Raw genomic sequence first — 110,471 nt, 5'->3', positions numbered from 1 at the left:
GTTTCGGAGTCCTTCACGTTCTGTCAGCGCGGGGCCGCACCGTCCCCAGGGGAGCGGCCGGGTGGGGCGGGGTTCCGGAGGGGCGGGATGCTGCCGGGGGGCTACGGTCTGAAGGCGATCCTCGTCAGCGCGCCCGCCGACTGCCTGTCCAGGAGGGTCGCCGAGGTGACGCCCCTGGGGAGGGTGCCCGATTCCGCCTCCGTGACCAGGCGGCCGATCGCCCTGCGGTGGCGGGCGAAGGCGTACCCGGAGACGCCCCGGCCGCGTTCGCGCTGGCCCGCGCGGGCGGTGTCGGGGGCGACGTCGAGCAGCAGCAGGTGCAGGGCGCGGCCGCGGCGGGCGGCGGCGCGGGCCAGCCAGCTGCGCACCCAGGTCTGGGTGCCGCAGTCGTGGACGACCACGCTCTCGCCCGAGCGCAGCACCCTGCGCAGGCCCGCGTAGTGGGCCAGCCGGACCAGGGGCCGGTAGAGGGCGTACGGCAGCAGGCGGGGCAGCCGGGCCGCCCAGCGCTCGCGGGCGTCCTGGGAGTCGACGGACCGGCCCCGGGCGGCGCGCCGCATCAGGGTGGACTTGCCGCTGCCGGGCAGCCCGGAGACGACGACCACGTCCCCCTCGGCGAAGGTCAGGGCCCGCGGGGAGCGCCCGCCGCGCCCGCGCAGGTCGCGCAGGACGGCTTCCGGGCGGGCCGCCGTCACCGGGGTGCGCTGCGCGGGCACCCCCGCCGCCATGGTCACGTACGCGCCGAACCGCTGCCTCGCCATCCGCTTCCCCCCTGTCGGGTCCTCTGACCCTTGCCCACGCAGTGTAAAGAGACGGTAATGAGGCACAAGTGATGTGCCGATCAGAACCCGCGTGCAATGATGTGCGCGCGCCTGCGCATCCGTGCGCTCCCCGCGCAGACAACCGCATACAGGCCGTTCGAATCCGCGCGGGAGAGTCCCCCACCGCAGTCACGGCGGGGGCGCCGAAGGAGCAAGTTCCTCCCTTGAATCTCTCAGGCCCCGTACCGCGTGGATGAGGCAGATCTGAAAAGCGAGCCCCGGTTCCGGCCGGCCGGCTCCACCCAAGGTGCAAGCCGCTTTGCGCGCGGCGAACCTCTCAGGTTCCGATGACAGATGGGGAGGACCGTCCTCGCCCGTCATGCCCTGGGACCCTGGAGCCTGTCCATGAGCACTTCCCCCCGCCTGACCGCCCTCGACGCCCTGCACCGCTCGCTGGGCGCGACCATGACCGACTTCGCGGGCTGGGACATGCCGCTGCGCTACGGCAGCGAGCGCGACGAGCACAACGCCGTGCGCACCGCCGCGGGCCTCTTCGACCTGTCGCACATGGGCGAGATCACCGTCACCGGACCGGATGCCGCCGCGCTGCTCGACTTCGCGCTGGTCGGCAACATCGGCTCGGTGGGCGTGGGCCGGGCCCGCTACACGATGATCTGCCAGGAGGACGGCGGCATCCTGGACGACCTGATCGTGTACCGGCTCCAGGAGAGCGAGTACATGGTGGTCGCCAACGCCTCCAACGCGCAGGTCGTGCTGGACGCGCTGGCCGCGCGCGCGGCGGGCTTCGACGCCGAGGTGCGCGACGACCGCGACGCGTACGCGCTGATCGCCGTGCAGGGCCCGGCCTCCCCCGGCATCCTCAAGCAGCTGACCGACGCCGACCTGGACGGCCTGAAGTACTACGCGGGTCTGCCCGGCACCGTGGCGGGCGTGCCGGCGCTGATCGCCCGTACCGGCTACACCGGCGAGGACGGCTTCGAGCTGTTCCTGGCCCCGGAGCACGCCGAGGGCGTGTGGCGGGCGCTGACCGACGCGGGCGCCCCCGAGGGTCTGATCCCGTGCGGCCTGTCCTGCCGCGACACGCTGCGCCTGGAGGCGGGCATGCCGCTGTACGGGCACGAGCTGACGACCGCGCTGACCCCGTTCGACGCGGGGCTCGGCCGGGTCGTGAAGTTCGAGAAGGAGGGCGACTTCGTCGGCCGTGCCGCGCTGTCCGAGGCGGCCGAGCGCGCCGCCGCCAAGGCCCCGCGCAAGCTGGTCGGGCTGGTCGCCGCGGGCCGCCGGGTACCGCGCGCCGGGATGGCGGTCGTGGCGGGCGGCGAGGTCGTCGGCGAGGTCACCTCGGGCGCCCCCTCCCCCACCCTGGGCAAGCCGATCGCCATGGCGTACGTCGACGCCGCGCTGGCCGAGCCGGGCACCGGGGGCGTCGGCGTGGACGTCCGCGGCACGCACGAGCCGTACGAGGTCGTGGCCCTGCCCTTCTACAAGCGCCAGAAGTGACACTGCGTACCGAGCACACCGCGCGCACCCAGCCACCGTTCACCAGCACTGCCCCGCGTACAGGAGAATTCAGGTCATGAGCAACCCCCAGCAGCTGCGCTACAGCAAGGAGCACGAGTGGCTGTCGGACGCCGAGGGCGGCGTCTCGACGGTCGGCATCACGGAGCACGCGGCCAACGCGCTCGGTGACGTCGTCTTCGTCCAGCTCCCCGAGGTCGGCGACACGGTGACCGCGGGCGAGACCTGCGGCGAGCTGGAGTCGACCAAGTCCGTCAGCGACCTGTACTCCCCCGTCTCGGGTGAGGTCACCGAGATCAACCAGGACGTCGTGGACGACCCGGCGCTCGTGAACACCGCCCCGTTCGAGGGCGGCTGGCTGTTCAAGGTGCGCACCGCGGGCGAGCAGGACGACCTGCTCTCCGCGGACGAGTACTCCGCCTTCACCGCCGGCTGACCTACACCCCCGAGGGATCATCCGATGTCGCTTCTGAACACCCCCCTGCACGAGCTCGACCCGGACGTCGCCGCCGCCGTCGACGCCGAGCTGGACCGCCAGCAGTCCACCCTCGAGATGATCGCGTCGGAGAACTTCGCTCCGGTCGCGGTCATGGAGGCCCAGGGCTCGGTCCTGACCAACAAGTACGCCGAGGGCTACCCGGGCCGCCGCTACTACGGCGGCTGCGAGCACGTCGACGTGGTCGAGCAGATCGCGATCGACCGCATCAAGGAGCTGTTCGGCGCCGAGGCCGCCAACGTGCAGCCCCACTCGGGCGCGCAGGCCAACGCGGCCGCGATGTTCGCGCTGCTGAAGCCGGGCGACACGATCATGGGCCTGAACCTGGCCCACGGCGGTCACCTGACCCACGGCATGAAGATCAACTTCTCCGGCAAGCTCTACAACGTGGTGCCCTACCACGTCGGCGAGGACGGCCAGGTCGACATGGCCCAGGTCGAGGCGCTCGCCAAGGAGTCCCGCCCGCAGCTGATCGTGGCCGGCTGGTCCGCCTACCCGCGCCAGCTGGACTTCGCCGCGTTCCGCCGGATCGCGGACGAGGTCGGCGCCTACCTGATGGTCGACATGGCGCACTTCGCCGGTCTGGTCGCCGCGGGCCTGCACCCCAACCCGGTGCCGCACGCCCACGTCGTCACCACCACCACGCACAAGACCCTGGGCGGTCCGCGCGGCGGTGTGATCCTGTCGACGCAGGAGCTGGCCAAGAAGATCAACTCCGCGGTCTTCCCGGGCCAGCAGGGCGGTCCGCTGGAGCACGTGATCGCCGCCAAGGCGGTCTCGTTCAAGGTCGCGGCCTCGCCGGAGTTCAAGGAGCGCCAGGAGCGCACCCTGGAGGGTGCCCGCATCCTCGCCGAGCGGCTGGTCCAGGACGACGCCAAGGCGGTCGGCGTGGACGTGCTCACCGGCGGCACCGACGTGCACCTGGTCCTGGTGGACCTGCGGAACTCGGAGCTGGACGGCCAGCAGGCCGAGGACCGCCTCCACGAGGTCGGCATCACGGTCAACCGGAACGCGGTCCCCAACGACCCGCGCCCCCCGATGGTCACCTCGGGCCTGCGCATCGGCACCCCGGCGCTGGCCACCCGCGGCTTCCGGGCGGAGGACTTCCGCGAGGTCGCGGACGTCATCGCCGAGGCCCTGAAGCCGTCGTACGACGCGGAGGCGCTCAAGGCCCGGGTGACCGCCCTGGCGGCGAAGCACCCGCTGTACGCCGGCCTGAAGTAGTTTCGTACCCTTTGTTTCGTACGGATTTCCGGGGCGCCGCGCACACTGGACAGTGAGCGCGGCGCCCCACCGCCTTCCTGCACCACCCGGCAGACAACGGCGTCTACCAAACCCCCAAGGAGTACTGCTGTGGCCATCTCGGTCTTCGACCTGTTCTCGATCGGCATCGGCCCGTCCAGCTCCCACACGGTCGGCCCGATGCGCGCGGCCCGGATGTTCGCCCGCCGGCTGAAGAACGAGGGGCTGCTGGTGCACACCGCGTCGGTGCGGGCCGAGCTGTTCGGCTCGCTGGGCGCGACCGGGCACGGCCACGGCACCCCCAAGGCGGTGCTGCTCGGCCTGGAGGGCAACTCGCCGCGCACGGTGGACGTGGAGGGCGCCGACGAGCAGGTGGAGCGGATCCGGACGGAGTCCCGGCTGAACCTCCTCGGGGTGCACGAGATCGCCTTCGACTTCGACGCGGACCTGGTGCTGCACCGGCGCAAGGCGCTGCCGTACCACGCCAACGGCATGACGATGGCGGCGTACGACGACGGGGGCGCGCTGCTCCTGGAGAAGACGTACTACTCGGTCGGCGGCGGCTTCGTGGTGGACGAGGACGCGGTCGAGGGCGAGAACCCGATCGTGCCCGACGACACCGTGCTGAAGTACCCCTTCCGCACCGGCGACGAGCTGCTGCGGCTGTCCCGCGAGACCGGCCTGTCCATCTCCGCGATGATGCTGGAGAACGAGAAGGCCTGGCGCACCGAGGACGAGATCCGCACCGGCCTGCTGGAGATCTGGCGCGTGATGCAGGCCTGCGTGGCGCGCGGCATGTCCCGCGAGGGCATCCTGCCGGGCGGCCTGAAGGTCCGCCGCCGGGCGGCCACCACCGCGCGCAAGCTGCGCTCCGAGGGCGACCCGCAGGCGCACGCCATGGAGTGGATCACGCTCTACGCGATGGCGGTGAACGAGGAGAACGCCGCGGGCGGCCGCGTGGTCACCGCCCCGACGAACGGCGCCGCGGGCATCATCCCGGCGGTCCTGCACTACTACGTGAACTTCGTGCCCGGCGCCGACGAGGACGGCGTGGTGCGCTTCCTGCTCGCGGCGGGCGCGGTGGGCATGCTGTTCAAGGAGAACGCCTCGATCTCGGGCGCCGAGGTCGGCTGCCAGGGCGAGGTCGGCTCGGCCTGCTCGATGGCGGCGGGCGCGCTCGCCGAGGTGCTGGGCGGCTCCCCCGAGCAGGTGGAGAACGCCGCGGAGATCGGCATGGAGCACAACCTGGGCCTGACCTGCGACCCGGTCGGCGGCCTGGTGCAGATCCCGTGCATCGAGCGCAACGGCATGGCGGCCGTGAAGGCCGTGACGGCGGCGAAGATGGCGATGCGCGGCGACGGCAGCCACAAGGTCTCCCTGGACAAGGTCATCAAGACCATGAAGGAGACGGGCGCCGACATGAGCGTGAAGTACAAGGAGACCGCGCGCGGCGGGCTCGCGGTGAACATCATCGAGTGCTGAGCGAGCGGGCCCCGGCGCGTCAAGCGATTTCGCGCCAATTCACTCGTACGAGTGCTCTATCGATACGACTAACGTTTCTTCACCCGCACCCTCGCCCACCGGCTGACTACGATCTCCCGCAAGCGCCCTGGCCCCTGGCGCCTCTGGCCGAATCCCACCGGTTCGAGGAGTCGCACCATGGTCGAGGAGCTGGCTTTCGAGCCTTCTGAACTACGTGTCCCGTTCCCCGAGTCGTACGGCCGGCTCTACCGCGCCCAGGGGCGCGCCGTCGCGGAGCTGCGCGGGGAGATCGACATCGAGGCGGCCCTCGTCCTGGGGCCCTGCCTGGACGTGCTCACCCTGGCCGAGGGCCTGGAGCTGGTCGTCGACCTCGGCCGGGTCGACTTCTTCGACTGCTCGGGCCTGACGCTGCTGTGCCGGGCCCGGCGGCGCGTCCTGGACCGGGGCGGGCACCTGCGGGTGGTGTGCGCCCGGCCGTTCTTCCTGCGGGTGCTGCGCACCGCGGGGCTGCTGGGGCAGCTGCCGACCTACCCGACCCTGGAGGCGGCCCTGGACGACGCGTCCTAGCGCGCCCGGACGCGCCCGGATTCGGCGTGACCGGAGGCCCGGCGCCGCGCGGGGCGGCGCCGGGGGCCCGTCGTCAGCCCTGCTGCCTGGCGAGGAAGCCCCAGAACTCCTCGAAGGAGAGCTCGTGGTCGCCGTTGGCGTCGCGCTGGTTGATGAAGGCCTGGGCCACGTCCTCGGTGACGTTGAAGTCGCCCATCTGCGCCATCGCGCTCTTGAACTCGGCTGCCGTGATGAGGCCGTTGCCGTCGGCGTCGAAGCGCTCGAAGGCCGTACGCGCCGAAGTCTCGTCCACCATGGGACCCACCCCTTGTGTGCTTGCTGCGTTGTTGACGGTGGTCAGATTAGCTGCCGTACGGACGCCGTCCGTCCCGGCCCCCACGCCGCCCCCGCACCACTTCCACAGGGCGGAAGCCGAGTTTCGGACGGGCCGGGCCGCCTTCCGGCCATACCCGCCGGTCACCTCCGTGACGCTCCGCCCACCGGCGCTAACTTCATGCCGTCGCCGCCACACCAGGAGCGCAGGGCTCCCAGGGACATGCGGCGCAAAGGTGATTCCTCAGTGACTCCTTCTCCCGGTTCTCCCGGATCCGCCACCTCCCCCGGCACCGTCACCTCCTCGGGCACCTTCATCGTCGAACCCTTCACCCGCGCGTGCCGGATCGTCCGCGAGGACGCCGACCACGTCCTGATCGGCGTCTCCCCCGGCAACAGCTACTTCAACGCGCGCCGCGTGGAGGAGCTGGCCCGCTGGGCCGCCGCGCGCTTCACCGCCGTCGACTTCGTCTACGCCGACCTGCACGTGGCGGCCCTCTTCGAGGCGCTCGGGCACCCTCCCGAGCACGCCGCGCGGCGCGCCGCCAAGGAGCTCAAGGCGGTACGCCGCCGGGTGCTGGGCGGCGTGGAGGCGGCGGGCCCGCCCGGCGCGCGCGTCCGGGTGCACGCCCTGTCCGACTTCGCCGACCACCCCGTCTACCGGCTGCTGCACCGCCGGGTGCGGCACTTCCTGGAGACCGACGACGAGTTCCGCAAGGGCTGCGACGCGATGGTGGAGCACTTCCTGGCCGGGAAGGCCGGGCCCGGGGGCGTGACCGGGGCCCAGCGCGCCGCCTGCCTGGACTACGTGGCGGCGGAGCTGCCGTTCTTCCTGGACACCCCGGGCATCCTCGGGGTGCCGTCCTCACTGGCCTGCTACCACCGGCCGATCCCGCTGACCGAGCTGCTGTACGCCAAGGGCGGCGGCCTGCGCGCCGCGCGCAACCAGGCGTACGCGCTGGTCCGGCCCGCGGAGGCCGCCGCGTGAGCGCGCGGACGCACGAGGGCGCGGGCACGGTGACCGGAGCGGGCCCGTACGCCGTGGACTTCCCGCTGTCCCGGCGCGGCGACGTGCTGCCCGAGGAGTGCGCGGTGCTGCGCGAGAAGGCCCCGGTGGCCCGGGTGCGCACGCTCACCGGCGACGACGCCTGGCTGGTGAGCACCCACGCGCTGGCCGAACGGGTGCTCAAGGACGAGCGGTTCAGCCTCAAGGACACCGCCGCGCCGGGCGTCCCGCGGCAGTACGCGCTGAACATCCCGCCCGAGGTCGTCGACAACATGGGGACCATCAACAGCGCCGGGCTGCGCGGCGCCGTGATGAAGGCCCTCAGCCCCCGCCAGGAGGGCCTGGCCGACTGGCTGCGCACGGCGGCCGACGAGCTGGTCGACGACCTCCTCGCGCAGGGCCCGCCCGCCGACCTGCGGGCGGACTTCGCCGACCCGTTCTCGGCGGCGCTGCACTGCCGGGTGCTCGGGCTGCCGTACGCCGACCGGCGGCGGCTGATGGCGGGCCTGGACGTGGCCTTCATGACCAGCCCGGAGCCCTTCGAGGGGGCGGGGCTCAACTGGTACAAGGACGTCGGCTACATGGTCGACCGGCTGAACGGGCCGTCCCCGACCGGGCTGCTGGGGGCGCTGGCGGCGCTGCGCGGGGACCCGGAGTCGGCGCACCTGAGCGACGAGGCGCTGGCGACGGTGGCCGTCTCGCTGTTCGGCGCGGGCGCGGTGTCCACCTCGGCGTTCCTGGTCCTCGCGGTGCTCGCGCTGCTCCAGCACCCGGAGCTGATCGGGTACCTGAGGGAGCGTCCGGAGCGCATCGGCCGTGCGGTGGACGAGCTGCTGCGCTGGAACCTGTCGATCGGCGACGCGCTGCCCCGGATCGCCCTGGCCGACGTGCGCCTCGGCGAGGTCACGGTGCGCCGGGGCGAGCTGGTGCTGGTCCTGGTGGAGGCGGCCAACTTCGACCCGGCGGTCTTCGCCGACCCCGGCCGCCTGGACCTGGACCGGGCGGACAACCCGCACCTGTCGTTCGGCGCCGGGCGCCACCACTGCCCGGCCACCGGCCTCGGCCGGCTGCACGCCGAGACGGCGCTGGCGGTGCTGGTGGAGCGGCTGCCGGGGATGCGCCTCGCGGTGCCGCCGGAGCAGCTGGTGTGGCGCACCGGCTTCATCAAGCGCCTCCCGGAGCGGCTGCCGGTGCTCTGGTAGCGGTGCGGGGGCCCGGGGCGGCGCGCCCCGGGCCCCCGCATCCGGCAGCGGGTCCTAGCGGAAGATGCCCGTGTGACCGAGCGAGTAGCGGCCGGGCTGCGGGTAGACCGCGAGGCCGTGCGGGCCGTTGCCGACGGGGATGCGGGCCAGCTGCTTGCCGGTGGTGGTGTCGATCGCGTACACCTCGGAGTCGTACCGCCCGGACAGCCACAGCACCTTGCCGTCGGCCGAGACGCCGCCCATGTCGGGCGAGCCACCGTCCGGCAGCCACCACTTCTTGGTCAGCTTGTTCTTCGGGAAGTCGAAGACGGAGACGGACCCCTCGCCGCGGTTGGAGACGTACATCTCCTTGGAGTCGCGGCTGACGTAGAGGCCGTGGCAGCCCTTGCCGGTGGGCAGCAGCCGGGGCGTGGTGAACTTCTCGCCGTCCAGCACCCACATGCCGTGCGCCATCATGTCGGCGATGTAGAAGGTCTTGCCGTCCGGGGAGATCTTCACGTCCTGCGGCATCGCGCCCTTGAAGGGCAGCTTCTGCTGCCCGACGACCTTCATCTTCTCGGTGTCGACCTTCAGCAGTTCGCCGGAGAACTCGCAGGAGACGATGAAGTAGCGGCCGTCCATCGACCAGTCGGCGTGGTTGACGCCGTAGCAGGACACCGGCTCGGTCTTGACCCGGTTCATGGTGCGCGGGTCGCGGAAGACCAGCTCGCGGTCCATGGAGGCCATCACCACGGCGTACTTGCCGTTGGGCGTGAAGTAGAGGTTGTACGGGTCGTGGACCTCGACCGGCTTGCCCGCGACCCCGGTGGTGGGGTCGATCGGGGTGAGCGTGTGGCCGCGGTTGTTGTTGACCCACAGCGTCTTCATGTCCCAGGACGGCACCACGTGCTGCGGCTGGGTGCCGACCTGGATCGTCTCGATCACCTTGTACGTGGCGGGGTCGATCACCGAGACGGTGTCGGAGCCGGTGTTGGGCACGTAGACCCGCGGCAGGAAGGTCTTGGCCACCGCCGACAGGGCGTTGGGCCGGTCCGCGGCGTAGACGTCCTTCGGGTCGAGGACCGGCGGCATCCCGGGCAGCCCGGGTGCGGCGGCCGGCTTGGGCACGGCCGGGGGCGCGGCGGCCTTGGTGCCGCGGGCCTCGGTGGTGCCCCCGCCGGTCCCGCAGCCCGCGAGGAGCACGAGGGCGGCGCCGGCGAGGAGGGCGGTGGTGCGCTTGGTCAGGTGCGGCATCAGCTCAGCAGCTCCGTGGTGGTGACCGCGCGCAGGCCGCGGCGGTCGAGTTCGTCGAGCAGGGCGGGCAGCGCGGCGACGGTGTCGGCGTAGCCGAAGTGCAGGCTCACGACCGAGCCGCCGCGGATCCGGTCGGTGACGGTGCGGGTGACGGCGGCGGCGCCGGGCGAGGTGAAGTCGAGCGAGTCGACGTCGTAGGACAGGACGTGCGGGTAGCCGGCCCGCCGGGCGAGCCGGGCCACCTGCTCGGTGGCCAGCTCGGCGCGGGAGGGGCGGAACCAGCTTCCGATGGATCCGGTGAGCCGGCGCAGCCGCTGGGCGCAGCCGTCGATCTCGGCGTACGCCTCGGCCTCGGACATCGCGTTGACGTCGCGGTGGCTGAGGGTGTGGTTGCCCAGGTCGTGGCCGCCGTCGAGGACCAGGCGGGCCAGCTCGGGGTGCTCGTCCAGCCAGCGGCCGACGGCGAGGACGGTGATCCGGGCGCCGGCCCTGGCGGCCTCGGCGAGCAGGGCGCGGGCGGTGGCCGGGTCGCCCTGGCCGTGGAAGGTGAGGGCGACCCGGGGGCGGTCGCGCGGGCCGTGCCGGATCTGCTGCGGCTGTCCGGGGTAGCGGCGGGGGGCGGGGGCGGCGCGGGGTCTCACCGGGGCGGCGGGGGCCGGGGGGCGGGCCGGTGCGGCGGGGGCGTCCGGCTCCCGCCCGGCGCAGCCCGTGGCCAGGGTGGCGGCGAGGGCGGCCCCCGCTCCCGTACGCAGTGCGACGCGGCGGTCGATCTGAGTCACTCGACCATTTAAGGGGGGCACGACACGGAAGGTAATGATTGACCCAATTCGGGACCTTTGCGGGTCGCGCCCAGAACAGCGTCCACATGATGAGACGGGTCAGTGAATCTCTCGATTAACCCCATACTTATTCACTATTTACCAGGCCAGTGGCCCATGTCACCTAAGATTCACATCTAAAGTGTAAGGGTATGTCCTGGTTTGAACCGATAGGGACTTTTGGCGGAGAGGCCGCCCGTCTGCCATAGTCGGGAACACGACCTCCCATTGACCCGAGCAGGTCGACCACAGCGGCCGTGGGCAACACCCCCTCCGTCCACGGCGCACCGCACAGAAGCCCCCGCAAGGGGGCTTCTGTGGTTCCACGGCCGGTTCGCCGGCGGTCCAGCGGTCCGGCTCAGCGGTCCGAGACCCGCATCTCGAACCAGGTGTTCTTGCCGCGCGGCAGCAGGTCCACGCCCCAGCGGTCGGAGAGCTTGTCGACCAGGAACAGCCCGCGCCCGCTGACGTCCAGCTCGTGCACCGGCATCAGGCAGGGGAGCCCGCGCGAGGGGTCGCGCACCTCGATCCTGATCCAGCCCCGCCGGCGCATCATCCGCAGCCCGAAGACCCGCGCCCCGGTGTGCCGCACCGCGTTGCCCACCAGCTCCGAGACCAGCAGCACCGCATGCTCGGCGATCTGCGGGGACAGCGACCACTGGCGCAGCACCACGCACTGGGTCAGCCGCCGGGCCGTGGCGGCCGACTCCGGCCGCGACGGCAGCCGCACCTCGTCGTCCGCCGGGCTGCCGAACAGCTCCAGGGACTTCAGCGCCTGCTCGTCCTCGACGGCCGGCGTCCACCGCGCGGCGGTCGCGCCGGCGCGCTGCCGCGGTTGCTCCACACCCTCCAGGCCCGCCATGCCCCCATCATGGCCGCACCCGGGGCCGCACGGGGCCGTTCCCGGCGAATCCGCGGGGCGCAAGACCGTGGCCCAACAGGGCCGTACGGCATATGCCGTTGGCAGCAGGATCCCGGATACGGCCCCTCTGAGCTGCGATGACGCCCCGTGCACGGGTGATCGCCGGGCGCGCACGGGGCACTCGCGCTTAAGGCTGCCTTAAGCCCTGCCTAACCCGGTCACATGGTTGACACACCGTTCGGTACGCCAACCCCCGCCCCGGTCAAGGCACTTGCGGTACGGATCAGACGAACTTGGCCTTGCCCGGGCCCTCTTCGACGAAGCTGCGCATGCCGCGCTCGCGGTCCTCGGTGGCGAACAGGCCCGCGAACCAGTTGCGCTCGATGGTCAGACCGGTGTCGATGTCCGTCTCCAGGCCGGCGTCCACCGCCTCCTTGGCCGCCCGCAGCGCCAGCGCCGGGCCCTGGGCCAGCTTCGCGGCCCAGGCGTGCGCCTGCGCGTACACCTCCTCCGCCGGGACCACCCGGTCGACCAGGCCGAGTGAAAGGGCCTCGGGCGCCTTCACATGGCGGCCGGTGAAGATGAGGTCCTTGGCCCGGGACGGGCCGATCAGCCGGGACAGCCGCTGGGTGCCGCCCGCGCCGGGGATCAGGCCGAGCAGGATCTCGGGCTGGCCGAGCCGGGCGTTGTCCGCAGCGATGCGGAAGTCGGCGCACAGGGCCAGCTCGCAGCCGCCGCCCAGGGCGAAGCCGGTGACCGCCGCGACGACGGGCTTGGGGATGCGGGCGACCGCGGTGAAGGCGTCCTGCAGGCCCTTGGAGCGCAGCACCATCGCCGCGTGGTCCATGGCCCGCATCTCCTTGATGTCCGCGCCGGCCGCGAACAGCTTCTCGCCGCCGTACAGGATCACGGCGCGCACGTCGGCGCGCGCCGACGCCTCCTCGGCGAGCTCGCGCAGCCGGTCCTGGGAGGCGATGTCCAGGGCGTTCATCGGGGGGCGGTCGATGCGGATCGTGCCGACGCCTTCGGCGACTTCGAGAGAGAGGGTCATGCGCAGCAGGTTAGCCGCCGTTAACGCGCGCGGGCCCGGTGCTGTTGCTCACAGCACCGGGCCCGGGGGCGGCGAAGGCTACTTGATCCACTCCGACCAGGGCATGTTCCAGCCGTTGAGGCCGTTGTCCGGGGCGATCTGCTTGTCCTTCGAGTTCTTCACGACCACCACGTCGCCGATGATCGAGCTGTCGTAGAACCAGGCCGCCGGGGTGTCCGGGTCGCCCGCCCCGCGGGCGTCGCGCAGGCCCACGCAGCCGTGGCTGACGTTGGAGTTGCCGAAGGTGTCCGAGGAGGCCCAGTAGTTGCCGTGCACGAAGGTGCCGGAGGTGGACAGGCGCATCGCGTGCGGCACGTCCTTGATGTCGTACTCGCCGCCGAAGCCCACGGTGGCGCCGTTCATCCGGGTCACCTCGTACTTCTCGGAGATGACCATCTGGCCGTTGTACGTGGTGGTGGACGGGGCGCCCGCGGTGATCGGGACGTCGCGGACCTTCCGCCCGTCGCGCACGACCCGCATCGTGTGGGCCTTGGCGTCGACCGTGGTGACCTGGGAGCGGCCGATGGTGAAGGAGAACGACTTGTTCTGCTTGCCGTAGACGCCCGGGCGGCCCTGCACGCCGTCCAGGTTGAGCGTCACGGTGACCTTGGTGCCCTTGGCCCAGTACTGCTCCGGGCGGAAGTCCAGGCGGTCGTTGCCGAACCAGTGGCCCTCGATCGGCACCGACGGCACGGCGGTTACCTTGATGGCGCCCTCCACCGCGGCCGGGTCGGTGATGCCCCGGGTGAAGTTGATCGAGACCGGCATGCCCACGCCGACGGTGGAGCCGTCCTCGGGCGTGTAGTGGCCCACGAAGGTGTTCTGCGGCACCAGCGTGGTGAAGGTGGTGTCCTTGGCCGACTCGCGCCCGTCCGCGTCCTTGGCGATCGCGTGGACCTTGTACTTGGTGGCGGCGGCCAGGTGCCGCACCGGCTCCCAGCTGGCCCCGCCCGCTGCGATCTTCCCCTCGACCGGGTTGCCCTTGGAGTCGGCGACCGACACCGTCGTCAGGGTGCCCTTGTCCGCGGTGATCCGCAGCGCCCCGCTGGTGGCGACCGAGTCGGCGCCGTCCTTGGGCGCGATCGTCACGACCGCCTGCGAGGCCTTGTTCTCGACCGAGCCGCTGCCGCCGTCCTTGCCGGCCGCGCCGCCCCCGTCACCGCCCGAGCCTCCGCACGCGGTCACCAGCACGAGCAGCGCCCCCAGCGCCAGCGCCCGCAGACCCTTCGTACCGCGCCCGGTCCCCGTCCCAACCGACGCCCCCGATATCGGCTGACCGTCCACGTCGTTCTCTCCCCTCGCACGGCCTGGCACCGCCACGCCCGCACCCCCGCGCGCTTGCCTCGCGCGCACGGCGATAGATAACCACACCGCAGGTCACGTACGTTCCCCGCGAATGTCACCGTTCGGTCCCAGGTTGTCCAGGACGGGCGCGGTCCATGCGGACCGGCGAGGGGAGGAACCCTCCCCGGGGTCTCAGCGCACCGCGGAACCGGCCTTCCAGGCGTTCCAGTCCAGGTTCCACCCGCCGAGCCCGTTGTCGGGAGCGACCTTCTGGTCGCGCGAGTTGACCACCTCCACCACGTCGCCCACCAGGGTCCGGTCGAAGAACCAGCCCGCCGGGGTGTCCGAGCTGCCGCCCTTCACGTCGCGCAGGCCCACGCAGCCGTGGCTGGTGTTGGCGTTGCCGAAGGTCCCCGAGGACGCCCAGTAGTTGCCGTGCAGGAAGGTGCCCGAGCTGGTCAGGCGCATCGCGTGCGGCACGTCCTTGATGTCGTACTCGCCGCCGAAGCCGACCGTGCGCCCGTTCATCCGGGTCACGTCGAACAGTTCGGTCACCACCATCTTGCCGTTGTACGTCGTCGTCTTGGGCGCCCCGGCCGTGACCGGCACCGTGGCCAGCTCCTCGCCGTCCCGCTCCACCCGCATGGTGTGGGCGTCGGCGTCGACCAGGGAGACCTGCGAGCGGCCGATGGTGAAGCCGACGGACTTCTGCTGGATGCCGTAGACGCCCGGCGCCGCCTGGACGTCGCGCAGGTTCAGCGCCACGGTGACCCGGGTGCCGGGCTTCCAGTACTCCTGCGGGCGGAAGTCCAGGCGCTCCTTGCCGAACCAGTGCCCGGCCACCTCCACCGGGGGCACGGAGGTGATCCTGATGGCCCGCTCCACGGCGGCCCGGTCCTCGATCTCCTGGTTGAACGAGAAGGAGACGATCATCCCGGTGCCGACCGTGGAGCGGTTCTCGGGCTTGAAGTAGCCGATGAAGCGCTGCTCGGGCACGTAGGTGGTGAAGGTGGTGTGCCGGGCCGAGCGGTTGCCGTCCTCGTCCACCGCCACCGCGTCCACCGCGTACTTGGCCGCCAGCGCCAGCTTGGCGCCCGGCGCCGGGTTCCAGCTGAGGCCGTCCCCGGCGATCGCGCCGGGCACCGCCTCGGGCTGGGCGTCCTCGACCTTCGTCACCCGTACCCGTTCCAGGTGGCCGTCGGGGACCTTCACCTCCAGCCGGCCGTCCGCGCGGACGCCCTTCGTGCCGTCCTCGGGGGTGACGAGGATGGCGTCCTCGGGCGACCGGGGCTTGCCGCCGATGTCGAGTGGGCCCCCGCTGCAGCCCGCCAGGGCCGCCCACAGCCCAGCCCCTGCCGCGGCGACGGCGATGCCGCGCCCTGCCCGCTTCAGTACGTGTCTCACGATCCGCCCAACGACCGCGCCCCTTCAGGGGAAACGTGGGCGTGGCGCATGTTGGGACATCGGCGGCGCGGGCAGAACAGGTGGGAGACCACGTGCGGACCGCGGCAGGGACGCCGCGCGCACGCGGTCTCGCGGGGTCCGACGAGCCGCGGGAGGCCGGCAGGTGTCGAGCGCAGCCGAGCAGGAGGACGTGCAGCGGGCTGTACGGATGGCGGCGTTGCGGGACCGGGAGAGGGAGCGGGAACGGGAGCGGGCCCGGGTGCTGGAGCCACCGGTCCCCCGGCCCCCGGTGTGGCCGGGGGCGCCGACGCCGCTCGGGGCGCGCTTCCGCTCCGGGCCCGACGGCACGGCGGGCACCAACTTCGCGCTGTGGGCGGGCGGGGCGGAGTCCGTGGAGCTGTGCCTGTTCGACGCGGAGGGCACCGAGACCCGGGTGCCGCTGGGCGAGCTGACCCACGAGATCTGGCACGGCTTCGTGCCGGGCGTGCGGCCCGGGCAGCGCTACGGCTTCCGGGTGCACGGCCGCTGGGACCCGTGGACGGGGGCCCGCTGGAACCCGGCGAAGCTGCTCCTCGACCCGTACGCGCGCGCGGTGGACGGGGAGTTCGCGCTGCCGCCCGAGGTGTACGGGCACGTGCGGGACTGGCCGCAGCAGCACGTGGCGGACACCGTGCGCGACGACCGGGACTCCGCGCCGCACGTGCCCAAGGGCGTCGTCGTCCACGACGACGACGACTGGTCCGACGACCGCAGGCCCAAGACGCCCTGGGCGGACTCGGTGATCTACGAGCTGCACGTGCGGGGCTTCACCCGGCGCCACCCGGGCATCCCCGAGGAGCTGCGCGGCACCTACGCGGGCCTGGCGCACCCGGCGGCGGTGGAGCACCTGGTGGGGCTCGGCGTCACGGCGGTGGAGCTGCTGCCGGTGCACCAGTTCGCGCACGAGGCGCACCTGGTGGAGCGGGGCCTGCGCAACTACTGGGGCTACAACTCCATCGGCTACTTCGCGCCGCACGCGGCGTACGCGGCCAGCGGCACGGCCGGGCAGCAGGTCGGCGAGTTCAAGCGGATGGTGCGGGCGCTGCACGCGGCGGGCATCGAGGTGATCCTCGACGTGGTCTACAACCACACGGCCGAGGGCGGCGAGCTGGGCCCCACGCTGTCGCTGCGCGGGGTCGACAACCGCGGCTACTACCGGCTGCAGTCCGACGCGCGCAGGTACTCCGACTACACGGGCTGCGGCAACACCCTGCACGTGGTGCAGCCGCACGTGCTGCGGCTGATCACGGACTCGCTGCGGTACTGGGTGACCGAGATGGGCGTGGACGGCTTCCGCTTCGACCTGGCGGCGGCGCTGGCCCGCTCGATGCACGACGTCGACATGCTCTCGCCGTTCCTCGCGGTGATCGCCCAGGACCCGGTGCTGCGCCGGGTGAAGCTGATCGCCGAGCCGTGGGACGTGGGCAACGGCGGCTACCAGGTGGGCGCGTTCCCGCCGCTGTGGACCGAGTGGAACGACCGCTACCGGGACGCCGTGCGGGACTTCTGGCGCGGGGCGCTGCCCGACGTGCGGGACCTCGGCTACCGGCTCTCCGGCTCCAGCGACCTGTACGCCTGGGGCGGCCGGCGGCCCTACGCGTCGATCAACTTCGTCACCGCCCACGACGGGTTCACCCTGCGCGACCTGGTCTCCTACGACCGCAAGCACAACGAGGCGAACGGCGAGGGCAACCGGGACGGCACGGGCGACAACCGGTCGTGGAACTGCGGGGCCGAGGGCGAGACGGACGACGAGGAGGTCAACGCGCTGCGCCGGCGCCAGGTGCGCAACCTGCTGACCACGCTGCTGCTGTCCACCGGGGTGCCGATGCTGGTGGCCGGTGACGAGATGGGCCGCACCCAGGGCGGCAACAACAACGCCTACTGCCAGGACAACGAGACCAGCTGGCTGGACTGGTCGCTGCTCGACCGGCCGGGCCCGGCGGGCGTCCTGGAGCTGACGACCCGGCTGCTGCGGCTGCGCCACGCCCATCCGGTGCTGCGCCGCCGGGCGTTCTTCTCCGGGCGCCCGCAGGGCGCGGACGGGCTGCGGGACCTGGCCTGGTTCACGCCGCGGGGCGAGGAGATGACCCAGTCCGACTGGTACGCGCCCGCGGCGACGCTGGGCCTGTACCTGTCGGGGCGCGACATACCGGGCCGGGACGAGCGGGGCGCCCAGGTGACCGACGACAGCTTCCTGACGGTGCTGCACGCGGGCGACCGGGCGGTGGAGTTCACGCTGCCGGGGCCGCCGTGGGCGGAGGCGTACGAGCTGGTGGTGGACACCTCGCGGGAGGACCAGGACCGGGCTCCGGGGACGGTGCACCGGGGCGGCGGGACGGTCACCGTGCCGGCCCGCTCGGTGCTGCTCCTGAGGGTCCGTACGTGACGGGCCGGGGGATCCCGCGCGGCGCACCGGCCACCGCGGCGCGACGGCGGTGGCGGTGGCCGCGCGGGAAACCGGAAGCCCGTTCCCCCGAAAGACCTCCGGAACGGCCATTCTGTGCACGTCCGGCGCGCGCTGTCATTGGCATTGAGCGCACACATTATTGACGCTGGGCGCACACCCGGTACTCGCGCGGGGAGATCCCGTACGCCGACTTGAACGCCCGGCTGAAGGCCGCCGGGTGCCTGAATCCCCAGCGTGCGGCGATGTCGTGGACCGGGGCGTGCCTGCGGGCCGGGTCCGAGAGGTCGTGCCGGGCCCGCTCCAGGCGGCGGTCGCGGATGAAACCGGCCACGGTGAGGCCGTGCTCCTGGAAGATCAGGTGCAGGTAGCGCACGGAGATGTGGTGGGCGGCCGCGACGGAGGCCGGGGAGAGCCCGGGGTCGGCCAGGTGCTGTCGTACGTACGCCTGGACGCGCAGGAAGAGCGCCCGCGGGCGGGCCTCGGGGTGCGGCGCCCGCTCGTCGGCGAGCCGGTGCGCGGCGACGCCCGCGAGCAGGTCGAGCAGGACGGTGGCGAGCCGGGGCCCGTCCACCTCGTCCTGGAAGCCGTCGGCGTCGGCGACGACCTGGGTCAGGAAGTGGCCGAGCAGGGCCGCGTAGCCGTGGTCGGTGGGGATGCGCAGCCCGTTCAGGCGCTCGGCGTCGCGGGCGGGGAAGGGCAGCAGGGTGCGCGGCAGCTGCAGCACGACCTGGCGCACCCCGCCCTCGCGCACCCCGCTGGCCCAGCCGTCGAAGGGGCGCGAGGTGTCGAAGACCATCAGGTCCCCGGCGCCGAACGTGACCGAGCGGCGGCCCTGTTCGAGGTGCATCGCGCCGCGCACGGTGTAGGAGAGGTGGAAGCTGTCGGGGTCGCTGACGCGGATCAGCCGGGGCGTGCGGTGGGTGGTGATCTGCTGGTAGGCGAGCTCGCTGAGCTGGATGGCGCCCAGGCTCACCAGGTGCGCGCGGGCCCGGAAGTCGGCGGCGAACTCGCTGGTGAGCACGGTGGGGACCAGGGCGTTGTACGTCATGTCGTGCCACCAGCCGAAGCGCTGCTCGACCGGGAGGGCGTCCGTGCTGAGACGGGTGACGGCCATGGGCTCCTCCCTGCCGGACCCGGGCGCGTTCCCGGGCGCGGAAACCCCCAACTTGCCATACGGGTGGGGTGGATGAGACCTCACTGCCGGCTCGCGCGCGTCGCGGGCACGCGCGCGGGGAATTCGGGGTCCGGCCTCCGATGCGCGCAAAAACACATGGGCGATGTCAGTGGCGAACCGTAGTCTCGCCACTGATGCCCGAAGAACATGCAACCACCAAGGACCGATCCGCCGTTCGCACGCTGCTGCGGCTGTGGCCGTACGTGCGGCCCGTGCGGACCCGACTGTTCAGCGCCGCCCTGGTGGCGGTGGTCGCCTCCTGTCTGGGCCTGGTGATCCCGCTCGTCCTGAAGTGGATCGTGGACGGCCCGGTCGCGGACCGGGACCCGTCGGGGGTCTGGCTCGGCGCGCTGGTGCTGCTGGGCCTGGGCGTGCTGGAGGCGCTGCTGTTCGGCCTGCGCCGCTGGCTGGTGGGGCGCCCGCTGGCCGGGGTGGAGGCGGCCATGCGCGCCGACCTCTACCGGCACCTGCAGCGGCTGCCGGTGTCCTTCCACGACCGGTGGGCCTCGGGCCAGCTGCTGTCGCGCGGCACGACCGACCTGATGCTGCTGCGGCTGTTCCTGGCGTTCCCGCTGACCTTCCTGCTGGTCAACGGGGTCACGATCCTGGCCGGCTTCGTGATCCTGCTGGTGCAGGAGTGGACGCTCGGCCTGGTGCTGCTGATACCGGTGGTGCCGCTGGTGATCGTCTGCTCGCTCTTCGAGAGCCGGTACGCGCTGGTCGCGCGGCGCGCCCAGGACCAGGTCGGCGACCTGACCACGGTCGTCGAGGAGAGCGTCCTGGGCATCCGGATCGTCAAGGGATTCGGCCGCCACCGCAGCCAGGCCGAGGCGTTCCGCGAGCTGGCCCGCCGGCTGCGCGCCACCGAGCTGGGCAAGGCCCGGCTGCTCGCCGGGATCTGGGCGGTGATCACCCTGGTGCCCGAGGTGGCCATCGGCGCCGCCCTGGTGCTCGGCACGGTGCAGGTCGCCGACGGGGACCTGTCGGCCGGCACCCTGGTCGCGTTCCTGTCCACGGCCCTCGCCCTGCGCTGGCCGGTGGAGTCGATCGGCTTCCTGCTCGCGATGAGCCAGGAGGCCGCGACCGCGACCGAGCGCTACTTCGAGGTGCTCGACGAGCCGGAGGAGGAGTCCCCCGCCGCCGCCCCGGAGGACTTCGGCGTCCCGCACGTGCGCGCGGTGGTGCCCGGGCCGCGCGCCGCCGACGGCGGACTGCGCTTCGAGGGCGTCTCCTTCGGCTACCCCGACGCGCCCGCGGGCTCCGCCCCCGTACTGGACCTGATCGACCTGCACATACGCTCCGGCGAGACGATGGCCCTGGTCGGCGCCACCGGCTCCGGCAAGACCACGCTCACCGCGCTGGTGCCCCGGCTGCACGAGGCCACCGGCGGGCGGATCCTGCTGGACGGCGAGGACACGGCGGCGATGGACCGCGGGCGGCTGCGGGCCCTGGTGGCCGTGGCCTTCGAGGAGCCGACGCTGTTCTCGGCGACCGTCGGGGAGAACGTGCTGATGGGCGCCGAGCGGGCCGGGGAGCCCGAGCTGCGCCGAGCGCTGGCCGTCGCCCAGGCGGACTTCGTGGACCGGCTGCCGCAGGGCTCCCGCACCCAGGTCGGCGAACAGGGCCTGAGCCTGTCCGGGGGCCAGCGCCAGCGGCTCGCCCTGGCCCGCGCGGTGGTGGGCCGGCCCCGCTTCCTGGTCCTGGACGACCCGCTGTCCGCGCTGGACGTGCACACCGAGGCGCTGGTGGAGGCCGCGCTGCGGGAGGTGCTGCGCGGCACGACCGCGCTGGTCGTGGCGCACCGCCCGTCCACCGTGCTGCTCGCCGACCGGGTCGCCCTGCTGTCCGGGGGCCGGATCGCGGCCGTCGGCACCCACCACGAACTGCTGCGCGACAACGCCGAGTACGCCTGGCTGATGTCGGGCGCCGGGGCCGAGGGGAGCGCCCGATGACCAGCACCACCACCTCCGCGCCCGAGCGGCGCTCCGAGGAGCCCGACGGCCGCGCGCCCGAGACCGCCGCGCCCGACCCCTTCGACCGGGACGAGCTGCCCGCACCGCCCGGCGCCACGGGACGGCTGCTGCGCTCGCTGCTCGCGCCCCGGCGCCGCGGGGTGGCCGTGGGCGTGCTGCTCCTGCTGCTCCAGCAGGCCGCCGTGCAGGCCGGTCCGCTGCTCGTGGCGTACGCCATCGACCGCGGCGTGCCCGCGTTCCGCGCCCACGACTACGGGCCGCTGGTCGCCGTCGCCGTGGGCTACCTGCTGTGCTCGGTGGGCGCGGGCGCCTTCCAGTACGCCTTCATCCGGGTCTCCGCGCGGGTCAACCAGGACGTCCTGCTGGACCTGCGCGGGCGGATCTTCCGGCACGCGCAGGCGCTCAGCGTCGACTTCCACGAGCGCTACACCTCCGGGCGGCTGATCTCCCGCTCCACCACGGACGTGGAGTCGCTGCGCGAACTGCTCAGCGAGGGCCTGCAGGAGCTGATCGGCGTCGTCCTGGCCTTCGTCTACATCTCGGTGACGCTGCTCTGGCTGGACCTGGGCATCGGCGCGGTCGCGGTCGGCTCGTTCCTGCCGCTCTACCTCCTGGTCCGCCTCTACCGGCGGCGCGCCGCCGTCGCGTTCACGGCGCGGTCCACCGCGATCGCCGCGGTGATCGTGAAGTTCGCCGAGACCATGAACGGGATCCGGCCGGTGCGCGCGTTCCGCCGCGAGCGGGTCAACGACGCGGACTTCCACGGCCTGAACCACACCCACGAGCGGTCCAACGGCGACGCCATCCTGGAGATGGCGCGGTACGTGATCGGCTCCCGGCTGGTCGCCAACACGGCCGTCGCCGCGATGGTCCTGTGGGGCGCCTACCGGGTGGCCGGCGGGACCCTGGCGCTGGGCGTGCTGGCCGCCGCGGTCCTCTACATGCGGCGGCTGTACGACCCGATCGACCGGCTCGCGATGTTCCTCAACTCGTACGAGTCGGCGGCCGCCTCGCTGCACAAGATCGCCGGACTGCTGGCCCAGGCCCCCACCGTCCCGGAGCCCGCGGACCCGCGCGAGCTGCCCGCGCTGCCGGGCGAGCAGCCGGGCCGCGAGGTGGTCTTCGAGGACGTCAGCTTCTCCTACCGGACCGGCGGGGAGGTGCTGCCCCGCTTCGGCCTGACGATCCCGGCGGGCCAGACCGTCGCCGTGGTCGGCTCCACCGGCGCGGGCAAGTCCACCCTCGCCAAGCTGGTGGCCCGCTTCTACGACCCGTCCGAGGGACGGGTGCTGCTCGACGGGGTCGACCTGCGCGAGCTGTCCGTGCCCGAACTGCGGCGCGGGGTGGTGATGGTGACCCAGGAGGCGTTCCTCTTCTCCGGGACCGTCGCCGAGAACATCGCCATCGGGCGGCCCGGGGCGGGCCGGGAGGAGATCGAGCGGGCCGCCAAGGCGATCGGGGCGCACGACTTCATCGCGGCGCTGCCCGACGGGTACGACACGGACGTGCGCAAGCGGGGCGGGCGGATCTCCGCCGGGCAGCGCCAGCTCGTCGCCTTCGCCCGGGCCCTGCTGGCCGACCCGGCCGTGCTGATCCTGGACGAGGCGACCAGCTCGCTGGACGTGCCGGGCGAGCGGGCGGTGCAGCGGGCGATGGACACGGTGCTGCGCGGCCGGACCGCGGTGGTGATCGCGCACCGCCTGTCGACGGTGGAGATCGCGGACCGGGTGCTGGTGATGGAGGGCGGCCGGGTGGTGGAGGACGGCGAGCCCGCGGGGCTGATCGCGGGAGACGGCCGCTTCTCGGCCCTGCACCGCGCATGGCGGGACTCCTTGTCGGGGTGAGAGGGGTGCCGGGGCGCCGGGGCCCCGGCCCACCCAGTGAAACCCGGGGCCGGACCGCCCGAGGCTCCGGGCCAAGGCCCACCCGGTGAAACCCGGGGCCGGACCGCCCGAGGCTCCGGCTCCCGGCCCACCCGGTAAAACCCAGCCCGTCCGGCGCTTGAGGACGGACCCGCCCCTCTCGCCGCCGGAGGCTTTCGGGAAGGGGCGGGGCGGGGAGGCCCAAGGCCCGCCCCCGGGGCACGGGCACTGCGGGAGCCGCCCCGCAGCAGGAGGGCTCCCACCGCGCCCCGCCCCCGGGGCCCGGGCACGACCGGGGCCGCCCGGTCACCCGGCGCCGTGGGCCGCGCCCACCCGGGGCGACGGCGCACGCCCCGCCGAGGCCCCCCGCAGCATCAGCACCGCGCACCCCGCCGCCACCCCCATCGACACCGCCGCACCCCCCGCCCCCCAGTTCAGCCCGTGGGTGAACGCCTCACGGGCCAGCGCCGCGACCCCCGCGTCCCCCGTCCCCAGCGCCCCGCCCAGCGTCTCGCGCGCCGCCCCGCTCGCCACCGGGGCCATGTCGCGGCCGTACACCGCGGCCCCCACCGACCCCAGGACCGCCATCCCCAGCGCCCCGCCCAGCTCGGTCCCCGACTCCAGGACCGCCGCGGCCGACCCGGCCCGCTCCGGCGGGGCGGCGCCCAGGGCCAGTTCGTTGGCGAGGGTCATCGCGGCGACCAGGCCGGAGGCGTACACGGTGGCCGCCGCGAGCACGAACCACAGCGGCGAGTCGGTGCGCAGCCACATCAGCGCGGCGAAGCCCAGCACGGAGAAGCCGAACCCGCCGCCGATCACGTACGCCCGGTCCACCCGCGTCGCGAGCGCCGCCGCGCCGGGGGCCGCGGCCATCACACCGACCGAGGGGACCACGCTCCACAGCGCCGCCTCGAACGGGCTCTGGCCGAGCACGGACTGGAGGTACTGGGTGAGGAACACCGCGAACCCGACGGTGGCGAACATCGCCATCAGGTTCGCCAGGACCGCCCCGCCGTACGCCCGGGTCCGCAGCAGCGCCAGGTCCACCATCGGGTGCTCGGCGCGCCGCTGGCGGGCCACGAAGAGGGCGCCCAGGACGAGTCCGGCCGCGATCCCGGCGGCGGGCAGCGGCCGCCAGCCGCCCCGGGCCAGTTCCTTGACGCCGTGGATCACCGGGAGCAGCGCGGCCAGCGAGAGGACCGAGCCGAGCGCGTCGAAGCGGCCGCCCGCCGCGCTCCTCGACTCCGGCAGCAGCAGCGGCCCGAGGACCAGCAGGAGGGCCATCGCGGGCAGGTTGAGCAGGAACACCGAACCCCACCAGAAGTGCTCCAGGAGCGCCCCGCTGACCACCGGCCCCAGCGAGATCCCGCTGGCCATCACGGCCGTCCACGCGGTGACCGCCTTGGCCCGCTGGGCGTCGTCGCGGAACAGGTTGCGGATCAGGGCGAGGGTGGACGGCATCAGGGCGGCCCCGCCGACCCCGAGCAGCGCCCGCGCGGCGATCAGCTGGCCGGGGCCCTGGGCGTGGGCGGCGGCGAGCGAGGCGGCGCCGAACACCGCGGCCCCGGCGAGCAGCAGCCTCCGCCGCCCGATCCGGTCGCCGAGGGAGCCCATGGTGATCAGGAGTCCGGCGAGCACGAACCCGTACACGTCGAGGATCCACAGCTGCTGGGTGGCGCCCGGGGCGAGGTCCGCGCTGATGGCGGGGACGGCGAAGTAGAGGACGGAGACGTCCATCGAGACCAGGAGGAGGGGGAGCATCAGGACGGCCAGGGCGGTCCATTCGCGGCGGCCCGCTCGTGCGTTCACGGTTGTCATGCCGGGAGCGAACCAAGAGGATGCGTACACCGCAAACAACGGGCTAGTGCACCCTGGTGCACTGACTACAACCACCCCGTAAAGAGCAGCTCATGGGCGTGTACGGGGTTCGCGGCGCACTAGTACACTCACGGCCATGGAACCCCAGCCGCCCTACCTCCGCATCGCCGCCGAACTGCGCCGCCGCATCCTCGGCGGGGAGCTCCCGCCCGGGGCGCGGGTGCCCTCGACGCGGGCCATCACCCGCGAGTGGGGCGTGGCGATGGCCACCGCGACCAAGGTGATCGCGGTGCTGCGCGAGGAGGGCCTGGTGCGCCCGGTGCCGGGGGTCGGCACGGTGGTGACCGCGGACGCCGCGCAGCCGCCCGGGCCAGGCCCCGCTCCCGGGCCGGCCGGGCCGCTGCGGGACCGGATCGTGGCCACCGCGATCGAGGTGGCGGACGCGGAGGGCCTGGCGGCGCTGTCGATGCGGCGGGTGGCGGGCGCGCTCGGGCTCTCCACGATGGCGCTCTACCGCCATGTGCGCGGCAAGGCGGACCTGGTGCTGCTGATGTCGGACGCGGCGCTCGCCCGGGCGCCGCTGGGTCCGGTGCCGCGGGACTGGCGGGCGGCGATGGAGCACGCGGCCCGGTGGCTGCGCGACGCCTTCACCCGCCATCCGTGGCTGACGCCCGCCATCGCGTCGTTCACCCGGCCGCACCCCACGCCGCACGCGATGGCGTACACGGAGTGGGTGCTGGCGGGCCTGGCGGGGACGGGGCTCGCCCCGGTCGACAAGGTGCACGTCCACCTCACGCTGTTCGCGTACGTACAGGGCGTGGCGACGGCCTCCGAACTGGAGCGCCGGGCCCTGGAGGACACCGGATTGTCGAACGACCAGTGGATGGCGCGGAACGAGCCACAATTCACGGCGATCTCCGCGGCGGGCTCCTATCCCCTGCTCAACACGCTGTTCACAGAGGACGATCCCGGTCTGAGCCTGGATTCGCTCTTCGAATTCGGGCTTCGGCGAACTCTGGACGGCATCGCGGTACTGATTGCCGAAACGTCCGCTTAACGAACATGACCAATCGGGCAACGGACGATTTTCAGCCAACTCTTTGACGCGGTCCTGACAGCATGCCGCAACTCCTGCCACTCTTCACCCCGTTCCGCCGCGTCACTCGTTCGGGGACGCCCGGAACACCTGTTCCACCAGCTCTATTTGCTCTGCCCGGACGGCCGACCCAGCCGCCGGTACTACCCCCCTCGCAAAAGGAGTCTGCGTGAGATCCACGCCTAGCCGTCGCGCCACCGCGACCGGTGCTCTGATAGCCGCTGCCGCCATGCTCACCCTGGGCGTCCAGGGGTCGGCCAACGCCAACCCCAGCCCGCTCGGCATCGCCCCCAAGGCGCAGGCCGGTGCCCAGGCCAACCCCGGCGCCCTGGCCGCCGACCTCACCCCCGCCCAGCGCACCGCGCTGATCAAGGCGGCCGACGCGTCGAAGGCCACCACGGCCAAGCGCCTCGGCCTGGGCGCGCAGGAGAAGCTGGTCGTCCGTGACGTCGTCGCCGACCGCGACGGCACCACGCACACCCGCTACGAGCGCACCTACGCCGGCCTGCCCGTCCTGGGCGGCGACCTGGTCGTCGAGTCGACGAAGGCCGGCGCGCAGCGCAGCGTCACCAAGGCCACCAACGCCCAGCTGAAGAACGTCGACCTCAAGGCGGCGCTCGCGCCGTCGGCGGCGAGCAAGCAGGCCCTCAGCGCGGCGAAGGCGGACGGCTCGGCGAAGGCCGCGACCAGCCGCGCCCCGCGCCAGGTCGTCTGGCTGGCCCAGGGCAAGCCCGTCCTCGCGTACGAGACGGTCGTGGGCGGCCTCCAGCACGACGGCACCCCGAACGAGCTGCACGTGGTCACCGACGCCGACACCGGCGCCAAGCTGTACGAGTGGCAGGCCATCGAGACCGGCACCGGCAACACGCAGTACAGCGGCCAGGTGACCGTCGGCAGCGTGCAGTCCGGCTCGACGTACAACCTGACGGACAGCGGGCGCGGCAACCACAAGACGTACAACCTGAACAAGGGCACCTCGGGCACCGGCACCCTGTTCTCCGGCCCGGACGACGTCTGGGGCAACGGCGCCACCTCCAGCGCGGAGACCGCGGGCGCCGACGCCGCCTACGGCGCGGGCCTGACGTGGGACTACTACAAGAACGTGCAGGGCCGCACCGGCATCCGCGGTGACGGCGTCGGCGCGTACTCCCGCGTCCACTACGGCAACAACTACGTCAACGCGTTCTGGCAGGACTCCTGCTTCTGCATGACGTACGGCGACGGCTCGGGCAACGCCAAGCCGCTCACGTCCATCGACGTGGCCGCCCACGAGATGACGCACGGCGTCACCGCCGCCACCGCCGGCCTGGTCTACAGCGGCGAGTCCGGCGGCCTGAACGAGGCGACCTCCGACATCTTCGCGGCGGCCGTCGAGTTCTACGCCAACAACGCCACCGACAAGGGCGACTACCTGGTCGGCGAGAAGATCGACATCAACGGCAACGGCACGCCGCTGCGCTACATGGACAAGCCCTCGAAGGACGGCGCGTCCTACGACTCGTGGTACTCCGGCATCGGCAACGCGGACGTCCACTACTCCTCGGGCCCGGCCAACCACTTCTTCTACCTGCTGTCCGAGGGCAGCGGCGCGAAGACGGTCAACGGGGTCAACTACGACTCGCCGACCTCCGACGGCCTGCCCGTCACCGGCATCGGCCGTGACAAGGCCGCGCTGATCTGGTTCAAGGCGCTCACCACGAAGTTCACCAGCAACACGAACTACGCGGCCGCCCGCACCGGCACCGTCGCCGCCGCCACGGACCTCTACGGCGCCACCAGCGCCGAGGTGAAGGCCGTCCAGGACGCCTGGGCCGGCATCGCCGTGGGCACCCGTCCGGGCAACCCGAACCCGGGTGGCAAGTCCTTCGAGAACACCGCCGACGTGAACATCCCGGACAACGGCGCCGCGGTGACCTCCTCGGTGACCGTCTCCGGCGTCACCGGCAACGCCCCGTCGAACCTCGCGGTCGACGTGAACATCGTCCACACCTACATCGGCGACCTGATCGTCGACCTGGTGGCCCCCGACGGCTCGGTCTACAACCTGCAGAACCGGACCGGCGGCAGCGCGGACAACATCGTCAAGACCTTCACCGTGAACGCCTCCTCCGAGGTCGCCAACGGTGTCTGGAAGCTCCGCGTCCAGGACAAGGCCGCGATCGACACCGGTTACATCAACAGCTTCAAGCTGACCTTCCCGTAAGGCTCCCGGGGCCCACGGGTCCCGCGAGGCCGTCAGCCTGAAGCGGCGCGAGCCGCCACCCCCCACAGCACGTCCCACCGGCCGCCCGGAGGAGCACCCGCTCCTCCGGGCGGTTCCGTGCGTCAACGCCCTTTCCCCCTCCGGGAAGGGGCGTTCAGCGCATCAGTACGCCGCCCTCCTCCGTACCGCCGCTCGGCAGCGCCACCAGGCCCAGGTCCGCGCCCGAGGCCAGCAGCCGGTGCGCGGGCAGCACCCGGACCGTGTAGCCGAACGCCCCGGTGCGGTCCAGGGCGAGCGGCCCCTCGTACACCCAGCGGCCCTCCAGGTCGGGTCCGCCCGCCGGCTTGAGCGGGAAGACCTGGGCGTCGGCGATGGTGTCGTCGGAGTCCACCCGGCCCGCCACGGCCTGCACCTCCACGTCGTCGGGCCCCAGGTCGCCCAGGGCCGCGGTGACCCGCAGGGCCAGCGTGGCGCCCAGCTCCGCGGTGCCACCTACCTGGCCGACCTCCACGTGGTCCACCGCCACCCGCGGCCACGCCGCGCGCACCCGGGCCTTCCAGCCCGCCAGCTCCCGCGCGGTGTCGGGGCCGAGCGCGCGGTGGGCGCGGGCCGCGGGCGCGTAGAGCCGCTCCACGTACTCGCGCACCATCCGGCCCGCCAGGACCTTCGGGCCCAGCGTGGTCAGGGTGCGGCGGACCATCTCGATCCAGCGGCCGGGCAGCCCGGCGCCGTCACGGTCGTAGAAGCGCGGCGCGACCCGGTCCTCGATCAGCTCGTAGAGCGCGGCGGCCTCCAGGTCGTCGCGGCGGTCCTCGTCGGCGGCGGCGCCGTCCGCCGTGGGGATCGCCCAGCCGAAGTCCGGCTCGAACCACTCGTCCCACCAGCCGTCGAGGACCGAGAGGTTGAGGCAGCCGTTCAGCGCCGCCTTCATCCCGCTGGTGCCGCAGGCCTCCAGCGGCCGCAGCGGGTTGTTGAGCCAGACGTCGCAGCCCGGGTAGAGCTTCTGGGCCATCGCCATGCCGTAGTCGGGCAGGAAGACGATCCGGTGGCGCACCCGGGGGTCGTCGGCGAACCGCACCAGCTCCTGGATCAGCCGCTTGCCGCCGTCATCGGCCGGGTGGGCCTTGCCCGCGACCACGATCTGCACCGGCCGCTCGGGGTGGGTGAGCAGCTCCATCAGCCGGTCCCGGTCGCGCAGCATCAGGGTGAGGCGCTTGTACGAGGGGACCCGCCGGGCGAAGCCGATGGTGAGCACGTCGGGGTCCAGGACCCCGTCGATCCAGCCCAGTTCGGCGCTGTCGGCGCCGCGCTGGCGCCAGGAGGCGCGCAGCCGCTCGCGCACCTCCTGGACCAGCTGCGCGCGCAGGACGCGGCGCAGCTGCCAGATGTCGGGGTCGGGGATGTCCGCGACCGCGTCCCAGCGCTCGGCGCCGCCGACGCTCAGGGCGTCCTCGGTGCGCCGGGCACCCAGCGCCCGGGCGCCGAGCTCCACCACCTCGGGGGCCACCCAGGTGGGCGCGTGCACCCCGTTGGTGACCGAGGCGATGGGCACCTCGGCCGGGTCGAAGCCCGGCCAGAGCCCGGCGAACATCCGGCGGCTGACGTCGCCGTGCAGGGTGGAGACGCCGTTGGCGCGCTGGGCCAGCCGCAGGCCCATGACGGCCATGTTGAAGCAGTTGGGCTCGCCGCCGGGGTAGGTCTCCAGGCCGAGCCCGAGGACCCGCTCGACGTCCACGCCGGGCAGTTCGCCGCCGTCGCCGAAGTGGCGGGCGACCAGTTCGCGGTCGAAGCGGTCGATGCCGGCCGGGACGGGGGTGTGGGTGGTGAAGACGGTGCCGGCCCGCACCGCCTCCAGGGCCGCGTCGAACTCCTGTCCCCCGTCGTGCAGTTCGCGGATGCGCTCCAGGCCGAGGAAGCCCGCGTGGCCCTCGTTGGTGTGGAAGACCTCGGGCTCGGGGTGGCCGGTGAGGCGGCAGTACGCGCGCACCGCGCGGACCCCGCCGATGCCGAGCAGCATCTCCTGGAGCAGCCGGTGCTCGCTGCCGCCGCCGTACAGCCGGTCGGTGACGTCGCGCTCGCCGGGGCCGTTCTCCTCCACGTCCGAGTCGAGCATCAGCAGCGGCACCCGGCCGACCTGCGCGGTCCACACGTGGGCACGCAGGGCACGGCCGCCGGGCAGCGCGAGCCGGATCACGCAGGGGGTGCCGTCGGCCTCGCGCAGCAGCGCGACCGGCAGCTCGTTGGGGTCGAGGACGGGGTAGTGCTCCTGCTGCCAGCCGTCGGAGGACAGCGACTGGCGGAAGTAGCCGTGCCGGTAGAGCAGCCCGACGCCGATCAGCGGGACGCCGAGGTCGCTGGCGGACTTGAGGTGGTCGCCGGCCAGGATGCCGAGGCCGCCGGAGTACTGGGGCAGGGCGGCGGTGACGCCGAACTCCGGCGAGAAGTACGCGACGGCGGCCGGGAGTTCGCCGTCCTGGGCCTGGTACCAGCGCGGCCCGCGCAGGTACTCGCCGAGGTCGTCGGCGGCGGCGGTCAGCCGCCGCAGGAACTCCTCGTCGGCGGCGAGCTCGGCCAGCCGGGCGGCCGAGACCGAGCCGAGCAGCCGCACCGGGTCGCCGGCGGCGGCGGCCCAGCCGCCGGGGTCGGCCGAGCGGAACAGCTCACGGGTGGCGGGGTGCCAGGACCAGCGCAGGTTGCGGGCCAGCTCGTGGAGCGGGCGCAGGGGTTCGGGGAGGACGGGGCGCACGGTGAACCGACGGATTGCCTTCACGTGTTCCACCTTCGCAACGGGGACGCGTACGGGAACGGGCACACGGCGGTGTGCGCCCGGCCTTCACTCCCGACGGTAGCCCGTACGCCCGCCACATCAGTACGAAACGCCCACCGGCACCTCGTAGGGCGACCCCTGGTTCACGGTCGCCGGGTCGAACGCGCCGGTCGCGGCGTAGCGCGCGGCGATCTCCGCGCGCTCGTGCGGGGGGATGACGTCGTCGACGTCGGCGAAGCCGTCCGGGGCGCGCCGGTGGGCCAGGTCGATGACGACCTCGGGGCCGAGTCGCCGGTTGGCGCACTGGAGTTCGGTCATGGCGGGGCGCCGTTCGGCCTCGTACGCGGCCAGCGCCTCGGCCGGGTCGGCGTGGCGGGCCAGCGCGTGCGCGAGGGCCCGGCCGTCGACGATCGACTGGGTCGCCCCGTTGGAGCCCACCGGGTACATCGCGTGCGCGGCGTCGCCGACCAGCGTGGTGCGGCCCAGGCTCCAGCGCGCCAGCGGCTCGCGGTCCACCATCGGGTACTCGTACGCCTCGTCGGCGGCCCGCAGCACCCGCTCGACGTCCACGCCGCCGAACTCCCAGCCCGCGTAGAGGTGGGCGAAGCGGTCCACGGGCACCCGGCGGTCCCAGTCGACCGGGGCGCCGGTGGCCCCGACGGCGTCGGCGGGCACCGCGAGCGCCCAGTTGACCAGGACGTCGGGGTCGGCGGCGGTGGGCCGGGTCATCGGGTAGACCACGGCCTTGAGCCGGTCGTCGCCCGCGATGAACATGAAGGACCCGGCGTGCCGGGCGCCCATCCGGGACACCCCGCGGAAGACCAGCATCCCGTTCCACGGGGGCTCGCCCTCACCGGGGTTGAGGGCGGCGCGCACGGCGGAGCGGATGCCGTCGGCGCCGATCAGCACGTCCGGGGTGAGCGAGGCGCTGCCCCGGGTGGTGCCGTCGCGGTGCGCCAGCGCGACCCGGGGGCCGCCGTCGGCGCGGGCCTCGACGCCGGTCACCCGCACGCCGCCGACCACGGCGCCGGAGCCGAGCCGGTCGCGGACCGCGTCGGCCAGGACCTGCTGGAGGTGGGCGCGGTGCACGGACAGCTGGGGCCAGCGGTAGCCGGCGTCCAGGCCGCGCCGGTCGCGGGAGATCAGCGAGCCCGAGCGGTGGTAGTAGCGCAGTTCCGTGGTGCGCACGGCATCGGCCTCGACCCGGTCGAGGACGCCCAGGGCGTCGAGTTCGCGGACCGCGTTGGGCATCAGGTTCAGCCCCGCGCCGACCGGCCGCAGGGAGCGGGCGGCCTCGACGACGGTGATCCGCTCGAAGCCCGCGGCGTGCAGGGACAGGGCCGCGGAGAGCCCGGCGATGCCCGCTCCCGCGATGAGTATGTGGGGGGTCATGGAACGCGTCCTCTCAGGAGCCGGGGCGGTCCGTCGTCCGGCGCACCAGCGTCTCGTTGTCCCGGGTCAGGTCGAGCACGTGGCGCAGCAGCGCCACGGGGGCGCCGCCGCTGCCCTGTTCGTACAGCCGCACCTCTTCGTCGTACGCCTTGCGGGCGATGCCGATGTGGCGGGCCCGGAAGGTCTTGAGCACGCGCAGCACCCGGGCCAGCGCGGCGGCGGAGCGGGCCAGGTCGGGCGGCAGGCTGTCGACCGCCTCCCAGCTGATCGCGGTGGACAGCTTGCTGACGGCGGAGGTGCCGCCCGCGTGGGCGGCGTGGAAGGCGCGCCAGGCGGGCAGCGCGTAGGGCACGGAGTCGGCGAGGAAGGCGTCGTAGCCGGGGGCGCCGCGGTCGGACTGCCACAGGGTCAGGTCGACCAGCCAGAGCGGGACCTGGGCGGCGGCCGGGCCGAGGTAGGAGGTCCCGGCGACGTCGACGGACTCGAAGTAGGGGCGCAGGGTGCGGGCGAAGAAGACCGGCGAGACGTGCGCGACGGTGTGGTCGATGGAGTCGACCATGGCGCTCACGTGCCCGGCGGTGCGGTCCAGGGCGTCGGCGAAGGCGGGGTCGTACGGCTCCAGGCGGGCCAGTTCGGCGCAGCTGTCGAGGGTGGCGACCAGGCCGGGGAAGACCATCCGCACGGACTCGATGAGCCGGCGCTCGCCCTCCTCGCCGGTGTAGCCGCGCATCCGGGCGCCGAGCGGGTTCCAGGCGGTGTAGTGGTGCACGGTGTCGCGCGGCACCATGTCGGTGCGCCGGCCGAGCTCCTGGAGCACGGGCACCGCCTCGGGCACCGCCGCGCAGGGCTCCACGCCGTGCCGCTTGAGGGAGCCGAGGAGCAGTCCGAGGTCGCGCATGGCGGCCAGGGCGGTGGTGACGCCGAAGGAGGCGGTCAGGTCGGGCCCGGGCAGCAGCGCGCGCAGGGCCGCGACGAGGGCGGGGACGTCGGCGTCGCGGTTCATGGCGGGGACGTCGGCGAGCGGCCCGTCGGCGCCGAGCGGGTCGGCGTCTCGTATCTCGCCGATGCGGTAGCGCGGGTCGCCCTTCTGGGCGAGCCCGGGCGCGACTAGGTCGTACAGGGTCAACTCAGTGCCCCCCTCGGGCGAAGAGCGTTTCGTCGGGTGTGGTGCCGTTCGTGCCGTCCGTGCCGGGGCGCTCAGCCGGTCACCGCGGGCCACCCACCCGGTCGGCGCCCGTCGGCGCCGCCACCGGCCCGGGGACGCGCCCGGGCGGCCGCAGCCGTACGGACGCGAGCGCGGCCAGCGCCGCCAGGGCGGCGCCGGTGAGCAGCGCCGCGCGGAACCCGGCGGTCTGCCCGGCCGCTCCGGTGCCGGTCGCGGCGCCGGTGGCGACGGCCACCAGGACGGCGAGGCCGAGCACCGAGCCGAACTGCTGGCTGGTGTTGACGAGTCCGGAGGCGAGGCCGGTCTCACCGGGAGCGGCCCCGGCGGTGGCGGCCACGTTGGTAGTGACCATCACCAGGGGCAGCGCCGCGCCGATGAGCAGGCTGGGCGGCAGGACCGTGGAGGCGAAGGTGCCGTCCGCGTCGAGGGCGAGGGCGAGCCAGCCGGTGGCGGCGGCCAGCAGGGCGAAGCCGAGCGTCGCGGTGGCGCGCAGGCCGAGCCGGTGGATCAGCCGGCCGGTGAGCGGGGCGGTGGCGACCACCACCGCGGAGAGCGGCAGCAGGCCCAGGCCGCCGAGCAGCGGGGACTGCCCGAGCACGCTCTGCAGGTACAGGCTGACCAGGAAGAACATCGGGAACATGGCCATCTGCCCGAGGGCGCTGAGCAGATTGGCGAGCAGTGTGCAGGGACGTTTCAGCACCGCGGCGGGGACCAGCGGGCGGGCCGCCCGGCGCTCCACCGCCGCGAACAGCACGAGCAGCGCGAGCCCCCCGGCCCCCGCCGCCACCGTGTGCCCCGAGGTCCAGCCCGCCTCCCCCGCGCCCACCAGCGCGTACGCCAGCAGGCCGAGGCCCGCGGTGGCGGTCAGCGCGCCCGGCAGGTCGAAGCCGCCCGCGGCGCCGCGCGTCCCCCCGTCCAGAACGCGCGGCGCCAGGGCGCACAGCAGGGCGGCGACCGCCACGTTGAGCCAGAACGTGGAGCGCCAGCCGAGCAGGTCCGTCAGCACGCCGCCCAGGACCGTGCCCAGCACCCCGCCGAGCCCGCCCATCGCGGCGAACGCGCCCAGCGCCCGGTGCCGCCCGGGACCGTCGGGGAAGGCGAGCAGCAGCAGCGCGAAGGCGGCGGCCGCGGCGAGCGCGGCGCCCACGCCCTGCACGGCGCGGGCGGCCACCAGGGTCCCGGCCGACCCGGCCAGGCCGCCGGCCGCGGACGCGGCGGCGAGCAGGGCGAGTCCGGTCAGGTACACCCGGCGGTGGCCGAGGTGGTCGGCGGCGCGGCCGGCGAGCAGCAGCAGTCCGCCGAAGGCGATCAGATAGGCGTTGGCGACCCAGGACAGGCCGGCCGAGCCCGGGCCGAGGTCCTCGCCCACCGAGGGCAGCGCGACGTTGACGATCGCGGTGTCCATGATCAGCAGGAGCTGGGTGGCGGCCAGCAGCGCGAGCGCGGCGCGGGGGGCCGTGTCCTGACTCCCCTGGGCCGCGCGGGCTCTGGCACCGCCGCCATCCCTGCCCCCGGCGCTCACCGCCCGTCCTCCAGGCCGTACGAGTCCAGGCAGGCGCGGGCCAGTTCCTCGCACGCCTCGGCGCCGCCCGCCCACGTCTGCATGGTCAGGTAGACGTGGGGGGCGCCCTGGTAGAGCCGCTCGTACTGCTCGTGGCGGCTCGCGAACTCCGAACCGAGCGCGTCCCAGGCGAGTTTGAGGAGCTTGATCCGCTCCTCGGCGTCCGTGCCCGGGGCCCGCAGGTACTTCCGTACGACCGGACCGAGCTCGGGGTGGAGCAGGTCCTGGGCCGAGGCGGGCAGCTGGATGATCGAGCCGCCCGCGAGCAGCTTGATCTCCTGGACGGCCCGCGGGTACAGCTCGCCCGCCATGATCCGCTGGGCGAACGAGATCTCCTGGCCGGGCGCCACGCCGCCCCGGCCGCCGTCGACCTCCTCGAAGGAGGCCTCGGCGGCCAGGACGAAGGCCTTGGCCTGGGCGACCATGCCGAGCAGCCGCCCCACGGTCTGGGTGACCTGGGGCAGCTTGTCGGTGCCGTTCATCCGGGTGAGCAGGACCGCGAGGCCGGCCAGGAACTCCAGCTTGGTCCAGAACCTCGTGGCGGACTGGTGCACGAAGTTGAGGTAGGCGGGGGTCCGCCACCACATCGCGGCGGTCGCACCGACGTCGCGATAGGTGAGGACCCTCTCCCAGGGGACGAACACCTCCTCACAGACCAGCAGCGCGTCGTTCTCGTCGAAGCGCGCCGACAGGGGGTTGTCGAAGACGCTGCGCGCCCGGCCCTCGTAGGAGGGGCGGGAGACGAAGGACAGACCGGGGGTGTCGATCGGCACCGAGAAGCACAGGGCGTGCTCCACGTCGTCCTCGGCGAGCGGTTCGATGGTGCCGACGATCACCTCGTCGGCGAAGACGGCGCCGGTGCCGATGGTCTTGGCGCCGCTGACCACGATCCCGCCGTCCCGTTCCGCCACCGCCCGCACCACGAGCCCGTCGCCGGGCGCGGAGGGCGGGTTGGTGATGGTGAAGGCGCCGTACAGGGAGGAGTCGGCGAGCCGCCGGTGGTACGCGAGCGCGTGCGGGGCGCCGTCGAAGCGCTCCGTGGTGAACGCGCCCGGTACCGCGGCGAACCCGGCCGCGCCGCCCGCCATGTAGTCCGGCGTGCGGCCCAGGAAGCCGTAGCTCGCCTCGGCCCACGTCTTGTACGCCGTGCGGCGGGCCACCAGGTCCTCGTACGAGCGGGGTATCCCGTACGCCCTCAGACGACCGTCCTCCCCGGTGAGCACCGGGGCGTGCCCGGGGTCGAGGGCCAGGTCGTAGAGGCCGGCCAGCGAGGCGGCGGTGTTGCGGAACGCCGGGTGCCGGGTGACGTCCTTGACCCGCTCGCCGTCGAGCCACACCTCGCGGCCGTCGCGCAGCGACTCCAGGTAATCCCGACCCGACCTCGACGACACCTTTTCTCCTCATACGGAACGGCTGTGCCGAACGAGCCTGTCCCCCCGCACCCACCTGCGGCAATGAACGACCGTCCAGCGGGACTTAAGAACCGGCCAATCGGCGAGAAGTCGCTTGCGTCCCCATCAGGCGGCATTCGCCGCGCTGCTGCGGTACTCACCGGGCGTCTTCCCGAACCATTTGCGAAACGCCAGGTGGAAACCCACGGCGCTCTGGTACCCCACCCGCTGGGGCACCGCCGACTGCGGCAGCGAGGTCTCCCCGAGCAGGCGCGCCGCCTCCTGCATGCGCCGTCCGGTCAGGTGGCGGGCCGGTGCCTCGCCGACCAGTTCGCGGAACGCGGCCGTGAACGCCGAGCGGCTCATGCCCACTTCCCGGGCCAGCGACTCGATGGTCCACGGCTCGGCGAACCGGGTCGACATCATCACCATCGCCCGGGCGATGCCCGGGTGGCGCAGCACCGGCAGCGACGCGGGCCCGCGCGCGAACTCCGCGAGCAGCGGCCGCAGTGCGAGCACCAGCGCCATCTCGAAGGCGCGCAGGGTGATCAGCCGGTCACCGGGTCCGACCGGCCGGTCCGGCGCGGCCAGCAGGCGCAGCGTGTCCCGCAGCAGCGGCTCCTGGTCCACCTGGGAGCGGTCCAGGACGAGCGCCCAGGGCAGCGCCCGGTACAGCCCGGTCGCGGCGCTGGCGTCGTAGTGCAGCCCGGCGCACAGCAGCCTGCTGCGCGGGCCCGCCCCGTCGATGCGGATCTCGCCGGAGGTGCCCGGCTGCCGCTCGGGGAGCACCGCCTTGAGCGGTACGCCCTGCCGGTCGGGCCGGTCCGAGAGCCGGTGGGCCGTGCCGGTCGGGAAGACCGCGAGGTCGCCCTCGCGCAGTTCCACGGCGTGCTGGTCCTCCCCGCTGATCCAGCAGCCGCCCTCGACGATGTAGTGCAGGATGGCGCAGCTCTGCTCGGCGTCGCCCTCGATGGCCCAGGGGGCGTTGACGTGCCAGCGGCTGTCGAACACCCCGGTCAGGCGCAACGGTTTCAGCATTTCGCTGAGGAGGTCGTCGCGCTCGTTCCCCACGTTGTCCATGGACGATCCTTCAACCCCCGCCCCGGTTTGTTAATTGATCGGCCAAAGCCGCCGCCGTCAGCCTGAGAAGCGCCGTCCCGGCAGCAGCCACAGCCTATCGAAGGGCACTTCAGACACATGTCCGATCACACTCAGATGCGCGTAGCGGTCGTGGGGGCGACCGGTTTCCAGGGGGGTGCGGCCGCCCGGCTCCTGCTGGAGCGGCGCCACCGCGTCCGTACCCTGACCCGCCGCCCCGAGGGCGACCGCCCGCCGCTTCCGGGTGTCGCCTTCACCGCCGGTGACCTGGGCCGTCCCGACGACGTGCGCCGGCTCTTCGAGGGGGCCACGCACGCGCTGGTCACCATGCCGCTGGTGTACGAGGCGGACCGGGTGCGCCGCTACGCGCTGCACCTGGCGGACGCGGCCCGCGAGGTGGGCCTGGAGCGGCTGGTCTACAACGCCAACACCCGGCTGCCGCGCACCTCGACGAACGTGGCGGCCTTCGAGACGCGCCGGACCACCGAGGAGGTGCTGCGGGCGAGCGGGGTGCCGCTGGTCGTGCTGCGCCCGCCGGTCTACCTGGACAACCTGTTCAGCCCCTGGAACGGCCCGGCGCTGGTGCACGACGGGGTGCTGGCCTACCCGCTGCCCGCGGACGCGCCCACCGCCTGGATCTCGCACCGGGACCTGGCCGAGGCGCTGTGCGCGGCGCTGACCGCCGAAGGGGTGGAGGGGCGGGTCCTCGACATCGGCGGCGCGGCCTCGCTGACCGGGCCCGAGCTGGCCGCCGCGTTCGCCCGCGGCCTGGGCCGCGACGTGCGGTACGTGCCGCTGGACCCGGACGCCTTCGAGCGCGGGCTCGCCCAGGTGGTCGGCCCCGGGGCGGCCGCCGGGATCGCGGGCATCTACCACTACGCGGCCACCGGCGCGGACCCCCGGCTGATGTCGGGCGACGAGGGCGCCTCGGCCCGGCTGCTGGGGGTGTCCCCGGCCCCGGTGGACGAGTGGGTCACCCGCCAGCCCTGGCAGATCTGGGCGGCCGACGAGGAGGAGGCGCGCCCCTGACGGCGCGGCTCCCCGCAGACCTGGGGACGGGCGGGCCCGCGCCGACCGGGGCCGCCCGTCCCCAGCACCGGTCCCCGTCCCGGGGCGGGTTCCAGGTTCCCAGCCCCCGCCCCGGGACGGCCCACGGCCCGACTTCCTTGTGGTTGGGGGCAGTTGATGGCGATCCGGTGCGTTTTCCGTCCTCCGGCGTGGATGCGCCGCTTGTCCCCGGCGGAAATCCGCCATATCCGCGGCGCGGGCCCTCCGGGGGCCGCGCCGCTCCGGTGCGTGCGGCGGGTGCCCGGCGCGGGGCGCAACCCGCCCAAAGCGGCACGAGGCGGCACCCGGATCGCCCAACTTCGCGCGGCAGGCGGGTGATCGGCGGCCCGGCCGGCGCCGCGGGCCCGCGCAACGTCGTTTTTACGGGGCCGGTTCTTGTGTGCCTGCCTACGCCCTAGTAGTTAACAAACTGCCGGATTGCCCACCCGAAGAGACGGGGAAGGCTCCTCCGGTACGCATCACAGCGCAGACACGCTGGACCCGCTGGATCCCCCGTCCATGCCCGCACAGCCCTCATCAGGTGATGCCGTGAATTCGCTCATTGGCCGCATTCCCGTCCTGGACGTCCGTCCGCTCGTCGACTGCGGGCGCAGGCCCGCCAAGGCGGTGGTGGGAGAGGCGTTCGAGATCAGCGCCACCGTCTTCCGCGAGGGCCACGACGCCGTCGCCGCCAACGTGGTCCTGCGGGACCCGGCGGGACGGCGCGGGCCCTTCACCCCGCTGCACGAGCTGGCCCCCGGCACCGACCGCTGGGGCGCCGAGGTGACCCCGACCCGCGAGGGCCTGTGGACGTACCACGTCGAGGCCTGGAGCGACCCGGTCACCACCTGGCGCCACCACGCCCGGATCAAGGTCCCGGCCGGGATCGACACCGAACTCGTCCTCGCCGAGGGCGCCCTGCTCCTGGAGCGGGCCGCCGCCAAGGTGCCCAAGGACGCCGGGCGCGAGGGCGTGCTGGCCGCCGCCGACGCGCTGCGCGACGAGGCGCGTCCGGCCGCCGCCCGGCTGGCCGCCGCGCTCACCCCCGAGGTGGACGCGGTGCTCGCCGCCCATCCGCTGCGCGAACTGGTCACCTCCTCGCGGAAGTTGCCGCTGCTCGTGGAGCGCGAGCGGGCCCTGTTCGGCTCCTGGTACGAGCTCTTCCCGCGCTCCGAGGGGGCCCGCTTCGAGGACGGCCGCCCGGTCTCCGGCACCTTCCGCACGGCTGCCGAGAGACTCCCGGCGGTGGCCGCGATGGGCTTCGACGTGGTCTACCTGCCACCGGTCCACCCCATCGGGACCACCTTCCGCAAGGGCCCGGACAACTCGCTCTCGCCGGGCCCGCACGACGTGGGCGTGCCCTGGGCGATCGGCTCCGCGGACGGCGGCCACGACGCGGTCCACCCGGACCTGGGCACCCTGGAGGACTTCGACGACTTCGTGGCCCGGGCCCGTGACCTGCGCCTGGAGGTCGCCCTGGACTTCGCGCTGCAGTGTTCCCCGGACCACCCCTGGGTGATCAAGCACCCCGACTGGTTCCACCACCGGATCGACGGCACGATCGCCTACGCCGAGAACCCGCCGAAGAAGTACCAGGACATCTACCCCATCGCCTTCGACAAGGACCTGAACGGGATCGTCGAGGAGACCCTGCGGGTGCTGCGGCACTGGATGGACCACGGGGTGCGGATCTTCCGGGTGGACAACCCGCACACCAAGCCGGTCCTCTTCTGGGACAAGGTCCTCGGCGAGATCCGGCGCACCGACCCGGACGTGGTCTTCCTGGCCGAGGCGTTCACCCGGCCCGCGATGATGCGCACCCTGGCGGCGGTCGGCTTCCAGCAGTCGTACACGTACTTCACCTGGCGCAACTCCAAGCAGGAGCTGACCGACTACCTCACCGAGCTGTCCACCGAGACGGCCGCCTACATGCGGCCGAACTTCTTCGTGAACACCCCCGACATCCTGCACGCCTACCTCGCGCACGGCGGCCGCCCGGCCTTCGAGGCGCGGGCCGTGCTCGCCGCGACGATGTCCCCGGCCTGGGGCGTGTACGCCGGGTACGAGCTGTGCGAGAACACCCCGCTGCGCGAGGGCAGCGAGGAGTACCTGCACTCGGAGAAGTACGAACTGAGGCCCCGCGACTGGGAGTCGGCGGAGCGGGAGGGACGCACGATCACCCCGCTGATCACCGCGCTGAACCGGATCCGGCGCACCAACCCGGCGCTGCGCACCCTGCGCGGGATCCGCTTCCACCACGCCGACAACGACGCGGTGATCGCCTACAGCAAGCGGCACGGCTCCGGGCGGGGGGCGAACACGGTCCTGGTGGTCGCCAACCTCGACCCCCACCACACCCAGGAGGCCACGGTCTCGTTGGACATGCCGGAACTCGGCCTCGACTGGCACGAGTCCGTACCGGTGCGCGACGAGCTCACCGGAGAGACCTATCACTGGGGCAGGGCCAACTACGTGCGCCTAGAGCCGGGTGTCACGCCCGCGCACGTCTTCGTCCTGCGGCCGTCCCCGCCGATCGGAGGGTCACCCACATCATGATCGTCAATGAGCCCGTCCCCGACACCTTCGAGGACACACCAGCCGGCGACCGCGACCCGGACTGGTTCAAGCGCGCCGTCTTCTACGAGGTCCTGGTCCGCTCCTTCCAGGACAGCAACGGGGACGGCGTGGGCGACCTCAAGGGCATCACCGCCAAGCTGGACTACCTCCAGTGGCTCGGCGTGGACTGCCTGTGGCTGCCGCCGTTCTTCAAGTCCCCCCTGCGGGACGGCGGTTACGACGTCTCCGACTACACGGCCGTCCTGCCCGAGTTCGGCGACCTCGCCGACTTCGTGGAGTTCGTCGACGCCGCCCACCAGCGCGGCATGCGCGTGATCATCGACTTCGTGATGAACCACACCAGCGACCAGCACGAGTGGTTCCAGCAGTCGCGCAGCGACCCGGACGGGCCGTACGGCGACTACTACGTGTGGGCCGAGGACGACAAGCAGTACCAGGACGCGCGGATCATCTTCGTCGACACCGAGACCTCCAACTGGACCTTCGACCCGGTGCGCAAGCAGTACTACTGGCACCGGTTCTTCTCCCACCAGCCCGACCTCAACTACGAGAACCCGGCCGTCCAGGACGAGATCATGGCGGCCCTGCGCTTCTGGCTGGACCTGGGCATCGACGGCTTCCGGCTCGACGCCGTGCCGTACCTGTACCAGGAGGAGGGCACCAACTGCGAGAACCTCCCGGCGACCCACCACTTCCTCAAGCGGGTGCGCAAGGAGATCGACGCGCACTACCCGGACACGGTGCTGCTCGCGGAGGCCAACCAGTGGCCCGAGGACGTCGTCGACTACTTCGGCGACTTCCCCTCCGGCGGCGACGAGTGCCACATGGCGTTCCACTTCCCCGTCATGCCGCGCATCTTCATGGCGGTGCGCCGCGAGTCCCGCTACCCGGTCTCGGAGATCCTGGCGAAGACCCCGGCGATCCCCGACCGCTGCCAGTGGGGCATCTTCCTGCGCAACCACGACGAGCTCACGCTCGAGATGGTCACCGACGAAGAGCGCGACTACATGTACGCGGAGTACGCCAAGGACCCCCGGATGCGGGCCAACATCGGCATCCGCCGAAGGCTCGCCCCGCTCCTGGACAACGACCGCAACCAGATCGAGCTGTTCACCGCCCTGCTGCTGTCCCTGCCCGGCTCGCCGATCCTGTACTACGGCGACGAGATCGGCATGGGCGACAACATCTGGCTGGGCGACCGGGACGCGGTGCGCACCCCGATGCAGTGGACGCCCGACCGCAACGCCGGCTTCTCCTCCTGCGACCCCGGCCGGCTCTACCTCCCGACGATCATGGATCCGGTCCACGGCTACCAGGTGACGAACGTCGAGGCGTCCATGGCCTCGCCGTCCTCGCTGCTGCACTGGACCCGCCGGATGATCGAGATCCGCAAGCAGAACCCGGCCTTCGGGCTCGGCTCCTACACCGAGCTGCCCTCGTCGAACCCGGCGGTGCTCGCGTTCCTGCGCGAGTACAAGGACGACCTGGTGCTGTGCGTCCACAACTTCTCGCGCTTCCCCCAGCCCACCGAGCTGGACCTGCGCGCGTACAACGGGCGCCACCCGGTCGAGCTGATCGGCGGGGTGCGCTTCCCCGCCATCGGCGAATGGCCCTATCTGCTCACGCTCGCGGGCCACGGCTTCTACTGGTTCCGGCTCCGCAAGGACACCGTGCCGAGCTGATGGTGTATCAGGTGTGGGGCGGTTTCCGCCGCCCCACCCGGGGCACTTGGCCCCCGACCCCAACCGAGGACGTGATGCCATGTCTGAGACAGCATCCACCGCCCGGCCGTCCACCGCGCTGCTCCCCGCGCTCGCACCCCTGCTGCACGAGTGGCTGCCCCGGCAGCGCTGGTTCGCCGGGAAGGGACGACCGGTCACCGGTTTCACGCTCGTCTCGGCCACCGAACTGCTGCCCCCGGACTCGGACACCGCGCCGGGCCTGCTCCACCTGCTCCTCCGGGTGCACCAGACCGGCCTGCCCGCCCAGTCCCCCGTCGACTGCTACCAGCTCCTGCTCGGCGTGCGGGCCGCCCTGCCGCCCCGCCTCGCCCCCGCCCTGATCGGCCACCTCGCCGACGGCCCGCTGGCCGGCCGCACCGTGTACGAGGGCCTGGCCGACCCCCAGCTCGCGGGCCTGCTCCTGGAGCGGCTGCGCACCCCCGGGACGCTGGGCCCGCTGCGCTTCGAGCGCGCCCCGGCCCCGCTGCCCGGCGGCCTGGCCGCCCGCCCGCTGGGCGCCGAACAGTCCAACTCCTCGCTGGTGTACGGAGACGCGTACATCCTCAAGGTCTTCCGGCGGGTCTGGGAGGGCGCCAACCCCGATCTGGAGCTGCCGCTCGCCCTGGCCCGCGCGGGCTGCCCGAGGGTGCCCGCCCCGGTCGCCTGGTTCGAGACCAGCGAGCCGGGCCCCGCCACGCTCGGGGTGCTCCAGCCCTTCCTGACCGGCTCCCGGGACGGCTGGGCGCTGGCGCTCGACGCCCTCGCCGAGGGCCGCGACTTCACCGAGGAGGCCCGCGGGCTCGGCGCGGCCACCGCCGAGGTGCACACCGCGCTCGCCGCGGCGCTGCCCGCGGTGACGCTGCCGCCCGCGCAGGTCGAGCACCTGGCGGCGCAGATGGCCGACCGCCTGGAGGCCACCGCCCAGGCGGTGCCCGCCCTGCTGCCGTACGTCCCCGGGCTGCGGGCCGCCTACCGGGAACTGGCCGCGCTGGCGCACGCCGAGGGGCCCGCGCGGCTCGCCCAGCGGGTCCACGGCGACCTGCACCTGGGCCAGTGCCTGTACGCGCCGGGCGGCGGCTGGTCGGTGATCGACTTCGAGGGCGAGCCGGCCCGGCCGCTCGCCGAGCGCCGCCGCCCGCAGCCGGCCGCCCGGGACGTCGCCGGGATGCTGCGCTCCTTCGACTACGCCGCGCGCTCGCTGCCGGGCGACCCCGACCCCGACTGGGCGGCGCGCTGCCGGGACGCGTACTGCGACGGCTACGCCGGGGCGGCGGGCAGCGACCCGCGCGAGGCACCCGCGCTGCTGCGCGCGTACGAGACGGACAAGGCGGTGTACGAGGTCGGGTACGAGGCCCGGCACCGCCCCGACTGGCTGCCGGTCCCGCTGGCGGCGGTGCGGCGGCTGGCCGCCCGCGGCTGACCCCCTCCCACGCCCTCCCCCCCTTCCCCTCCCCCTTCCGGCCCTTCACCCCCAGGAGGTCTCCCCCGTGACCGCCCGCCGCCCGACCCGCACCTCGCCCAAGTCCGCCCCCGCCCTCGACCCCGGCGACCGGGAGCGGCTGCTGAGCGGCACCCACCACGACCCGCACGGCGTGCTCGGCGCGCACCCGGCGCCGGGCGGGGTGGCCTTCCGGGTGCTGCGCCCCTACGCCCGCGCCGTGCGGGTGCGCGCCGAGGGCCTGCTCGCCCCGCTGCACGACGACGGCGACGGCTTCTTCTCGGGGCTGCTGCCGCTGAGCGGGGTGCCGGAGTACGACCTGTCCGTCACCTACCAGGACGGCGACTTCGAGGCCGGGGACCCGTACCGCTTCCTGCCCTCGCTCGGCGACCTCGACCTGCACCTGATCGGCGAGGGGCGGCACGAGGAGCTGTGGACGGCACTGGGCGCGCACCCGATGGCGCACCAGGGGGTGGAGGGGACCCGGTTCACGGTGTGGGCGCCCAACGCGCGCGGCGTGCGGGTGGTGGGGGACTTCAACTACTGGGACGGCACGGCGTTCCCGCTGCGCTCGCTGGGCTCCACGGGGGTGTGGGAGCTGTTCGTGCCGGGGGTGCGCGAGGGGGCGCTGTACAAGTTCGACATCACGCGCCCCGACGGCAGCCACACGCTGCGGGCCGACCCGATGGCCCGGCGCACCGAGACACCACCCGCCAACGCCTCGGTGGTGACCCGCTCGCACCACGTGTGGCGGGACGCCGAGTGGCTGGAGCAGCGGGCCCAGCGGCCGGCGCATGAGGGCCCGTTCTCCGTCTACGAGGTCCATCTCGCCTCCTGGCGACCGGGTCTGACGTACCGTCAGCTCGCCGAGCAACTGCCCGCGTACGTCAACGACCTGGGCTTCACGCACGTGGAGCTGATGCCGGTCGCCGAGCACCCCTTCGGCGGCTCCTGGGGCTACCAGGTCACCGGCTTCTACGCGCCGACCGCCCGGCTCGGCACCCCGGACGACTTCCGCCACCTGGTGGACGCGCTGCACCGGGCCGGGATCGGCGTGCTGATGGACTGGGTGCCGGCGCACTTCCCGCGCGACGACTGGGCCCTGGCGGAGTTCGACGGGCGGCCGCTGTACGAGCACGAGGACCCGGCCCGCGCGGCGCACCCCGACTGGGGGACCCTGGAGTTCGACTACGGGCGCAAGGAGGTGCGCAACTTCCTGGTCGCCAACGCGGTGTACTGGTGCGAGGAGTTCCACATCGACGGCCTGCGGGTCGACGCGGTCGCCTCGATGCTCTACCTGGACTACTCGCGCGAGGACGGCCAGTGGACGCCCAACGAGCACGGCGGGCGGGAGAACCTGGACGCCGTGGCGTTCCTCCAGGAGATGAACGCCACCGTCTACCGCCGGGTGCCGGGCGTGGTGACCGTCGCGGAGGAGTCCACCGCCTGGGACGGCGTCACCCGGGCCACCCACCACACCGGGCCCGGCGGCTTCGGCGGCCTGGGCTTCGGGCTGAAGTGGAACATGGGCTGGATGCACGACTCGCTGGGCTACATGACCAAGGAGCCGGTGCACCGCAGGTACCACCACCACGAGATGACCTTCTCGATGGTCTACGCGTACAGCGAGAACTACGTGCTGCCGATCTCGCACGACGAGGTGGTGCACGGCAAGCGGTCGCTGGTCTCCAAGATGCCCGGCGACTGGTGGCAGCAGCGCGCCTCGCTCCGCGCCTACCTGGCCTTCATGTGGGCCCACCCGGGCAAGCAACTGCTCTTCATGGGACAGGAGTTCGCCCAGGGCGCCGAGTGGTCCGAGGCGCACGGCCCGGACTGGTGGCTGCTCGACCCGTCGTACGGGGCGGCGGCCGACCACCGGGGCGTGCGGGACCTGGTGTCCGAGCTGAACCGGCGCTACCGCAGGACCCCGGCCCTGTGGGAGCGCGACACGGAGCCCGAGGGCTTCTCCTGGGTGGCGGGGGACGCCGCCGAGGACAACGTCCTCGCGTTCCTGCGCTTCGACGCCTCCGGCGCCCCCCTGCTGGCCGTCTCCCACTTCTCGCCGGTGGTCCGGCACGACTACCGGCTCGGCGTGCCCGCCGAGGTGTCCGCCTGGACGGAGGTGCTGAACACCGACGCGGCCCGCTACGGCGGCGGTGACGTGCTCAACCCCGAGCCGGTCAAGCCGGAGTCGGTCGCCGCGCACGGCCGCCCGGCGAGCGTGCAGCTGACGCTGCCGCCGCTGGCGACCGTGTGGCTGCGACCGGTCTGAGCGGGATTTCGAGGACACGACCTACGAGGCGTCCTCCAGGTGGACCACGCCGAGGGACTGGGTGGCCCGGGTCAGCGCCACGTACAGGTCGTTGACCCCCATCCGGTCCGGCTCCACCACCACGACGGCGTCGAACTCCAGGCCCTTGGCCTCGCGCGGGTCCACCACGACCAGGGCGTGCGCGAGGTCCACCGGCCCCTCCGCCACGCCCAGCAGCGCCCGCACCTCGTCGCACAGCCCGGCGGGCGCGACCACCGCGAGCCGGCCCTCCTCGGGCACCGACTCCTTGACCGCGTCGGCCAGCCGGGACAGAGGCAGGGTGCGCTCCCACGGCTCCCGCCCGGTGGAGCGGATGGAGCGGGGCGGCTCGAAGCCGGGCTCGACGGCCCGGCGGCGGGCGGCCGCGTACTCCATGATCTCGGCGGGCGTACGGTAGTTGACCCCCAGCCGGGTCAGCTCCCAGCGGTCCTCCACGTACGGCCCGAGGACCTCCTGCCAGGACCCGGCCCCCGCCGCGTCGCCGGTCTGCGCCGGGTCGCCCACCAGGGTCATCGAGCGGGTCGGCACCCGGCGCATCAGCAGCCGCCAGGCCATCGGCGACAGCTCCTGCGCCTCGTCCACGATGATGTGGCCGAACGCCCAGGTCCGGTCGGCGGCGGCGCGCTCGGCGGCGCTGCGGTGGTCGGCCTCCTCGTGCCGGTCGGCCATCCGCTCGGCGTCGATCACGTCGTGCGCGCCGAGCACCTCGGAGTCCTCGTCGTCCTTGTCCTCGAACTCGTAGGTCCGCGAGGCGTACGAGACGTCGAGCACGCCCTGCGCGTAGGCGATCCGCTCCTGGCGCGCCGCCTCGGCGGCGGCCAGCGCGGCCGAGTCGTCCTCGCCCAGCAGCTCCGCCGCCTCGTCGAGCAGCGGGACGTCGGCGGGCGTCCAGGGCCCGTCCTCGCGCCGCAGCTCCGCCGCGTCCTCGTCGGAGAGGTGGGTGGGCTCGGTCAGGTAGTCGGCGAGGAACCGCTGCGGCGTCAGCAGCGGCCACAGGTCGTCGATCGCCGCGTGCACCTCGGGGCTGGCGGCGATCCCCTTGGCGAGCTGGGCGACGTCGTCGGGGCCCAGGAAGTTGGGGCCGCCGTACGGGTCGGCGCCGATCCGGTCCGCGAGCTGCTCGGTCAGCGCGTCGATCAGGGCGAACGCGAAGTAGGGGCGGGCCAGGTTGTGCGGCAGCCGGGTCTCGCGGGCCTTGTGGCGCGCCTCCAGGGCGGTGCCCCAGTCGATGACCAGGTCCCCGTCGTCGTGGCGGACCACGACCGGCTCGTCCCTGGCCGGGACCTGCTGGCGGTCGCGCAGGGCCTCGGCCAGGGTGTCCGCCATGGACGCGCGCCCCTTGACCTCGGCGGCCCGCGCGCTGTCGGTGCCGGTCGCGGTGACGCCCGGGAAGAGCTCGCCGACCGTGGCGAGCAGCACCCCGGTCTCGCCGAGCGAGGGCAGCACCTCGCCGATGTAGCCGAGGAAGGCCGGGTTGGGCCCGACGATCAGCACGGCCCGCTTGGCCAGCAACTCCCGCTGGGCGTACAGGAGGTAGGCGGCGCGGTGCAGGGCGACGGCGGTCTTGCCGGTGCCGGGACCGCCCTCGACGACCAGCACGCCCTGGTGCGGGGCGCGGATGATGCGGTCCTGCTCGGCCTGGATGGTCTGCACGATGTCGCCCATGCGCCCGGTGCGGGCGGTGTTCAGCGCGGCGAGCAGCACCTCGTCGGCGTCGTGCGACTCGTGGCCGGTGCGCTCGGTGTCGGCGAGGTCCATGATCTCGTCGTGCAGGGCGGTGACCTCGCGGCCCCGGGTGGTGAGGTGCCGGCGGCGGCGCAGGCCCATCGGCTCGAATCCGGTCGCCAGGTAGAAGGGGCGCGCGACGGGGGCCCGCCAGTCGATGAGCAGCCGCGTTCTCCGTTCGTCGTCGCGGTGGATTCCGATGCGGCCGATGTGGAAGGCGGTGCCGTCGCGGTGATCAATGCGCCCGAAACACAGCCCGGTTTCCGGAACGTTCAGCGCGGCGAGCGCGGCGGAGTGCTCCGCGACCGCGACATCGCGCTCCACCCGCGCCTGCTGACCGGTCCCGACCTGCGCCGTCGCGGCCCGCACGGCACTTTCGGCCTCGGCCCTGAGCGCGTCCATGCGCGCGTGGACGAGGGAGACGAATTGCTGTTCCCGCTGCAATTCCTCGCTTGACCCGCTCGACTCGCTTGACAATTCAGCTCCTGACCCGGTACGGTAACTTTAGTTGCCCCCTCTGCGTGCACTGATTCCACAGAGAAGCAACTCACCAATATACCGAACGAAAAGCCCCGGCCGTCAATACGGACCGGGGTTTTCGTTGTGTACGGGCTCCGCACTTGGTGTACGGGCTCCGCGCAGTCCCCCGCTGTCAGACGACCTCCTCCAACTCCTGCAGGAGCTTGCGCTTGGCTCGGGCACCGACCATGGACTTCACCGGTTCGCCGTCCCGGAAGACGAGGAGGGTGGGCGTCGCGAGGACGTGGTAGCGCAGGGCCGTCTGCGGATTGCGGTCCACGTCGAGCTGGACGACTTCGAGCCGCTCACCCTCCTCCCGGGCCAACGCCCGCAACACCGGGGCCAGTTGCCGACAGGGGCCGCACCACTCGGCCGTGAACTGCACCAGGACCGGCTTGTCCGCCGCGAGCACCCGGTCAGCGAAGTCCGCGTCCGTGACTTCGCCGACGCCTTCCACTCGTACCATCCGTTCACCCTCCCAGTTCGCATCGTGGATCCGGAGCGTGCGGCAACTCGGACTCTGCGCGCAGCAGTTGACCGGCCACCTGGTCGCGCACCGCCGCCAGACGGCCGATGAGGCCGTCCAGCTCGGCGAGCTTGCTCCGGTAGACGGCGAGGGACGCGGGGCAGGAGTCCCCGGCCGGGTGCCCGGCCCGCAAGCACTCCAGGAACGGCCGGGTCTGCTCCAGGTCGAACCCGAAGTCCTGCAGGGTCCGGATCTCCTGGAGCAGCCGAAGGTCGTCCTTGTCGTACGTGCGGTAGCCGTTGCCCGCGCGCCGGGCGGGGAGGAGACCCCGGGACTCGTAGTAGCGCAGGGTCCTGGTGGTCGTACCCGCCCGCTCCGCGAGCTCGCCGATTCGCATGCGACGACGCTATTCCTTCCCCCCGACGTCAAGGAAAGCCGGGGGGCGGGAGGCGGCGAAGGGGCGGGACCGGGCCCGCCGGGGCTCCCGGCTGGGGGCTCCCGAGGGGCCAGGGACCTCAGGGCCCCCTACCGCCCCCTCCTCGGCAGCAGCACCCCCACCAGCACCGTCCCCACTCCCAGCACCACCGCACCCACCAGGCTCGTGTGCGCCACCGCCTCCGAGAAGGACGCCCCCACCGCGTCCGCCATCTGGCGCGCCCCCTGGGCGAGGCCCTCGGCCTGGGCCTTGAGCTGGGCCGCCTGGGCCGGGTCGGCCGCCCGGGCCGCCTGGGCCAGCAGTTCCCCGGCCCGGTCCCCGACCCCCTGCGCCACCGCGTACCCCGCGCCGACCGAGTCCTGGGCCGTGGCCAGCGCGTCCGCCGGCACCTTGCTCCCGGAGGCGGCGGTTGACAGGTGGGACGAGTACGACCCCGCCAGCACCGACCCCAGGATCGCGATCCCGAGCGACCCGCCCAGCTCCAGGGAGGTGTCGTTGACGGCGCCCCCGACCCCCAGCTCGGACTCGGGGAACGCCCCCATGATCGCGTCGGTGCAGGGCGACAGGGCGAGCCCGATCGCCAGGCCGAGGACGACCAGCGGCACCACGAAGTCCCCGTAGCCGGAGCCCGCGTCGACCAGGGTGAGCAGGGCGAGCGCGACGGTCCCGGCGACCATGCCCGCGGTGACGGTGACCTTCATCCCCAGCCGCGGGGTGAGGTAGCCGGTGAGGGCGGAGCCGACGAAGACGGCGCCGGCCAGCGGGAGCATCCGTACACCGGTCTCCAGCGGGTTGTAGCCGAGCACGAACTGCAGGTGCTGGGTCAGGTAGTAGAAGGCGCCGAAGACGGCGAGGAAGAAGAGCGCGACGGCCAGGTTCGACCCGGCGAACCCCCGGTGCGCGAACCGGCGCACGTCCAGGACGGGGCGCGGGTGGCGCAGCTCCCACAGCACGAAGGCGAGCAGCCCGGCGCCCGCGACCACCGCGGCGGTGACGGCCTTGGCGTCCCAGCCGAAGTGCGGGCCCTGGATGATCATGTAGACGAGCGCGCCGATCCACAGCACGGACAGCAGCCCGCCGACGTAGTCGATGCGGTCGTGCCGGGCCGCCTTCGACGGCGGTACGAGGGTGAGCGCGCCGACGATCGCGAGCGCCGCGACGGGCACGTTGATCAGGAACGTCGAGGCCCAGCCGTGCCGTTCGAGCAGCGCGCCCGCGACGAGCGGCCCGGCGGCGATGGCGAGGCCCGCGGTGGCGGTCCAGATCACGATGGCCCTGGCCCGTTCGGCGCGCGGGAAGGTCGCGGCGAGCAGCGAGAGGGTGGCGGGCATGATCATCGCGGCACCGACGCCCATCACGGCGCGGGCGGCGATGACCCCGGTGGAGCTGTCGACGAGCGAGCCGGCGACGGCCCCGCCGCCGAAGACGAGCAGGCCGAGCACCAGGGCGCCGCGCCGGCTGTACTTGTCGCCGATCGCGCCGAGCAGCAGCATCAGCGCGGCGTACGGGACGGTGTAGCCGTCGATGACCCACTGGAGGTCGGAGCTGGTGAGACCGAGGTCCTTGGTCATGTCGGGGGCGGCGACCGTGAGGGCGGTGTTCGCCATCACGATGATCAGCAGGCTCAGGCAGAGGACGCCGAGGGCCCACCAGCGCCTGGCGTAGGGCGGATCGTCCGGGGACGGGGACACGGCGGCCGGTTCGGACAGGGCGGGGCCCGCGGTCATCGGCGGCGCCTCCTTTCTCACACATTTGCACAGCACTGTGCAACACGACTTGCACACCGCTGTGCAATTACACAGCGGTGTGCAATTTACGGCACTGCACAGTCCTGTGCAAAATGAGGGGGTGACCACATCCGGACGGGCCGACGCCAACCGCCGCCGCATCGAGCAGGTGGCGCTCACCGAGCTGCTGCGCGACCCCGACGCCTCCATGGACCAGATCGCCCGCGCCGCCGGGGTGGTGCGCCGCACGGTGTACGGCCACTTCCCCAGCCGCGACGCCCTGATCGCCTCGCTCGTCGACGACGCGGTCGCCACCGTCGCCGAGGCGCACGAACGGGGCCGCGAGGGCGTGGCCGACCCGGCCGAGGCGCTCGCCCGGGCGGTCGACGCGGTCTGGGAGATCGCCGACCGCTACCGGCTACTGGTCGCCCTGGCCCAGCGCAGCGTGACGATGGAGGGCATCCGCGACCGCCTCACCCCGGTCCGCACGGCCTGCGTGGAGGTGCTGCGCCGCGGCCAGGAGGAGGGCGTCTTCGCCTCACCGCTGCCGCCCGAGGCACTGGCGTACGTCCACGAGCAGTCGCTGTTCGGCCTGATGGAGGCGGTGAACGACGGAGCCCTGCCCCCGGCGGAGGCGGGCCGCGCGGCGGCGGTCACAGCCCTGCTCTCGGCGGGCGTCCCGGAGGACCGCGTCCGCGAGATCATCGCCGCCCTCTGAGGCCGCGCACGCCCGGACCGAGGACCACGCAGGGGCCACGAGCCACGGGCCACCGGCCACCGACCACCGACCGAGGACAACGGACGCCGCCCGTCCCGGAGTTCGCGGGACGGGCGGCGTCGCTGGAGGGGCGGCGTTACGGGAGGAGTGGAGGCGCGGGCCCGCCTCCACGGGACCCCGCAGCCCCCGGGCCCTCAGGCCCCCACCCCCTCCTTCGCCCCCTTCGGCGCGTCCGGCTCCTGACCCGGGCCCTGCCCCGCGCCCCGGTCGGCGTCCGGACCCTGGCCCGTACCCCCGTGTCCGTCGTCCACCAGCGTGCGCTCGTCGAACGGGACCCGGCCCGCCAGCACCTGCTCCACCCGCTCCTTGTCGATCTCCTTCGTCCACGTGCCGACCAGGACCGTCGCCACCGCGTTGCCCGCGAAGTTCGTCAGCGCCCGCGCCTCGCTCATGAAGCGGTCGATGCCGACGATCAGGCCGACCCCGTCCACCAGGCCGGGCTTGTGCGACTGGAGGCCGCCCGCGAGCGTGGCCAGGCCCGCGCCCGTCACGCCCGCCGCGCCCTTCGACGCGATGACCATGAAGACGAGCAGCGACACCTGCTCGCCGAAGGCGAGCGGCTGGTCCAGCGCGTCCGCCACGAAGATCGACGCCATGGTCAGGTAGATCGCCGTGCCGTCGAGGTTGAAGGAGTAGCCGGTCGGCACGGTGATGCCCACCACCGGCTTGCTCACGCCCAGGTGCTCCATCTTCGCGATCAGGCGCGGCAGCGCCGACTCCGAGGAGGAGGTGGACAGGATCAGCAGGAACTCCCGCCCCAGGTACTTCAGCAGCGCGAAGATGTTCACCCCCGCCACCACCCGCAGGATCGTGCCCAGGACCAGGAAGACGAAGAGCGCGCAGGTCAGGTAGAAGCCGATCATGATGACGGCCAGCGACTTCAGCGCGTCCACGCCCGTCTCGCCGACCACCGCCGCGATCGCGCCGAACGCGCCCACCGGCGCCGCCCACATGATCATCGCCAGGATCCGGAAGACCAGCCGCTGGAGGTGCCCGATGCCGCGCAGCACCGGCTCGCCCGCCGCGCCCATCGCCTGCAGCGCGAAGCCCGCGAGCAGCGCGACCAGCAGCGTCTGGAGGACCTCGCCCTCGGTGAAGGCGGAGACCAGCGTCTTGGGGATGATCCCGAGCAGGAAGTCCGCGGTGCCCTCGCTCGCCCCGGACGCCTGCTTCTGCCCGGCCTCGCGGCCCGCTTCGGTCAGGTGCAGGCCGGAGCCCGGGTCGAGCAGGTTGCCGACGAGCAGGCCGATGGCGAGCGCGACGGTCGACATGACCAGGAAGTAGCCCAGGGCGAGCCCGCCCACGGCGCCGACCTTGGCCGCCTTGCGCACCGAGCCGACGCCCAGCACGATCGTGCAGAAGATGATCGGCGAGATCATCATCTTGATGAGGTTCACGAACCCGGTGCCCAGTGGCTTGAGTTCGACGGCGACACCGGGGGCGAGGAAGCCCACGCCGATGCCGAGCAGTACGGCGCCGATGACGGCGAGGTACAGGTAGTGCGTGCGGTCCCGCCTTGCGGCTCCTGCTGCCACGGGTTCCTCCCTGGGGCCTGGTGCCCGGTGATGGTCCTCCCGGTACCGGTCGTGGTGCGGACGGCGGCGGCACGTCCCGGTGGCCGCCGTCCCGCCGGGTCCCCGCGACTATCCACCACCCTGTGACCCCGGTCACCCTTGCGTGCGTTTAGTTCACGCCACGGCGGGCGTGCAGACTTGCGCCCATGCGCATACCCCGCCCCCGCAGCCTGGCCGGCCAGCTGTTCGCGATGCAGGTCGTGCTGGTGGCCGCGGTCGTCGCCGGGTGCGCGGCGTTCGCGTACGTCACCGACCGCGCCCAGGCCGAGGAGACCGCGCGGCGCCAGGCGACGGCCACGGCGACCGCGGTGGCCCGCTCCCCCTCGGTGGCCGCCGCGATCCGTACGAGCGACCCGACCGCGCTCCTCCAGCCGTACGCCGAGTCGGTGCGGCGCGCCACCGGCGTCAACTTCGTCACGATCATGGCGCCGGACGGGACGCGCTGGTCGCACCCCGAGCCGGCGGAGATCGGGCGCACCTACCTGGGGCACACGGAACGGGCGCTGCGCGGCGAGACGTTCTCCGAGAAGCACCTCGGCGTGCTCGGGCCCTCGGTCCGCACGATCACCCCGGTCCTCGACGGGACGAGGGTGGTGGGCCTGGTCAGCGCGGGCATCACCGTCGAGCGCATCAGCCAGCAGGTGCGCGAGCAGGTCACCGCGCTGCTGGGGATGGCGGGCGCCGCGCTGACGATCGGCGGACTCGGTACGTACGTGATCAACGCCCGGCTCCGCCGCCACACCCACGGCATGAACGCCGGCCAGCTCAGCCGGATGCACGACTACCACGAGGCGGCGCTGCACGCGGTGCGCGAGGGCCTGGTGATGCTGGACGGGCAGCGGCGCATCGCCCTGATCAACGACGGGGCGCGCACGCTCCTCGGCCTGGGCCCGGAGGCCGTGGGCACCCCGGTCGCCGAACTCGGCCTGCCGCCGTCGCTGACCGGCGCCCTGCTCGCCTCCGAGCCGCGCGCCGACGAACTGCACCTGACGGCCGACCGGGTGCTGGTGGTCTCCACCCGCCCGGTGGTCGGCGGCGAACGGCGCGGCACCGTCGCCACCCTCCGCGACCACACCGAACTCCAGTCACTATCGGGCGAGTTGGACTCCGAGCGGGGCTTCACCGAGGCACTGCGCTCACAGGCGCACGAGGCGGCGAACCGGCTGCACGCGGTCGTGTCGCTGATCGAGCTGGGCCGGGTGGACGAGGCGGTACGGTTCGCCACGGCCGAACTGGAACTGGCCCAGGCGCTCACCGACCGGGTGGTCGACGCGGTCGCCGAGCCGGTGCTGGCGGCCCTGCTGCTCGGCAAGGCGGCGCAGGCGAACGAGCGGGGCGTGGAGCTGGTCCTGACCGACGAGAGCCGGATCGACGACGGGGTGATCCCGGCCGCGCTGCCCCCGCGCGACCTGGTCACCGTGCTCGGCAACCTGATCGACAACGCGGTCGAGGCCGCCACCGGCGAACCGGACGCCCGGGTCACGGTGACGGCCGCGACGGACGGCCCCTCGCTGCTGCTCCGGGTCGCCGACAGCGGCCCGGGCGTCGCGGCGGCCGACGCCGAGGCGGTCTTCGAACGCGGCTGGTCCACCCGCGGCTCGGGCCGCGGCCTGGGCCTGGCCCTGGCCCGCCAGGCGGTGCACCGGGCCCGGGGAAGCATCGAGGTGTCCGAAGGACCGGACGGCGGGGCGGAGTTCACGGTGAGACTGCCGCTGCGGACGGGGACGACCGGACCACAGGAGGACACGACATGAACGAGGACACGAGCGGCGGCACGAGAACCGGCGGGGGCACCCCGAACCCCATCCGCGTCCTGGTGGTCGAGGACGACCCGGTGGCGGCGGACGCGCACGCGCTGTACGCGGGCCGGGTGCCGGGCTTCGAGGTGGTCGGGGTGGCCCACTCCCGGTCGGCGGCCGCGCGCCTGCTCGACCGGGCGGCGGTCGACCTGATCCTGCTCGACCTGTACCTGCCGGACGGGCACGGGCTGCAACTGCTGCGCGCGCTGCGGGCGACCGGCCACACGGCGGACGTGATCGCGGTGACGTCGGCCCGCGACCTGGCGATCGTGCGCGAGGGGGTGTCGCTGGGGGTGGTGCAGTACGTGTTGAAGCCGTTCACGTTCGCCACACTGCGGGACCGCCTGACCCGGTACGCGGAGTTCCGCTCCGCCGCCGGGGAGGCGGGCGGCCAGGACGACGTGGACCGCGCCCTCGCGACCCTGCGCGCGCCCCGCCCGGCCGAACTGCCCAAGGGCCTGAGCGCACCGACCCTGGACGCGGTCACCCGCGCCCTGCGCGCGGCGCCGGAGGGCCTGACGGCGACGGCGACGGGCACGGAGGTCGGCATCTCCCGGATCACGGCACGCCGCTACCTGGAACACCTGGTGACGGAAGGCCGTGCGGGGAGGGCACCACAGTACGGCCAGGTGGGAAGACCGGAACTGCAGTACCGCTGGCTGTGAGGGGGCACGGGGGCGTGCAGTCCCCCAGCTCGGCCCAGACGGTCTTGCAGCCCGGCGGGAACGGGGTGCACCCCCAGCGGTCCGCGAGGTGCTCCACCAACATCAACCCGCGCCCGCCCTCGTCGCTCGCACCGTCGGCCCTGGGCCACCGTTCGCCCCGCGCGTCCGTCACCTCGACGCGCAACCGGGCGTCGCCGTCGGACAGGGCGAGCGTCAGCCGGAAGTCGCGGCCGGGGACCCGCCCGTGCCGCACGGCGTTGGAGGCGAGCTCGGCGACGACGTGCTCGGCCCGCTCGACCAGTTCCGGCGACACGGCCCAGGCCGTCAGCCGCACGACGGCCAGCTGACGGGCGAGCCGGGCACCGCGCCCGGTGGCGGTGAACCGCTTCCCGAACAGACGCACGAGGGCAGGGAGTTGATGGTGCGTGGAGGTCATGGGACCACGCTGACGGGCGCGGGGCGCGAACGGGAGCGGGCGGGCCCGTACGGTGAGTCAGCGTACGGACACGGGGTGTGGACAGTACGTCACTGTCGCGGTCACTCTGAGTGGCGTCGATCGCGGGGGCAGTGGCGGTACGCATCGGAGGTGGCCGGGATGACCAATGACCCATTCCATGGCGACGAGTCGGCCGACGACGAACTGGAGAGGGAACCCGGGCCATCGGACAGCTTGAAGACCTTCGGGGCGGTCGTACAAGCACTCCGGGAGCACCACGGGATGAGCAGGGCCGAGTTCGCGGAACGCGTCCGGTTCTCCAAACACACCGTGGAGTCGGTCGAGTTGGGCCGCCGGATGCCTGAAGAGGACCTCATCGAGCGCGGCGAACAAGCGACAGGGAACACCGGAGCCCTCCGCAGGGCCGCCCGCCACCTGACCCGGGGCGACGCAGGACTGGCAGCGTGGTTCCGACAGTGGGCCCGCCTGGAGAAGCTGGCCGTGAGCCTGTACACGTACGAGTGCAGGCTGATGCCGGGGCTGTTGCAGTCGGAGGGGTATGCGCGGGCAGTGTTCGAGAGCACGGTCCCGATCGTGCTCGACGAGCGTCTGGAGGACCTCGTCGCGGCGCGGATCGATCGGCAGAAGTTGCTGCAACGTCCGACGGTGTCCTTCAGCTTCATCGTGGAAGAGCACGTCCTGCGGAGGCCGTTCGGAGACTCGAACCAGATGCGGGGCATGCTCGATCGCGTGCTGGAGTTGAGCAGCCCTCGAAACGTCACGCTGCAAGTGATCCCGTCGACCGCCGGACTTCACGCGTGCATGGACGGACCCCTACGACTGCTGGAAACCCCGAAGCGTCGCCGGTACGCCTACGCCGAAGGCCAGCAGACCGGTCGGCTCATCTCCGACGCGAAGGAGGTGAGCCTTCTCTACCAGCGCTATGACACACTGCGCTCCCAGGCCCTCACGCCCATGGACTCACGGGGTCTGATCGAGCGACTACGAGGAGAGCAATGAGCGCTACGGACCTCGCTTGGTACAAGTCCAGCCACAGCGGCAGCCAAGGCGACGACTGCATCGAGGTCGCCGTAACCACCGGCACCGTCCACGTCCGCGACTCCAAGGACATCCAGCGCCCGCACCTCACTGTGAGCCGCGCCAAGTGGCGACGCTTCGTCGGCCATCTCACCGCTGGCTGACCCGAGGCACGGGAATGGATCGAGTGGCCACGAGGAGATCGATGACGAACCTCGCTTGGTACAAGTCCAGCCACAGCGGCAGCCAGGGCGACAGCTGCATCGAGGTCGCCGTAACCGACCGCACCGTCCACGTCCGCGACTCCAAGGACACGAGGCTCCCGCACTTCACCGTGAGCCGCACCGGATGGCAGCGCTTCATCGGACATCTCGCCGCTGGCTGAGGTGCCGGTTGCGCGGGGCTGGCCCCAGTGCCCACGAGATGCGCGACCCGTCCCGGGCCGCCCGCACGGAACTGCCCTTCGGGGCACGGGCCCCGCAGGACCTCGCCCCGGACGGCCCGGGGCGGAACTGCACCGTTCACGGCCCCCGGCCCCTGTCCCTCCTCGCCCCAACATGAAATGCTCACCCAGTCGCTTCAACAGGTGCCGCCGGGGCACCCGAGGCCCCCGGGCCGAACCAGTGGGAGTAAGAGGCGGTCGGGCGGTAGCCGTACGCGTGGCTCGCGATCGGAGCCCTGAGTAGGCCCCACTGGGTCCCGGCCCTCCACTTTCCCCATCACGACCGGCTCCCGGCCCCGTGGGTGTCGAGCGCGGCCCCGACCTCTTCGAGAACCCCGATGAACTCTTCGCGTGGAATCTCGGCGACGTAGACCGCCCCGGCGTCCTCGGGGTGGTTCCGCAGGTGTTCCTCACGCCAGAACTCAATCGTGACCAGCAGGAGTTCCTGTTCGCAGAAGACGTGGGACACCACGTTGTCAGTGGTGGGCCCCCAGAGCAGGGTTCGGAACCTCTCATCGTCCCCCGCCTGCTGCCTGAGACGTCGGTGCGTGGCTTCGGCGGACAAGCCGTCGTACGGCAGGGAGAGACCATCGCCGGCCCGCAGCCGGGCAGCGGCGTCCAGCACGTCACGGCGGAACTGGGGGACGTACGCCATATTGTCGTCGCAGGTCAGCCACTTGCCCGCTGCCCACATGTCGACCTGGCGCAGTGCGCCTGGCTCTCCGACCTCTACGGCGAACCTGGACTTGTCTCCCAGCAGCACGTTCATGCCGGTGACGGTCGCAGGTTCACCACGTGACCGACCACCGAATACCTTCAGCGCGTCAATGCCGCTGCACCGCACGCTGAAGTGCACGTCAGGCCAGGGACCAGCCACGCGGCACGATCCGCCAGGGCCCCATGTCCCCCCGAAGCCCCCTCTCCCCCGCCCATTGACCTTGCCCCACCCCGGTCCTACGGTCACCGCACACAGCTCCCCACAGCTGTCCGAGGAGGTCGTGCCCGTGCGCCCCACCGCCCCGCTCACCCCCACCACCCCCCGGCTCGCCGCCCTCGTCCTCGTGCTCGCCGGTGCCTCGCTGACCGGCTGCGGGTCCGGGGGCGATTCCGATGCGGACACCGTGGAAGTCGTCTACAACCGCTCCACCGACAACAAGATCCGCTTCAAGGACCAGTTCCTCGAATCCGTGAAGGCCCGGTTCGAGGAGGAGCACCCGGGCAAGAAGGTCAAGCTGATCCCGATCCAGGCGCCGGACAACGACTACGCGACCAAGGCCCAGCAGATGATGCGGTCGGGCAGGACCGCGCCCGACCTCCTCTACGAGGACACCTTCCGCATCAACTCCGACATCAAGGCCGGCTACCTGACCCCCCTCGACGACCGGCTCGCGCGGTGGGGCGACTGGGCGCGGTTCGTGTCCACGGCCAAGGACGCCGCCAAGGCCGAGGACGGCAAGACGTACGGCATCCCCGACGGCACCGACACCCGCGGCCTCTGGTTCAACAAGAAGCTCTTCGCCCGGGCCGGCCTCCCCGCCGCCTGGCAGCCCAGGAACTGGGACGAGGTCCTCCAGGCCGCCCGTACCGTCAAGGCGAAGGTCCCCGGTGTCATCCCGCTCAACCTCTACACCGGCAAGGCCCCCGGCGAAGCCGCCGTCATGCAGGGCTTCGAGATGCTGCTGTACGGGACGGGGGCAGCAGGGGGTGGGCCCCTCTACGATCCCGCCGCCGAGAAGTGGGTCGCCGGCGGGCAGGGCTTCCGCGACGCCCTCCAGTTCGTACGCACCGTCTACGCCGACGGGCTCGGGCCCGAGGTCTCCGACGCCCTCGACCCCAACGTCGGCACCCGGGTCGCCACCGAGTGGTTCCCCGAGGGCAGGCTCGCGATCTCGCTCGACGGGTCCTGGATGGGGCAGAACTGGGTCAACGGCGGTCCCAAGGCGTGGCCCGCCTGGGAGGCGGACCTCGCGCAGGCCGCCATGCCGACCCAGCACGGGCAGGCGCCCGGCAAGGTGTCGATGTCCGGGGGGTGGGCCTGGTCCATCCCGGCGAAGGCCCAGAACCCCGATCTGGGCTGGGAGTTCGTCAAGGCCCTGCAGACCCCCGCGAACGCCTCCCGGTGGTGCGTCGTCGGCACACAGATCGCGGTGCGCAAGGACGTCGCGGCCGATCCCGCCTACCTCCGCTCGATGCCCGGGATCCGCTTCTTCACCGGGCTCGTCCCGTACACCCACTACCGTCCCGCGCTGCCCGTCTACCCGCAGGTCTCGACGGCCATCGGCGAGGCGATGGAGAAGGTGACCACCGGGGACGCCGGGGTCGCGGAGGCCGCGAAGGCGTACGACGAGCAGCTCGGCACCATCGTCGACGGCGCGGTCGTGCAGCGGTGAGCCGGGCAGCGGGAAGCCTCCCCGCGCGTACCGGCCGTAGCGGCCGCACCAGTCGTACCGGCCGCACCAGCCGCGTCGCCCTCCTGCCCGCCACCCTCCTCATGCTCCTCTTCCTCGGCGGGCCCCTCGCCTACTGCGTCTGGATCGCCTTCACCGACACCCAGCTGACCGGCGCGTCCGGGTCCTCCTTCGTCGGGCTCGCCAACTTCCGGCGGGCCTTCGGCGACGACGGGTTCCGCAACGCCGTCCTGCTCACCCTCGTCTTCACCGTCGTCTCCGCGATCGCCGGGCAGAACACCCTCGGCCTCGCCCTCGCCGGCCTGATGCGCTCCGCCTCCCGGCCCGTGCGCACCCTCACCGGTGCGCTGGTGATCACCGCGTGGGTGCTCCCGGAGATCGTGGCGGCCTTCCTGCTGTACGCGTTCTTCCGGCGCGAGGGCACCCTCAACGCCCTGCTGGAGTGGCTCCACCTGCCCACGCAGAACTGGCTGTTCACCCTTCCCGTGCTCGCGGTCTCGTTCGCCAACGTGTGGCGCGGCACCGCCTTCTCCATGCTGCTGTACTCGGCCGCGCTGGCGGAGATCCCGCGCGACGTGACGGAGGCCGCGCAGGTGGACGGGGCGGGCGGGGTGCGCCGGCTCTGGCACGTCACGCTGCCCATGATCCGCCGGTCGATCGGCACCTGCCTGATGCTCAACACCCTGTCCACGCTCTCGGTGTTCGGGCTCATCTGGGCGATGACGCGGGGTGGGCCGGGGCGGCGCAGCGAGACGCTGCCCGTGTTCATGTACGACCAGGCCTTCGTGAAGTCCCTCATCGGGTACGGCACGGCGGTCGCGCTGCTGCTGCTCGTGGTGGGCGCGCTGTTCGCGGTCGTCTACCTGCGACTGTTGGAGGCGGACGTCTGATGCGGCGCGCGACGCGGGCCCGGCTCGCCGCCGACGCCGCCCTGCTGGTCCTCGCCACGGCCTTCGCGCTGCCGCTGGTGTGGCTGGTCCTCTCCTCGCTGGACGCGGACGCCGATCTGCGCGTACGGGTGCCGTCCGCGCCGACCGGCGCGAACTTCGGGGCGGTCCTCGACGAGGAGACGACCTTCCGGCCCATGCTGAACAGCCTCCTCCTGTGCGGGAGTTCGACCGTCCTGACCGTGGTGTGCGCCGCCCTGGCCGCCTATCCGCTCTCCCGCCACCGCTCCCGGCTGAACCGGCCCTACCTGCTGACCGTCCTGTTCACCACCTGCCTGCCGATCACCGCGGTGATGGTCCCGGTGTACGGCCTGTTCGTCCGGGTCGACCTGATCGACACCCTGCACGGCACCGCCCTGTTCCTGACCGCGACACAGCTGCCGTTCGCGATCTGGCTGACGAAGAACTTCATGGACGGGGTGCCGCTGGTGCTGGAGGAGGCCGCCTGGACGGACGGCGCCTCGCGGGCGCAGTCGCTGGTCCGGGTCGTGCTGCCGCTGATGGGGCCGGGGCTCGCGGTGGTGTCCGTGTACACCTTCATCATGCTGTGGGGGAACTTCTTCGTCCCCTTCATGCTGCTGCTCACCCCCGACCGGCTCCCGGCGTCGGTCTCGATCTTCACGCTGTTCGGCAACTACGGTTCGGTGGTGTACGGACAGCTGGCGGCGTTCTCGGTCCTGTACTCGACGCCGGTGCTCGTGCTGTACGTCCTGATCGCCCGCCGGCTCGGCGGCGGCTTCGCCCTCGGGGGCGCCGTGAAGGGGTGAGCCGGGCGTCTCGGAGCTTCCTACGACATTCACGGTTGGAGCACCGAACCGTAGCCATCCCTCCCCGGTTCCTCCTACGGTGTGCGCGTGCTCCCCTCCCCGCCCTTCAACGCCCCCGCCGCGCGCCGTCTGCGCGAGGCCCTGGGGATGGCGCCCGGCCACGTCGCGTACGGCCTGCGCGCCCAGTACGGGCTCCAGGTGTCCCCCGACACCGTCACCGCCTGGGAGCGCGGCCTCAGCTCTCCCGACACCCGCGAACTGACCGCGCTGGCCGGAGTGTTGTGGTGCGACACGGCCGAACTCCTGGGCGCCGCAACGACCCTGCGCGAGCACCGGATGGCCCGGGGCACCGCCCCCGAGGAGGTGGCCCGGCGGGTGGGCCTCGACCCGGCCGCGTACCGGCGCATGGAGGAGACGGGCCGCTGGCGCGGCAACGAGCGGCAGACCGCGGCCCTGGCCCGGGCCCTCGACCTCACCCCGCGCGCGGTGCTCGCCGTGACCGGGCGGGACGGGGAGCTGGCGGAGCTGCTGCGGGACGCGGTGGGCACCCGCTGGCAGGCGTACGTGAAGCCGGTCGCGAAGCTGGTCCCGCTGGAGCGCCCGCACCTGGAGGCCGTACTGCAGCGGCTGCACGGCGACTACCAGGCCCTGATGGTGGCGACCAGCAGCTGGGGCTCCTCGGGCGGCAGCGACGGGGAGCGCGGCCGGGAGTTCCTCGACGACGTCGCCGGGCACTTCTGGCGGCTGGCGGACCCCCAGGCGTAGCCGGGGCCGTCCCGTACCAAGAAGCGGCAAAGAAGCGGGAGCGCCCCGGACGCCGAAGCGGCCCCCCGCGCCCCCCGGGAGGGGGGAACGGAGGGCCGCTCGGGCTTCGGAAGTGGGGCCGGACGTCCCGCACCACCGGGCCGGAGGACCGGGCGCGTCAGAAGACCGACTCGGCCTCCAGCATGCGGTTCTCCGGGACGGTCTTCAGCTGGGTGACCGCGTCGGCCAGCGGCACCAGCGTGATGTCCGTGCCGCGCAGGGCCGTCATCATGCCGAACTCGCCGCGGTGCGCCGCCTCCACGGCGTGCCAGCCGAAGCGGGTGGCGAGCACGCGGTCGTACGCGGTGGGGGTGCCGCCGCGCTGGACGTGGCCCAGGATGACCGGGCGGGCCTCCTTGCCCAGGCGGGCCTCCAGCTCCACGGCCAGGCGGTTGCCGATGCCCTGGAAGCGCTCGTGGCCGAACTGGTCGATCGCGCCCTTGGCGTACTCCATGGAGCCCTCGGCCGGGTGCGCGCCCTCGGCGACGCAGACGACGGCGAACTTCTTGCCGCGCGAGAAGCGCTCCTCGACCATCTTGACCAGGTCGTCGACCTGGAAGGGGCGCTCGGGCAGGCAGATGCCGTGGGCGCCGCCGGCCATGCCGGACTCCAGGGCGATCCAGCCCGCGTGCCGGCCCATGACCTCGACGACCATCACGCGCTGGTGGGACTCGGCGGTGGTCTTGAGGCGGTCGATGGCCTCGGTGGCCACGCCGACGGCGGTGTCGAAGCCGAAGGTGCGGTCCGTGGAGGAGATGTCGTTGTCGATGGTCTTCGGCACGCCGACCACCGGCAGGCCCGCGTCGGACAGCATCTTGGACGCGGTGAGCGTGCCTTCGCCGCCGATGGGAATGAGCACGTCGATGCCGTACTTCCTGGCCAGCTCGGGCGCGTTCTCGCAGGCCTCGCGGAGCCGGCCGCGCTCCAGGCGGGCCGAGCCGAGGATCGTGCCGCCGCGGGCCAGGATGCCGCTGACCGCGTTCAGGTCCAGGGGGCGGAAGTGGCCGTCCAGGAGGCCCTTGAAGCCGTCCTCGAAGCCGATGACCTCGTCGCCGTGGCCGGTGAGCGCTCGGTGCACGACCGACCGGATCACTGCGTTCAGGCCAGGGCAGTCGCCGCCTGCGGTGAGAACTCCGATGCGCATCGTGCTGTGTCTCCTGCTCGGTAGTGGTGCTGGTGAGCCTTGGCCGATTCTCCCACGACGGGCCCGCGCCCCGCCTTTCCGGCTACTCCGCACCACCGGCTCCACCGGGCCTTTCGTCCCGTTTCGGGGGGTCGAACGTCCGGCGGGCGCTCTATCCAGGCACAGAGGTATTGTCAAGAGGGCAATGCCACCCTAACCGGGTTTTTCGCAGCACATTCGCTTGACGGACGAGCAGCGCTTTCCAGCACACTCGCAGCACTTAAGGAGCACGCGTGACGCGCAGCGTGTACGTGACCGGGATCGACCGCGGAGACGGCCGCCAGGTCGTGGAGCTGGGAGTCATGGAGCTCCTGACCCGCCAGGTGGACCGGGTGGGCGTCTTCCGCCCCCTCGTCCACGACGGGCCCGACCGCCTCTTCGACCTGCTCCGCGCGCGCTACCGGCTGGCGCAGGACGCCACGAGCGTGTACGGCATGGACTACGTGGAGGCCTCCGCGCTCCTGGCCGAGCAGGGCACCGACGAACTGGTCTCGCGCCTGGTGGACCGCTTCCACCGGGTCGCCCGCGACTTCGAGGTCGTCCTGGTGCTCGGCACCGACTTCGCCGACACCCAGCTCCCCGACGAACTGGCGCTCAACGCCCGGCTGGCCAACGAGTTCGGCGCCTCGGTCATCCCGGTGGTCGGCGGCAAGGGCCAGACCGCGGAGTCGGTGCGCGCCGAGACCCGCAACGCCTTCCGCGCGTACGACGGCCTCGGCTGCGACGTGCTCGCCATGGTCGTCAACCGGACCGCCCCCGAGGACCGCGAGGTCATCACCGAGCGGCTGGCCGCCCGGCTCCCGGTGCCCTGCTACGTGCTGCCCGACGAGCCCGCGCTGGCCGCCCCGACGGTCGCCCAGATCACCCACGCGCTGGGGGGCACGGTGCTGCTCGGCGACGACGCGGGACTGGCGCGCGACGCGCTGGACTTCGTGTTCGGCGGCGCCATGCTGCCCAACTTCCTCAACGCCCTGACCCCGGGCTGCATGGTCGTCACCCCCGGCGACCGCGCCGACCTGGTCGTCGGCGCGCTGGCCGCGCACTCGGCGGGCACCCCGCCGATCGCGGGCGTGCTGCTCACCCTGAACGAGCGCCCCAGCGAGGAGATCCTCACCCTGGCCTCGCGGCTGGCGCCCGGCACCCCGGTCGTCTCGGTGTCCGGCAACAGCTTCCCCACCGCCGCCGAGCTGTTCTCCCTGGAGGGCAAGCTGAACGCGGCCACCCCGCGCAAGGCGGAGACCGCGCTCGGCCTCTTCGAGCGGCACGTGGACACCGCCGACCTGCTGGCCCGGGTCTCGGTGGCCCGCTCCGGCCGGGTCACCCCGATGATGTTCGAGCACGAGCTCCTGGAGCAGGCCCGCGCCGACCGGCGCCGCGTCGTGCTGCCCGAGGGCACCGAGGAGCGCGTGCTGCGCGCCGCTGACGTGCTGCTGCGCCGCGACGTGTGCGACCTGACCCTGCTCGGCGACGTCGAGGCCATCCGCAAGAAGGCCGCGGACCTCGGCATCGACCTGAGCACCACCCAGCTGATCGACCCGGCCACCTCGGAGCTGCGCGACACGTTCGCCGAGAAGTACGCGAAGCTGCGCGCCCACAAGGGCGTCACCGTGGAGCTGGCGTACGACGTGGTGGCGGACGTCAACTACTTCGGCACCCTGATGGTGCAGGAGGGCCTGGCCGACGGCATGGTGTCCGGCTCGGTGCACTCCACCGCCGCCACCATCCGGCCCGCCTTCGAGATCATCAAGACCAAGCCGGACGCCTCGATCGTCTCCTCGGTCTTCTTCATGTGCCTGGCCGACAAGGTCCTGGTGTACGGCGACTGCGCGGTCAACCCGGACCCGAACGCCGAGCAGCTCGCCGACATCGCCGTGCAGTCGGCCGCCACCGCCGCGCAGTTCGGCGTGGAGCCGCGGATCGCGATGCTCTCGTACTCCACCGGCACCTCCGGCAGCGGCGCGGACGTCGACAAGGTGCGCCAGGCCACCGAGCTGGTCCGCGGGGCGCGACCGGATCTGAAGATCGAGGGGCCGATCCAGTACGACGCGGCCGTGGAGCCGTCCGTGGCCGCCACCAAGCTGCCCGGCTCCGAGGTGGCGGGCCAGGCGACCGTGCTGGTCTTCCCCGACCTGAACACCGGCAACAACACCTACAAGGCCGTGCAGCGCTCGGCCGGCGCCGTGGCCGTCGGCCCGGTCCTGCAGGGCCTGCGCAAGCCGGTCAACGACCTCTCGCGCGGCGCCCTCGTCAGCGACATCGTCAACACCGTCGCGATCACCGCGATCCAGTCCCAGGCCCAGGAGCTCCCCGCATGACCACCCCCACCACCGCCTCCCGCGTCCTCGTCCTCAACTCCGGCTCCTCGTCGGTGAAGTACCAGCTGCTCGACGCGCGCGACGACTCCCGGCTCGCGGTCGGGCTCGTCGAGCGGATCGGCGAGGAGACCTCCCGCCTGGTGCACACCCCGCTGACCGGCGGCGGCGAGGGCAAGCGCGAGCGCACCGCGCCGATCGCCGACCACGCCGCCGCCCTGAAGGCCGTGGCGGACGAGCTGGCCGCCGACGGCCTGGGCCTGGACTCCCCCGAGCTGGCCGCGATCGGCCACCGGGTGGTGCACGGCGGGATGCGGTTCACCGCGCCCACCGTGATCACCGAGGAGGTGCTGGAGGAGATCGAGCGCCTGGTGCCGGTCGCCCCGCTGCACAACCCGGCGAACATCACCGGCATCCGCACCGCGCAGGCGCTGCGCCCCGACCTGCCGCAGGTGGCCGTCTTCGACACCGCGTTCCACACGACGATGCCGGAGTCCGCCGCGCGGTACGCGATCGACACCGAGACCGCGGACGTGCACCGGGTGCGCCGCTACGGCTTCCACGGCACCTCGCACGCGTACGTCTCGCGCCGTACGGCCGAGCTGCTCGGCAAGGACCCGTCCGAGGTCAACGTGATCGTGCTGCACCTGGGCAACGGCGCCTCGGCGTCGGCCGTGCGGGGCGGGCGCTGCGTGGACACCTCGATGGGCCTCACCCCGCTGGAGGGCCTGGTCATGGGTACCCGCTCCGGGGACGTCGACCCGGCGGTCGTCTTCCACCTGGTGCGCAACGCCGGGATGTCGGTGGACGAGGTCGACGCGCTGCTGAACAAGAAGAGCGGCCTGATCGGGCTGTGCGGCGACAACGACATGCGGGAGATCCGGCGCCGCGTGGACGAGGGCGACGAGCGGGCGCAGCTGGCGTTCGACGTGTACATCCACCGCCTGAAGAAGTACATCGGCGCGTACTACGCGGTACTCGGCCGGGTGGACGCGATCGCGTTCACGGCGGGGGTCGGCGAGAACGCGGCCCCGGTGCGCGAGGCTGCGGTGGCGGGCCTGGAGGAGCTGGGCCTGGCCGTGGACGCGTCGCTCAACGCCGTGCGCGGCGACGAGCCGCGGCTGGTCTCGCCGGAGTACGCGCGGGTCGCGGTGGCCGTGGTCCCGACGGACGAGGAGCTGGAGATCATGCACCAGACGTACGCGTTGGTGACGGAAGGCAGCGCCGGGAACGCGTCCGGAATCGCTTCCGGTAACGCGTCCGGGATCTGAACGCCTGAGCGGCACTCCGCCCATTTGTACATTCCACCAGACGGAATATTCCGCACTGAAACAAACCGATAGGATCCGCCTCATGCGCCGTTCCAAAATCGTCTGCACACTGGGCCCCGCCGTCGACTCCTACGAGCAGCTGAAAGCGCTCATCGAGGCCGGCATGAACGTGGCCCGCTTCAACTTCAGCCACGGCTCCCAGGCGGAGCACCAGGAGCGGTACGACCGCGTGCGGAAGGCCGCCGAGGACACCGGCCGCGCCGTCGCCGTCCTGGCCGACCTGCAGGGCCCGAAGATCCGTCTGGAGACCTTCGCCGAGGGACCGGTCGAGCTGGTCCGCGGTGACGAGTTCACGATCACCACGGAGGACGTCCCCGGCGACAAGTCCATCTGCGGCACGACGTACAAGGGCCTGCCCGGTGACGTCACCAAGGGCGACCAGGTCCTGATCAACGACGGCAACGTCGAGCTCAAGGTCGTCGAGGTGGCCGGCCCGCGGGTGAAGACGATCGTCGTCGAGGGCGGCGTGATCTCCGACCACAAGGGCATCAACCTGCCCGGCGCGGCGGTCAACGTCCCGGCCCTGTCGGAGAAGGACGTCGAGGACCTCCGCTTCGCGCTGCGCATGGGCTGCGACCTGGTCGCGCTGTCCTTCGTCCGCGACGCCGACGACGTCAAGGACGTCCACAAGGTGATGGACGAGGTCGGCCGCCGGGTGCCGGTCATCGCCAAGGTGGAGAAGCCTCAGGCGGTCGCCAACATGGAGGGCGTCGTCGCGGCGTTCGACGCGGTCATGGTGGCCCGTGGCGACCTGGCCGTCGAGTACCCGCTCGAGAAGGTCCCGATGGTGCAGAAGCGCCTCATCGAGCTGTGCCGCCGCAACGCCAAGCCGGTGATCGTGGCGACCCAGATGATGGAGTCGATGATCACCAACTCCCGTCCGACCCGCGCCGAGGCCTCCGACGTGGCCAACGCGATCCTGGACGGCGCGGACGCGGTCATGCTCTCCGCCGAGTCCTCGGTCGGCGCCTACCCGATCGAGACCGTGAAGACGATGTCGAAGATCGTCATCGCGGCCGAGGAGGAGCTGCTCTCCAAGGGCCTGCAGCCGCTCGTGCAGGGCAAGAAGCCCCGTACGCAGGGCGGTTCGGTCGCCCGTGCGGCCTGCGAGATCGCGGACTTCCTGGACGGCAAGGCCCTGGTGGCCTTCACGCAGTCCGGTGACACCGCCCGCCGGCTCTCGCGCTACCGCGTGTGCCAGCCGATCCTGGCCTTCACCACCGACGAGTCCACCCGCAACCAGCTCGCGCTGAGCTGGGGCGTGGAGTCCCACGTCGTCCCGCACGTGGACAACACCGACGCCATGGTCGACCTGGTGGACGCCGAGCTGCTCAAGCTCAAGCGCTACAACAAGGGCGACACCATGGTGATCACGGCCGGTTCGCCCCCCGGCATCCCCGGCACCACCAACATGGTCCGGGTGCACCACCTGGGCGGCGGCGAGCGCGACTGACGCGCCCGCCCCACACGTACGAAGGCCTTGGCCCGCACCGGACTCCCGGTGCGGGCCAAGGCCCTTCTCGGCGGCTCCCGCAGGGGCTCAGCCGGTCATGTAGTTGTGCAGGCCCGGCACCTTGAGGGTGCCGCCGAACTGGCCGGCCTGCGTCACCTTGACGTTGGTGAAGAAGGCGAACGGCACGTTCAGCGGGGGCGGCGAGTCGGGGCTGAAGGTGATCGGGATGAGGCCGAAGAGGTTGCCCTTCAGCTCCTCCGTGTACATCGTCACCGTGCCGTTGCGGATCGTGGAGGTGGATCCCTTGCGGGCCTCGACGTGCGCGGTCTTGCCCTCGGGGTAGACCACTTCCTGGTGCAGGTCCTTGATGTCCACCGAGGACGCGGTGAACTTGAGGACCTTCTTGATCTTCCCGCTGCCCGTCTGCACCTCGACGATGCCCTTGTAGTCCAGGCCGGTCAGGGTGAGCAGCGAGCTGTTCAGGATCCACGGGTCGTCCGGCAGCAGCGGAAGACCGGGCTCCAGGTCGGCGGCGGCGAGCGCCTCGGGGTCGGCCGTGGGGCACGGGAAGCGCGGCTTGGCGCCGTCCGGGATGTCCTCGTCCTTCTTGGGGTCGAGGCCCTTGGCGTCGTCGGACAGCTCCTCGACACCGGCGCCCGCCCGCTCGGCGGCGTCGCGGATCGCGTCCGCCTCGCGGCCCTGCCGGGTGGAGGGCTTCGCCTTGTCGGAGGACTTGTCGGAGGACTTGTCCGAAGGCTTGGTGGTGGGCTTCGCGTCGCCGGACGGCTTGGTGGACGGCTTGCTGGTGGCCCCGTCCGTGGGCTTCGACGGCTCCGCGGTCGGCGAGGGCGTCTTCTTCTTGCCGAGTCCGTCGAAGATGTCGTGCAGCGCGTCGCCGACGCCCAGCGGGTCCCACGGGTCGCGGGTCTTCGTCGCGCTCGGCGAGGCGGCCGGGGCCTTCGCCGACGGCTTGGCGGCCGGGGTGGCGGCCTCGTCCTTCGCCGTGTCCTTCGCCGTGTCCTTCTCGGAGGCCGACGGGCTGGCGCCCGGCTTCGGCTCGTCGCCCTCGTCCCCGCCGCCGTTGCCGGCGGACCCGGACGGGTCGGGCTTCGCGGTCTCCGTGCCGGAGGGCTTGGGCGTCTCCGACGGCTTCGCGGTCTCCTCCGGCTCGTCGGAGCGGGTCACGCACGGCCCCGGCGCGAACGGGATGTCCTTGTCGTCGGCGAGCGCGAGCTTGGGCGTGAGCCCGAGGCCGACGATCACGGCCGTGGGCATGGCCGCGATGGCTATCGCCTTGCCCGCGGGGGCCTGGAGCTTGGTCAGCAGCGACTTCTTGGGGGCCGCGTGCCGCGGCCCTCTTCTGACCAGGGTGCCGTCTCCCTCCGACGCCACCTCGCGCGTCGGCTGTGTCTCGTCACCCCGCACTGTTCCTCCCGCCGTTGCCGTCGTCTGCCGTGTCTTTGTGGAACGGGTCCCGGTGCAGCGGCTCGGCGCTCTCGCGCGGACCGGGGAAGGCCGCCGGGGCCTGGGCGTCCGCCGCCGGGGCGGGCGGGGCGGCGGGGGCGGCCGGTCCGGCCTCCCCGGGCGCCCACGCGATGGAGAGCGCGCCGCCGGTCAGGGCGAGCAGGAACCCGATGACGAAGCCGCCCAGGTTCGCCACGGGGATGGAGACCAGCGCGAGCAGGATCGCGGCGATGCCCGCGAAGACCCGTACGACGTACTGGAACCACATGGTCAGGCCCAGTGCGACGAGCAGTACGCCGATGATCAGCGCCCCGGCGCCCGCGGTCGTCGACATCGAGAGCGTCATCTGGCCGAGCTTCAGGCTCGCGTACGGGAAGTAGGCGATGGGGATGCCGCCCAGCAGGGTCAACAGGCCGGCCCAGAAGGGCCGGGCGCCCCGCCAGTCACGGAAGTGCCGCCGCCAGACCCGCAGGTAGTGCTCGTCGCGCTGAGGTGACCCGGCGCTCATGGACTCGGCGCTCATTGGAAAGCTCCCTGGAACTGGCATTGCTGTGTGGAGAAGGGACGGGCGAGCAAGGCTGCCTCAGGGCGACCCCGCCCGCCCGCGTGGACCGTAGGTCAGTAGCACTCGACCGACGGACCGTCGCCCCGCTTCAGACGGAGGCTCAGGCCGCTGAGCTTGAAGGTGCCGGCGGTGGTCGCCCACGCCTTCTGCTCGACGTTGTCCAGCGAGGCCCTCTCAGCCTGCTGGGCGAACCCGTTCTGCATGACGCTCGGGTCCTTGACCGCGGGACCCTTGCCGACGCCGGGGTTGTCCGTGTCCTTCGTCGCGACGCCGATGTCGATGTTGGTGAACGTCGCGTCGGCGTCGAGCTCGGTCACGTCGAGGTACAGGTTGCTCGCCTCGACGGCGTCCTTCTTGCCCGCCTCCAGCCGCATGGTGATCTTGCCGAGGAACGGCACGTCGGTCACCACCGACTGGCACATGTTGTTGATCGTGGCGTTCTTGAACGCGGAGATGGCGACAGGGTGGGGAACCTTGTCGTCCCCCTCCTTGACCTCCTTGTACCCCATGTCCACGCCGCCGTACTGGGCGAACCCAGTGCCTTCCAGGTGTCCGGCCTTGACCTTGAACTCCTGGCCGGAAACGGCGAAGGACGCTGCGAGCGCGCCCTGTGCGAGGCCGACGCCTATCGCGGCCGTCGCGGCCACGGACGGCACCATGACGACCGCGAACCGCTTCCATCTGGTCCCACCACGTACCTGGGACATATGTATTCCTCCTTCTCGGACGTACATCTCCGGTACGGACCCTCGGGCCCGTCCTGGGATGGGAGAAGTGCTACGTCCTCGGGAAGGAGAGCGCCGTACGGCGAGGAGCTGGCCGCGTCCGCACCACCGGCGATCACCCCCGAGCGACAACCACTGGCCACGCCTTCGCGCAACCTCTGCGGACAGGCCCTGCCGGTTCGGCAGGAACCCCCCTGTCCTGGGCCGGCTCCACGGTTGCCGGCCCGCCCGGTGGGGACCCAACGCCCACGGGCACGGCTGGCTTGCCGGGCTGGTGCGGTATTGGACCGAGCGTGGCCGATCGTTGTGCATTACGCGCCGGGGCACAAGGGGGTTCGTTACTCACTAGTAACGGCTGGATAACCACGCCACGACGGGCTGATGTCGACCGGCCACAGACGGTGTCACCGTGGGCCACGACATAAGGGTGCCGATGCACGCGAATCCGGATGTCTCGCACCGGTCGCATTACTGCGAGTAACAGCGGCCGCGATTACCAAGTTTTGGTAAAGCGCGGCCGCGTTTTGTCACTGTGTCGCTAAATCGCCGACGCCGTCCCAGGCGTCAACGCTGTGTCAGAAGAGCACTCGGGCCAGCGCCTGGCGCGCCGCCGTCACTCGCGGGTCGTCACCGCCGACCACCTCGAAGAGCTCCAGGAGGCGGACCCGTACGGCGTTGCGCTCGTCGCCCGCCGTGCGCCGCACGGTCTCCACGAGCCGGCCGAACGCGTCCTCCACGTGACCGCCGACCAGGTCGAGGTCGGCCGCGGCGATCTGCGCCTGCGCGTCCGCCGGGTTCTGGGCGGCGGCGGCGCGCACCGCCTGCGGGTCGGCGCCCTGCACCCGGCGCAGCAGCTCGGCCTGGGCCAGGCCCAGCTTGGCCTCGGTGTTGCCCGGGTCCTGGTCGAGCACGTGCTGGTAGGCCTCGACGGCGCCGTCGAAGTCCCCGGCGTCCAGGGCGCGCACGGCGCCTTCGAGGAGTGCGTCGTAGGGACCGGCGGGCGGCGCGGCCGGGCGCTCGGGGGCGTCGTCGGAGTCGATCCGGAGGCCGGTCAGGCCGAAGCGCTCCTCGCCGACCTGGATGAGCTGGTCGAGCGTCTGGCGGATCTGGGCTTCGGGGGCCGCGCCCTGGAAGAGGGGCAGCGCCTGGCCGGCGACGACGGCGAACACGGCCGGGATGCCCTGGATCCCGAACTGCTGCATCAGCATCTGGTTGGCGTCGACGTCGACCTTGGCCAGCACGAAGCGGCCGTTGTACTCGGCGGCGAGGCTCTCGAGGAGGGGGCCGAGCTGCTTGCACGGCTCGCACCACTCGGCCCAGAAGTCGATGACGACCGGTACCTCGGCGGAGCGCTGGAGGACGTCGCGCTCGAAGCCCGCCTCGTCGACGTCGATCACCAGGGCGGACGCTGACACGGCACCGCCGCCGCCGTTGCGCACGGCCTCGGCGCGGGCCGCCTCCGCCTTGGCCTTGGCCTCGCCGGCCGCCTTCACCGCGGCGAGGTCGACGACGCCGCTCATGGACATGTTCCTAGGCTGCATGAGTACATCCTCCCCCTTCCGCGCGCGCAACCGTCACGGGACGGTTGAAGCCCTGGGCGAACCCCGGGTACTGCTGTGGTCGCGCCCGGGTCCCCACCCGTGCGCAGTGTGGTCGTCACTCAGGCTCCATGAGCCTTTCGCTACGCGTCGTAGCGTAACTGGCGGGGGCGGGCGGCGTACCGGCGGTACCCGGTGAACTGGCTCACACGTACGGGCCGGGTGCGCGGAACCTACTCACCGGTATGGTCGCCGTCATGTGCAGCCGTACCAGCCCCCGGACCCGTGTCGGACGCCCTCGCAGCGCCGAGGCCGACGCGGCGATCCTCGCGGCCACCAGGGACGCCCTGGTGGACCTGGGCTGGTCGAAGCTGACGATGGGCGACGTGGCGACCCGCGCGGGCGTGGCCAAGACGACCCTGTACCGGCGCTGGGCGGGCAAGAACGAACTGGTCGTGGACGCCGTCGCGGTCCTCTTCGACGAGCTCGAACTGCCCGACCGGGGCAGCCTGTCGGCGGACATCGAGGGCGTGGTCCTGCAGTTCGCGGCGCTCCTGGAGCGGCCGGAGACCAAGACGGCGCTGATGGCGGTGGTCGCCGAGTCCACCCGGGACGCGCCGCTGCGCGAGCGGATCCGCGCCTCCATCGTCGAGCGCCAGAAGCACCTGGTGCTCCAGGGCCGCCGGCGGGCGCAGGAGCGCGGCGAGCTGCCGGACGGCGACGGCGGCCCGGCGGGCGGCACCGACGACCTGATCTTCGACGTGATCGCGGGCGCGGTGGTGCACCGGGCGCTGGTGAGCGCCGAACCCGTGGACTCCGCCTGGGTCCAGCGCTTCACCGCGCTGCTGCTGGGCGGCCTGGCCGCGGCGGCCGCTCAGGACTAGCCCGCGTCTCTCAGACCTGGTGGCGGCCCGGGGCGAACAGGTGCAGGTTCTCCTCCACCCAGGCCGAGGTCTGCTTCAGGCCGTCCGCGAGCTCCACCCGGGGCGTCCAGCCGGACAGTTCGCGCGCCAGCGAGTTGTCCGAGAGCAGCCGCTCCACCTCACTGCCCGCCGGGCGCAGCCGGGCGGGGTCGACCACGACCTCGGCGTCCCGGCCGGACGCCTCGATCAGCCGGTGCGCCAGGTCGCCGACGGAGATCTCGCGGCCGGTGCCCAGGTTGACCGCGCGGCCCAGCGCCGCGTCGCTCGCGGCGAGCTCCAGGAAGCCGTGCGCGGTGTCGGTGACGTAGGTGAAGTCCCGGGTGGGGGTGAGCGAGCCGAGCTTGACCTGCCGGGCGCCGGAGTGGAGCTGGGCCAGGATGGTGGGGATCACGGCGCGGGCGGACTGGCGCGGGCCGTAGGTGTTGAACGGGCGCACCACGGTGACGGGCAGCTCGAAGGCGTGCCAGTGCGAGAGCGCCATCATGTCGGCGCCGATCTTCGAGGCGGAGTACGGCGACTGCGGCTGCAGCGGGTGCTCCTCGGAGATCGGGACGGTGAGCGCGGTGCCGTACACCTCGCTGGTGGAGGTGTGCACCATGCGGCGCACCCCGTGGCGGCGGCAGGCCTCGGCGACGTTCTCGGTGCCGTTGACGTTGGTCTGCACGTAGGCGCCGGGCGAGTCGTAGCTGTACGGGATGCCGATCAGGGCGGCCAGGTGGAAGACGGTGTCGCAGCCCTCGACGGCGTCCATGACGCGGCCCGGGTCGCGCACGTCGCCCGCGAGCATCTCCACGTCGCCGCCCAGGTGGTGGGCGAGGAAGCCCTTCTCGGCGTACGGCTTGTAGTGCACGAAGGCGCGCACCTTCGCGCCGCGCTCGACGAGCAGGTCGACGAGGGTGGAGCCGATGAAGCCCTCGGCCCCGGTGACGAGGACGGTGCGGCCCGCCCAGTCGAAGCGGCCGTCGGTGGTGTCGGTGCGGATCATGCTGCGTACTCCCTTGTGTACGAGGCGAGTTCGAGAACCTTGTCGGCGAGCAGGTCGGCGGCGTGGGCGTGCGGGCCCGGGTCGGCGGCGCCGCCCATCGCGGCGAGCCGGGCCGGGTCGGCCAGGAGCGGCTCGACCAGTGCGGCGAGCCGGTCGGCGGTCGTCTCGGCGTCCGGTACGAGCAGTCCGGCGCCGGCGTCGCAGAGCACCCGGGCGTTGTGGGTCTGGTGGTCCCCGGGGGCGTACGGGTAGGGCACCAGGACGGCGGGCACCCCGGTGCTGGCGAGCTCCGCGACCGTGGCGGAGCCGGCCCGGCAGACCACCAGGTCGGCGGCGGCGTAGGCGAGGTCCATCCGGTCCAGGTAGGGCACGGCGCGGGCGCCGGGCAGCCCGGCGAGGCGCTGCTCGGTGTCGGCCAGCGCCTTGGGGCCGGTCTTGATCAGCAGGTGGACGTCGTCGCGGCCGGCCCAGCGGTGCGCGAGGCCCACGGCGGCCTCGGTGAGCCGCGCCGCGCCCAGGCTGCCGCCGTTGAAGAGCACCAGCCGGGCGCCGTCGGGCACCCGCAGGGCGCGCCGGGCCTCGGCGCGCAGCGCGGGGCGGTCCAGGCGGGCCAGCGCGTCGGCGATGGGCATGCCGGTGGTGCGCGCGCCGGGCAGGTGGCCGGTGTCGAAGGCGACCGCGATGTGCGGGGTGAGCCGGGCGGCGAACTGGTTGGCACGCCCGGGCACCGCGTTGGACTCGTGGATGACGCTGGGCAGTCCGGCGAGCCGGGCGCCCAGGATGACCGGGGCGCTGGGGTAGCCGCCCATGCCGACGGCGACCTGGGCGCCCTGGGCGCGCAGGATGGCCCGGCACTGCGCGCCGGACTTCAGCAGCGCGGCGGGCAGCAGGTAGCGCTTGGCCCCGATCGCCGGGTCGAAGGGGATCATGTCGACGGTGTGCAGCCGGTACCCGGCGGCCGGTATGAGCTCGCCCTCCAGGCCTCTGGTCGTGCCGACGAAGGAGATCACCGCGTCCGGGACGGCGCGCCGCAGGGCGTCCGCCAGGGCGAGGCCGGGGTAGATGTGACCGCCGGTGCCGCCGGCACCGATGACGACAGAGAGTGGTGTCCGCATGGCACGAGAGACTCCCGGAGCGCTCTAAGAGCGTTCTAAGAGCCCGGTTTGGCACGCTTTACCCATGGGAGCAGCGAAGATCCTGGTCGTCGACGACGAGCCGGAGGTACGGGCGGCGGTGGCCGACGGCCTCGCCGTGGAGGGGTACGAGGTGCGGGAGGCCGCGGACGGTCTTGCCGCGCTCGGCCTGGTGGCCACCTGGCAGCCGGACGCCCTGGTGCTCGACGTGATGATGCCGGTCCTGGACGGGCTCGCGGTCTGCCGGCGGCTGCGCGCCCTGGACGACCGCACCCCGGTGATCGTGCTGACCGCGCTGGGCTCGGTGAGCGAGCGGGTGGACGGCCTGGACGCGGGCGCGGACGACTACCTGGTGAAGCCGTTCGCGCTGGACGAGCTGACGGCCCGGGTGCGGGCGCTGCTGCGCCGCTCGGCCCCGGAGCCGGACGAGTCCGGGGAGCTGGTCTTCGCGGACGTGGTGCTCGACCCGGTGGCCCGCAGCGGGCGGCGGGGCGAGCGCGTGGTGGAGTTCAGCCGCACCGAGTGCGCGCTGCTCGAACTGCTGATGCGCCACCCGCGCCAGGTGCTGCCGCGCGAGCTGATCCTGGAGCGGGTGTGGGGCCAGGACTTCGGGCCCGACTCCAACTCGCTCGCGGTGTACGTCGGTTACCTGCGGCGCAAGCTGGAGGCGGGCGGCGAGCCACGGCTGGTGCAGACGGTGCACGGGGTCGGCTACCGACTGGACGAGGCGTGAGCGGGCGGCGGGGACTGGGGGTGCGCTGGCGGCGGCGCAGGCCGCTCAGGACCCGGCTGGCGCTGGCCACCTCGGCGGCGGCGGCGCTGGTGGCGGTCGGGGTGTGCCTGGCCGCGTTCTTCGTGATCCGCTACAAGCTCTACCAGCAGCTGGACCAGAACCTGGCCCAGTCGGCGACCCTGGCGGCCCAGCAGCACAAGCGCGAGGGGCCCGGGGTGCTGCTCGGCGAGTGCCGCTTCCTGGGCGCTCCGGCGTGCGCGCAGATCGTGGCGGCGGACCCGTCCGGCGATCCCGCCAAGCCCTACCTGCTGCCGGTGACGGAGGAGACGCGGCAGGTGGCCCGGGGCGAGCGCCGCTCCTCCTACGAGGACTTCACCGTCGAGGGCCACCCGGCCCGGATGTTCACCACCAGCTACGGCAGCGGCGAGGCCGTCCAGGTGGCGCTGCGCTCGGACGTCGCGGTGCGCGGGGTCAGCCAGGCGGCGTCGCTGCTGGCCGCGGTCGGCGGCGCGGGGGTGCTGCTGGCGGCGGGCCTGGGCTACTGGCTGACCCGGACCGGGCTCGCCCCGGTGACCCGGCTGACGGCGACCGCCGAGCACATCGCCGCCACCCGCGACGCGCGCCACCGCATCGAGCTGCCACCGGGGCCGCCGGGCCGCCAGGACGAGGTGACCCGGCTCGCGGGCGCCTTCAACACCATGCTGGACGAGCTGGAGCAGTCGGTGACCGCCCAGCGCAGGCTGGTGGCCGACGCCTCGCACGAGCTGCGCACCCCGCTGACGGCGCTGCGCACCAACGCCGAGCTGCTGGCCCGGGCCGAGCGGCTCACCCCGGCCCAGCGCGACCGGGCCGCCGGGGCGCTGGGGCGTCAGCTGCGCGAGGTGACGGGCCTGGTCAACGACCTGATCGAGCTGGCGCGCGACGAGGAGCCGAGGCCGCTCCTTGAGGAGGTCCGCCCGGCGGCGCTGGTGGAGCACGCGGTGGGGGCGGCGCGGGCGCACTGGCCGGGGGTGGGCTTCGAGCTGCGGATCACGGACGCGGCCCGGGGACGGACGCTGCCGGGCGTGCCCGCCCGGCTGTCCCGGCTGCTGACGAACCTGCTGGACAACGCGGCGAAGTTCAGCCCGCCGGGGTCGGTGGTGACGGTGGAGCTGGGTGAGCGGGAGCTGACGGTACGGGACCGGGGGCCGGGGATCGCGCCCGGGGACCTGCCGTACGTGTTCGACCGCTTCTACCGGGCGGAGTCGGCGAGGGCGCTGCCGGGGTCGGGGCTGGGGCTGGCGATGGCGCGGCAGATCGCGCGGGCGCACGGGGCGGAGCTGGTCGCCGAGAACGCCACCCCCTCCGGCGCCCTCTTCCGCCTCACCCTCCCGCCAGCCCCCGACACCGACCCCGGGCCCACCCGATGACCCGAGCCCGTCCGGAGCCCGGCAGGGTCAGAAGCCCGCGGGTTCGATGTAGACGCCCCACTCCTCCCGCAGCACGTCGCAGATCTCACCCAGCGTCGCCTCCGCCCGCACCGCCTCCAGCATCGGCGGGATCATGTTGGCGCCGTCGCGCGCGGCGGCCAGCATCGCGTCCAGGGCCGTGCGCACCGCCGCGTCGTCGCGGCGGGTGCGGCGGTCGGCGAGCAGCCGGACCTGCTCGCGCTCCACCTCGTGGCTGACCCGCAGGATCTCCAGGTCCCCGGTGACCGACCCGGTCGCCACGTTGACCCCGACGACCCGCTTCTCCCCCTTCTCCAGCGCCTGCTGGTACGAGAAGGCGGACTCGGCGATCTCCCCGGTGAACCAGCCGTCCTCGATGCCCCGCAGGATCCCGGAGGTGACCGGTCCGACCGGGTGCTGCCCGTCGGGGTGGGCGCGCAGCCCGCGCTCCTTGATCTGCTCGAAGATCTTCTCGGCGTCGGCCTCGATCCGGTCGGTGAGCTGCTCGACGTACCAGGCACCGCCCAGCGGGTCGGCGACGTTGGCCACGCCGGTCTCCTCCATCAGGACCTGCTGGGTGCGCAGCGCGATCTCGGCGGCCTGTTCGCTGGGGAGCGCGAGGGTCTCGTCGAGGGCGTTGGTGTGCAGGGAGTTGGTGCCGCCGAGGACGGCGGCGAGCGCCTCGACGGCCGTGCGGACGACGTTGTTGTACGGCTGCTGGGCGGTCAGCGAGACGCCGGCGGTCTGGGTGTGGAAGCGCAGCCACTGCGCCTTGTCGGTCTTCGCCCCGTACACCTCCTTCATCCAGCGGGCCCAGATCCGGCGCGCGGCGCGGAACTTGGCGATCTCCTCGAAGAAGTCGACGTGGGCGTCGAAGAAGAAGGACAGGCCGGGGGCGAAGACGTCCACGTCGAGCCCGCGGGAGAGCCCGAGCTCGACGTAGCCGAAGCCGTCGGCGAGGGTGTACGCGAGTTCCTGCGCGGCCGTCGCCCCGGCCTCGCGGATGTGGTAGCCGGAGACCGAGAGCGGCTTGTACGCGGGGATGCCGGCGGCGCAGTGCTCCATCAGGTCGCCGATGAGGCGCAGGTGCGGCTCGGGCGGGAAGAGCCACTCCTTCTGGGCGATGTACTCCTTGAAGATGTCCGTCTGGAGCGTGCCGTTGAGCACGGCGGGGTCGACGCCCTGGCGCTCGGCGGCGACCAGGTACATGCAGAAGACGGGCACGGCGGGGCCGGAGATGGTCATGGACGTGGTGACGTCGCCGAGCGGGATGTCCCGGAAGAGGACCTCCATGTCGGCGGCGGAGTCGATGGCGACGCCGCAGTGGCCGACCTCGCCGAGCGAGCGCGGGTCGTCGGAGTCGCGGCCCATCAGGGTGGGCATGTCGAAGGCGACGGAGAGCCCGCCGCCGCCCGCGGCCAGGATCATCTTGTAGCGCTCGTTGGTCTGCTCGGCGTTGCCGAAGCCGGCGAACTGGCGGATGGTCCAGGTGCGGCCGCGGTAGCCGGTGGCGTGCAGGCCGCGGGTGTACGGGTACTCCCCGGGCCAGCCGATGCGCTCGAAGCCCTCGTAGGCGTCGCCGGGGCGGGGGCCGTAGACGGGCTCGACCGGGTCGCCGGAGAGGGTGGTGAAGTCCGCGTCGCGCTTGCGGGCCTTGTCGTAACGGGCCTGCCAGCGTCGGCGGCCTTCCTCGATGCCGTGAGCGTCCATGCCTTCGAATTTACTAGGACGTCCTAGTAAATGTCGATGGCGAACCGCCCGGGATCACTCCCGGGCGGGGGTGCGGCGGGGGCTACGCCTTCGCGGGGGCGGCCCGGCGGCCGTCGACCAGCAGCGGCTGGACCTCGCGGACGACCTTGCGCTCGACGAAGAACGCGGCGGTCGGGATGGTGCCGGAGAGCAGCACCCACAGCAGCTTGCCGAACGGCCACTTGGCCTTGGAGCCCAGGTCGAAGGCGAAGATCAGGTAGATGATGTAGAGCACGCCGTGGATCTGGGAGACCACGAAGGTCAGGTCCTCGCCCGTCTTGAAGCCGTACTTCGCGACCATGCACGCGCACAGGATCAGGAGCATGACGGCGGTCACGTAGGCCATGACGCGGTAGCGGGTCAGCACGCTGGATTTCATGGCTACGAGCGTAACCGCCCGTTCCGGGCGATCTTCGTACGGGTCAGGCGCGCCCGGCGCCCCTCACCGCTCCCCCGGTCCCGCCGCTCACTTCTCCTCGAAGTCGCTCGCCGCCACCCGCAGCGGGCGCAGGATTGCGAAGATCTCTGCGCACTCCTCGGAGTCGTACGCCCCGAGCCCGAAGTCCATCCCCATCAGGTCGCGGGTGGCCGCCTCGACCACCTCGCGGCCCTTCTCCGTGATCGACGCCAGGGTGCCGCGCCCGTCGTTGGGGTTGGGCCGCTTGGCGACGAGCCCGGAGCGCACCAGCCGGTCCACGGTGTTGGTGACCGAGGTCGGGTGCACCATCAGCCGCTCGCCGATCTTGGACATCGGGAGCTCGCCCGCCTTGGAGAAGGTGAGCAGCACCAGCGCCTCGTAGCGCGCGAAGGTCAGCCCGTACGGCTTGACGACGGAGTCCACCTCGGCCAGCAGGATCTGGTGCGCACGCATGATCGAGGTGATCGCGGCCATCGACGGCACGGGACCCCAGCGGCGCTGCCACAGCTCGTCGGCGCGGGCGATGGGGTCGAACGGGAGACTGAGGGGCTTCGGCACGCCTCGACCTTACCCACTGGTCACATGCCGGGCAGCCTCGTCTCGTCCTTCGGTACCCGGACCCCCGCGCGACCCGGACCGGCCCGCCCCGGTGTCGCAGCGCCCCACCAATTGCCCCTTATGTCACGATGTGCCGGTCTGTCCGTCGTCGCCCGAGGGGGCTGCATGTCCCGCCGCAGCACGTTCCCCGTCCTCGTCGCCCGGGGCTCCTGCGCCCTGCTCGCCGCCGCGCTGCTGGCCGCCTGCTCCTCGTCGGGCGAGCCCTCCGGCGGTTCCGCGACCGCCGCGCGGGGCGAGCCCGCGGGCGGTTCGCCGTTCTGGGTCGACCCCGAGAGCGACGCGGCCCGCCAGGTCCGCCAGTACGAGCAGCAGGGCCGCACCGAGGACGCCGCCGCCCTGAAGCGGATCTCCGAACGACCGGTGGCCGACTGGCCCGCGGGCGACGACCCGGCCCCGGAGATCTCCCGCGCCGCGGGGGCCGCCGCGAAGTCCGGGCACACCCTGGTGCTCGTCGCGTACAACATCATCCACCGCGACTGCGGCTCCTACTCGGCCGGCGGCGCGCACGACGAGGCGTACTACCAGGGCTGGGTGGAGAAGTTCGCCGGGGCCATCGGCGACGCCCCCGCGCTGGTCGTCCTGGAGCCCGACGCCGTGCCGCACATGGTGGACGGCTGCACCCCCGCCGAGTACCACGAGCAGCGCAGCAGGCTGCTGTCCGGGGCGATCGACCGGCTCAAGAAGCAGCCCCGCACCAAGGTCTACCTGGACGCCGGGAACCCGGCCTGGATCCCCGACCCGGGCAAGCTGGTGGAACCGCTCAAGCGCTCCGGCCTGGACCGGGCCGACGGCTTCTCGCTGAACGTCTCCAACTTCCAGCGCGACCCGGACGTGCGCGCCTACGGCGCCAAGCTCTCCGCGCTGCTCGGCGGCGCCCACTACACGATGGACACCTCCCGCAACGGCGACGGCCCCCTGCCGGGTGACCGGCAGGAGGCCTGGTGCAACCCGCCGGGGCGGGCGCTCGGGACGCCCCCGACGACGCGCACCGGGGACGGCCTGATCGACGCGATCCTGTGGATCAAGCGCCCCGGCGACTCGGACGGCACCTGCCGGGGCGGCCCGGCCGCCGGGACCTGGTGGCCCGACTACGCCCTGGGCCTCGCCAAGCGGGCCGGTTCGTAGCCGGGGCCTTCCGAAGGGGCCGGCCTAGTCGACCCGGATCCACTTGGCGACCGACGGGGTGCCGTTCTGGTCGACGGCGAACATCATGTACCAGCCCGGCGGCACCACCGCGCGGTCGCGCGGCGCCTCCACCGTGACCGCGCCGGCGGACTTGGTCAGCGTCATCTCGATCGAGCGCTGCTCCACGTCCGTGGTGTGGGTGACCGCGCTGGGCCGCATCAGCCGCACCTTGGTGATCCGCGCCGCGTCCTGGGTGCGGAAGGTGGCCTTGCCGTCGCGGCCGAGCACCTCGGGCCCCTCGCCGAGCACCGGCCGGCTCTGCGCGCCGCGCTCCAGGTAGGGCGGCGTGAAGACCTCCACGCGCTGCTCGAAGGTGCCGAGCTTGGTGTTGTCGGCGTCGTCGAAGAGCGGGTCCGAGCCGAACGTCGCCACCCGCCCGTCGGGCAGCAGCAGCGCCTCCGAGTGGTAGTTGCGGCCCACGCTCGGGTCGGCGGCCGGGGTGAAGGCGTTCGTCTTCGGGTCGTAGAACTGCGCCTTGAGCACGTCCGAGCCGCTGCGGCCCCGGTACTCCTCCGACCCTCCGGAGGTGAAGACCGTGTCGTCCGGCATCAGCACGCTGCTCAGGTAGCGGGTGCCCTGCGGCAGCTTCGGGCCGTCCTTGAACGCCGGGTTGTCGGCCTTGAGGTCGATGATCGCCGTACGGGCCGTCGACTTCGGGGACTCGCCGACCCCGCCGCCGCCCAGCACCATCAGCTTCTGGTCCTGCGCGGGCGGCAGCAGCAGCGAGGAGGAGGTCTCCAGCTGGTCGGTGTCGGCCAGCCCGCCGACCTTGGTGAAGGTGTTCTTCTCCAGGTCCCACAGGCCCGGCGCACGGCCCTTCTCGGCCGGTCCGTAGCCCGCGTTGGAGCCGGTGTAGAAGAGCTTGCCGCCCTTGGTGAGGAAGAGCGCGGGGTAGGTCGGGAAGTACCGGAAGGGCCCCTTGGACCACTTCTTGGTCTCCGGGTCGTAGATCTCGTTGTCGCCGGGCACCACGTCGCCGACGTCGTTGAGGCCGGAGACCGCGAGCACCTTGCCGTCCTCCAGGGAGGTCAGCGTCGGGTACCAGCGGGCGTCCTTCATCGGCGCCACCGGGATGTACCGCTCGGCCTTGGGGTCGAACTCGTACGCCGCCTTGATCCCCTGGAAGTCCTGCTTCTCCGTGGTGATCTTCTGGGCGAGGCCGTAGACGTTGTCCGCCTCGTCGCCCTTGAGGCCGACCACCTCGTACTGCGCGGCCTCGGTCGTCAGGGCCTTGGGGCCCTCGTCCTTCGCCTCCACGAAGACCCGCGACTCGGCCGCGGTCACCTTGGTCTTCCAGGGCCGCATCTGGCCGCTGGCGAAGTACGAGATCTCGAACTCGCGCTTGGCCTTGGGCACGGTGACGTCGAACTTGGAGACGTACTCCACCCCGGAGGGCGAGCGGAAGACCGTGCCCTTCTTCAGGGTGACGGGCTGGTCGGGGTCCTCGTTCTTGACCCGCATGCCGCCGCCCGCGCGCTTGACCGTGCCGTCGAGCACCTCGTAGCGGGCGGTGCCGCCGGCCACGAGCAGCCGGCCGTCGGGCAGCTGGGAGTGGCCGGCGCAGAAGAAGTCCTCCGGGGTGGGGATCTTCTTGAAGGTGTTCTTCGCCGGGTCCCACAGGATGGTCTCGAAGGTGCCCGCGTCGAAGTTCTTCTGGTTGTTGCCCGAGCCCGCGATCAGCAGCACCTTGCCGGTGTGCAACAGGGCCGCGTGGATGGCGTTGATGCGGAACTCGGCGGGCACCTCCAGCTCGTCCCACGAGCCGTACTTCGCCTTGTAGCCGGGCTGCGCGATCTTGTAGTCGTGGTACTTCTCCTCGGCGAAGGAGAGCGCGGCCGGGGCGTTGAGCGCGGCGAGCAGCAGCACCGCGCCACCGCCGAGCAGGGTCTTCTTGAACTTCTTGGACGGCCGGTACGCCATGCTCAGTTACCTCCCGTGGTGGTGGCCAACGCCCGCTCCGGCTCCTCCGCCCGCTTGCGGGCCCTGGCCCGCTCCCGCCGCTCGCGCACCGTGGTCCAGCACCAGATGCCGACCGGCGCGAGCGCGATCACCAGGGCGAGCACCGCCCAGGTGCGCATCGCGGCGTGCGTGTGGCCGAGCTGGACGGAGGCCACCAGGGACGCGACCAGGACCGCCGCCCAGAACAGGTGGATGCGGAAGGTCATCAGCCGGTCGGGGCTGGCCTCGCCGCCCTTGGGCGTGACCACGAAGCGGCCCCGGGTGCGCAGCACCGCGGAGGTGAGGGACTTGAGGTAGATCGGCGCGGACAGGGCGGACATCGCCATGCCGGCCAGGCCGCCGGAGCCCTCGGGCTCGTGGGGCGAGACGTTGTGGCGGCGGTTCCAGAGGTAGAGGCCGATCTGGAGCGCCACGGCGTCGCTGTAGATCATCAGCCAGACCGCGGAGGAGACCTGGGTGCCGGAGGCGCCGAGCCACAGGAAGAGGACGCAGCTGAGGATGCCGAGGAACCAGTTGACCGCCGTCATCGGGTAGTAGACGAGCATCAGCGTGTAGTTGAGCAGCCGGCCCGGCGGAACCCGGAAGGGTGCCTTCCAGTACTGCTTGATCAGCGTCTCGTAGGTACCCCGGGACCAGCGCAGCTGCTGGGTGAAGAAGTCGGTCCAGGAGTTGGGGCCCTCGCCCACCGCGAGCACGTCGGGGGTGTAGACCGAGCGCCAGAAGCGGCGGGTGGCGGGGTTGCGCCTGCGGTGCAGCTCGAAGCCGGTCGCCATGTCCTCGGTGATCGAGTCGTACAGGCCGCCGACCTGGCGCAGGGCGCTGATGCGGACCACGTTGTTGGTGCCGACGAACATCGGCGCCTTGTAGCGGTTGCCCGCGCGCTGGATCAGCGCGTGGAAGAGGAACTGCTGCGACTCGGCGGCCTTGGTGACGGCGGTGTCGTAGTTGCCGTACACCTGCGGTCCGACGACGAAGGCGATGTCGGGGTCGCGGAAGTAGCCGAGCATCCGCTCCAGGAAGTTCTCCAGCGGCACGTGGTCGGTGTCGACCGAGGCGAAGTACTCGTAGTCGTCGCCGTGCATCGCGAGCCAGGCGTTGTAGTTGCCGTGCTTGGTGCGGGCCTTGTGCGGGCCCTTCTTGCGGTTCCACTCGGGGACGCCGTTGCGGGTGAAGTGGCGGACCCCCAGCTCCTCGCAGAGCGCCTTGGCCCGTTCGTCGTCGCCCTCGTCGAGCAGCCACACGTCGAGGTGGCCGTCGTGCCTGAGGCGCACCGCGCCCTCCAGGGTATTGCGCACCATGGAGAGGGGTTCCTTGCCCGGGACGTACGTGGTGAGGAAGGCGACCCGGGTGCCCTTCTCGGGGTACACCGGGATCGGGTCGCGGGCGACCAGCGTCGCGTGGGCGATCGAGGTCACGTTGACCAGCATGAAGAAGCAGATGAGGCCGATCGACACCAGCATCACGGTGTCGAACCTGATCAGCCAGCGGTCGCCGCCCTCGCGGACCGTCCAGTGGGAGGGCCAGACGAGGTAGACCAGCAGGACCGCCGAGAAGACCGGGGCCAGGCACATCAGCAGGACCGCGCGTATTCGGTGGGGCTCCTTCGAGAGCAGACTCCGGTAGCCGACGCGGTACGGCTGCTGCTCGTCCGGTTCGGTCAGCGGACCCGCCAACCGGCTGTGGGTCTCGTAGTCGTAGCCCTCGGGCGGCACGGTGCCTCCTGCTCTCGAGCGAGGTCGATATGTCCTCACAAAAGGGGAGATTCACCGGCGTGTCGACTTGAGGCGTCCGTGAGGGCGGTTTTTGTCCCCCATACGCAGCCGAGCCCCGCCGTACGCGACCGAGCCCCCGTCCGGTCTGCCGGACGGGGGCTCGGGGGGCTTCGGGGCACGGCGGGTCAGCCGGCGAGGTGGCGCTCCACGGTCTCGACCTTCTTGGTCAGGCCGTCGGTGACGCCCGGGCGGACGTCGGCCTTGAGCACCAGCGAGACGCGCGGGGCGCGGGCCTCGACGGCGGCGACGGCGCGCTTGACGACGTCCATGACCTCGTCCCACTCGCCCTCGACCGAGGTGAACATGGCGTCGGTGCGGTTCGGCAGCCCGGACTCGCGCACCACGCGGACCGCGTCGGCCACGTACTCGCCGACCTCCTCGCCGACGCCGAGCGGGGTGACGGAGAAGGCGACGATCACGCGCTCACCTTGCCCTCGGCGCGGGCGCGGGAGGCGATGACCTCGTCCTCGGCGGCGCGCTTGAGCTTGCGCTCGGCGTAGAAGCCGCCGAAGGGCAGCACGGAGAGCACGAAGTACAGGGCGGCGGTCTTCAGGTCCCACTTGGTGCGGTTCCAGGCGTCGGCCCAGAACAGCACGTAGATCACGAAGAGCACGCCGTGCACCGCGCCCATCACGGGCACCGCGTCGAAGGTCGTGGTGCGCTTGAGCACGGAGCAGACGAGCAGCACCAGGAAGGAGACGGCCTCCGGCGCGGAGACGAGTCGGAGTCGGTGGAGGGCGGAGGCGGTCTTGAGGTCCACGGGGTCACCTTCGGTGGGAGGGGGCCGGTGCTCTTGCGGGCGGCGATCTTGTGAACGCGCGCACAAGCGTCCGTGCCATTGTGGCAGCCGCCTTTGCCAGCCTTTTAGCCGGGTCCCGGGCCCCGGACGAAGAGGCCCTTCTCCAGGCGCCCCGGTACAAGTAACGTCGCCCCGTGGCAACGTTCCGACTCCAGGGCAGCAAGACGCTCGCCGTCACCATGACCGGGGACGCCGTCAAGGCGAAGAACGGTTCGATGGTGGCGTACGACGGGCAGATGGCCTTCAAGAAGATGTCCGGCGGCGGCGAGGGCCTGCGCGGCATGGTCACCCGGCGCCTCACCGGCGAGCAGATGACGGTGATGGAGGTGAAGGGGCAGGGCACCTGCTACTTCGCCGACCGGGCCTCCGAGATCAACCTGGTCACCCTGCACGGCGACAAGCTGTACGTGGAGGCCAGCAACCTGCTGTGCACCGACGCCGGCCTGCGCACCGGGACCACCTTCACCGGGCTGCGCGGCGGCGCCAGTGGCAACGGCCTGTTCACCACCACCGTCGAGGGCAGCGGCCAGGCCGCGATCATGTCCGACGGCCCGGCCGTGGTGCTGCGGGTGACCCCGCAGTACCCGCTGTCGGTGGACCCCGGCGCGTACATCGCGCACCAGGGCAACCTCCAGCAGCACTTCCAGTCCGGCGTCACCTTCCGCACCCTGCTGGGCGAGGGCGGCGGCGAGGCCTTCCAGATCCGCTTCGAGGGGGACGGCCTGGTGTACGTGCAGCCCAGCGAGCGCAACACGATCGGCGGGGACGTCTGATGCCCTTCCGCGAGGTCAACTCCAAGATGGTCGAGGCCACGGTGGTCCCCGGCCAGAAGATGTTCAGCCAGCGGGGCGCGATGCTCGCCTACCGGGGCGACGTCAGTTTCACGCCGAACATCGGCGGCGGCCAGGGCGGCCTGATGTCGATGATCGGGCGCCGGGTGGCGAACGAGGCGACGCCGCTGATGACGGTCGAGGGCAGCGGCACGGTGATGTTCGGGCACGGCGGCCACCACATCCAGGTGATCGCGCTCACCGGCGACACCCTGTACGTGGAGGCGGACCGGCTGCTCGCCTTCGACGGCACCCTCCAGCAGGGCACCATGTTCCTGGGCTCGCAGGGCGGGGTGATGGGCATGGTGCGCGGCCAGGTGACCGGCCAGGGCCTGTTCACCACGACCCTCAAGGGCCACGGCTCGGTCGCGGTGATGGCCCACGGCGGGGTGATCGAGCTGCCGATCACGCCGGGGCGCGCGGTCCACGTGGACCCGCAGGCGTACGTCGCCCACCACGGGGACGTGCGCAACAAGCTCTCCACCGCGCTGGGCTGGCGCGACATGGTGGGGCGCGGCTCGGGCGAGGCGTTCCAGCTGGAGCTGAGCGGCAGCGGTGCGGTGTACGTCCAGGCGTCGGAGGAGAAGCTGTGAGCGGCCCGGTGGTCTTCGACCCGCACTCCCTGCCGTCGGACGACAACGTCAACTCGTACACCTTCTGCGTGGAGCTCAAGGGCTCCCAGTGGTTCCTGCAGAAGGGCAAGATGATCGCCTACTACGGGTCGATGGAGTTCAACGGCATCGGCCACGGACGGCTGGACCGGCTGGTGCGCACGGCGTTCCACTCGCCGCTGCACGCCAGTGACTGGGTGGTGGCGGAGGGCAGCGGCAAGATGCTGCTCGCCGACCGGGCCTTCGACGTCAACTCCTTCGACCTGGACGAGGGCAACCTGACGATCCGGGCGGGGAACCTGCTGGCGTTCCAGCCCTCGCTCTCGCTGAAGCAGTCGATCGTGCCGGGGTTCCTGACGCTGATCGGCACCGGGAAGTTCGTGGCGGCGTCCAACGGGCCGGTGGTCTTCATGGAGCCGCCGCTGCGGGTGGACCCGCAGGCACTGGTGGGCTGGGCCGACTGCCCGTCGCCGTGCCACCACTACGACCACGGGTACCTGACCGGGGTGCTGGGCGGGCTGCGGTCGATGACCGGGCTCGGCGGGGTCTCGGGCGAGGAGCACCAGTTCGAGTTCGTGGGCGCGGGGACGGTGCTGCTGCAGTCCACCGAGGTGCTGATGGCGGACCAGGCGACGGGCGCGGTGCCGCACGAGCCGGGTGTGCCGGGCGGGTCGGGTTCCGGCCACGGCCCGGGGGCGGGGCAGGGCGCGGGGGTACCGCGCCTTCCCGGACAGCTGGGGGACCTCCAGCGTCGCTTCGGCCTGTGAGCGGTAGTCTGCGGAGTGTGACGCCCTCGAACGCCTGCGCCCCTGGGCCCTGGTGACCGGGAGTCGACGGCCGGCGGGGGCGCGTGCCGGGCGTCACACCCCCAGACTTCGTCCAGTATTCAACTTCTTAGGTAGAATCCACTCATGGAGACCGAGACGGCCACCCCCTGGCTCACCGATGCCGAGCAGTGCGCCTGGCGCACCTACCTGGACGTCAACAGGCTGCTGACGTACCAGATGGAGAAGGACCTCCAGCCGTTCGGCCTGACCAACAACGACTACGAGATCCTGGTCAACCTGTCGGAGTCGCCCGACCAGCGGCTGCGCATGAGCGACCTGGCGGCGGCGACCCTGCAGTCCAAGAGCCGGCTCTCGCACCAGATCACCCGCATGGAGAGCGCGGGGCTGGTGCGCCGCGAGAACTGCGAGTCGGACCGGCGCGGGCTGTACGCGGTCCTGACCGACCAGGGCATGGCGACGATGCGCAAGGTCGCCCCGCACCACGTCGAGTCGGTGCGCAAGCACTTCATCGACCTGATGACCCCGGAGGCCCTGGCGGACCTGCGCGAGTCCCTGAAGCCGGTCGCCGACCACCTCCGCACGCAGCGCGGCAAGGCCTGACGACCGCGGGGGCGGCGGAAGTTGCCTCAGTCGGCCGCAGGCAGCCGCAGTTCGAAGCGGGCCCCCTGCGGGCGGGCGGGCGTCGTCGTCAGGTCGCCGCCGTGGCGGCGGGCGATGACCCCTCCCGATGGCGCGCCTCGCACTGCTCCGCAGGCTTCGGCCCGCCGCGCCGGACTCCGTCCGCCGACCCCCACGCACTCCCTAGTCCGCTTCAGGCAGCCGCAGTTCGAAGCAGGCCCCCTGCGGGTGGGCGGGCGTCGTCGTCAGGTCGCCGCCGTGGCGGCGGGCGATGTCGCGGGCGATGGCGAGGCCCAGGCCCGCGCCGCCCTCGTCGCGGGTACGGGCGTCGTCGAGGCGGACGAAGCGCTCGAAGACCCGCTCCCGCTCCCCCTCGGGCACCCCGGCCCCGTCGTCGGTGACCGTCAGGACGGCGCCACCGGACCCGGCCGCCACCTCCGCCGCCACCCCGGTCTCCGCGTGCCGCTGGGCGTTGTCCAGCAGGTTGGCCAGGACCCGGGTCAACTGGCCCCGCGAGCCGAGGACTTCGACGCCCGGCGCGGCCACCACCCGCAGCGGCACCCGGTCCCCGCCGCGCCGCTCCGCCTCCTGCTCCAGGAGCCGCCCCAGGTCCACCCGCGCCCGCCCGGGCCGCTCCCCCGCGTCCAGGCGGGCGAGCAGCAGCAGGTCGGCGGCGAGGCGCTGGAGCCGTACGGTGTCCTGCACCGCCCCCTCCACGTCCAGCAACTCCGGGTGCGCCGCGCCCACTTCGAGCTGGGTGCGCAGCGAGGCGATCGGGCTGCGCAGCTCGTGCGAGGCGTCCGCGACGAACCTGCGCTGGCGCTCCACGGAGGCCTCCAGGGCCGCCAGGGTCTCGTTGGTCGTACGGGCCAGGCCGGCGATCTCGTCCCGCGAGAGGGGCACGGGGACCCGTCGCGACAGGTCCTCCGACGCGGTGATCGCGGCCATCTCGCGCCGGATGCCCTCGACCGGCCGCAGCGCCCGCCGGGTCACCAGCCAGGTGACGCCCGCGACGACGGCCAGCAGCACCGGGAAGGCGGCCAGCATCGCCTCGGTCACCCCGGAGACCGTCGCCTTCTCGCCGGTGAGCGCGGCGCCCGCGTAGACGGTGAGCGGGTCGCCGCCGGGGGTGGTGGCCCGGACGGCGGCGAAGCGGTACGTGGCGGTGTCCCCGTCGACCGTGACGTCCCCGCTGGAGTAGGCGGCGGCCTCGGCGACCGTGCCCGCGCCGCCCGCGCGGTCCGCGGCGCCGGGAGGGAGCACCCGCACCCCGGGCGAGGCGGTGCCCGCGATGCGCTCGACGCCCCGGCCCAGGGCCACCACCCGGCCGTCGGCGTCGACGACCTGGACCGGGTGCTCCTCGGTGTCGTCGGGCAGGTCGAGCCGGTCGTAGGGGGTGCCCGAGGCGAGCTGGGAGGCGACGGAGCGGGCCGCGACGTTGGCCTGCAGGCCCGCCTGCTCGACCAGGGTGCCGCGCAGCACCAGGAGCAGGGCGGCCCCGGCGGCCACCAGGGCGAGCGCGACGACCAGGGTGGCGCCCAGCGCGGTGCGGGCCCGCACCGAGCCGAGCAGCCGCCTCACCGGGCCTCCAGCCGGTACCCGGCGCCGCGCACGGTGCTGATCCGGTCGGCGCCCAGCTTGCGGCGCAGGGCGCTGACGTACACCTCGACGATGTTGGGGTCGCCCTCGTAGGCGAAGTCCCAGACGTGCTCCAGGATCTCGGCCTTGGACACCACCTCCCCGGCGCGCGCGGCGAGCTGCTCCAGGACCGCGAACTCCTTGGTGGTGAGCACCACTTCCGCCTCGCCCAGGTGCACCCGGCGCGACCCGGTGTCCACGCCCAGGTCCCCGGCGCGCAGCACGGCGGGGGCGGGGCGCGGGCGGCGGCGCAGCAGCGCGCGGACCCGGGCGAGCAGCACGACGTACGAGAACGGCTTGGTCAGGTAGTCGTCGGCGCCGGTGTCGAGCCCCTCGGCCTCGTCGTACTCGCCGTCCTTGGCGGTGAGCATGAGCACGGGCACGTCGTGGCCCGCCGCGCGCAGGGCGGCGCAGACGCGGTAGCCGTTCATGCCGGGGAGCATGATGTCGAGCACGACGAGGTCGTACGCCTCGGTGCCGGCGAGCCGCAGCCCGTCCAGGCCGTCGTGGGTGACGTCGACGGCGTAGCCCTCGGCGCGGAGGCCGGCGGCGAGGGAGAGGGCGAGGCGCTTCTCGTCCTCGACGATCAACAGACGCATGCCCCCAGCCTCCCAGGCCCCACCTGAAACGGGGTTCAGGGTGGGTGCGGGGTGTGGGGGGCGGGTCGGCCCGGGTGTCCCGGCCCGCGCGGGCTACTCCCCCGTCAGCCCCTCCACCAGCGTGTCCGCCGCCGCGTACGGGTCCAGCTCCCCCGCCGCGATGCGCGCCGCCAGCGCGTCCAGGCGGCGGTCGCCGCGCAGGTCGCCGATGCGCTCGCGCAGGGCGGTGACCGCGATCGTCTCCACCTCGCGCGCCGCCCTGCGCACCCGCCGGGCGGCCAGCTCGCCGCCCTCCTCCATCCAGGCCCGGTGCTTCTCCAGCGCCTCCACGACCTCGTCCACGCCCTCGCCGCGCGCCGCGACCGTCTTGACGATCGGGGGGCGCCAGTCGCCCGGCCCCCGGGACTCCCCGAGGCCCAGCATGTGGTTGAGCTCGCGGGCCGTGGCGTCGGCCCCGTCCCGGTCCGCCTTGTTCACCACGTACACGTCGCCGATCTCCAGGATCCCGGCCTTGGCCGCCTGGATCCCGTCGCCCATGCCGGGGGCGAGCAGCACCACGGAGGTGTCCGCCTGGGCGGCGATCTCCACCTCGGACTGGCCGACGCCGACCGTCTCGACCAGGACCACGTCGCACCCGGCCGCGTCCAGGACGCGGATGGCCTGGGGCGCCGCCCAGGCCAGCCCGCCCAGGTGCCCGCGGGTGGCCATGGAGCGGATGTACACCCCGGGGTCGGAGGCGTGGTCGGCCATCCGGATCCGGTCCCCGAGCAGCGCGCCGCCGCTGAACGGCGAGGACGGGTCGACGGCGAGGACGCCGACCCGCTTGCCCGCCCTGCGGTACGCGGAGACCAGCGCGGAGGTGGTGGTGGACTTGCCGACGCCCGGGGACCCGGTCAGGCCGACCACGTACGCCCCGCCGGTCAGCGGCGCCAGCTCCGCCATCACCTCGCGCAGCTGCGGGGACGCCCCCTCCACGAGCGAGATCAGCCGGGCCACGGCGCGCGGCCTGCCCTCCCTCGCCCGGGCCACCAGCTCAGGGACGTCCACCATGACCACCGCTCCTCGCGAGACGTACGTACGGAGAACTACTTGCCCGGGACCTTCACGATCAGCGCGTCGCCCTGGCCGCCGCCGCCGCACAGGGCCGCCGCGCCGACGCCGCCGCCGCGCCGCTTCAGCTCCAGGGCCAGGTGCAGCACGATGCGGGCGCCGGACATGCCGATGGGGTGGCCGAGGGCGATCGCGCCGCCGTTGACGTTCACCTTTTCCGGGGAGACGCCGAGGTCCTTCATTGACTGCACGGCGACCGCGGCGAACGCCTCGTTGATCTCGATCAGGTCGAGGTCGGCGACGTCCAGGCCCTCCTTGCCGAGCGCGTGCCGGATGGCGTTGGACGGCTGGGACTGCAGGGAGTTGTCCGGGCCCGCCACGTTGCCGTGGGCGCCGATCTCGGCGATCCACTCCAGGCCCAGCTCCTCGGCCTTGGCCTTGGACATCACCACGACCGCGGCGGCGCCGTCGGAGATCTGCGAGGAGGTGCCGGCGGTGATGGTGCCGTCCTTGGCGAAGGCCGGGCGCAGCTTGCCGAGGGACTCGGCGGTGGTCTCGGCGCGGATGCCCTCGTCCTGCGAGAAGAGGACCGGGTCGCCCTTGCGCTGCGGGATCTCCACGGGGGTGATCTCGGCCTCGAAGACGCCGTTCTTCTGGGCGGCGGCGGCCCGCTGGTGGGACAGGGCGGCGACCTCGTCCTGCGCGGGGCGGGCGATGCCCAGGCGGGTGTTGTGCTTCTCGGTGGACTCGCCCATGGCGATGCCCTCGAAGGCGTCGGTCAGGCCGTCGTGGGCCATCGCGTCGAGCATCTCCACGGCGCCGTACTTGTAGCCCTCGCGGGACTTGGGGAGCAGGTGCGGGGCGTTGGTCATGGACTCCTGGCCGCCGGCCACCACGACGTCGAACTCGCCCGCGCGGATCAGCTGGTCGGCCAGCGCGATCGCGTCGAGGCCGGAGAGGCACACCTTGTTGACCGTGAGCGCGGGGACGCTCATGGGGATGCCCGCCTTGACGGCCGCCTGGCGCGCGGGGATCTGACCGGCCCCCGCCTGGAGCACCTGCCCCATGATCACGTACTGCACCTGGTCGCCGCCGATGCCGGCCCGGTCCAGGGCGGCCTTGATGGCGAAGCCGCCCAGGTCCGCGCCGGAGAACGACTTGAGAGAGCCCAGAAGACGGCCCATGGGCGTCCGTGCTCCCGCGACGATGACGGAGGTGGTACCGGTCGTTCGAGACATGAGGCACAGCCCCTTGGAGATGAGGAGTGAACGAGGGTTTACCTCAATGTACTGAGCGGTACGGCGACGGTCACCGGCCCGTGAGTGTGATCGCGCGCACGTTGCGTAACCGCCGTGCGGAGCGCTGCACTGGGGGCATGCTGACGAGAATCGACCACATCGGGATCGCCTGTCACGACCTCGACGCCACCGTCGAGTTCTACCGCGCGACGTACGGCTTCGAGGTGTTCCACACCGAGGTCAACGAGGAGCAGGGCGTGCGCGAGGCCATGCTCAAGATCAACGAGACGTCCGACGGCGGCGCCTCCTACCTCCAGCTCCTTGAGCCCACCCGCGAGGACTCCGCGGTGGGCAAGTGGCTGGCCAAGAACGGCGAGGGCGTGCACCACATCGCCTTCGGCACCGCGGACGTCGACGCCGACTCCGCGGCCATCCGTGAAAAGGGTGTGCGGGTTCTGTACGACCAGCCCCGCATCGGCTCCATGGGCTCGCGCATCACCTTCCTGCACCCCAAGGACTGCCACGGCGTGCTCACCGAGCTGGTGACCTCCGCCGACCCGTCCTCAGCGGAGCACTGACCTCCGGATTCCTGGCCCGGTAGAGTGGGCGGCTCCGGGCCGGGGCCGGAACGGGGCCGTGCCGCGTCCTCACAGTTGATCTGACACCATTCCCCGGGGGGCCGTTCGCCAGGAGCGGTACTCGTTCGGAAAGTTGCGACCAGGGGACGGATGGGACCGCGCAGTGCGGGGCTACGAAGGCCAGGAACGCCACCGAGCTGACGACCACCTCTCGCGGTTCGAAGCCGAGATGGACCGGCTGAAGACCGAGCGGGAGAAGGCCGTCCAGCACGCCGATGACCTCGGTTACCAGGTCGAGGTGCTGCGCGCCAAGCTGCACGAGGCGCGGCGCACCATCGCGTCCAGGCCCTCGTCCTACGACAGCGCGGACCTCGGCTACCAGGCCGAGCAGCTGCTGCGCAACGCGCAGGTGCAGGCCGACCAGCTGCGCGCGGACGCCGAGCGCGAGCTGCGCGACGCCCGCGCCCAGACGCAGCGGATCCTCCAGGAGCACGCCGAGCACCAGGCCCGGCTCCAGTCCGAGCTGCACACCGAGGCGGTGCAGCGCCGCCAGCGCCTGGACCAGGAGCTGGCCGAGCGCCGCCAGACCGTCGAGGCGCACGTCAACGAGAACGTGGCCTGGGCCGAGCAGCTGCGGGCCCGCACCGAGTCGCAGGCCCGCCGCCTCCTCGACGAGTCCCGCGCCGAGGCCGAGCAGGCGCTGAACGCCGCCCGCGCCGAGGCCACCCGGGTCGCCGAGGAGACCCGGCGCCGGATGACCTCCGAGGCCGAGCAGGCCCGCACCGAGGCCGAGGCCCTGCTGCTGCGCGCCCGCAAGGACGCCGAGCGGCTGCTCACCGCGGCCTCCAACCAGGCCCAGGAGGCCACCAGCCACGCCGAGCAGCTGCGGGCCTCCACCACCGCCGAGTCCGACCAGGCCCGCCAGCAGTCCGCCGAGCTGAGCCGGGTCGCCGAGCAGCGGATCCAGGAGGCCGACGACAAGCTGCGCGAGGCCCGCGCCGAGGCCGAGCGGCTGGTCACCGACTCCAAGGACGCCGCGTCGCGCACGCTGGCCTCCGCCGAGTCGACGAACGAGCAGCGCACCCGTACCGCCAAGTCCGAGATCGCCCGGCTGGTCGGCGAGGCCACCAAGGAGGCCGAGGCCCTCAAGGCCGAGGCCGAGCAGTCCCTGGCGGACGCCCGCGCCGAGGCCGCGAAGCTGGTCGACGAGGCCGGCGAGCAGGCCCGCACCGCCGCCGCCGAGGACTCCGCCGCCCAGCTCGCCAAGGCCGCCCGCAGCGCCGAGGAGATCCTCACCAAGGCCTCCGCGGACGCCCAGGACACCACCCGCAAGGCCTCCGAGGAGGCCGAGCGGATCCGCCGCGAGGCCGAGACCGAGGCCGACCGGCTGCGCGCCCAGGCGCACGACACCGCCGAGGAGCTCAGGGGCGCGGCCAAGGACGACACCGAGGAGTACCGCGCCAAGACCGTCGAGCTCCAGGAGGAGGCCCGGCGGCTGCGCGGCGAGGCCGAGCAGCTGCGCGCCGAGGCGGTCGCCGAGGGCGAGCGCATCCGCGGCGAGGCCCGGCGCGAGGCGGTCCAGCAGATCGAGGAGGCGGCCCGCACCGCCGAGGAGCTGCTGACCAAGTCCAGGACCGACGCCGACGAGCTGCGCGCCCGGGCGACCGCGGACAGCGACAAGGCCCGCGCCGAGGCCGTCGAGCGCGCCACCACGCTGCGCAAGCAGGCCGAGGAGACCCTGGAGCGCACCCGCGCCGAGGCCGAGCGGCTGCGCGCCGAGGCCGACGAGCAGGCCGACGCGGTGCGCGCGGCGGCCGACACGGCCGCCGCCGAGCTGCGCCAGGAGACCGAGCGCGCCATAGCGGCCCGGCAGGCCGAGGCGGCCGAGGAGCTGGCCCGCCTGCACACGGAGGCCGAGGCGCGCCTGACGGGCGCCGAGCAGAGCCTGGCCGACGCCCGGGCGGAGGGCGAGCGGATCCGCCGCGAGGCCGCCGAGGAGACCGAGCGGCTGCGCACCGAGGCCGCCGAGCGCATCCGCACCCTCCAGGAGCAGGCCGAGCAGGAGGCCGAGCGGCTGCGTACCGAGGCCGCCGGGGACGCGTCGACGACCCGGGCCGAGGCGGAGAACGCGGCGGTACGACTGCGGGCCGAGGCCGACGCGGAGGCCGAGCGGCTGAAGTCGGAGGCCCAGGAGAGCGCGGACCGGCTGCGCGCGGAGGCCGCGGCCGCCGCCGAGCGGGTCGGCGCGGAGGCCGCGGAGACCCTGGCCGACGCCCGTACCCAGTCCGAGCGGATCCGGCGCGAGGCCGAGGAGACGCTGAACTCCGCGCGCGCCGAGGCCGACCAGGAGCGCGAGCACGCCCGCGAGCGGAGCGAGGAGCTGCTCGCCTCCGCCCGCAAGCGCGTGGAGGACGCCCAGGCCGAGGCGCAGCGCCTGGTCGAGGAGGCGGACCGGCGGGCCACGGAGATGGTGTCGGCCGCCGAGCGGGCCGCCCAGGAGGTGCGGGACTCCGTCGCCGGGCTGCGCGAGCAGGCCGAGGAAGAGGTCGCGGGGCTGCGCAGCGCCGCCGACCACGCGGCCGAGCGCACCCGTACCGAGGCGCAGGAGGAGGCGGACCGGGTCCGCTCCGACGCGTACGAGGAGCGGGAGCGGGCCACCGAGGACGCCAACCGCACCCGGGCGCGCGCCACCGAGGAGTCGGAGGCGGCCAGGGCGCTGGCCGAGCGGACGGTCGGGGACGCGATCGCCGAGGCGGAGAAGCTGCGCGCGGACACCGCCGAGTACGCGCAGCGGGTGCGCACCGAGGCCACGGACGCGCTGGCGTCGGCCGAGCAGGACGCCTCCCGGGCCCGCGCGGACGCCCGCGAGGACGCCAACCGGATCCGTTCCGACGCGGCCGCCCAGGCGGACCTGCTGGTCGGCGAGGCGACCGGCGAGGCCGAGCGGATCGGCGCCGAGGCCGCGGAGCTGCTGGCGGGCGCGGAGGGCGACGCCACCCGGATCCGTACCGAGGCCGAAGAGGTCAAGGCGGAGGCCGAGCGGCACGCGGAGGCGCTGATCGAGACCGCCCGTGCCGAGGGCGTGTCGATCACCGACACCGCGCACCAGGCGGCCAACAAGACGCGCACCGACGCGGCCGGGCAGGCGGACACGCTGATCTCCGAGGCGGCGGCCGAGGCCGAGCGGCTCCAGGCGGATTCGACGGCCGAGGCCGAGCGGCTCACCGGCGAGGCGAGCGCGGAGGCCGACCGGCTGCGGGCCGAGGCGAGCGGGGAGGCGGAGCGGCTGCGGGCCGAGGCCGCCGAGACGGTCGGCTCCGCGCAGCAGGCGGCCGAGCGCATCCGCGCCGAGGCCCAGCGGCACAAGGAGGACGCCGAGTCGGCGTCCGAGCAGATGCGCGCGGAGGCGCGCTCCGAGGCGGACCGGGCGCTGGACGAGGCGCGCGAGGCGGCCGCCAAGCGCCGCACGGACGCGGCGGAGCAGGCCGACCAGCTGATCGCCAAGGCGCAGGAGGAGGCCCTGCGGGCCACCACCGAGGCGGAGGCGCAGGCCGACACGATGGTCGGCGCGGCCCGCAAGGAGGCCGAGCGGATCGTCGCCGAGGCGACCGTGGACGGCAACGCGCTGGTGGAGAAGGCCCGGGCGGACGCGGACGAGCTGCTGGTCGGCGCGCGCAACGACGCGACGACCATAAGGGAGCGCACGGAGGAGGTGCGGGCCCGCACCGAGGGGGAGATCGAGGAGCTGCACGAGCGGGCGCGGCGCGAGGTGTCCGAGCAGATGAAGTCGACCGGCGAGCGCGTGGACAAGCTGGTCAAGGCCGCCACCGAGCAGCGCGCCGAGGCGGAGTCGAAGTCCAAGGAGCTGCTGTCCGAGGCCAATTCGGAGGCGGGCAAGGTCCGCATCGCCGCCGTGAAGAAGGCCGAGGCGCTGCTCAAGGAGGCGGAGACGAAGAAGGCCGAGCTGGTGCGCGAGGCGGAGAAGGTGAAGGCCGAGGCGGAGCGCGAGGCCGACAAGATGATCACCGAGGGCAAGCGCGAACTCGACGTGCTGGTGCGCCGCCGCGAGGACATCAACGCCGAGATCTCCCGTGTCCAGGACGTGCTTGAGGCGTTGGAATCTTTCGAGACGCCTTCCGGCGGAGCGAAGGACGGCGTCAAGGCGGGCGCTTCGGCGGGGGTTACACGTTCGAGTGGCAAGTCCTCGGAGGCCTAGCCACTCAAAAGGCTGGACATTCTCCAGATCAAACCGACATCCGCTCGATGACACGCCGCTCCGGCCCCTAGGATTCCCTCTAACACCTCACCGGTCTCATTCGACAGGAACCCCATGAGCGACACTTCCTCCCCCTTCGGCTTCGAGCTCGTGCGGCGTGGTTACGACCGCGGTCAGGTGGACGACCGCATTACCAAGCTCGTCGCCGACCGTGACAGTGCTCTGGCCCGAATCACCTCTCTGGAAAAGCGCATCGAGGAGCTCCACCTCGAAACGCAGAACGCCCAGGCCCAGGTCAGCGACGCCGAGCCGTCCTACGCCGGGCTCGGCGCGCGCGTCGAGAAGATCCTCCGCCTCGCCGAGGAGGAGGCCAAGGACCTGCGCGAGGAGGCCCGTCGCGCCGCCGAGCAGCACCGCGAGCTGGCCGAGTCCGCCGCCCAGCAGGTGCGCAACGACGCCGAGTCGTTCGCCGCCGAGCGCAAGGCGAAGTCCGAGGACGAGGGCGTCCGCATCGTCGAGAAGGCGAAGGGCGACGCGGCCACGCTGCGCTCCGAGGCGCAGAAGGACGCGCAGTCCAAGCGCGAGGAGGCCGACGCGCTCTTCGAGGAGACCCGCGCCAAGGCCGCCCAGGCCGCCGCGGACTTCGAGACGAACCTGGCCAAGCGCCGCGAGCAGTCCGAGCGCGACCTGGCGTCGCGTCAGGCGAAGGCCGAGAAGCGCCTGGCGGAGATCGAGCACCGCGCCGAGCAGCTGCGCCTGGAGGCCGAGAAGCTGCGCACGGACGCGGAGCGCCGGGCCCGCCAGACGGTGGAGACCGCGCAGCGCCAGGCCGAGGACATCGTGGCCGACGCGAACGCCAAGGCGGACCGCATCCGCAGCGAATCGGAGCGCGAGCTGGCGGCGCTGACGAACCGTCGCGACTCGATCAACGCCCAGCTGACCAACGTCCGCGAGATGCTGGCCACCCTGACGGGTGCCGCGGTCGCCGCCGCCGGCTCCCCGGTCGACGACGAGCCCGTCTCCCGCGGCGTCCCGGCCCAGCAGTCGCGCTGACGCTCCCGCGCCCCTCCCCCGTGGGCGTACGGATCCGAAGACACGGGCCACGGCCCCCCGCCTCTTGAGTGGCGGGGGGCTTTGTGCCGTTTTAGCGTGGGCCGCATGATCGAGCTGGACGCCCTCACCAAGCGCTACGGCACCAAGACCGCGGTCGACCGCCTCACGTTCACGGTCAGACCCGGTGTGGTGACCGGCTTCCTGGGGCCGAACGGGGCGGGGAAGTCGACCACCATGCGGATGATGCTGGGCCTGGACAACCCGACCAGCGGCAGCGTGCGGATCGACGGCAAGCGCTACCAGGACCTGCAGGAGCCGCTGCGGTACATCGGGGCGCTGCTCGACGCGAAGTCGATGCACGGCGGCCGCAGCGCGTACAACAACCTGCTGTGCCTGGCCCAGTCGAACCGCATCCCGGCGAGCCGGGTCTCCCAGGTCCTGGACACGGTCGGCCTGACGGCCGTGGCGCGCAAGAAGTCCAAGGGCTTCTCGCTCGGCATGGGGCAGCGGCTGGGAATCGCCTCCGCGCTGCTGGGCGACCCCGAGATCCTGATGTTCGACGAACCCGTCAATGGTCTGGACCCCGAGGGAATTCACTGGATCCGCAATCTGATGAAGGCGCTGGCGGCCGAGGGCCGGACGATCTTCGTTTCGTCCCACCTGATGAGCGAAATGGCGCTGACGGCGGACCACCTGATCGTCATCGGCCAGGGAAAACTCCTGGCCGACACCTCGATGGCCGATTTCATCCAGCAGAACTCGCGCAGTTACGTACGGCTGCGCTCGCCGCAGCGGGAACGGCTGCGGGACGTGCTGCACGACAACTTCATCACCGCGGTCGAGGCGGGCAACGGAACCCTGGAGATCGACGGCCAGAGCACCGAGGCGCTGGGCGAACTGGCGGCCCGGCACCAGATCGTGCTGCACGAGCTGAGCGCCCAGCGGGCCTCGCTGGAGGAGGCGTTCATGCAGATGACGGCGAGTGCGGTGGAGTACCACGCGCACACCGACGCGGGCCCGCACGAGCGGCCCGCGGCGCGCCCGGACGACGGCAAGGGCCCGCAGTGGGGCCCCCGCGACCCCGAGGGGGCCTGAGCCATGGCGTCGGTACCCGCCGTCCTCCGCTCCGAGTGGACCAAGATCCGTACGGTCTCCTCGACCCTGTGGACACTGGTCTGCGCGCTGGTCGTCACCGTGGCGATGGGCGCCGCGCTGTGCGCGCTGATGAAGTCGACCTTCGACGACCTGAAGCCCGCGGAGCGTGCCACCTTCGACCCGACCTTCATGAGCTTCTCCGGGATGGTGCTCGGGCAGCTGGCCATGGTGGTCTTCGGGGTGCTCGTGGTCTCCACCGAGTACACCTCGGGCATGATCCGCACCTCGCTGGCCGCGGTGCCCCAGCGGGCGACCTTCATGTTCGGCAAGGTCTTCGTGGCGGGCGTGCTGGCGCTGGTGGTCGGGATGGCGACCAGCTTCGCGGCGTTCTTCCTGGGCCAGGCCCTGCTCGGCGAGCACCGCACCACCCTGGGCGCCGACAACGTGCTGCGCGCGGTGATCGGCGGCGGCCTCTACCTGGGGCTGATCGCGCTCTTCTCGATGGGCGTGGCGATGATGCTGCGCTCCTCGATGCTCTCGCTGGGCATCCTGGTGCCGTTCTTCTTCCTGATCTCCAACATCCTCTCGGCGGTCCCGGTGGCCGAGAAGGTCGCCCGCTACTTCCCCGACCGGGCCGGCTCCCAGATCCTCCAGGTGGTGCCGGACGCGATGGGCTCCGACGAGGCCCCCTACGGCCCGTGGGCGGGGCTGGGCATCATGGTGCTCTGGGTCATCGCGGCCCTGCTCGGCGGCCTGCTGCTACTGCGGAAGCGGGACGCCTGAGCCGCCGGCGCGGGCGGGGGCGGCGGGCGGCGGGCGGCTCAGCGCTCGTCCTCCCCCAGGACCTCGTCGAACCGCTCCCAGCCCTGCCAGGTCCACACGTCGGTGTCGGGGTCGGCCAGCAGCGGCACGAAGCGGCCGACCTCGAAGGCGTCCGCCTCCGGGGCCAGGTCGAACCACCGCTCGTCGGCCACCTCGGTGCCCAGGCCCACGGTGCGCGCGGTCAGCCGGACCATCAGCTTGGCCCCGGTCGCCGCCGACAGGTCCTTGCCCTGGATCTCGGTGAACGGCAGCCGCTCCACCGGCGCGTCCACCGGGATCCACACGGTGAACGGCGCCCCCTTCTCCACCGCGAGCCAGCTGCGCTCGTCGGCCCGCCGCCCCTTCTCGTCCAGGACCTCCAGCCACTTCTTGTAGACCACCCGGCTGCGGTCGTAGGGGGACGCCTCCAGGTAGCGCAGGTGGACCCGGGCCCGCAGGTCGACGACCGAGAGGTTGTCGAAGTGGTTGTAGAAGCGCACGGCGATCACCGCGTGGTCGGCCGCGTCCCCGGCAGGCACCGGGAAGTCGGCCGTGCGCGCCGGTGAGACGCTGGCGCGGCGCCGCCAGACGAAGGGGCGCAGGGCGAACAGCTTGATCAGCACGATGCCGAGCAGGACGGCGGGGGCCAGCGCGCCGGTCAGCGAGGCGAGCGTGGCCAGCAGCCCGTGCGGCACGCTGTCGGGCTCGGGGCCGAGGCTGTCGGTGCCGACGCAGGCGCGTAGCGCGTCCAGGGCGCGGTTGAGCAGCCCGGGGCCGTCCCGGAAGCGCGTGGCCATGCTCCGCGGCGAGTCCTCCGTCAGCGTCCACAGGACGGCGATGACGGCGGCCAGCGAGGCCAGGGCGCCCAGGGCCATCAGCATCAGCGCGTGGACCGTGCGCCCGGCGATCCACCAGCGAACCGACGTCCGATAGCGCGGGTGGCCGCCGCGCCCGGTGAGCCATCCGGTGGGAAGTCTCAACTACCCTCGCTCTCGTGGGAGTTGTGGGGCGCCACCGGCGCACCGGGACGCGGGTGGACTTCCTTCCCCGCCCCGCTCCCCGCCAATCGCACGGGGCCTGTCGTCCCGTACCGTCCGCGCGGGTAGACGAGCCGTGAAAGGCTCTGTCCCGTTGTGCGCGACCGATCGAAGGGCATGACTCGTGGAGGAGCGAACCCCCAAGGACCGCAGCCTGGCGGCGCTGGGGCTGGCCGGCGTCCCCGCCGTGGAGCCGCTGACGTACCCCGGGCGCCCGGCGCCGGAGCCGGCCCTGCTCAGTGGTGACGTCCTGCTCCAGCTCGACGTGCGGCCCGGCAGGCTGGGGCAGTGGTACGTGGCGCAGGACGCGGCCCGCACCCGGCTGGACGACGCCCTGACCGGCCTCGGGCAGGCCACCACCGGGCGCCGCCACCCCGTGGTGGCGGTCGGCTCCAACGCCTCCCCCGGCCAGGTCAGCCACAAGCTGGCGCGGCTCCACCTGTCCCCGGCGGTGCCGATGGTGCCGGTGACGGTGCGGGGCATCGGCATCGGCTGCTCGGGCCACATCAGCCCGGCCGGGTACGTGGCGGGCACGCCGTACGTCGACCCGGGCGCGGAGGCGACGCTGGTGGTCACCTGGCTGGACGAGGAGCAGCTCAAGGCGGTGGACGCGACCGAGTTCCCGGACTACCGGCGGGCCATACTGCCGGGCGACGCGTTCGCGATGACGATGCCGTCCGGGGAGCGCCTGGGCGGCGCGTACATCTACTTCAGCGCGCACGGGGTGCTCGCCGGGCCCGACGGCCGCCCGCGGCCGGGCGGCGGGGACCAGTCGGCGCTGCTGGCCTCCCTGCTGGACGCCTCGCCGCGGCTGCGCGAGCTGCTCGGTCCGGACCCGGCCGGCTGGGTGGCCCGGGCGGGCGCGGACCGCTCGGTGCGCGAGCGGGGGACGCAGGTCTTCGGCGAGGAGGGCTGGGTGCTGCCGCAGACGGACTTCCTGCCGTACCTCGACGAGTCGGCCGAGCTGCGGCTGTACGACGACCTGCCGCCGCTCGCCGGGTCGCTGCCCGGCGCCTCCTGAGCCGCACCCTCCCGGAGCCGTCCGGTTCGACCCGTTTTGGCATGATTGCAAGCGGTCTGGCCTGTTAAGCCTTGGCCGGAACCGTCAGCGCCTGGATATCCTCCTCACTCATACGGGGGCGTCCGGCCTGCCTGCCCGCGGTCCGCTCCGCGCCCCACCGCGACCTTCCTGTCGATGGGGCTGGAGAATGATCGAGGCAGTCGGCCTGACGAAGCGCTACGGCGCCAAGACGGCCGTGTACGACCTTTCCTTCCAGGTGCGGCCCGGTGCCGTGACCGGGTTCCTGGGGCCCAACGGCTCCGGGAAGTCCACGACGATGCGGATGATCCTGGGGCTCGACCGGCCGACCGCCGGCCGGGTCACCATCGGCGGCCACCCCTTCCGGCAGCTGCCCAACGCGCCGCGCCAGGTCGGCGCCCTGCTCGACGCCAAGGCCGTGCACGGCGGGCGCAGCGCCCGCAACCACCTGCTCTCGCTCGCGCAGCTCTCGGGCATCCCGGCCCGCCGGGTCGACGAGGTGCTGGGCGTGGTCGGCCTGCAGGACGTGGCGAACAAGCGGTCCAAGGGCTTCTCGCTCGGCATGGGCCAGCGGCTCGGCATCGCCGCCGCGCTGCTCGGCGACCCCCAGGTGCTGCTCTTCGACGAGCCGGTCAACGGCCTGGACCCGGAGGGCATCCTCTGGGTGCGCAACCTGATGAAGGCGCTGGCCGCCGAGGGGCGCACCGTCTTCGTCTCCTCGCACCTGATGAGCGAGATGGCGCTGACCGCGGACCACCTGATCGTGATCGGGCGGGGGCAGCTCCTCGCCGACATGAGCATCACCGAGTTCATCTCCGCGAACTCGGCCGACTTCGCCCGGGTGCGCGCCTCCGCCACCGAGCCGGCCGGGCGCGAGAAGCTGGCCGCCGCGCTGACCGAGGCGGGCGGCCGGGTCCTGTCGGAGCCGGACGGCGCGCTGCGGGTGACCGGTCTGCCGCTGCCGCGCATCAGCGACCTGGCGCACGCCGCCGACGTACGGCTGTGGGAGCTGTCGCCGCACCAGGCGTCGCTGGAGGAGGCGTACATGCGCATGACGCAGGGCGCCGTCGACTACCGCTCCACCACGGACGCCAGGGCCGGCCTGCTGGAGCCCGCGCCGCCCGGCTGGGCGCCGCCCGCCGAGCCGGTGCCGGACGTGCCGCAGCAGGGCTGGTACGCCCCGCCGCCGCCGGGACAGCGACCCGTGCCGGACAACCCCTACCAGGCCCCACACGCCCCCGCCCCGGCCCCGCACGCCCCGGTCCAGCCGCCCGTCCAGAACGACTCCGAGGACGCCCGATGAGCACCCCGACGCAGGAGACGTACGCGTACCAGTCGCCGATCCCGGTCCGCAGGGCCACCCTCGGCGACGCCCTGGCCTCCGAGTGGACCAAGATCCGCTCGGTGCGCTCCACGATGTGGACGCTGGGTACGATGGTGCTGCTGATGCTCGGCATCGGCCTGCTGACGGCGCTCGCGGTGAACATGGCCAGCTCGGGCGGCGCCGAGATCGACACCTCCGGGCAGACGGTGCTCAGCCTGGGCTTCTTCGGCACGCTGCTGGGCTCGATCTGCGTGATCACGCTGGGCGTGCTGACGGTGACGTCGGAGTACACCACCGGCATGATCCGCCCGACGCTGACCGCGTGCCCCGCCCGCGGCCGGGTGCTCGCCGCCAAGGCGATCGTCTTCGCGGGCCTGGTCTTCGTCCTGACCACGGTGGTGGCCGGGATCGTGGCCGCGCTGCAGACCGCGCTGGTCGACACGTCCGCGCCGCCGACCACCGAGGCCTGGCTGCGGGCGTCCGTCGGCGTCGGCCTCTACCTGTCGCTGCTCGGGCTGCTCGCGATGGGCGTCGGGGCGATCGTGCGCCACTCGGCGGGCGCCATCACGGCCTCCATCGGCCTGGTGCTGCTGCCGCTGGTACTGGCGCTGTTCATGGTGGCGGAGAAGCTGGAGGGGGTGCGCCAGGCGCTCTTCGAGTACTCGATCCCGAGCCAGCTGAGCGTGCTCTACGACAACCCGGTGACCACCTCGGGCCCGGCCGGCTGGGACCCGCTGTGGATCATGCTGATCGCGGTGGCGGTGGTGCTGGGCGCGGCCTTCGCGCTGCTGGACCGGCGGGACGTCTGACCGGCTGACCGACGCCGCCCGCTCAGTGGCGGGGCGCGTTGCGGGACCGCTGCACCCGGGAGGTGCGGCGGTCCTTCGCGTTCCAGCACGCCTTGTGCCAGTGCCTGCGGTCGTCCACGCCGCCGAACTCGGGCCAGGCCACCACGTGCGGGACGCCGGAGGGGATCTCCTGGTCGCAGCCCGGGCAGCGGTAGCGCTTGCCGGCCGCGCTCGCCCCGGCCACGTGGCGCACCGACCACTCCTCGCCCTGCCACGACTCGGTGCGCTGGAAGCCGCCGTACCGGCCCGACTGGTCCCCGGTGCGCTCGTCCGGGCTCCCCCCGGCGCGGGGGCGGTTGTGGCGCGGCGACACGGGACACCTCACAGGTCGTACGGGGTCGGGTTCGGCATCCAGCCTACGGGCCCCGCGCGTGGGTACACGTCCCGCTCGGCGCGCGGCCGTCACCCGTACGGGGGACATCAAGAAGAAAATCGGACTGATTTCGTCGAGGGCCGTGCCTTTGGCACGTGTCAGACGTTGTTGCCGTAGTGGGGGGAGAGCCGCATCGGTCCCAAGGAGGCTCAAGCGATGCGAGTGGGAACTTTCGTACTGGCCGCCCAGTTCCCGGGCCAGGGGCAGGGAGAGACGCTGTACCGGGCGGTCCGCTCGGCCGAGGTGGCGGAGGAGGCGGGCCTCGACTCCGTATGGCTCGCCGAGCACCACTTCGTGCCGTACGGCGTGTGTCCGTCGGCCGTGACGCTGGCCGCGCTGCTGCTCGGGCGGACCCGGCGGATCCGGGTGGGGACGGCCGTGAGCGTGCTGCCCAGCGCGCACCCGGTGGCCCTGGGCGAGCAGGCCGCGCTGCTGCACCTGACGTCGGGGGGACGCTTCACGCTGGGGGTGGGCCGGGGCGGGCCCTGGGTCGACCTCGAGGTCTTCGGGGCGGGCCTGGAGGCCCATGAGAGCGGCTTCCCCGAGTCGCTCGACCTGCTGCTGCGCTGGCTGCGCGAGCCGAGCGTGGGGGCGGCCGGGGAGCGGTATTCGTTCCGCGAGGTGCCGGTGGTGCCGCGGCCGGACGAGAGCCTGGAGGGTGCCAGGGGCCCGGAGGTGCTGGTGGCCTGCACCTCGCCGGCGAGCGTGCGCCTGGCCGCGGCCCGGGGGCTGCCGATGCTCCTCGGGATGCACTGCGGGGACGAGGAGAAGGCGGAGATGGTGGCACTGTGGCGCGCGGAGGCGCGCGCGGCGGGCCACGCGCCGGAGGCGGTCGCGCGCGCCGGTCACGTCTCGGCGGGGGTGGCGCAGCTCGCGGACACCCGGGAGGACGCGCGGGAGACGCTGCTGGAGGCGATGCCGGGCTGGCTGAAGCAGGGTCTTGACGCCCATGTGACGGTCGACGGCCGCGAGCGCGCGATGCGCGACCCGGTGGCCTATACGGAACTGCTGTGCGGGCTGCATCCGGTGGGCACTCCCCGGCAGGCGGCGGACCGGCTCGCCGCGACCGCGGAGCGCACGGGCATCACGCGTTTCGCGCTGCTCGTCGAGGGCTCCGGCGACCTCGCGGCGACGGAGGAGAACGTGAAGCGGCTCGGGACCGAGGTCCTGCCCCTGCTGGGCTGAGCCCGGTCCGCGCCACGCGGGCTGCCGCCCCATGTCAGTACACCTCCCGCGACACGGAGCGGCAGCAGGAAGCGTCAGCAGTCGCGCAGTTCGGGCGACTGGTTGAGCAGCTGGCCCCGGATCGAGGTGAAGCGGGCGAGCCGCTCGTCGACCGCCGGGTCCAGCGGGAACACGGCGACGCGGTGGCAGTTCTGGAACGCGAGACGGACGCCGAAGTGCCGCTGGAGCGCACCACGGATCGCGTCACTCGCCAGGGCGCGCAGCAGCTGGCCGCGAGCCTGCTCGTCCGGCGGCGGCGTCTGGTTGTCGGCGAATTCTCCGCCGTCCACCTTCAGCTGGGCCACCAGAGAGCTGATCATCTCCCATGCGTAGGGCAGGGAGGTCCGGACGCAGTCGACGAAGGCCGCTTCGTCGACGTCGCCTCGCTCGGCCTGTTCCAACAGCGCCGGTGAGACGTCGAGCGACATGGGTTCTCCTCTCGCGACCCCGGGGAGCGGGGTCTTACGGGCAGGGAAAGGGAGCGTCGCCACCCGGCGACGCTCAGTGCACGAGCGACGACCTCCCGCTTCCACGGTAAGCGCGCGCTCCGGCCCGCACCAGGAGATTGGGAACACAACAGGCCAATAACGAACGGTGCTTTAGGACCGAATCGCGCGGAACCGCGTACGTCGAGTAGCGTTGCCGACCATGCGTCTCGTCATCGCCCGCTGCTCCGTCGACTACGCGGGTCGGCTCACCGCCCATCTGCCCTCCGCCCCCCGTCTGATCCTGGTCAAGGCAGACGGCAGCGTCTCCATCCACGCGGACGACCGCGCGTACAAGCCGCTGAACTGGATGTCGCCGCCGTGCACGCTCAAGGAGGGCGCGGGTGACGACGCCGGCGTGTGGACCGTCGTCAACAAAGCGGGCGAGAAACTGATCATCACCATGGAGGAGGTCCTCCACGACTCCTCGCACGAGCTGGGCGTCGACCCGGGCCTGATCAAGGACGGCGTGGAAGCGCACCTGCAGGAACTGCTCGCCGACCGCATCGAGACACTCGGCGAGGGCTACACCCTGATCCGCCGCGAGTACCCCACGGCCATCGGCCCCGTCGACATCCTGTGCCGGGACTCCGACGGCGCGACCGTCGCGGTGGAGATCAAGCGGCGCGGCGAGATCGACGGCGTGGAGCAGCTGACCCGCTACCTGGAGCTGCTCAACCGCGACCCGCACCTGGCGCCGGTGCGCGGGGTGTTCGCCGCGCAGGAGATCAAGCCGCAGGCCCGGGTCCTGGCGACGGACCGGGGCATCGGCTGCGTGGTGCTGGACTACAACGCGCTGCGCGGCATCGAGGACGACAAGCTGCGCCTGTTCTGATCCGGCGGGGGCGGCGTGACCGCTCCCCGGTACGCCGGGCGTCCACGTCTCCGCGGGGCGTCAGCCCGTTCCGCGGTACGTGAAGGGGCCCCGGGTGGCGATGCCGCCCGGGGCCCCTTCGCGTACGCGCGCCGGCCGCGTCCGGTGCGCCGGTCAGTGCGAGGAGCCGCTGGGCCCCGGGTCGCTGTTGCTGGGCGCCCCTCCCCCGCCGCCCTCGGCGCCGCCCGCGGGCGAGCCTCCGGTGGGGCCGGTCGTGGTCGGCCCGCCGGCCGGGTCGCCCGTGGTCGGGCCGCCCGTCGGGTCCCCGGTGGTCGGGCCGCCGGTGGGGCCGGTGGTGGTGGGGCCGCCGCTCGGTTCCCCGGTGGTGGGCCCGCCGGAGGGGTCTCCGGTGGTCGGGCCGCCCGAGGGGTCCCCGGTGGTGGGGCCGCCCGAGGGGTCGCCGGTGGTGGGCCCGGTCGTCGTCGAGCCGCCGGGCGAACCGCCGCCCGGGGTGGACGGCTTGCCGCCGGGCCCGGACGGCTTCCCGCTGGGGGCACCCGTACCGCCCGGGTCCTTGGAGGAGGCGTCGTCGCCGGGCTTGCCGGTGCCGTCCGCGGAGCCGGTGGCCCCGCCCCGGTCCCCGCCGCCGGTCGTGCCGCCGGGGCGGTGGGTGGAGCCGCTCTCGCCCGGCTCGTCGGCGCCCAGGCCGCCCGCGCCGTCGTCGACGTCGGCGGACTGGTCGGTGGTGACCTTGCCGGGGCCGCCGCCGTCGTCCTGGGAGGTCGCCCCGAGCGTCACCACGGTGCCGAGCACCGCGGCGAGGAGCGCTCCGGCGCCCGCGGCGACCAGGTTGCGCCGGGCCCCGCCGAGCAGGGCGCGACGGCCCTGCGGCCGGCCCTTCGCGGGCGGCTGCGGGCGGGTGAGGACGGTCGGGCCGTCCTCGTCGAACAGCGCGGACGCGGGCGCTGCGGCGGCCGGTACGCCGCCGGGCGGGGACGCCGACTCGACGTTGGGGGGGGCACGCGGCTCCGCGCCCGCGGGGGTGGGTGCGCCGGGGGGGGGGGCGGC

Annotated in this window: 92 protein-coding genes, 1 pseudogene and 1 riboswitch; of the genes and pseudogenes, 48 read left to right on the top strand and 45 right to left on the bottom strand. The window is 72.9% G+C overall.

Annotated elements, in window-relative coordinates; translation table 11 throughout:
* Positions 1–101 precede the first annotated feature (101 nt).
* A complete protein-coding gene (locus ABT160_RS17585; protein ID WP_502984250.1) occupies positions 102–761 on the bottom strand; it encodes an AAA family ATPase in 660 nt (219 codons plus the stop codon).
* 158 nt (positions 762–919) lie between these two features.
* Positions 920–1,019, top strand: a riboswitch (glycine riboswitch).
* Between the two features lie 147 nt (positions 1,020–1,166).
* Between ABT160_RS17585 and gcvT the strand changes: the two genes are divergently transcribed.
* From gcvT to ABT160_RS17560, 5 genes are all read left to right on the top strand, one after another.
* Positions 1,167–2,282 carry a glycine cleavage system aminomethyltransferase GcvT gene (gene gcvT, locus ABT160_RS17580; RefSeq protein WP_351648435.1) on the top strand — a complete coding sequence of 372 codons (1,116 nt, stop codon included), beginning with the start codon at positions 1,167–1,169 and terminating at the stop codon, positions 2,280–2,282.
* A 76-nt stretch (positions 2,283–2,358) separates the two neighbouring features.
* Positions 2,359–2,736: a glycine cleavage system protein GcvH gene (gcvH, locus tag ABT160_RS17575; RefSeq protein ID WP_351648434.1), complete on the top strand. Its 378-nt coding sequence runs from the start codon at positions 2,359–2,361 to the stop codon at positions 2,734–2,736.
* Between the two features lie 24 nt (positions 2,737–2,760).
* Positions 2,761–4,020, top strand: a complete 1,260-nt coding sequence (gene glyA, locus ABT160_RS17570; RefSeq protein WP_351648433.1) for a serine hydroxymethyltransferase — start codon at positions 2,761–2,763, stop codon at positions 4,018–4,020.
* A gap of 129 nt (positions 4,021–4,149) precedes the next feature.
* Positions 4,150–5,520: an L-serine ammonia-lyase gene (locus ABT160_RS17565; RefSeq protein WP_351648431.1), complete on the top strand. Its 1,371-nt coding sequence runs from the start codon at positions 4,150–4,152 to the stop codon at positions 5,518–5,520.
* 177 nt (positions 5,521–5,697) lie between these two features.
* A complete protein-coding gene (locus ABT160_RS17560; protein WP_351648430.1) occupies positions 5,698–6,087 on the top strand; it encodes an STAS domain-containing protein in 390 nt (129 codons plus the stop codon).
* Between the two features lie 73 nt (positions 6,088–6,160).
* Here the strand turns inward: ABT160_RS17560 and ABT160_RS17555 are convergent, their stop codons facing one another.
* A complete protein-coding gene (locus ABT160_RS17555; protein ID WP_351648428.1) occupies positions 6,161–6,382 on the bottom strand; it encodes an EF-hand domain-containing protein in 222 nt (73 codons plus the stop codon).
* 264 nt (positions 6,383–6,646) lie between these two features.
* Between ABT160_RS17555 and ABT160_RS17550 the strand changes: the two genes are divergently transcribed.
* Both ABT160_RS17550 and ABT160_RS17545 read left to right on the top strand, forming a co-directional pair.
* Positions 6,647–7,387 carry a tRNA-dependent cyclodipeptide synthase gene (locus ABT160_RS17550; protein ID WP_351648427.1) on the top strand — a complete coding sequence of 247 codons (741 nt, stop codon included), beginning with the start codon at positions 6,647–6,649 and terminating at the stop codon, positions 7,385–7,387.
* Entirely contained in the window at positions 7,384–8,607 is a 1,224-nt protein-coding gene (locus tag ABT160_RS17545; RefSeq protein WP_351648425.1) for a cytochrome P450, read from the top strand. The genes ABT160_RS17550 and ABT160_RS17545 overlap by 4 nt, the downstream gene beginning before the upstream one ends.
* A gap of 54 nt (positions 8,608–8,661) precedes the next feature.
* On the opposite strand, the gene ABT160_RS17540 is transcribed toward ABT160_RS17545, so the two are convergent.
* The 6 genes from ABT160_RS17540 to ABT160_RS17515 form a co-directional block, all read right to left on the bottom strand.
* Positions 8,662–9,840: a YncE family protein gene (locus ABT160_RS17540; protein WP_351648424.1), complete on the bottom strand. Its 1,179-nt coding sequence runs from the start codon at positions 9,838–9,840 to the stop codon at positions 8,662–8,664.
* Complete coding sequence (locus ABT160_RS17535) at positions 9,840–10,619, bottom strand: polysaccharide deacetylase family protein (RefSeq protein ID WP_351648423.1); 780 nt, start codon at positions 10,617–10,619, stop codon at positions 9,840–9,842. Before ABT160_RS17535 ends, ABT160_RS17540 begins: the two co-directional genes overlap by 1 nt.
* Positions 10,620–11,016: 397 nt before the next feature.
* The gene (locus ABT160_RS17530; protein ID WP_502984252.1) at positions 11,017–11,625 is read right to left on the bottom strand and encodes an ATP-binding protein; all 609 of its coding nucleotides are present in this window, start codon (positions 11,623–11,625) and stop codon (positions 11,017–11,019) included.
* Positions 11,626–11,803: 178 nt separating this feature from the next.
* The gene (locus tag ABT160_RS17525) at positions 11,804–12,571 is read right to left on the bottom strand and encodes an enoyl-CoA hydratase/isomerase family protein (protein WP_351648420.1); all 768 of its coding nucleotides are present in this window, start codon (positions 12,569–12,571) and stop codon (positions 11,804–11,806) included.
* A gap of 78 nt (positions 12,572–12,649) precedes the next feature.
* Positions 12,650–13,894 carry a L,D-transpeptidase gene (locus tag ABT160_RS17520; protein WP_351648419.1) on the bottom strand — a complete coding sequence of 415 codons (1,245 nt, stop codon included), beginning with the start codon at positions 13,892–13,894 and terminating at the stop codon, positions 12,650–12,652.
* 192 nt (positions 13,895–14,086) lie between these two features.
* Positions 14,087–15,298, bottom strand: a complete 1,212-nt coding sequence (locus ABT160_RS17515; RefSeq protein WP_351648417.1) for a L,D-transpeptidase — start codon at positions 15,296–15,298, stop codon at positions 14,087–14,089.
* Positions 15,299–15,461: 163 nt separating this feature from the next.
* Between ABT160_RS17515 and glgX the strand changes: the two genes are divergently transcribed.
* A complete protein-coding gene (gene glgX / locus ABT160_RS17510; RefSeq protein ID WP_351648416.1) occupies positions 15,462–17,726 on the top strand; it encodes a glycogen debranching protein GlgX in 2,265 nt (754 codons plus the stop codon).
* 157 nt (positions 17,727–17,883) lie between these two features.
* Here the strand turns inward: glgX and ABT160_RS17505 are convergent, their stop codons facing one another.
* Positions 17,884–18,861, bottom strand: coding sequence for an AraC-like ligand-binding domain-containing protein (locus tag ABT160_RS17505; protein ID WP_351648415.1), 978 nt, complete (start codon positions 18,859–18,861; stop codon positions 17,884–17,886).
* Between the two features lie 194 nt (positions 18,862–19,055).
* Here ABT160_RS17505 and ABT160_RS17500 point away from each other — a divergent pair, with 194 nt between their 5' ends.
* Together ABT160_RS17500 and ABT160_RS17495 are read left to right on the top strand one after the other, a co-directional pair.
* Entirely contained in the window at positions 19,056–20,873 is a 1,818-nt protein-coding gene (locus ABT160_RS17500; protein WP_351648414.1) for an ABC transporter ATP-binding protein, read from the top strand.
* A complete protein-coding gene (locus tag ABT160_RS17495) occupies positions 20,870–22,738 on the top strand; it encodes an ABC transporter ATP-binding protein (protein ID WP_351648412.1) in 1,869 nt (622 codons plus the stop codon). The genes ABT160_RS17500 and ABT160_RS17495 overlap by 4 nt, the downstream gene beginning before the upstream one ends.
* Positions 22,739–23,062: 324 nt before the next feature.
* On the opposite strand, the gene ABT160_RS17490 is transcribed toward ABT160_RS17495, so the two are convergent.
* Positions 23,063–24,574 carry an MFS transporter gene (locus ABT160_RS17490; protein ID WP_351648411.1) on the bottom strand — a complete coding sequence of 504 codons (1,512 nt, stop codon included), beginning with the start codon at positions 24,572–24,574 and terminating at the stop codon, positions 23,063–23,065.
* A 136-nt stretch (positions 24,575–24,710) separates the two neighbouring features.
* Between ABT160_RS17490 and ABT160_RS17485 the strand changes: the two genes are divergently transcribed.
* Together ABT160_RS17485 and ABT160_RS17480 are read left to right on the top strand one after the other, a co-directional pair.
* Positions 24,711–25,631, top strand: a complete 921-nt coding sequence (locus ABT160_RS17485) for a TetR/AcrR family transcriptional regulator C-terminal domain-containing protein (RefSeq protein ID WP_351648410.1) — start codon at positions 24,711–24,713, stop codon at positions 25,629–25,631.
* Between the two features lie 208 nt (positions 25,632–25,839).
* On the top strand, positions 25,840–27,873 hold the full coding sequence (locus ABT160_RS17480; protein ID WP_351648408.1) for a M4 family metallopeptidase: 2,034 nt from the start codon (positions 25,840–25,842) through the stop codon (positions 27,871–27,873).
* Positions 27,874–28,027: 154 nt separating this feature from the next.
* Here ABT160_RS17480 and glgP read toward each other — a convergent pair whose 3' ends face one another.
* The 6 genes from glgP to ABT160_RS17450 all read right to left on the bottom strand — a co-directional run bounded on the left by glgP (position 28,028) and on the right by ABT160_RS17450 (position 37,229).
* Positions 28,028–30,643, bottom strand: coding sequence for an alpha-glucan family phosphorylase (gene glgP / locus ABT160_RS17475; RefSeq protein WP_351648407.1), 2,616 nt, complete (start codon positions 30,641–30,643; stop codon positions 28,028–28,030).
* Between the two features lie 96 nt (positions 30,644–30,739).
* A complete protein-coding gene (locus tag ABT160_RS17470; RefSeq protein WP_351648405.1) occupies positions 30,740–32,032 on the bottom strand; it encodes an FAD-dependent monooxygenase in 1,293 nt (430 codons plus the stop codon).
* 13 nt (positions 32,033–32,045) lie between these two features.
* Entirely contained in the window at positions 32,046–33,158 is a 1,113-nt protein-coding gene (locus tag ABT160_RS17465) for a monodechloroaminopyrrolnitrin synthase PrnB family protein (RefSeq protein WP_351648403.1), read from the bottom strand.
* A gap of 79 nt (positions 33,159–33,237) precedes the next feature.
* Positions 33,238–34,719 (bottom strand): MFS transporter, encoded by a 1,482-nt coding sequence (locus ABT160_RS17460; protein WP_351648402.1) that lies wholly within the window; start codon positions 34,717–34,719, stop codon positions 33,238–33,240.
* Positions 34,716–36,149 (bottom strand): 4-hydroxyphenylacetate 3-hydroxylase family protein, encoded by a 1,434-nt coding sequence (locus ABT160_RS17455; RefSeq protein WP_351648400.1) that lies wholly within the window; start codon positions 36,147–36,149, stop codon positions 34,716–34,718. Before ABT160_RS17455 ends, ABT160_RS17460 begins: the two co-directional genes overlap by 4 nt.
* A gap of 126 nt (positions 36,150–36,275) precedes the next feature.
* Entirely contained in the window at positions 36,276–37,229 is a 954-nt protein-coding gene (locus ABT160_RS17450) for an AraC family transcriptional regulator (protein ID WP_351648398.1), read from the bottom strand.
* Positions 37,230–37,346: 117 nt separating this feature from the next.
* Between ABT160_RS17450 and ABT160_RS17445 the strand changes: the two genes are divergently transcribed.
* The 5 genes from ABT160_RS17445 to glgB all read left to right on the top strand — a co-directional run bounded on the left by ABT160_RS17445 (position 37,347) and on the right by glgB (position 46,302).
* A complete protein-coding gene (locus tag ABT160_RS17445; protein ID WP_351648396.1) occupies positions 37,347–38,276 on the top strand; it encodes an SDR family oxidoreductase in 930 nt (309 codons plus the stop codon).
* Positions 38,277–38,813: 537 nt separating this feature from the next.
* Positions 38,814–40,850, top strand: coding sequence for an alpha-1,4-glucan--maltose-1-phosphate maltosyltransferase (locus tag ABT160_RS17440; RefSeq protein WP_502984249.1), 2,037 nt, complete (start codon positions 38,814–38,816; stop codon positions 40,848–40,850).
* A complete protein-coding gene (gene treS / locus ABT160_RS17435; protein WP_351648393.1) occupies positions 40,847–42,553 on the top strand; it encodes a maltose alpha-D-glucosyltransferase in 1,707 nt (568 codons plus the stop codon). The genes ABT160_RS17440 and treS overlap by 4 nt, the downstream gene beginning before the upstream one ends.
* A gap of 79 nt (positions 42,554–42,632) precedes the next feature.
* Positions 42,633–44,012: a maltokinase N-terminal cap-like domain-containing protein gene (locus ABT160_RS17430; protein ID WP_351648391.1), complete on the top strand. Its 1,380-nt coding sequence runs from the start codon at positions 42,633–42,635 to the stop codon at positions 44,010–44,012.
* Positions 44,013–44,079: 67 nt separating this feature from the next.
* A complete protein-coding gene (gene glgB, locus ABT160_RS17425; protein WP_351648390.1) occupies positions 44,080–46,302 on the top strand; it encodes a 1,4-alpha-glucan branching enzyme in 2,223 nt (740 codons plus the stop codon).
* A 21-nt stretch (positions 46,303–46,323) separates the two neighbouring features.
* On the opposite strand, the gene ABT160_RS17420 is transcribed toward glgB, so the two are convergent.
* The 4 genes from ABT160_RS17420 to ABT160_RS17405 all read right to left on the bottom strand — a co-directional run bounded on the left by ABT160_RS17420 (position 46,324) and on the right by ABT160_RS17405 (position 51,214).
* Positions 46,324–48,468 (bottom strand): HelD family protein, encoded by a 2,145-nt coding sequence (locus tag ABT160_RS17420; RefSeq protein ID WP_351648388.1) that lies wholly within the window; start codon positions 48,466–48,468, stop codon positions 46,324–46,326.
* A 250-nt stretch (positions 48,469–48,718) separates the two neighbouring features.
* Positions 48,719–49,051 (bottom strand): thioredoxin, encoded by a 333-nt coding sequence (gene trxA / locus ABT160_RS17415; protein ID WP_351648386.1) that lies wholly within the window; start codon positions 49,049–49,051, stop codon positions 48,719–48,721.
* Positions 49,052–49,055: 4 nt separating this feature from the next.
* Complete coding sequence (locus tag ABT160_RS17410) at positions 49,056–49,448, bottom strand: MerR family transcriptional regulator (RefSeq protein WP_351648384.1); 393 nt, start codon at positions 49,446–49,448, stop codon at positions 49,056–49,058.
* A gap of 128 nt (positions 49,449–49,576) precedes the next feature.
* A complete protein-coding gene (locus ABT160_RS17405) occupies positions 49,577–51,214 on the bottom strand; it encodes an MFS transporter (RefSeq protein WP_351648382.1) in 1,638 nt (545 codons plus the stop codon).
* Between the two features lie 121 nt (positions 51,215–51,335).
* Between ABT160_RS17405 and ABT160_RS17400 the strand changes: the two genes are divergently transcribed.
* Positions 51,336–51,932: a TetR/AcrR family transcriptional regulator gene (locus ABT160_RS17400; protein ID WP_351648380.1), complete on the top strand. Its 597-nt coding sequence runs from the start codon at positions 51,336–51,338 to the stop codon at positions 51,930–51,932.
* 194 nt (positions 51,933–52,126) lie between these two features.
* Here ABT160_RS17400 and ABT160_RS17395 read toward each other — a convergent pair whose 3' ends face one another.
* The gene (locus tag ABT160_RS17395) at positions 52,127–53,527 is read right to left on the bottom strand and encodes a cation:dicarboxylate symporter family transporter (RefSeq protein ID WP_351648379.1); all 1,401 of its coding nucleotides are present in this window, start codon (positions 53,525–53,527) and stop codon (positions 52,127–52,129) included.
* A gap of 185 nt (positions 53,528–53,712) precedes the next feature.
* Here ABT160_RS17395 and ABT160_RS17390 point away from each other — a divergent pair, with 185 nt between their 5' ends.
* Positions 53,713–55,320, top strand: a complete 1,608-nt coding sequence (locus ABT160_RS17390) for a sensor histidine kinase (RefSeq protein ID WP_351648377.1) — start codon at positions 53,713–53,715, stop codon at positions 55,318–55,320.
* Positions 55,317–56,030: a response regulator gene (locus tag ABT160_RS17385; protein ID WP_351648375.1), complete on the top strand. Its 714-nt coding sequence runs from the start codon at positions 55,317–55,319 to the stop codon at positions 56,028–56,030. Before ABT160_RS17390 ends, ABT160_RS17385 begins: the two co-directional genes overlap by 4 nt.
* On the opposite strand, the gene ABT160_RS17380 is transcribed toward ABT160_RS17385, so the two are convergent.
* The gene (locus ABT160_RS17380; RefSeq protein ID WP_351648373.1) at positions 55,924–56,466 is read right to left on the bottom strand and encodes an ATP-binding protein; all 543 of its coding nucleotides are present in this window, start codon (positions 56,464–56,466) and stop codon (positions 55,924–55,926) included. The genes ABT160_RS17385 and ABT160_RS17380 overlap by 107 nt on opposite strands.
* Positions 56,467–56,625: 159 nt before the next feature.
* Between ABT160_RS17380 and ABT160_RS17375 the strand changes: the two genes are divergently transcribed.
* From ABT160_RS17375 to ABT160_RS17365, 3 genes are read left to right on the top strand one after another with little or no spacing between them, the layout of a single operon-like run.
* Positions 56,626–57,486, top strand: coding sequence for a helix-turn-helix domain-containing protein (locus ABT160_RS17375; protein WP_351648438.1), 861 nt, complete (start codon positions 56,626–56,628; stop codon positions 57,484–57,486).
* Positions 57,483–57,668, top strand: coding sequence for a DUF397 domain-containing protein (locus tag ABT160_RS17370; protein ID WP_351648372.1), 186 nt, complete (start codon positions 57,483–57,485; stop codon positions 57,666–57,668). The genes ABT160_RS17375 and ABT160_RS17370 overlap by 4 nt, the downstream gene beginning before the upstream one ends.
* A gap of 41 nt (positions 57,669–57,709) precedes the next feature.
* The gene (locus ABT160_RS17365; RefSeq protein WP_351648370.1) at positions 57,710–57,889 is read left to right on the top strand and encodes a DUF397 domain-containing protein; all 180 of its coding nucleotides are present in this window, start codon (positions 57,710–57,712) and stop codon (positions 57,887–57,889) included.
* Between the two features lie 334 nt (positions 57,890–58,223).
* Here ABT160_RS17365 and ABT160_RS17360 read toward each other — a convergent pair whose 3' ends face one another.
* The gene (locus tag ABT160_RS17360; protein WP_351648368.1) at positions 58,224–58,715 is read right to left on the bottom strand and encodes a hypothetical protein; all 492 of its coding nucleotides are present in this window, start codon (positions 58,713–58,715) and stop codon (positions 58,224–58,226) included.
* Positions 58,716–58,944: 229 nt separating this feature from the next.
* Here ABT160_RS17360 and ABT160_RS17355 point away from each other — a divergent pair, with 229 nt between their 5' ends.
* The 4 genes from ABT160_RS17355 to ABT160_RS17340 all read left to right on the top strand — a co-directional run bounded on the left by ABT160_RS17355 (position 58,945) and on the right by ABT160_RS17340 (position 62,833).
* Positions 58,945–60,336, top strand: coding sequence for an ABC transporter substrate-binding protein (locus tag ABT160_RS17355; protein ID WP_502984248.1), 1,392 nt, complete (start codon positions 58,945–58,947; stop codon positions 60,334–60,336).
* Positions 60,337–60,437: 101 nt separating this feature from the next.
* Positions 60,438–61,244, top strand: coding sequence for a carbohydrate ABC transporter permease (locus ABT160_RS17350; RefSeq protein WP_351648363.1), 807 nt, complete (start codon positions 60,438–60,440; stop codon positions 61,242–61,244).
* Positions 61,244–62,068, top strand: a complete 825-nt coding sequence (locus tag ABT160_RS17345; RefSeq protein ID WP_351648361.1) for a carbohydrate ABC transporter permease — start codon at positions 61,244–61,246, stop codon at positions 62,066–62,068. The genes ABT160_RS17350 and ABT160_RS17345 overlap by 1 nt, the downstream gene beginning before the upstream one ends.
* 81 nt (positions 62,069–62,149) lie before the next feature.
* Positions 62,150–62,833, top strand: a complete 684-nt coding sequence (locus tag ABT160_RS17340; RefSeq protein WP_502984247.1) for a helix-turn-helix domain-containing protein — start codon at positions 62,150–62,152, stop codon at positions 62,831–62,833.
* 157 nt (positions 62,834–62,990) lie between these two features.
* Here ABT160_RS17340 and ABT160_RS17335 read toward each other — a convergent pair whose 3' ends face one another.
* Complete coding sequence (locus ABT160_RS17335) at positions 62,991–64,016, bottom strand: ATP-dependent 6-phosphofructokinase (protein WP_351648359.1); 1,026 nt, start codon at positions 64,014–64,016, stop codon at positions 62,991–62,993.
* Between the two features lie 272 nt (positions 64,017–64,288).
* Here ABT160_RS17335 and pta point away from each other — a divergent pair, with 272 nt between their 5' ends.
* From pta to pyk, 3 genes are all read left to right on the top strand, one after another.
* Positions 64,289–66,370: a phosphate acetyltransferase gene (pta, locus tag ABT160_RS17330; RefSeq protein WP_351648357.1), complete on the top strand. Its 2,082-nt coding sequence runs from the start codon at positions 64,289–64,291 to the stop codon at positions 66,368–66,370.
* Complete coding sequence (locus tag ABT160_RS17325; RefSeq protein WP_351648355.1) at positions 66,367–67,638, top strand: acetate kinase; 1,272 nt, start codon at positions 66,367–66,369, stop codon at positions 67,636–67,638. Before pta ends, ABT160_RS17325 begins: the two co-directional genes overlap by 4 nt.
* 82 nt (positions 67,639–67,720) lie before the next feature.
* Positions 67,721–69,151, top strand: a complete 1,431-nt coding sequence (pyk, locus tag ABT160_RS17320; RefSeq protein ID WP_351648353.1) for a pyruvate kinase — start codon at positions 67,721–67,723, stop codon at positions 69,149–69,151.
* Positions 69,152–69,238: 87 nt separating this feature from the next.
* Here the strand turns inward: pyk and ABT160_RS17315 are convergent, their stop codons facing one another.
* The 4 genes from ABT160_RS17315 to ABT160_RS17300 all read right to left on the bottom strand — a co-directional run bounded on the left by ABT160_RS17315 (position 69,239) and on the right by ABT160_RS17300 (position 73,446).
* Positions 69,239–70,576: a hypothetical protein gene (locus tag ABT160_RS17315; protein ID WP_351648351.1), complete on the bottom strand. Its 1,338-nt coding sequence runs from the start codon at positions 70,574–70,576 to the stop codon at positions 69,239–69,241.
* On the bottom strand, positions 70,566–71,123 hold the full coding sequence (locus tag ABT160_RS17310; protein WP_502984251.1) for a DUF6114 domain-containing protein: 558 nt from the start codon (positions 71,121–71,123) through the stop codon (positions 70,566–70,568). The genes ABT160_RS17315 and ABT160_RS17310 overlap by 11 nt, the downstream gene beginning before the upstream one ends.
* Positions 71,124–71,233: 110 nt before the next feature.
* Positions 71,234–71,887, bottom strand: coding sequence for a DUF6230 family protein (locus ABT160_RS17305; protein WP_351648348.1), 654 nt, complete (start codon positions 71,885–71,887; stop codon positions 71,234–71,236).
* Between the two features lie 593 nt (positions 71,888–72,480).
* On the bottom strand, positions 72,481–73,446 hold the full coding sequence (locus ABT160_RS17300; protein WP_351648346.1) for a tetratricopeptide repeat protein: 966 nt from the start codon (positions 73,444–73,446) through the stop codon (positions 72,481–72,483).
* A 254-nt stretch (positions 73,447–73,700) separates the two neighbouring features.
* On the opposite strand from ABT160_RS17300, the gene ABT160_RS17295 reads away from it, so the two are divergent.
* Entirely contained in the window at positions 73,701–74,327 is a 627-nt protein-coding gene (locus ABT160_RS17295; RefSeq protein WP_351648344.1) for a TetR/AcrR family transcriptional regulator, read from the top strand.
* A gap of 10 nt (positions 74,328–74,337) precedes the next feature.
* On the opposite strand, the gene ABT160_RS17290 is transcribed toward ABT160_RS17295, so the two are convergent.
* Together ABT160_RS17290 and ABT160_RS17285 are read right to left on the bottom strand one after the other, a co-directional pair.
* Positions 74,338–75,351, bottom strand: a complete 1,014-nt coding sequence (locus tag ABT160_RS17290; protein ID WP_351648342.1) for an SDR family NAD(P)-dependent oxidoreductase — start codon at positions 75,349–75,351, stop codon at positions 74,338–74,340.
* Positions 75,348–76,466, bottom strand: coding sequence for a UDP-N-acetylglucosamine--N-acetylmuramyl-(pentapeptide) pyrophosphoryl-undecaprenol N-acetylglucosamine transferase (locus ABT160_RS17285; RefSeq protein ID WP_351648341.1), 1,119 nt, complete (start codon positions 76,464–76,466; stop codon positions 75,348–75,350). The genes ABT160_RS17290 and ABT160_RS17285 overlap by 4 nt, the downstream gene beginning before the upstream one ends.
* 64 nt (positions 76,467–76,530) lie before the next feature.
* Between ABT160_RS17285 and ABT160_RS17280 the strand changes: the two genes are divergently transcribed.
* Positions 76,531–77,217: a response regulator transcription factor gene (locus tag ABT160_RS17280; RefSeq protein WP_351648339.1), complete on the top strand. Its 687-nt coding sequence runs from the start codon at positions 76,531–76,533 to the stop codon at positions 77,215–77,217.
* A complete protein-coding gene (locus tag ABT160_RS17275) occupies positions 77,214–78,626 on the top strand; it encodes a sensor histidine kinase (RefSeq protein WP_351648337.1) in 1,413 nt (470 codons plus the stop codon). The genes ABT160_RS17280 and ABT160_RS17275 overlap by 4 nt, the downstream gene beginning before the upstream one ends.
* Before the next feature lie 27 nt (positions 78,627–78,653).
* Here the strand turns inward: ABT160_RS17275 and icmA are convergent, their stop codons facing one another.
* The 3 genes from icmA to ABT160_RS17260 form a co-directional block, all read right to left on the bottom strand.
* The gene (icmA, locus tag ABT160_RS17270) at positions 78,654–80,354 is read right to left on the bottom strand and encodes a coenzyme B12-dependent isobutyryl-CoA mutase large subunit (protein ID WP_351648335.1); all 1,701 of its coding nucleotides are present in this window, start codon (positions 80,352–80,354) and stop codon (positions 78,654–78,656) included.
* An 82-nt stretch (positions 80,355–80,436) separates the two neighbouring features.
* On the bottom strand, positions 80,437–80,772 hold the full coding sequence (locus ABT160_RS17265; RefSeq protein WP_351648333.1) for a DUF3817 domain-containing protein: 336 nt from the start codon (positions 80,770–80,772) through the stop codon (positions 80,437–80,439).
* 87 nt (positions 80,773–80,859) lie between these two features.
* Positions 80,860–81,369, bottom strand: a complete 510-nt coding sequence (locus ABT160_RS17260) for a MarR family winged helix-turn-helix transcriptional regulator (RefSeq protein WP_351648332.1) — start codon at positions 81,367–81,369, stop codon at positions 80,860–80,862.
* Between the two features lie 165 nt (positions 81,370–81,534).
* Here ABT160_RS17260 and ABT160_RS17255 point away from each other — a divergent pair, with 165 nt between their 5' ends.
* On the top strand, positions 81,535–82,554 hold the full coding sequence (locus ABT160_RS17255; protein WP_351648330.1) for a glycoside hydrolase family 6 protein: 1,020 nt from the start codon (positions 81,535–81,537) through the stop codon (positions 82,552–82,554).
* 24 nt (positions 82,555–82,578) lie between these two features.
* Here ABT160_RS17255 and glxA read toward each other — a convergent pair whose 3' ends face one another.
* From glxA to ABT160_RS17235, 4 genes are all read right to left on the bottom strand, one after another.
* Positions 82,579–84,534: a radical copper oxidase GlxA gene (glxA, locus tag ABT160_RS17250; RefSeq protein ID WP_351648329.1), complete on the bottom strand. Its 1,956-nt coding sequence runs from the start codon at positions 84,532–84,534 to the stop codon at positions 82,579–82,581.
* A 2-nt stretch (positions 84,535–84,536) separates the two neighbouring features.
* A complete protein-coding gene (locus ABT160_RS17245; protein WP_351648327.1) occupies positions 84,537–86,285 on the bottom strand; it encodes a glycosyltransferase family 2 protein in 1,749 nt (582 codons plus the stop codon).
* 185 nt (positions 86,286–86,470) lie between these two features.
* On the bottom strand, positions 86,471–86,764 hold the full coding sequence (locus tag ABT160_RS17240; protein WP_351648325.1) for an MTH1187 family thiamine-binding protein: 294 nt from the start codon (positions 86,762–86,764) through the stop codon (positions 86,471–86,473).
* A complete protein-coding gene (locus tag ABT160_RS17235; protein WP_351648323.1) occupies positions 86,761–87,105 on the bottom strand; it encodes a DUF3817 domain-containing protein in 345 nt (114 codons plus the stop codon). The genes ABT160_RS17240 and ABT160_RS17235 overlap by 4 nt, the downstream gene beginning before the upstream one ends.
* Positions 87,106–87,278: 173 nt before the next feature.
* Between ABT160_RS17235 and ABT160_RS17230 the strand changes: the two genes are divergently transcribed.
* The 4 genes from ABT160_RS17230 to ABT160_RS17215 all read left to right on the top strand — a co-directional run bounded on the left by ABT160_RS17230 (position 87,279) and on the right by ABT160_RS17215 (position 89,973).
* The gene (locus ABT160_RS17230) at positions 87,279–87,917 is read left to right on the top strand and encodes an AIM24 family protein (RefSeq protein ID WP_351648321.1); all 639 of its coding nucleotides are present in this window, start codon (positions 87,279–87,281) and stop codon (positions 87,915–87,917) included.
* A complete protein-coding gene (locus ABT160_RS17225; RefSeq protein WP_351648319.1) occupies positions 87,917–88,567 on the top strand; it encodes an AIM24 family protein in 651 nt (216 codons plus the stop codon). The genes ABT160_RS17230 and ABT160_RS17225 overlap by 1 nt, the downstream gene beginning before the upstream one ends.
* Complete coding sequence (locus tag ABT160_RS17220; protein ID WP_351648317.1) at positions 88,564–89,352, top strand: AIM24 family protein; 789 nt, start codon at positions 88,564–88,566, stop codon at positions 89,350–89,352. The genes ABT160_RS17225 and ABT160_RS17220 overlap by 4 nt, the downstream gene beginning before the upstream one ends.
* Before the next feature lie 144 nt (positions 89,353–89,496).
* Entirely contained in the window at positions 89,497–89,973 is a 477-nt protein-coding gene (locus tag ABT160_RS17215) for a MarR family winged helix-turn-helix transcriptional regulator (RefSeq protein WP_351648315.1), read from the top strand.
* A gap of 201 nt (positions 89,974–90,174) precedes the next feature.
* On the opposite strand, the gene ABT160_RS17210 is transcribed toward ABT160_RS17215, so the two are convergent.
* The 4 genes from ABT160_RS17210 to ABT160_RS17195 all read right to left on the bottom strand — a co-directional run bounded on the left by ABT160_RS17210 (position 90,175) and on the right by ABT160_RS17195 (position 94,516).
* Positions 90,175–91,572, bottom strand: a complete 1,398-nt coding sequence (locus ABT160_RS17210; RefSeq protein ID WP_351648313.1) for a sensor histidine kinase — start codon at positions 91,570–91,572, stop codon at positions 90,175–90,177.
* A complete protein-coding gene (locus ABT160_RS17205; RefSeq protein WP_351648311.1) occupies positions 91,569–92,228 on the bottom strand; it encodes a response regulator transcription factor in 660 nt (219 codons plus the stop codon). The genes ABT160_RS17210 and ABT160_RS17205 overlap by 4 nt, the downstream gene beginning before the upstream one ends.
* 93 nt (positions 92,229–92,321) lie before the next feature.
* Positions 92,322–93,278 carry a methylmalonyl Co-A mutase-associated GTPase MeaB gene (gene meaB / locus ABT160_RS17200; protein ID WP_351648309.1) on the bottom strand — a complete coding sequence of 319 codons (957 nt, stop codon included), beginning with the start codon at positions 93,276–93,278 and terminating at the stop codon, positions 92,322–92,324.
* A gap of 35 nt (positions 93,279–93,313) precedes the next feature.
* Entirely contained in the window at positions 93,314–94,516 is a 1,203-nt protein-coding gene (locus ABT160_RS17195; protein ID WP_351648307.1) for an acetyl-CoA C-acetyltransferase, read from the bottom strand.
* Between the two features lie 137 nt (positions 94,517–94,653).
* On the opposite strand from ABT160_RS17195, the gene mce reads away from it, so the two are divergent.
* The 5 genes from mce (at position 94,654) to ABT160_RS17170 (ending at position 102,241) form a co-directional block, all read left to right on the top strand.
* Positions 94,654–95,094 (top strand): methylmalonyl-CoA epimerase, encoded by a 441-nt coding sequence (gene mce / locus ABT160_RS17190; RefSeq protein WP_351648305.1) that lies wholly within the window; start codon positions 94,654–94,656, stop codon positions 95,092–95,094.
* A gap of 163 nt (positions 95,095–95,257) precedes the next feature.
* Positions 95,258–99,310 carry a polarized growth protein Scy gene (gene scy, locus ABT160_RS17185; RefSeq protein ID WP_351648303.1) on the top strand — a complete coding sequence of 1,351 codons (4,053 nt, stop codon included), beginning with the start codon at positions 95,258–95,260 and terminating at the stop codon, positions 99,308–99,310.
* Between the two features lie 114 nt (positions 99,311–99,424).
* Positions 99,425–100,363, top strand: a complete 939-nt coding sequence (locus ABT160_RS17180; protein WP_351648301.1) for a coiled-coil domain-containing protein — start codon at positions 99,425–99,427, stop codon at positions 100,361–100,363.
* 105 nt (positions 100,364–100,468) lie between these two features.
* A complete protein-coding gene (locus ABT160_RS17175) occupies positions 100,469–101,458 on the top strand; it encodes an ABC transporter ATP-binding protein (RefSeq protein WP_351648300.1) in 990 nt (329 codons plus the stop codon).
* Positions 101,459–101,461: 3 nt separating this feature from the next.
* Positions 101,462–102,241, top strand: coding sequence for an ABC transporter permease (locus ABT160_RS17170; protein ID WP_351648298.1), 780 nt, complete (start codon positions 101,462–101,464; stop codon positions 102,239–102,241).
* A 38-nt stretch (positions 102,242–102,279) separates the two neighbouring features.
* Here the strand turns inward: ABT160_RS17170 and ABT160_RS17165 are convergent, their stop codons facing one another.
* On the bottom strand, positions 102,280–103,239 hold the full coding sequence (locus ABT160_RS17165) for a hypothetical protein (protein WP_351648296.1): 960 nt from the start codon (positions 103,237–103,239) through the stop codon (positions 102,280–102,282).
* Between the two features lie 181 nt (positions 103,240–103,420).
* On the opposite strand from ABT160_RS17165, the gene ABT160_RS17160 reads away from it, so the two are divergent.
* From ABT160_RS17160 to ABT160_RS17150, 3 genes are all read left to right on the top strand, one after another.
* Positions 103,421–104,317 (top strand): hypothetical protein, encoded by an 897-nt coding sequence (locus ABT160_RS17160; protein ID WP_351648295.1) that lies wholly within the window; start codon positions 103,421–103,423, stop codon positions 104,315–104,317.
* A 187-nt stretch (positions 104,318–104,504) separates the two neighbouring features.
* Positions 104,505–105,638, top strand: a complete 1,134-nt coding sequence (locus ABT160_RS17155; protein ID WP_351648293.1) for an ABC transporter ATP-binding protein — start codon at positions 104,505–104,507, stop codon at positions 105,636–105,638.
* Positions 105,635–106,468: an ABC transporter permease gene (locus tag ABT160_RS17150; protein WP_351648291.1), complete on the top strand. Its 834-nt coding sequence runs from the start codon at positions 105,635–105,637 to the stop codon at positions 106,466–106,468. Before ABT160_RS17155 ends, ABT160_RS17150 begins: the two co-directional genes overlap by 4 nt.
* Positions 106,469–106,490: 22 nt before the next feature.
* Here ABT160_RS17150 and ABT160_RS17145 read toward each other — a convergent pair whose 3' ends face one another.
* Positions 106,491–106,820 carry an Rv1322 family protein gene (locus ABT160_RS17145; RefSeq protein ID WP_351648290.1) on the bottom strand — a complete coding sequence of 110 codons (330 nt, stop codon included), beginning with the start codon at positions 106,818–106,820 and terminating at the stop codon, positions 106,491–106,493.
* 216 nt (positions 106,821–107,036) lie between these two features.
* Here ABT160_RS17145 and ABT160_RS17140 point away from each other — a divergent pair, with 216 nt between their 5' ends.
* On the top strand, positions 107,037–108,065 hold the full coding sequence (locus ABT160_RS17140; protein ID WP_351648288.1) for an LLM class flavin-dependent oxidoreductase: 1,029 nt from the start codon (positions 107,037–107,039) through the stop codon (positions 108,063–108,065).
* Between the two features lie 74 nt (positions 108,066–108,139).
* On the opposite strand, the gene ABT160_RS17135 is transcribed toward ABT160_RS17140, so the two are convergent.
* Positions 108,140–108,532, bottom strand: a complete 393-nt coding sequence (locus ABT160_RS17135; protein WP_351648286.1) for an SCO5389 family protein — start codon at positions 108,530–108,532, stop codon at positions 108,140–108,142.
* 220 nt (positions 108,533–108,752) lie between these two features.
* Here ABT160_RS17135 and nucS point away from each other — a divergent pair, with 220 nt between their 5' ends.
* Entirely contained in the window at positions 108,753–109,424 is a 672-nt protein-coding gene (nucS, locus tag ABT160_RS17130; protein WP_351648284.1) for an endonuclease NucS, read from the top strand.
* 153 nt (positions 109,425–109,577) lie between these two features.
* Here the strand turns inward: nucS and ABT160_RS17125 are convergent.
* Positions 109,578–110,471 (bottom strand): annotated as a pseudogene (locus ABT160_RS17125) (ATP-binding protein); the annotation flags it as partial.

It is taken from the genome of Streptomyces sp. NPDC001941 (assembly GCF_040296945.1).
Lineage (GTDB): Bacteria > Actinomycetota > Actinomycetes > Streptomycetales > Streptomycetaceae > Streptomyces.
Note: the sequence above shows the minus strand (reverse complement) of the source record. Positions and strands in the feature narration are given on the sequence as shown.

What these genes read in the sequence shown, in the direction of transcription:
- ABT160_RS17585 (WP_502984250.1), bottom strand. Translation starts at nt 761, where the DNA reads ATGGCGAGGCAGCGGTTCGGCGCGTACGTGACCATGGCGGCGGGGGTG.
- gcvT (WP_351648435.1), top strand. Translation starts at nt 1,167, where the DNA reads ATGAGCACTTCCCCCCGCCTGACCGCCCTCGACGCCCTGCACCGCTCG.
- gcvH (WP_351648434.1), top strand. Translation starts at nt 2,359, where the DNA reads ATGAGCAACCCCCAGCAGCTGCGCTACAGCAAGGAGCACGAGTGGCTG.
- glyA (WP_351648433.1), top strand. Translation starts at nt 2,761, where the DNA reads ATGTCGCTTCTGAACACCCCCCTGCACGAGCTCGACCCGGACGTCGCC.
- ABT160_RS17560 (WP_351648430.1), top strand. Translation starts at nt 5,698, where the DNA reads ATGGTCGAGGAGCTGGCTTTCGAGCCTTCTGAACTACGTGTCCCGTTC.
- ABT160_RS17555 (WP_351648428.1), bottom strand. Translation starts at nt 6,382, where the DNA reads ATGGTGGACGAGACTTCGGCGCGTACGGCCTTCGAGCGCTTCGACGCC.
- ABT160_RS17540 (WP_351648424.1), bottom strand. Translation starts at nt 9,840, where the DNA reads ATGCCGCACCTGACCAAGCGCACCACCGCCCTCCTCGCCGGCGCCGCC.
- ABT160_RS17525 (WP_351648420.1), bottom strand. Translation starts at nt 12,571, where the DNA reads ATGACCCTCTCTCTCGAAGTCGCCGAAGGCGTCGGCACGATCCGCATC.
- ABT160_RS17505 (WP_351648415.1), bottom strand. Translation starts at nt 18,861, where the DNA reads ATGGCCGTCACCCGTCTCAGCACGGACGCCCTCCCGGTCGAGCAGCGC.
- ABT160_RS17500 (WP_351648414.1), top strand. Translation starts at nt 19,056, where the DNA reads ATGCCCGAAGAACATGCAACCACCAAGGACCGATCCGCCGTTCGCACG.
- ABT160_RS17495 (WP_351648412.1), top strand. Translation starts at nt 20,870, where the DNA reads ATGACCAGCACCACCACCTCCGCGCCCGAGCGGCGCTCCGAGGAGCCC.
- ABT160_RS17490 (WP_351648411.1), bottom strand. Translation starts at nt 24,574, where the DNA reads ATGACAACCGTGAACGCACGAGCGGGCCGCCGCGAATGGACCGCCCTG.
- ABT160_RS17485 (WP_351648410.1), top strand. Translation starts at nt 24,711, where the DNA reads ATGGAACCCCAGCCGCCCTACCTCCGCATCGCCGCCGAACTGCGCCGC.
- ABT160_RS17470 (WP_351648405.1), bottom strand. Translation starts at nt 32,032, where the DNA reads ATGACCCCCCACATACTCATCGCGGGAGCGGGCATCGCCGGGCTCTCC.
- ABT160_RS17450 (WP_351648398.1), bottom strand. Translation starts at nt 37,229, where the DNA reads ATGGACAACGTGGGGAACGAGCGCGACGACCTCCTCAGCGAAATGCTG.
- ABT160_RS17445 (WP_351648396.1), top strand. Translation starts at nt 37,347, where the DNA reads ATGTCCGATCACACTCAGATGCGCGTAGCGGTCGTGGGGGCGACCGGT.
- ABT160_RS17440 (WP_502984249.1), top strand. Translation starts at nt 38,814, where the DNA reads ATGCCCGCACAGCCCTCATCAGGTGATGCCGTGAATTCGCTCATTGGC.
- treS (WP_351648393.1), top strand. Translation starts at nt 40,847, where the DNA reads ATGATCGTCAATGAGCCCGTCCCCGACACCTTCGAGGACACACCAGCC.
- ABT160_RS17430 (WP_351648391.1), top strand. Translation starts at nt 42,633, where the DNA reads ATGTCTGAGACAGCATCCACCGCCCGGCCGTCCACCGCGCTGCTCCCC.
- ABT160_RS17420 (WP_351648388.1), bottom strand. Translation starts at nt 48,468, where the DNA reads ATGGACGCGCTCAGGGCCGAGGCCGAAAGTGCCGTGCGGGCCGCGACG.
- trxA (WP_351648386.1), bottom strand. Translation starts at nt 49,051, where the DNA reads ATGGTACGAGTGGAAGGCGTCGGCGAAGTCACGGACGCGGACTTCGCT.
- ABT160_RS17410 (WP_351648384.1), bottom strand. Translation starts at nt 49,448, where the DNA reads ATGCGAATCGGCGAGCTCGCGGAGCGGGCGGGTACGACCACCAGGACC.
- ABT160_RS17405 (WP_351648382.1), bottom strand. Translation starts at nt 51,214, where the DNA reads ATGACCGCGGGCCCCGCCCTGTCCGAACCGGCCGCCGTGTCCCCGTCC.
- ABT160_RS17390 (WP_351648377.1), top strand. Translation starts at nt 53,713, where the DNA reads ATGCGCATACCCCGCCCCCGCAGCCTGGCCGGCCAGCTGTTCGCGATG.
- ABT160_RS17385 (WP_351648375.1), top strand. Translation starts at nt 55,317, where the DNA reads ATGAACGAGGACACGAGCGGCGGCACGAGAACCGGCGGGGGCACCCCG.
- ABT160_RS17380 (WP_351648373.1), bottom strand. Translation starts at nt 56,466, where the DNA reads ATGACCTCCACGCACCATCAACTCCCTGCCCTCGTGCGTCTGTTCGGG.
- ABT160_RS17375 (WP_351648438.1), top strand. Translation starts at nt 56,626, where the DNA reads ATGACCAATGACCCATTCCATGGCGACGAGTCGGCCGACGACGAACTG.
- ABT160_RS17370 (WP_351648372.1), top strand. Translation starts at nt 57,483, where the DNA reads ATGAGCGCTACGGACCTCGCTTGGTACAAGTCCAGCCACAGCGGCAGC.
- ABT160_RS17365 (WP_351648370.1), top strand. Translation starts at nt 57,710, where the DNA reads ATGACGAACCTCGCTTGGTACAAGTCCAGCCACAGCGGCAGCCAGGGC.
- ABT160_RS17360 (WP_351648368.1), bottom strand. Translation starts at nt 58,715, where the DNA reads ATGAACGTGCTGCTGGGAGACAAGTCCAGGTTCGCCGTAGAGGTCGGA.
- ABT160_RS17350 (WP_351648363.1), top strand. Translation starts at nt 60,438, where the DNA reads ATGCTCCTCTTCCTCGGCGGGCCCCTCGCCTACTGCGTCTGGATCGCC.
- ABT160_RS17345 (WP_351648361.1), top strand. Translation starts at nt 61,244, where the DNA reads ATGCGGCGCGCGACGCGGGCCCGGCTCGCCGCCGACGCCGCCCTGCTG.
- ABT160_RS17335 (WP_351648359.1), bottom strand. Translation starts at nt 64,016, where the DNA reads ATGCGCATCGGAGTTCTCACCGCAGGCGGCGACTGCCCTGGCCTGAAC.
- ABT160_RS17325 (WP_351648355.1), top strand. Translation starts at nt 66,367, where the DNA reads ATGACCACCCCCACCACCGCCTCCCGCGTCCTCGTCCTCAACTCCGGC.
- pyk (WP_351648353.1), top strand. Translation starts at nt 67,721, where the DNA reads ATGCGCCGTTCCAAAATCGTCTGCACACTGGGCCCCGCCGTCGACTCC.
- ABT160_RS17310 (WP_502984251.1), bottom strand. Translation starts at nt 71,123, where the DNA reads ATGAGCGCCGGGTCACCTCAGCGCGACGAGCACTACCTGCGGGTCTGG.
- ABT160_RS17305 (WP_351648348.1), bottom strand. Translation starts at nt 71,887, where the DNA reads ATGTCCCAGGTACGTGGTGGGACCAGATGGAAGCGGTTCGCGGTCGTC.
- ABT160_RS17300 (WP_351648346.1), bottom strand. Translation starts at nt 73,446, where the DNA reads ATGCAGCCTAGGAACATGTCCATGAGCGGCGTCGTCGACCTCGCCGCG.
- ABT160_RS17295 (WP_351648344.1), top strand. Translation starts at nt 73,701, where the DNA reads ATGTGCAGCCGTACCAGCCCCCGGACCCGTGTCGGACGCCCTCGCAGC.
- ABT160_RS17290 (WP_351648342.1), bottom strand. Translation starts at nt 75,351, where the DNA reads ATGATCCGCACCGACACCACCGACGGCCGCTTCGACTGGGCGGGCCGC.
- ABT160_RS17285 (WP_351648341.1), bottom strand. Translation starts at nt 76,466, where the DNA reads ATGCGGACACCACTCTCTGTCGTCATCGGTGCCGGCGGCACCGGCGGT.
- ABT160_RS17280 (WP_351648339.1), top strand. Translation starts at nt 76,531, where the DNA reads ATGGGAGCAGCGAAGATCCTGGTCGTCGACGACGAGCCGGAGGTACGG.
- icmA (WP_351648335.1), bottom strand. Translation starts at nt 80,354, where the DNA reads ATGGACGCTCACGGCATCGAGGAAGGCCGCCGACGCTGGCAGGCCCGT.
- ABT160_RS17265 (WP_351648333.1), bottom strand. Translation starts at nt 80,772, where the DNA reads ATGAAATCCAGCGTGCTGACCCGCTACCGCGTCATGGCCTACGTGACC.
- ABT160_RS17255 (WP_351648330.1), top strand. Translation starts at nt 81,535, where the DNA reads ATGTCCCGCCGCAGCACGTTCCCCGTCCTCGTCGCCCGGGGCTCCTGC.
- glxA (WP_351648329.1), bottom strand. Translation starts at nt 84,534, where the DNA reads ATGGCGTACCGGCCGTCCAAGAAGTTCAAGAAGACCCTGCTCGGCGGT.
- ABT160_RS17225 (WP_351648319.1), top strand. Translation starts at nt 87,917, where the DNA reads ATGCCCTTCCGCGAGGTCAACTCCAAGATGGTCGAGGCCACGGTGGTC.
- ABT160_RS17215 (WP_351648315.1), top strand. Translation starts at nt 89,497, where the DNA reads ATGGAGACCGAGACGGCCACCCCCTGGCTCACCGATGCCGAGCAGTGC.
- ABT160_RS17205 (WP_351648311.1), bottom strand. Translation starts at nt 92,228, where the DNA reads ATGCGTCTGTTGATCGTCGAGGACGAGAAGCGCCTCGCCCTCTCCCTC.
- meaB (WP_351648309.1), bottom strand. Translation starts at nt 93,278, where the DNA reads ATGGTGGACGTCCCTGAGCTGGTGGCCCGGGCGAGGGAGGGCAGGCCG.
- ABT160_RS17195 (WP_351648307.1), bottom strand. Translation starts at nt 94,516, where the DNA reads ATGTCTCGAACGACCGGTACCACCTCCGTCATCGTCGCGGGAGCACGG.
- mce (WP_351648305.1), top strand. Translation starts at nt 94,654, where the DNA reads ATGCTGACGAGAATCGACCACATCGGGATCGCCTGTCACGACCTCGAC.
- ABT160_RS17180 (WP_351648301.1), top strand. Translation starts at nt 99,425, where the DNA reads ATGAGCGACACTTCCTCCCCCTTCGGCTTCGAGCTCGTGCGGCGTGGT.
- ABT160_RS17175 (WP_351648300.1), top strand. Translation starts at nt 100,469, where the DNA reads ATGATCGAGCTGGACGCCCTCACCAAGCGCTACGGCACCAAGACCGCG.
- ABT160_RS17170 (WP_351648298.1), top strand. Translation starts at nt 101,462, where the DNA reads ATGGCGTCGGTACCCGCCGTCCTCCGCTCCGAGTGGACCAAGATCCGT.
- ABT160_RS17155 (WP_351648293.1), top strand. Translation starts at nt 104,505, where the DNA reads ATGATCGAGGCAGTCGGCCTGACGAAGCGCTACGGCGCCAAGACGGCC.
- ABT160_RS17150 (WP_351648291.1), top strand. Translation starts at nt 105,635, where the DNA reads ATGAGCACCCCGACGCAGGAGACGTACGCGTACCAGTCGCCGATCCCG.
- ABT160_RS17140 (WP_351648288.1), top strand. Translation starts at nt 107,037, where the DNA reads ATGCGAGTGGGAACTTTCGTACTGGCCGCCCAGTTCCCGGGCCAGGGG.
- ABT160_RS17135 (WP_351648286.1), bottom strand. Translation starts at nt 108,532, where the DNA reads ATGTCGCTCGACGTCTCACCGGCGCTGTTGGAACAGGCCGAGCGAGGC.
- nucS (WP_351648284.1), top strand. Translation starts at nt 108,753, where the DNA reads ATGCGTCTCGTCATCGCCCGCTGCTCCGTCGACTACGCGGGTCGGCTC.